The sequence below is a fragment of the Pseudomonas sp. UW4 genome, from assembly GCF_000316175.1.
GTDB classification, from domain to species: domain Bacteria; phylum Pseudomonadota; class Gammaproteobacteria; order Pseudomonadales; family Pseudomonadaceae; genus Aquipseudomonas; species Aquipseudomonas laurylsulfatiphila.
This window is the reverse complement of record NC_019670.1, coordinates 458530-573872: the sequence shown is the minus strand read 5'-3', so window position 1 is coordinate 573872 and position 115343 is coordinate 458530. Positions and strand designations below refer to the sequence as shown.

Below are 115343 nucleotides of genomic sequence, written 5' to 3'. Positions count from 1 at the left end.
ATTACCCCCAGCGCCACCATTCCGGCGCCGCGCAGCATTAACGGCACGGCCTTGACCCCGGCATCGGGCTTGATGAACTTGCCGCGCACATACAGCGGCGAACGCAATGAAATCAGGCGCCAGCCCTTGGATTCCGGGGTGATGGTCAGGTCCAGTTGTTCCGTCGCCATGTTAGCGGTGCCGTCGATGTAGACGACGGCGTTCTCAGTGTCGAATACAAACAGCCGGGTGGTTGCCAGGCCCGACTGGATACCGAAGTCGGCGGCCGCGCAGTTGATCTTCACTTCCTTGTCGCCAAAGATCTTGCCAACCACGTAGTTGCCGACGTTCAGGCCCGCCAACTCCATCAATTCGCGACTGATGGCGCCATCGTTGATCAGCATTTTCAGATCGCCATTGGCGCTGCCCAGCAGCCTGGCCACCGAATTGCCGCGCCCGCTGATATCAGCGTCGCCATTGAGTTCGCCAAAACTGGTCTTCATCGGCTCAAAGCCGGGGAACAACTGTTTGAGCTTGAATCCCCGCGCCGTGAGCCTGGCGTGGCCTTCCAGGGGATCGGTGTGGCCGTTCAGGCGAATCTGTGCGTCCAGCTTGCCGCCGGCCACGCCGAAGCGCAGCGGTTCGAGGCTGAGCACACCATCGGTGAGCACCAGATGGGTATAGAGGTCGTTGAATGGCAGTTTTTCGCTGTGCACGATGCGCTTGCCGGTGAACTCGACATCGGCGTCCATATCGCGCCAGCGGTCTGTCTTGAACTCCTCGACCGGCAGCACTTTATCCGCCGGTTGTTTGCTGTCACCGCCACGGGCCTTCTGTTTGGCGTTGGAATCGGCGCCAATCAGCGGCGCCAGGTCAGCGAACAGCAATTGATTGGACAGTAGCGAGCCGCTGAGTTTTGGCCGTGGCTGGCTGGCCACGTAGGTCAGACTGCCGTGGATGTCACTCTCGCCGATCTTGCCGTTGAATTCCTCATAGCGAAACACCGCACCGCCCGGTTCGTGCAACTTGGCGATCAGATGGCCGTCGGTGGCATAGGGTGGGGTGTCCGGCAGGATCACGCCGGTCAGTGGGTAGAGGTTGCCCAGGCTGGTGCCGGCCAGTTTCAGGCGCAGGTCCAGGGCGCCGAGATTCAGCGGATCGGTCAGGATGCCGGCCAGTTCGACGCTGGAATCGGCAATCTTCACCTGTGCCTGCAGCGGAAACGGGCGTGCCGCATCCTGCAACGCCAAGAGCCCGCCAATCTTGCCCTGGCCCGCAAGTTTCTGGCCGTGGTACTGGCCGTTGACCTTGAGGGCGAACGCATAATCCTGGGGTGAGGAGCCCTTTTCCTGCGCGGCTTTCGCCGCTTTGTCGCCGACGATATCGCTGAACGGAATCGGCTTGCCCAACGGATCAATCAGCACGTCGAGCTGCGTCTTCAGGCTCTGGTCGTCGAGGGTGACGTGGCCCTTGTCGAAACCGATCGCACCGATATCCACCACCCAACCGGAAGGCTCGGCGTTCGGGTCTTTGGGGTCGAATTTGAACGTCCAGTTGGCGCGTCCGTCAGCCAGGCGTTGCAGCTGCGCATTCGGCTCGGCTAGGTCGATACGCGGGATCACCACCCGCTGCGCCAGCAAAGCCAGGGGTGAAATGCGCAACTCGACACGCTTGAGAGTGGCCATCTGCGGTTGCTTCGACCAGTCCGGGTTGCCCAGGCTGAGGTCCTCGGCCACCACATGGGGCCACGGCACCCAGGCGCGCCAGCCGCTTTCATCGGGCTCGGTCTGCCAGACCACCGACAGATTGCCGTTGATGGCGAAAGCGCGGTGCAGTTCTTCGGAAACCTTGGCATTGAGCGGCGGTTTGATCCGGTTCCAGTCGAAGAACAGGATGATCAGCACCAGCAACGCCAACAAGGTAAGGAAGGTAGAAAGGGTCCAGACAAAAGTCTTTTGGGTGCGCGTCATTGCACAGGGCTCCTGATACGACTGAGCGCCCCGACTGCGACGCACAGGTGAAACGGTGAGCCGGAAGCGGCTCGCCATGAAGTCTACGACTGATAAAGACCCGGCAGGTTTAATCGATAGACCGATTTCGCCGAATTCAGCCAGTCCAATACTGACCCATCAGTCATTCTGCGTTACCGACCCCGCACTTTTACACGTCACGAGTGGGTCGAAAATACCCAAACCGGCGCAAGACAACTCGCCGGAAACGCCCGGCCCAGAGCCTCCCCAACAAACAATCAATTCCGTTGATTATTACCATTGCGTTTATGAACTTTTATATCGACTTATCGAGAGTAGCATTGCCCTCGTACCCACTTTTTCGCACCCCCGAGGAGCACAACAATCATGAAACGCCAATTACTGCTTAGCCTTTCACTCTCGATGCTGGCCAGCACTGCTTTTGCCCTGCCAGCAGCTGACCAGGCCACTCCACAAGTGAAACAAGACCACTCGGTGTTCAGCCAGACTGTCGCCGCCGATGGCTCCGACCGCACCCCACAAGGCCAGACCCTTGCCGCTGATGGTTCGGACCGCACCCCACAAGGCCAGACCCTTGCCGCTGATGGTTCGGATCGCACCCCACAAGGTCAGACCCTGGCTGCCGACGGTTCGGATCGCACCCCACAAGGCCAAACCCTCGCCGCTGATGGTTCGGATCGCACTCCACAAGGTCAAACCCTCGCTGCCGACGGTTCGAATCGCACTCCACAAGGCCAAACCCTCGCCGCTGATGGTTCGGATCGCACCCCACAAGGTCAAACCCTCGCTGCCGACGGTTCGGATCGCACTCCACAAGGTCAAACCCTCGCTGAAGGCGGTGGTGACCGAGTGATCGAACGCAACAGCACTCTGAGCTAAGCCCCATGGCCGCCCAGAAAAAAAGCCCAATCCCCGGATTGGGCTTTTGACTTTTCAGCAGTGCGCTTTATAGATGCCGCACTTCCCCGTTTGATCCCTCACAGTCGTTCGACGCCGGCAAAGCCGATTTGCTAGAGTGCGCCGCGTCCCTGTCCAGAAAACGCCCTTGCGATGCTGCCCCGCGCCGAACAGAAACAACAGACCCGTAATGCCCTGATGGACGCTGCCCGGCGCCTGATGGATGGCGGCCGAGGATTCGGCAGCCTGAGCCTGCGTGAAGTCGCGAAAACCGCTGGCATCGTACCGACCGGTTTCTATCGCCATTTTGCCGATATGGATGAACTGGGCCTGGTGCTGGTCAGCGAAGTCGGCCAGACCTTTCGCGAAACCATTCGCCTGGTACGGCACAATGAATTCGTGATGGGGGGCATCATCGATGCCTCGGTGCGGATCTTTCTCGACGTGGTCAGCGCCAACCGCTCGCAGTTCCTGTTTCTCGCCCGCGAGCAATACGGCGGTTCGCTGCCGGTGCGCCAGGCCATTGGCCGTCTGCGCGAAGGCATCAGTTCGGACCTGGCGGCGGATTTGTCACTGATGCCGAAACTGCAGCACCTGGACATCGCCGACCTGAGCGTCATGGCGGATCTGATCGTCAAAAGCGTGTTCGCCACCCTGCCGGACATCATCGATCCGCCAGCCGAGGCCTTGCCTGAGCACCTGACGCCCCAGGCCAAGATCACCCAGCAACTGCGCTTCATCTTTATCGGTCTCAAGCACTGGCAAGGGCTCGGTAGCACTGAGTAACCTCTTGAGGAAGCCCACATCCCTGTGGGAGCGAGCTTGCTCGCGATAGCGTCGGCACATACAGAATCAATGTGACAGATACGCCGTCATCGCGAGCAAGCTCGCTCCCACAGTGAACTGCATCGCTTCAACTTGGTGCGCAACTCAAAAACAACGCACCAACTTCAACCAAAAAACCCACTTAATCGATACCCCTCCTACGCCCCTGTCAGCCATTTCCTACGCATCATGTCAATTGGCAAGCCCCTTGCTCTAGCCTGAGCATCGTCCATTGCTGGAAGCCTTCCGATGCTGGTGATTCATCGCAGAATCGACCCTCAACCCGTTTGGGCCGCCGAACTGCACCTGACGTTCGAAGCCCGCAGCAAAAGCCGTTTGCGCTGTTTCAGTGCCGAGGGCGAAGACGTCGGGTTGTTTTTGGAGCGCGGTCAACCGCCCCTGCATGACGGCGAATGCCTGCAAGCCGAAGACGGGCGAATCGTGCGTGTCTGCGCCCGCCCCGAACAACTGCTACACGTCACCTGCGCCAATGCCTTCGAACTGACCCGCGCGGCCTACCACCTGGGCAACCGCCATGTCGCCTTGCAAGTCGGCGACGGCTGGTTGCGCCTGCTCGACGATTACGTGCTCAAGGCCATGCTCGAACAACTCGGTGCCATTGCCTCGAACATCGAAGCGCCATTCCAGCCGGAACATGGCGCCTACGGCGGTGGCCATCATCATTCGCGCCACGGTGATGAAGACTTCAACTACGCGCCGAAACTGCACCAGTTCGGCGTACGCCCATGAACCCGGCCTGGGCGCTGCTGCGCCTGGCCAGTCCGCAATTGCCGATTGGCGGCTACAGCTACTCCCAAGGGCTGGAAATGGCTGTGGATAACGGCCGGGTAAACGACCCCGACAGTGCGCGACGCTGGATCGGCGATCAGTTGCTGTTGAATCTGGCACGTTTTGAAGCGCCGTTGCTGCTCGCCCATTGCGTGGCCGCCAGCGAGGACAACTGGGGCCAATTGCTGCAACGCTGCGAGGAACACCGTGCCAGTCGCGAAACTCGCGAGCTGCATCAGGAAAGCCGGCAGATGGGGTACTCGTTGCAGCAGTTGCTCAACGGCTTGCCGGAACTCGACACACCCGCCCGTGCCTTCCTCGAACAATGCAGCGAGCCACATCTGGCCCTGGGTTGGGCCCTGGCCGCGCGCGCCTGGCAGATCAGCCCGCAGGACGCCTTGGCTGCGTGGCTATGGAGCTGGCTGGAAAACCAGTTGGCGGTGCTGATGAAGACCTTGCCATTGGGTCAGCAAGCCGCCCAACGCCTGACCAGCGAACTGTTGCCGCTACTTCAACAAGCTCAACAGAACGCCACCCGAATCGATCCCGATCACTGCGGCAGCGCCGCTTTCGGCCTGTCCCTGGCGTGTATGGCCCATGAGCGCCAGTACAGCCGTCTGTTCCGTTCCTAGGGCCTGTTATTTTGGAGAATCACATGAACACACAACCTCTGCGAGTTGGCATCGGCGGCCCGGTCGGTTCCGGCAAAACCGCCCTGACCCTGGCCCTGTGCCTGGCCCTGCGCGAGCGCTATAACCTGGCCGTGGTGACCAACGACATCTACACCCGCGAAGACGCCGACTTTCTGGTGCGCAACGAAGCCCTGGCGCCGGAACGCATCATCGGCGTGGAAACCGGCGGCTGCCCACACACGGCCATCCGCGAAGACGCATCGATCAACCTTGAAGCCGTGGATCAACTCAATCGTCGTTTTCCGGGGCTGGACCTGATTCTCGTGGAGTCCGGCGGCGATAACCTCTCCGCGACTTTCAGCCCGGAACTGTCCGACCTGACGATCTACGTGATCGACGTTTCGGCCGGCGACAAGCTGCCACGCAAGGGTGGGCCGGGGATCTGCAAATCCGACCTGCTGGTGATCAACAAGATCGACCTGGCGCCGCTGGTCGGTGCCTCGCTGGAGATGATGAACAGCGACACCCAGCGCATGCGCAACGGCAAGCCATTTGTCTTCAGCAACCAGAAAACCGGCCAGGGTCTGGAACAGATCATCGCCTTCATCGAACGCCAGGGCTTGCTGACCGCGGCCTGATCACCACTTCAACAAGGAAGCTTTCCATGACACTGAAACGCATTCTCGGCGCCCTGGCCCTGCTGCTGACGCCAGCCCTTGCCCTCGCCCATCCGGGGCACGGCGACAATGGCTTGATCGCCGGTATCAGCCATCCGCTTGGCGGTCTCGATCACCTGCTGGCGATGCTCGCGGTCGGCCTGTGGGCCGCACAGCAGCAGGGTACTGCGCGCTGGGCGCTGCCGTGTACCTTCGTTGGCACCATGCTGATTGGCGGGATGCTGGGTTTTGAAGGGTTGAACCTGCCTGCACTGGAGAGCGGGATTGCCGCTTCCGTTTTGGCCTTGGGGCTGGCGGTGGCGCTGGCTGTACGTCCACCGTTGGTGATGGCGGTAGGTGCGACGGCATTGTTTGCGCTGTTTCATGGTGTGGCGCATGGGCTGGAACTGCCGGACATGTCGAGTCCATGGACCTATGCCGCAGGCTTTGTCGCAGCGACGGCGGTGTTGCATGCGGCGGGTTATGCGCTGGTGCGGACCTTGCCGCTGGCGGCAGCACCGCTGGTTCGACTGGCGGGCGCGGCTTCGGCGGCGACCGGGGTGTGGTTGCTGGCGGGTTGATTCTCTAGCGCCTTCCACGGCCTCTTCGCGAGCAAGCCCGCTCCCACATTTGATCTTTGTTGTTCACAAGTACTGTGTTCACAGCAAATCCATTGTGGGAGCGGGCTTGCTCGCGAAGGCGGCCTGACAGACACAGCCTCTCTCAAGTCAGCCTCTCTGCTAACATGTCGCGCAATCGCCCTTGCCGTGACGACGCCAGCCAATGCCACCTGTTTCCCGTTCCGCCTCCCAGCCTGAATTGACCGCCCTGTTCGCCTCGGTGCAGCAGCATTTCCTGAACGTCATCGTGCCGCTCTGGCTAGGTCCTGGCTGGAATGCCGACATGGCGTTGCCTTATGAGGCGCTGGATGCCGGACACCACCCGCTGCCACCGCAACGCTACCGGGCCATGGCCTGTGCGCGGCAGTTGTATCTGTTTGCCAGCCTGATCGGTCAGGTGCCGGGCGCCGAAGAGCGTGCCGCCGCTTTGTTCCGCTCGTTGCAGCGGCACTTCCACGATGCAGAGCACGGCGGCTGGTTCTACAGCGTCGATGCACATGGTGCGCCGCTGGATCAGCGCAAGGACCTCTATACCCACGCGTTCATCCTGTTCGCCTGCGCCCATTACTGGGACAAGGTCCGCGAGCCGCTGGTCGAGTCGGTACTCAACGCCTCGCTGGAAGTGATCACGCAGCGTTTCGCCACGGACGACGGTCTGTATGAAGCCACGCTCGACCGCGACTGGGCATCGCTGGGCAGCGGCCCCTTGCAAAACCCGCTGATGCACCTGGCCGAAGCATTCCTCGCCACCCTGTCGGTGCGTGAAGACCTCGACGTGCAACAAGCACTCACCGAGTTATGCACAGCCATGCACGCGCGCTTCATCGATCCGCAGCACGGCGTGTTGATGGAAAAGCCGCTGGGGTCTGTGGATAACTGGTTTGAACCGGGGCATCAGTTCGAGTGGTATTTCCTGCTGGAATCCTCGGCGCTGCTGCGCACTTCAACCCTGCATGCCGATCTGGAAAGGGCCTTCGCCTTTACCGAGCAATTGGGCGTGGATCAACAGACCGGTGCGGTGCGGGCCATGCTCGATCTCGAACCAGATGGCGGCGTCCGGGATGCCACACAGCGTATCTGGGCCCAGGCCGAGTACCTGCGCGCCCTGACGCTGCGACCCGATAGCGAGTCGGATGTTCTGCGCCAGTTGCAGGCGTTGCAGCAGCGCTCGCTACATACCGGCGGCTGGTATGAGTGTCGTGACGCCCATGGTGAAGTCAGCCGCCGCGACATGCCGTCGACCACGCCTTATCACCTGGCGACCTGTTATCGCGGGCTGGCGGAATATCTCGGCTGAGTGTTTGGTTGCTTTCGCGAGCAGGCTCGCTCCCACAGTTGTTCGCATTTCAATGTGGGAGCGAACCTGCTCGCGAATGACCTCAAAGAAGTCACCTGACTGTCACTCAATCCACTTGCGGTCCCCGGTAAAGCTGATGGTCAGCCATCGTGCGGCATCCGGCTCGCCAAGCTTTGTGGAAATTTCCTCGCGCAAACTGTCCAGTTGCCCCACACCGTCCAGCCAGTAATCCTTCGGCAATACGATGTGGATCTCGATAAAACACGCCCTGCCGTGCTTCTGCACGTAGGAAATGTAGTCGTCGAAACCATGCTCGACCTTCGCCACCTCCATCACCTGACGCACCTTGTCGTCCAGCTGATCCGGGACGATCCCCAACACATCGCGCAAGGCCGGTCCGAGGATTTTGAGCGCCGGGGGAAGCATGCCCAAGGCCAGCAGAATCAGGATCATCGGGTCGACATACACCGCCCACTTGTCGTAACCCTGAGTCTTGAGCAGCAGCGCGATGAGGAAACTCACCAGCAAACCCGCCGACAGCATCGCGTCCACCAGCCAACTGATGTTGTCGAACTGGATCAGCGATGAGTTGAGCGTGCGGTTGCGGTGGCGGACGTAGAAAAAATAAATGAGCTCGACGACGGTAAACACTGCCGCATAGACGATTACCAGTCCGAGTTCGACCTCGCGGCCACCATTGATGATGCCGAACACGCCGTTGAGAAAGGCGTAAATGGCGACCAGGAAAATGAAGCTACCCTCGATGACCAGCACCATGGGTTCCAGGTGCCAGGAACCGAACTGGAAGCGCTGGTTGCTTTCCTTGGCGATCAGCCGGGCGGTGATCAGCATCAGGACCTTGATGAAGGCCGCGATCAACGAAAAGAAGCCATCGAACAGGATGGATTGAGCGCCCGACACAAAACCGGTGATGATCCCGGCGAATGTCACGGCGAGCATCAGGAAGGTCGATTGTTTGAGCAGCGCCTGCTCGCCTCGATTACTCACTGGATCTCCTCTAAGACCTCTAGACCGCCGGGTGTGGCGGGGTTGTTGGGTGAGGAGTCTAGCTGATGTCTTGCACTGCCAGTTCCGACCCCTTCGCGAGCAGGCTCGCTCCCACAGGTACAGCGCAATCCTTGTGGGAGCGAGCCTGCTCGCGAATGGCCGTGACTCGTCTTAAGACTTGCGCTCGATTGCAAACCCGGCCCAGGTCTGGCTCACCGGCATCAGCTCCAGGCTGTTGATGTTGATGTGCGCAGGGGCATTGAGTACCCAGAAAATGGTCTCGGCGATGTCTTGCGGCTGGATCGGCTCGGCGCCGGCGTAGGTGGCGTTGTAGCGCTCCTGGTCACCGGCAAAACGCACCAGCGAGAACTCGCTCTCGCACAGGCCCGGCTCGATGTTGCTGACCCGTACGCCTGTGCCCTGCAGATCGCAGCGCAGGTTCAGGGAGAACTGTTTGACGAACGCCTTGGTCGCGCCATACACATGGCTGCCCGGGTACGGGTAGTTGCCGGCGATGGACCCCAGATTGACGATGCCGGCGCCACGACCGTGGGCGATCAGGCGTGGCAACAGCAGACGGGTGCTGTACATCAGGCCTTTGACGTTGGTGTCGACCATGGTGTCCCAATCGTCCAGGTCGCACTTGGGTGCCGGATCGACGCCCAGGGCCAGCCCGGCGTTGTTGATCAACCCACGCAGCTTGGCAAAGGACGGCGGCAGATTGGCAATCGCTTCCTCCATGGCCTTGCGATCACGCACATCGAGCACCAGGCCATGGACTTCGGTCTGCTTCGACAGCTCGGCGCACAGTGCATTGAGGCGCTCTTCACGACGGCCTGTCAGCACCAATTTCCAGCCAGCGTCGGCAAAACGACGGGCACAGGCTTCACCAAAACCGGAGGTCGCGCCGGTAATAAACAGGGTGTTGGACATCGTGTTCTCCTTGCTTCGGCTGATCGCCAGCCATTGGAATGGTAAATCAGCAGGCAGAATGCCCGGCCTTGCCCATAGCGGCAACCGCACTTTCTGTACAAAAAACGATCAATCCTCGCAATCCCTTGGCCAGCCTGGCTTGCAGCCATGTGCGCGCACGTTATCCACAGGCCGGTCCACAGTCTTTGGGGGCAAGTGGAAAAGCTGCAAGCCGCTGTCCACAAGGCTTTGCGCGGTTTTTTGAAACTTTTTTGCTTGACCCTCAATAGCCCGCCGTGTAGCCCCTGGGGATTTTCATGACTGACGGGTCAAACCAGCGATGGCGCCAAGCCAGTAACCACGGCCTTCAGCCGGGTCTTTCCAGAGTTTAATCACAGACTTATCCACAGGCTTGTCCACGCTGATTCCACCCACTTTCATCTCGAACAAAAAGGTTGACAAAGCGCTCTTCAAGTTGCGCAAAAACACTTGATCAAAAACTGAACATGCCTCTGCAGGCCACGGTTTAAAAGGCCTGCAGCCAGCTACTCCCACGTTATTCACAGCCGGCTCCACAGCAAACGGGGACAAGTCAAAACCGTGACAAAACAACTATTTGCAGCGGCTTTATGTCGCGCTTCGGGAGCTCTTGAATATTGTTTTCCACAATTTCCCGGAGGCACGCCAAAAACCCTGTGGGAGCGAGCTTGCTCGCGATAGCGGTTTGTCAGTCAACATCAATATTGGCTGATAGATTGCTATCGCGAGCAAGCTCGCTCCCACAGGGTTTAGTGGTGTTTGGGAGATGTAAAAAAGCCCCGGCGATTGCGCGCCGGGGCTTGTGCATAACCCACTGAATCTCAGTGGCCGCCGAGGTAAGCGTTACGCACATCCTCGTTGACCAGCAGCTCCTTGCCGGTGCCGGTCATGCGGATTTCGCCGTTGACCATCACGTACGCCCGGTCCGACAACCGCAGGGCGTGGTTGGCGTTCTGTTCCACCAGGAAGATGGTCATGCCGGTCTTGGCCAGTTCTCGCAGGGTCGCGAAGATCTGTTTCACCACGATCGGCGCCAGCCCCAGGCTCGGCTCATCGAGCAGCAACAACTTGGGCCGGCTCATCAGGGCGCGAGCGATGGCAAGCATCTGCTGCTCGCCACCGGACATGGTCATCGCCCGCTGGGTACGCCGCTCTTCCAGTCGCGGGAACAGCTCGAACATGCGTTGCATGTCTTCCTTGGCGTACTTGTCACCGATAGGGATGGTACCCATCAGCAGGTTTTCCTCGACTGTCATGTCGGGGAACACCCGCCGCCCTTCCGGCGATTGCGCGATGCCGTTGGAGGCGATGTAGTGGGACGACTTGTGGGTAATGTCCACGCCCTGATAAAGGATCTGCCCGTCGGCGGCCCGTGGCTGGCCGAAGATCGACATCAGCAGGGTTGACTTGCCGGCGCCGTTGGAGCCGATCAGGCTGACGGTCTCCCCTTCGTTGATGTGCAGCGAGACGCCTTTAAGGGCCTGGATCGGGCCGTAGAACACGTCCAGGTCCTTGAGTTCGAGGATGGGTTTGCTCATACCACCTCCTCTTCGTCGGCGCCCAGGTACGCGGCAATCACTTTCGGATCGTTGCGGATGTCATCGGGACCACCCTCGGCGATGACGACGCCGTGGTCCAGCACCACAATGTGGTCGGAAATGCTCATTACCATGCCCATGTCGTGTTCGATCAGCACCACGGTCAGATCGTGCTCATCGCGCAGCAGCCGGATCATCGCGCTCAGCGCTTCGGTTTCCTGAGGGTTGAGGCCGGCGGCCGGTTCGTCGAGGCAGATGATCTGCGGACGGGTGCACATGGCGCGGGCGATTTCCAGACGGCGTTGCTGACCGTAGGACAGTTCACCGGCCAGGCGGTTGGCGCAGTCCACCAGGTCCACCACTTCCAGCCAGTAGAAGGCATGGTCCAGCGCATCGCTTTCGGCCTTGCGATAGCCCTTGGTGTTGAGAATGCCGGCCAGCATGTTGCGGTTGACCCACATGTGCTGGGCCACCAGCAGGTTTTCCAGCACCGACATTTCCTTGAACAGGCGAATGTTCTGGAACGTCCGCGCCAGGCCGGCACGGTTCACCAGGTGGGTGCCGCCGAACATCTTGTAGCGCAGCCGGGTGATGAAGCTTTTTGGCGACACGAAATCGGTCGGCTTGAACGATTCGCCCAGCAACTTGATAACGTTGGTCTGTTGCCCGCGCACGTTCAGTTCGATCTTGCCGCCGGAGGCCTTGTAGAACCCGGTCAGGCAGTTGAACACCGTGGTCTTGCCGGCGCCGTTGGGCCCGATCAGGGCGAAGATCGAGTTGCGCTTGACCTTCAGGCTCACATCATTCAATGCCTTGATGCCGCCGAAGTGCATCATCAGCTTCTCTACGGAGAGTACGACTTCGCTCATGGCGCTACTCCTTTGCGCGGGGTCACACCGGTACGGCTGATCCGAATCAGACCGCGCGGTCGCCAGATCATCATCAACACCATCAGGATGCCGAACAGCAGCACGCGGTACTCGGCGAAGCCACGCAGCAGTTCCGGGGCGACAGTCAGCACGAAGGCTGCAATCACCACGCCTATGGTCGAACCCATGCCGCCCAGTACCACGATGGCGAGGATCAACGCCGATTCGAAGAAGGTGAACGAGGTCGGGTTGACAAAGCCCTGGTAGGTGGCGAAGAACACCCCGGCCAGACCGGCCGTCGAGGCACCGATGGTGAATGCCGAGAGCTTGACCAATACGTGGTTCAGGCCCATGGAGCGACAGGCGATTTCGTCTTCACGCAGGGCTTCCCAGGCGCGGCCGACCGGCATGCGGGTCAGGCGATGCTTGATGTACAGCACAGCCAGCACCACCAGGAACAGCACCGCGTAGATGAAGTAGTACTTCACGTCGGGGTTGTAGGCGATGCCGAAGAACTCATGGAACGGCACGCCGCCGTCCTTGGCTCGCTTGCCGAACTCCAGGCCGAAGAAAGTCGGCAGCGGTGCCGGCATGCCGTTCGGGCCGCCAGTGAGCGACAACCAGTTGTTGAGGACCAGGCGGATGATTTCACCGAAGCCCAGGGTCACGATCGCCAGGTAGTCGCCGTGCAGGCGCAGCACCGGGAAACCGAGGATGCAACCGGCCAGGCCGGCGATGATCGCCGCCAGCGGCAACACCGTCCAGAAGCCCAGGCCGAGGTATTGGTAACCGAGTGCCAGGCCGTAGGCGCCAATGGCGTAGAACGCCACGTAACCAAGGTCGAGCAGGCCGGCCAGGCCAACCACGATGTTCAACCCCAGCCCCAGCAGTACGTAGATCAACCCGAGGATGACCACGCCCAGCAGGTAGGAGTTGGAGAAAAACGGAAACACCACGGCAATCAAGATCACCAGCGGGATGATCCAGCGCAGCCGCGACTTGTAGTCAGGCGCCAGCACATGCACCCCGGAGCCTGTCGTTTCAAAGCCTTCGAGGATTTTCAGGCCCTGGGCTGTCTGCAGGAACATGCTCAGGGCAAAACGTCCGGCCATGACGATCGCCACGATCCACGCCACCCGGGTGGTTTCCAGGTTGAAGCCATAGCCATCGAGAACGACACCGACAATCGGCCCGAACACAATCAGGGCAATGAGACCGGCAAGAATCGCGTCAACCAGGCTTTTTTTGATATCGATTGTTTTATGAGTGGTTGAAGACATCGCTTACACCTTCGACACAAGAGGACGGCCGAGCAGGCCTTGAGGCCGAAAGACCAGAACGAGGACCAACAGCGAGAAGCTGAAAACGTCTTTGTAGTCCGAGTTCACCAGGCCGGAAAACAGCGACTCGGAAATCCCGAGAATGATCCCGCCGAGCATCGCGCCGGGCAGTGAGCCAATCCCGCCGAGCACCGCGGCGGTGAACGCCTTGATCCCGATGATGAAGCCGGCATAGAAGTCGAATGTGCCGTAGTTCATGGTGATCAGCACGCCGGCCAGGGCCGCCATCGCTGCACCGATGATGAACACGTAGGAAATCACCCGATCGGTGTTGATCCCCAGGATCGAAGCCATCTTGCGGTCTTGCTGGGTTGCACGGCACATGCGGCCGAGCTTGGTGTACTTGATGATGTAGGTCAGCGCGGCCATCCCGACAAACGCGGCGACCAGAATGAAGACCTTGGTGTAGGTCAACTGAACGAAACCGGTACCGATATCAACGCGCCAGGCACCCGACAGCAAAGTCGGAACGCCTTGTTGCTTCGCGCCTTGGGAGATCTGTGCGTAGTTTTGCAGGATCAGGGAGATACCGATCGCACTGATCAGCGGTGCGAGTCGAGTGGAGTTGCGCAGGGGTTTGTAGGCGACACGCTCGATGACCCAGCCATACACCGCCGTGACGACGATGGTGAAGATCAGTGTGCCAAGCATCAGCAGCGGGAAAGATTCGATACCGAAGTAAGCCAGCAGAGCCAGACTGATTGCCGCGAGGTAAGCGGAAATCATGTAAACCTCGCCGTGGGCGAAGTTGATCATGCCGATGATGCCATAGACCATTGTGTAGCCGATGGCGATCAGGCCATAGACCGACCCGAGGGTCAGGCCGTTGACCAGTTGCTGCAGGAAAATACCATCCATAACGCAATCTCACGCAATGAGAACCTGCACATGTGGCTGTGCGGTTCTTCTAAGGAAAATACAGATATACGTCGGAGCAATGACAACCAGGATCAACCCGGCCACCACCGCCCCCTGTAGGAGCGAGCTTGCTCGCGAAGAACCTGAGGACAACGCGTTGAACCAGCAAGCACGCGTTATCGTTGACGTTTTTCGCGAGCGTGCTCGCTCCTACAGGGAATCAGTGGGGTTCAGGTGATCGAGTCAGCCCTTACTTCTGTTTTTCCAGCTGGTGGTATTTGCCGTCCTTGTCCCACTGGTAAACCACGTAGTCGGAGACTTTCAGGTCGCCCTTGCTGTCCCAGGTCTTCTCGCCCATGACGGTCTTGACCGGGTTCTTCTTCAGCCATGCGGCCGCTTCTTCACCCTTGTTGGACTTGGCGCCGTTGAAGGCGGCTGCCAGGGCCTGGACCGAAGCGTAGGCGTACAGGGTGTAGCCTTCAGGCTCGGTACCGGCCTTGCGGAAGGCGTCTACCACGGTCTTGCTGTCTGGCAGCAGGCGTGGGTCGGCGCCGAAGGTCATCAGTACGCCGTCAACGAATTGCGGACCGCCAGCGGTGGTCACCAGTTCGTCGGTCACGATGCCGTCGTCGGACATGAACTTGACGTCCTTCAGGCCTTGTTCACGCAGTTGACGCACCAGAGGACCGGCTTCCGGGTGCAGGCCACCGAAGTAGACGACGTCAGCGCCAGCGCCGCGGATCTTGGTCACGATGGTGCTGAAGTCTTTCTCGCCACGGGTCAGGCCTTCATACAGCACAGGTTTCACACCACGCTTCTCAAGCTGAGCCTTGGTGGCATCCGCCAGGCCCTGACCGTAGGTGTCCTTGTCGTGCAGCACGACCACTTTCTTGCCCTTGAGCACGTCGACAATGTAGTCACCGGCCACGATGCCTTGCTGGTCGTCACGCCCGCACATGCGGAACATGGCGCTCAGGCCGCGCTCGGTCACAGCCGGGTTGGTGGAGCCTGGAGTGATGGCGATGATGCCTGCTTCGTCGTAGATCTCGGAGGCCGGGATGGTCGACGAGGAGCAGAAGTGACCGACCACGCCGGCGACTTTCTGGTTGGTCAGGTCCTTGGCGACCGTCACAGCCTGTTTCGGTTCGCAGGCGTCATCGCCCTTGACCAGTACGATTTTTTCCCCGTTGACCCCGCCCGACGCGTTGACCGCATCGGCCGCCGCTTGTGCACCCTTCATGTACTGTTCGCCAAATGCCGCGTTGGCGCCTGTCATTGGTCCCGCTACGCCGATCTTGATGTCAGCCTGAGCAAACGCAGAAACACCCAGCGCAGTTGCCACTGCGAGGGCCAGAAAGCCTTTCTTGTAAAACGTCTGGGACATGAGGTGGTGCTCCATGGTTTTTTTTAATTGGCACTGCGACTTCACTGAATGCTCAGAGCAAGGGCCGTGCCATCGGTTTTTTATTCTGAAAAAAGTCGCTGCTTTCTTGTTATTTCGACTGTTTCGATCCCATTTTCATTGGGCGTGCAACCGTCTAAACCGCGGAAGGTAAAACCATTATTTTTTTGAGGCGCAACCCGCCCGCGCCATCATTGCAACCGCGGCTTTAAACGACGTGCAACCAGCCTGTAACAACGTGCGTCACCGAAGTGCACACTGCTGGTGCGAGACTGCTACAACCCGCACCACTACAGGCTAGCTGCAGATCGAAAAAGCGCCGCTTGCGCCCTGCAAAAATCAACATTCAGATCACGATCCGCAGGCACTGGCCTGCGTGATACAGCGAGAACCCCGCCTCGTACAGACAGCTGCGCAACCCCACCCCGGCCAATGGCTGCATGGGCGCGAAAGGAATCGGTAGCGCTTGAGGATTTCCGTTACACAGGTAATCGGCAAAGGCCTTGCCGACCACCGTTCCCGTGGTCACGCCCCGACCGTTGTAACCGGTGACTGCCACCAAACCGGGCGCTGGCTCGAACAGGCGCATCAGATGATCGGGGGTGAAGGCGATGCGGCCGGTCCAGGTGCACTCCCATTCCACCGGTTTGAGGTACGGGAAATAGTGCTGCTGCACGCGGTCGGCCCAGGCCTTGAGGAACCAGGTCGGCTTCTGATTGCCATTGCCCAGGCTGCCAAGCAACAGGCGACCGTCTTTATCCCGGCGGATGCTGCTGAGCACCTGTCGGGTGTCCCAGGAACCCTGGCCACCGGGCAGAATTTGCCGGGCGGCTTCTTCGGTCAGCGGCACCGAGGCTACCTGATAGTAATAACCGGGGAAGAAATTGCGCCGCAGTTCCGTCCAGTCGCCTTCGGTGTAGGCATTGGAGGCAATCACCACTTTCTCGGCCATCACCGAACCCTGGGCGGTTTGCACCGACCAGCGCTGGCCCTGGCGTTCGAGCCGGGTGACCGGGGAATGATCGAACAATTGCCCGCCCAGGCCGATGGCCGCCTTGGCCAGCCCCGTGGTGTAAGCCATCGGGTTGAGCGTGCCGGCGCGGCGATCGAGCAATGCCGCGGCGATCTTTTTCGTGCCGGTGGCTTGCTCGCAGGCCTGACCGGTGAGCAGCTCTACCGGCGCACCGCGACGTTTCCATTGTTCTTCACGACTGCGCAAGTCGGCTTCGCCACGGGCGTTGTGCGCCATGTGCAGCGTGCCTTCGCGGCGCAACTGGCAATCGATGTTGTACTTGTCCACAAGGCTGAACACCAGGGATGGCGCCGCGCCCAGCATGCGGTTGAGCTGGCTGCCGACCTCAGTGCCGAACCCGGCTTCGATCTCGTCCGGGGGGATCCACATCCCGGCATTGACCAGCCCGACGTTGCGCCCCGAGCCACCATGGCCGGCACGATGGGCCTCCAGCACACAAACGGTCTTGCCTTGCTCCAGCAGATGCACCGCCGCCGACAAACCGGTAAACCCGGCGCCGATGACGCAGACATCCACCGTGACCTCACCCTTGAGGGCCGAATTGTCCGGCCTCTGTGGCGTCAGTTTTTCCCACAGACACTCTTCGCGTAACGGCATTGCCAGACTCCGAAAATGAAACCTAACAAACACATTCATTCAATGTGGGAGCGGGCTTGCTCGCGAAAGCGTCGGCACATCCAGCATCAATGTGACTGATAAACCGCTTTCGCGAGCAAGCCCGCTCCCACAGGGGATCACTGTCCGACTCGAGTATCAGTCGAAGGTGATGCCCTGCGCCAACGGCAACTCCAGCGAATAGTTCACGGTGTTGGTCTGGCGGCGCATGTAGCCGCGCCATGCATCGGAGCCGGATTCGCGACCGCCGCCGGTTTCTTTTTCGCCACCAAACGCGCCACCGATTTCCGCACCGCTCGGGCCGATGTTGACGTTGGCGATGCCGCAATCGCTGCCCACCGCCGACATGAACTGCTCGGCTTCACGCACATCGGTGGTGAAGATGCACGAGGACAGGCCTTGTGGCACGGCGTTGTTCAGGCGCAGCGCTTCCTGGAAGTCGGTGTAGCCGACCACGTACAGGATTGGTGCAAAGGTTTCGTGGCAGACCACATCGCTCTGCTCCGGCATTTCGACAATGGCTGGCGACACGTAGTAAGCGTTCGGGAACTGGTCTTCCAGCTGGCGCTTGCCGCCGAACACCTTGCCGCCTTCGCTCAACGCCTGCTCCAGCGCATCCTGCATGTTGTCGAAGCTTTGCTTGTCGATCAGCGGGCCGACCAGGTTGCCTTCCAGCGGATGGCCGATACGTACTTTCGAGTACGCGGCTTTCAGGCGGGTGACGATTTCTTCTTTCACCGATTCATGAGCGATCAGTCGACGCAAGGTGGTGCAGCGCTGACCGGCGGTGCCGACGGCACTGAACAGGATCGCGCGAACGGCCATGTCCAGGTCGGCGCTCGGGCCGAGGATCATTGCGTTGTTACCGCCCAGTTCGAGAATGCTGCGGGCAAAGCGCGCGGCCACTTTCGGTGCCACTTCGCGGCCCATGCGGGTGCTGCCGGTGGCGCTGATCAGGGCTACACGCGGGTCGTCCACCAAGGCTTCGCCGGCATCGCGACCACCGATCACTACCTGGCACAAATTCGCAGGCGCATCGCTGAAGTTCTTCACGACGCGGTCGAACAGCGCCTGGCAGGCCAGCGCGGTGAGCGGGGTCTTTTCCGACGGTTTCCACACCACAGGGTTGCCGCACACCAGTGCCAGTGTGGTGTTCCAGGCCCAGACCGCAACCGGGAAGTTGAAGGCGCTGATCACCCCGACAACGCCCAGCGGGTGCCAGGTTTCACGCATATGGTGGCCAGGGCGCTCGGAAGCGATGGTCAAACCGTACAATTGACGGGACAGGCCGACGGCGAAGTCGCAGATGTCGATCATTTCCTGAACTTCACCCAGGCCTTCCTGGGTGATCTTGCCGGCTTCCCAGGACACCAGCTCGCCGAGGTCGGCCTTGTATTCGCGCAGCACTTCACCGAATTGACGCACCAACTCACCACGGCGCGGTGCCGGAACCTTGCGCCACAGTTCGAACGCATGATCTGCGCGACTGATGTGCTGCTCGACCTCAGCGGCGCCTTCCCAGTTCACGGCGGCGATCCTGCTGCCATCGACCGGCGAATGCACCGGCACTTTGCCGTTCTGGTACAGGGCCGGGTTCACACCTAGACGATCAAGCAATGCGGCAACCATGGGTCACTCCTCAAGCAAAAGACAGAACACGTGCAGCCGGAAATTCACGGCTGATCAGACCTGTAGTTTTAGCTGCCCGGAGGTTACTCAACAAACGACCTTTAAGAGAGATATCATTCCGTTTATTCATGCTGTGCATTGCTGGCAATAAGAAACAAGAACCAAGGACCGCCCATGCTGAATAAACGCTACCTGCCATCGATCGCTGCGTTGCAGTGCTTCGAAGCCGTCACCCGGCACTTGAGCTTCACCCGGGCTGCCGAAGAGCTGAACCTGACCCAGAGCGCCGTGAGCAAACAGGTCGCGCAACTCGAGGAACTGCTGCAGCACCTGCTGTTCCGCCGAGTGCGCCGCCGCCTGCAAATGACGCCGGCCGGTGATCTGTACCTGGTCGAGGTGCGAAAAATCCTCACTCAGGTCGAGATGTCGACCCACTACCTGCGTTCCTACGGTGGCGAAACCGAAGTCCTGCGGGTTTCGACGCCGCCCACCTTCGGCGCCCGCTGGCTGGTGCCGCGCCTCAAAGGCTGGCGTCTGCGCCATCCGTCGATCCATCTGGACCTGTGCAGCGAGCAGGAAGCCGACGACCTGCTGCAAGGTCGCAGCGACCTGGCGTTCTACTTCGGCCAGGGCTCGCGGCCCGGCACCGAATGCCTGAAGCTGTTTGGCGAAGAGCTGGTGCCAGTGTGCGCCCCGGGCAGCCTGCCGGACACCCCGTTCACCGACCCGACGCAACTGACCGACCTGGTCCTGCTGCAAAACGCCTCCCGCCCCCAGGCCTGGCATGACTGGTTCGACCACCAGGGCTACCACACCGAGCACAGCTACCACGGCCCGCGTTTCGAAACCTTTTACATGTGCATCCGCGCCGCCCAGGTTGGCTGCGGCGTGGCGCTGCTACCGCGCTTTCTGGTGGAAGAGGAACTGGCCGACGGCAAGCTGGTCATTCCCTGGCAGCATGCAATGCCCAGCAGTGACGCCTATTACCTTGCGTACCCGGAACACTCGGCGGAAGTGCCCAAGGTGCGGGACTTTGTGAAGTGGATGCTGGAGCAGATTGATAGTCCGGATGCCCCACAACATTGAGCCTTTTCACAATCCCTGTGGGAGCGAGCTTGCTCGCGATGGCGTCATTACATTCAATACTTGAATTGCCTGTCAGTCCGCTATCGCGAGCAAGCTCGCTCCCACAAGGATCTGGGGCAGTCTGAAAAATTGCTGGCAATCCCCACCACCGTTGTGCGCCACTAGCTCTATTCAATGTGGAGAACCCCCGTTATGAGCGAGAGTGTGTTTGCCGATCGCATCGTGCAGAACCTGCTCGACACCGACTTCTACAAGCTGACGATGATGCAGGCGGTGCTGCACAACTACCCCAACGTCGAAGTCGAATGGGAGTTTCGTTGCCGTAACGGCGAGGATTTGCGCCCGTACCTGGCGGAAATCCGTTTCCAGATCGAGCGTCTGGCCGAACTGAGCCTGAGCGCCGATCAATTGAGCTTTCTGGAACGCATCAGCTTCCTGAAGCCGGATTTCCTGAGCTTTCTCGGCTTGTTTCGCTTCAACCTGCGCTACCTCCACACCGGTATCGAAAACGGCGAGCTGGTCATCCGCCTGCGCGGCCCCTGGCTGCATGTGATCCTGTTCGAAGTACCGCTGCTGGCGCTGGTCAGCGAGGTACGCAATCGCTATCGCTACCGCGAAGTCGTGCTGGAGCAGGCCCGCGAGCAGCTCTACCGCAAGTTCGACTGGCTGAGCGCCAACGCCAGCAGCGATGAATTGTCCGAGCTGCAGGTGGCCGATTTCGGCACGCGCCGCCGTTTCTCGTATCGGGTTCAGGAAGAAGTGGTGAATGTGCTCAAGCACGACTTCCCCGGACGTTTTGTCGGCACCAGCAACGTGCACCTGTCCCGGGAGCTGGACATGAAACCGCTGGGCACCATGGCCCACGAATGGATCATGGCGCACCAGCAGCTCGGCCCGCGCCTGATCGACAGCCAGATCGCCGCACTCGATTGCTGGGTCCGCGAATACCGTGGCCTGCTGGGGATTGCCCTGACCGACTGCATCACCATGGATGCCTTCCTCGGCGATTTCGATCTGTTTTTCGCCAAGCTTTTCGACGGTTTGCGCCACGATTCGGGCGATCCGGTGGTCTGGGCAGAAAAAGCCATCGCCCACTATCACAAGCTCGGCATCGACCCGATGAGCAAGACACTGACCTTCTCCGACAGCCTGACCCTGCCCAGGGCCCTGGAGATATTCCGGGCGCTGCGCGGTCGGATCAATGTCAGCTTCGGCATCGGCACCAACCTGACCTGTGATATTCCGGGTGTCGAACCGATGAGCATCGTGCTTAAAATGGCCGCCTGCAACGGCCAGCCGGTGGCGAAGATCTCGGACGAGCCCGGCAAGACGCACTGCAAAGACCCGAATTTCGTCGCGTACTTGCGACACGTTTTCCAAGTACCTGCCGCCCTTTCAAGTCCATCAAGCAAGGAGTGAATTCATGCAAGCCGTACAGCGTGAGATTGCTGAACAGCTCAAGGTCCAGCCGCCATTCGCCGACGAAGCCGCCCTTGAGGCCGAAGTCGCCCGGCGGGTGACCTTCATTCAGGACTGCCTGGTCAACTCCGGGCTCAAGACCCTGGTCCTGGGCATCAGTGGCGGTGTCGACTCCCTGACCGCCGGCCTGCTGGCCCAACGGGCCGTACGTGAACTGCGCCAGCGCAGCGGTGATGCTGCGTACAAATTCATTGCCGTGCGCCTGCCCTACGAAACCCAGTTCGATGAACACGACGCCCAGGCTTCGGTGGATTTCATCAAGCCGGACGAGCGCCACACCGTGAACATCGGCCCGGCGGTCAAATCCCTGGCCAATGAAGTGGCGGCCTTCGAAGGCAAACATGCGGTCTCGGTGGACTTCGTGCTCGGCAACACCAAGGCGCGCATGCGCATGGTCGCTCAGTACACCATCGCCGGCGCGGCCCATGGCCTGGTGATCGGCACCGATCACGCGGCAGAAGCGGTGATGGGCTTCTTCACCAAGTTCGGTGACGGCGCCTGCGACCTGGCGCCACTGAGCGGCCTGGTGAAAAACCAGGTCCGCGCCATCGCCCGCAGCTTCGGCGCGCCGGAATCGCTGGTGGAAAAAGTCCCGACGGCGGACCTTGAAGACCTGTCGCCCGGCAAACCGGACGAAGCCTCCCACGGCGTGACCTATGCCGAGATCGACGCGTTCCTGCACGGCCATCCGGTGCGTGAGGAAGCGTTCAAGATCATTTGCGACACCTACAACAAGACCCATCACAAGCGTGTGATGCCGTTCGCGCCTTGATTGGTGATTGAATGAAAAAGCCCGCTGAAGAGTGATCCTCAGCGGGCTTTTCTTTGGCCAGCACATTTGTTGATGCAGATGGCCCATTCGCGAGCAGGCTCGCTCCCACATTTGATCGCGGTCTAAATGTGGGAGCGGGCTTGCTCGCGAAGAACGATGACGCGGTGTACCTGATTACTTCAGGGTCACGGTGCCTTTCATCATCGAGATGTGGCCCGGGAACGAGCAGAAGAACCCGTACTTTTCACCGGCCGCGAGCTTGGACACGTCGAATGTCACTGAATCGGTTTCCTTGGCGCCGATGATCTTGGTGTGGGCGATCACACGGGCGTCGCCTTCTTTCAGGTAGTTCTTGTCGATGCCGGCGCTCAGGCCATCGGTGGCGATCGGCTGCATGTCGGCTTCTTTACTCAGCACCCAGTTATGGCCCATGACGTTCTTCGGCAAGCTGCCGGAGTGCTTGAGTTCCACGGTAAACGTCTTGCAGCTCTTGTCGATTTCAATGGCCTTCGTGTCGAAAGACATCTGGTCGGTGGAGTCGACAGTGACTTTGCACTCGGCAGCCATCAATTGGCTGCTGGCCAGTGTCAACAGGGATACCGCAACAAGTTTGGCAAACATGGTGAATCTCCAAGGCAGGGTTAACGAAATCGCGAATAAACAGAAGACTGCCTGAAAACTTCGCAAGTTCATATGACTTGAATCAAAAATTGTATACAACTTTCGAGCTATGGCACCGATGCGAAATATCTAACGGCCAAGTGTCTGGCCCGGGCCTATCATCAGCCCGTCCCCCTTCAAATGGAATGCCTGTCATGTCGATCAACAGCCTGTTGTGCAGTTTGCTGGCCGCCTACGCCTGCGGCGCCAGCGGTACGTACGAAACGCCAAAACACCAAGTCTAGCCCTTGGAGTGCCGCGCGCCTGCCTTTACTCTGTGGCCCTGATCGACCATGGAGCAAGGCATGTCTTTAACATCCGTTTGTGTATTTTGTGGCGCCAGCACCGGCACCCACCCGGCTTACCGCGAAGCAGCCGTGGCCCTTGGCCGGGCTCTGGCCGAACGCAAGCTGACCCTGGTGTATGGCGGTGGCGCCGTGGGGCTGATGGGCATCGTCGCAGATGCGGCTCTGGCGGCCGGCGGAGAAGTGATCGGCATCATCCCGCAAAGCCTCAAGGACAAGGAAATCGGCCACAGCGGCCTGACCCGCCTGGAAGTTGTCGATGGCATGCACGCACGCAAGGCGCGGATGGCCGAACTCAGCGATGCCTTTATCGCGCTGCCCGGTGGCCTTGGCACCCTCGAAGAACTGTTCGAAGTCTGGACCTGGGGCCAGCTCGGCTACCACGGAAAACCGCTGGGATTACTGGAAGTGAACGGTTTCTACAGCAAATTGACGTCTTTTCTTGATCACATCGTCGGCGAAGGCTTCGTTCGCGGGCAGCACCGTGACATGCTGCAAGTGAGCGAATCGCCGCAAAACCTGCTCGATGCTCTGGATGCCTGGCAACCGTCCGTAGCGCCAAAGTGGGCCGAGCAAAAACCCAGCTAACGGCTCGGCACCGATACAGGGCAGAATATGCGCCGCTCAACCTCACCTTCGACCCCAGAGGATCGCCCATGGCTAAACCTAATTATTCCTTCGCCAAACGTCAGAGAGACTTGGCCAAGGAGCAGAAGAAAGAGGAAAAGCTTCAGCGCAAGAAAGCTACAGCTGAAGAAGCGGCACTGAACCCTGAGGGTGAAGTGGCGGCAGAAGACGATGTTGATGCACCGAAAGACTCGGCGCCCGACGCCTGAGAACCTCCGGGCCGGTTGATCTGATCTGGCCCACCGGATCTGTGTAATGGATTGGCAGCTTGGCTGCCGATCCTCACAGGCCAATCGTATGACTCCAGAACACCGCAATCCCCTGTGGGAGATTCTATGGTTGAGGGAAAGCCCTCAACTGGCTTTTGGCTGATATTCGCTTTGCCCTTTCAGCAAGGCGAATACCACCCGAGCAAGCTTGCGAGCCAGCATCACCAACGCCTGAGTGGTGCTGAACCCCCGAGTTCTTTGTTCTTCGTAATACCCTTTCCAGGCTTTCGTACGGCTAGCCGACATCGCTGCATTGTGCAGAAGTCGGCGGGCCTCGGGGTCACCGCGCTTGGTCAAACTGCGGCGAGCGTCCTTCTGTCCTGATTTCGCCACCCGTAAATCCATGCCCAGGAAGGCGATAAATGCATCCGCGTTTCTAAAATCCCCTCGCTGAAATGCGGTTATCAAGCGGGCCCCAGTCAAAAAACCAATACCCTCAACTTTCAGGCAGCGCTTCAATTGACCGAGCAAACCGGCTTCTTTGAGCTGATCGTTGATCGTCTTTTCGATCAGCGTCTCAAGCTGCTGCATGGACTTCACTTGCTCGGCAAAAGCCGCCTTGAGCAGCGGCTCATTCGACCAGCTCTGCACCAGGCCGACCCTGGCCTGGACCAAGGCTGCGCGACGGCGGAAAAGGCTCAGGAGCTGGCGGTACAGCGGTGAGGGCGGGGTCCAAGGACGCAACTCCTCGGCTTCGTTCTTCAGGTAACGAGCCAGTAGCTTGGCATCCAGTGCGTCGGTTTTGGCGCGGATTTTCACGCCTTCGCGATAATGTTTGAGTTCATAGCCTCCCACCATGTAAATCGTGCAACCGGCCTCATAGGCCAGATCAGCGAAGTCCAGGTGGTAGATGTTGGTCGCCTCAATGGCAATAGCCACCGTCCCCGACAACGCCTTCAGCCACTGCTTGATGGATGTTTTGGTGTTGGCAATCTCTTCAAGCAAATCACCATCAGACTGATAAATCACCAGTTCATTCTTGGCGACATCCACACCCACGATCGGTTTTGATAGAGAGACCGGCATTGCCACAGGATTTCCTCCGGGATAAGGTTTGAGCACTTGAAGGGCTCACCCAGAGGCGCAGGCTTGTTCCTATCGTCGGTCTAGCCAGATGCATTCTTTATCGGCGCTTGGGTGAAAGGAGGAGGGGCGATATCTCCCACGGTCTGTACTGCGTCAACAGTCAGAATCGAGCCTTGTCCCTCCTCCTCCCTTCAAGTCCTACCATACAAGCGAGCCTGCTCGCGAATGCGGCCTCATATTCAACATTTTTGTGGCTGACAGACCCCTTTCGCGAGCAGGCTCGCTCCCACATAGATCCTCATTACTCCAGCGGCATCACGGTGACGCGGACTTCGGGGTCATGGTTACCGCCTCCCAGGATTACCCCCCGCAGCGGAGACACATCGGAAAAATCCCGGCCCCAGGCCAGGGTGATGTGCTCCAGCGCCGGCTGCACATTGTTGGTCGGATCGAAATCCACCCACCCCGACACCGGACAAAACACCGAAACCCAGGCGTGGGACGCATCGGCGCCGATCAGCCGTGGCTGACCCGGTGGTGGCTGGGTCAGCAGGTAGCCGCTGATATAGCGCGCCGCCAACCCTCTGGAACGCACGCAAGCGAGCATCAGGTGAGCAAAGTCCTGACAGACCCCGCGTCGGCGCTCCAGCACTTCCACCAGCGGCGTCGCCACCTGGGTAGCTTCAGCATCGAAGGTGAACTCGCTGAAGATTTTCTCCATCAGCGCCTGCACGCCGAGCAACAACGGTCGACCGGGTGGAAAACAGCTTTGCGAGAACTCGACGAAGTTTTTCTTCAAATGCACATACGGCGATTCGAACCGGTATCGGCAGGCTTCGAGCAATTCTGGCGACAACGGTTGGCTGCTGTAGGTCAGTGCGCTTCGTGTGTGTTCCCACGCCGGAGACTTACTGAAGTCCAGCACAGGTCGGGGCAACACTTCGATCGTGAGACTGGCGTTGACCAGCAACTCATCGTGGGGACGCTCGAACGCCAGCCGGGTCAGCGGATTGCCGAATACATCGAGCTCATCGCGACGCGAGGTTGGCTGCGGACTGATCTGCAATTGCCGGTCGGTGCAACGCTGCCAGGCACAAGGGCGCGGCCACAAATGCGCCAGCTGCTGGGCCAGGGACACCGGGCTGTCGTAGTGATAATGGGTGTCGTGGAAAATCTGGTAACGGGCGCTCATCAGACAGACACCGTGCGCTGGCTGACATCGTCGACATGGGCGAAATGCCGCAGCGCCAGGCGATCGGAGACTTGCCCGCTGGCGTCGGCGATCTCCTGCAACAGTGCGGCCAGCCCTTCGATGGCGGCGCGAACACTGGCGTCGCCGAACAGCGGGTTTTCCAGGCAGCCCAGATCGAATCGCGCCAGACGCTCGACCAATTGCGGCAGTACTGTTTCACGCGGTACGCCAAAGTCGTCGTTGAGACGCTTGAGGGTGCGTGTCACCAGTTTCAACTGGAACAACACGGCGTGAGGGTTCTGCTCATCGAGCAACAGCAGGTCGAGCACCGGGATCAACTGCGCGACCGCCAGATAGCGCGAGCGGTAGGTGATGCTGCTGTTGCCCAGTTCCAGCAACCATTCCAGCCCGGCCTGATCGAAAACCCCGGCGCCCCGCAGGAACGCCGCCAGGCTGCCGCTGAGAAACTGCAAGCGCTCGATCCGCCGGCCAATCATCAGGAAACGCCAGCCTTCATCCCGGGTCATGTCGTCCAGGGCAAAACCGGACAGCGCCGCCAGGGACATCACCAGACGGTTGAGGAAATCCAGCAACTCGCCGAAATCCGGTTCTTCGGTTTCCAGCTCCATGGCTTCGCGCTGCAACTCCACCAGCGCTTGCCAGTTTTCCCGCGAGAGCTTGCCGCGCACTTGCGAAGCGGCCCACTGCAAGCGTTGCAGGTTGGAACGCAGGCTGAACGGCCAGTCGTCACCGAGCAATGCCGCCAACAGGCGTTCGGGTAATTCGCCCTCATCGGGCAGCAGCATCAACCGTTCGCCGAGATCGACTGCGGCCTGCAAGGCTTGCGGGTCGTCGCCGTCGACATAGCGCGCGAGCATGATGCGCAGCAAACGGGCACTGTCATCGCAACGTTCGCAGTAACGGCCAAACCAGAACAGGTTTTCCACCACCCGCGATGGCAGATACGGATCGCGCCGCACCAGATCATGCACGCCGATGTTGCGCTGGGCCTTCCATTGCTCGCCACTGGGCGCTCGATCGCCCAACACCCAAGTGTCCTTGCTGGCGCCGCCGCGTTGCATCGACACCACTTCGGCATCGGCTTGCGCGGCGACCCGGGTCAAGCCACCGGGCAACACCCGATATCCCTCACGGCTGGCCACCGCATACACGCGCATGCCGATGGCCCGGGGTTGCAGTTGACCGTCTTCGGCTTGCCAGATCGGCGCCTGGGACAGTTGCGCAAGTTCCTGCGCCACATAAGCATATGGCCGTGCCTGCATGCGCTCGGCGAGCTCCTGGCGCTGTTTTTCACTCAAGTCGCGGCCAAATACCGGTGCAAAGCTCTGGGACGGAAACGCCGGTTTGATCAGCAGCTCCGGCAGTTTTTCCAGGGCCTGGGCCAATACCGGCGCTTCGCCGCACCACCAGGTGGCGATGGACGGCAGGATCAGCTCTTCGCCGAACAGGAACTGATTGATCTTCGGCAGGAAACCCAGCAAGCCCGGCGATTCCAGCACACCACTGCCGAGCGCGTTGGCCACCAGCACACGCCCCTGCCGCACCGCTTCCAGCAGACCAGGGACTCCGAGGGCCGAATCAGTGCGCAGTTCCAGCGGGTCGCAGAAGTCATCGTCGAGCCGACGCATGATCGCGTGCACCCGGCGCAGTCCACTCAGGGTCTTCAGGTAGACCGTGGCGTCGCGCACCGTCAGGTCGCCGCCCTCCACCAGCGGATAACCGAGCTGACGCGCCAGGTACAGATGTTCGAAATAGCTTTCGTTAAACCGCCCGGGTGTCAGCAGCACCACCAAGGGTGCGTCCTCGTCACTCGGGGCCTGACGAGCCAGTGTTTCCTGCAAGGTACGGAAGAACCCGGCCAGGTGTTGCACCTTCAAATCACGGTACAACTCGGGAAAGGCCCGGGACACAATCGTGCGGTTTTCCAGCGCATACCCGGCCCCCGAAGGCGCCTGGGTACGGTCCGCCGTGACCCACCAGCGGCCATCGGGTGTGCGCGCCAGATCCACGGCATACAAATGCAGAAAGGCTCCGTCAGGCGGGTTGATCCCCTGACAGGGCCAAAGGAAATTGTTGTGACCGAACACCAGCTCGGCGGGCAGCAGGCCTTCGGCAATCAGCTGTTGCGGACCGTAAAGGTCAGCCAGCACGGCATTGAGCAAACGCGCCCGCTGCGCGATGCCGGCCGACAACTGTTGCCACTCATCGGCAGCGATGACGTGGGGTAGCAGGTCCAGCTCCCACGGCCGGTCAGCGCCCTTGGGGTCGGCATAGACGTTATAGGTAACGCCGTTTTCCTGGATTTGCCGGGTCAGCAGAGCCTGACGCTGCACCAGTTGCGCCGGCGTGCTGCGTTGCAACTGCTCGAACAGCCGGCGCCAGTGCGGGCGCACGGCGCCACTGTCGTCGAGCAGTTCGTGATAGGTGCCCGCCGTCAGCGGGTAGCGGTCTAGCAGGTCAGGCATGGAAAGCTCGGCAGACAGCAATGATCGGTCAGACTAGCGCAGGCTCGTGACGCCCGGATATACGAAAAATCCGAGCGTCGCGGACGGTTTAGAAACGTCGCAAATCGAGCGTCATCGGTAGCTCATCGTTAATGTCCAGATGGGGTACAGGCAGTTTCCCCGGCGTGTGCCCGATGCGGAAGAAGCGCGCCATCCGCCGGCTCTCGGCCTCGTTGGCATTGACCGGCAAGCTGTCGTAATTGCGCCCGCCCGGGTGGGCGACGTGGTACTGGCAGCCGCCGAGCGAACGCTGCATCCAGGTATCGAGCAGGTCAAATACCAGCGGCGCGTGGACCGGGATGGTCGGCTGCAGGCAATTGGCCGGTTGCCAGGCACGAAAACGCACGCCCGCGACGAACTCGCCGACTCGCCCGGTGGGCTGCAATGGAACAGGAATGCCGTTGCAGGTCAGCAGATAACGCTGGGGCGGCAAGCCGCTGAGCTTGACCTGCAAACGCTCCAGCGACGAATCCACATAACGCACCGTGCCGCCCATGGCGCCCTCTTCACCCAGCACGTGCCAGGGCTCGAGCGCCTGGCGCAGCTCCAGTGCAATACCGCTGACGGCGTAATCGCCCACCTTGGGAAAACGGAACTCCAGATGCGCGGCGAACCATTCGGCCCGCACCGGATAGCCGGCGGCGTTGAGGTCGACGATGACATCGGCAAAATCCTGCTCGATAAAGTGCGGCAACAGGAAGCGATCGTGCAGCTCCGTGCCCCAGCGCGCGAGTTTTGGCGGTGCATAGGGCTCGCGCCAGAACCGCGCCACCAGCGCCCGCAGCAACAATTGTTGCGCCAGGCTCATGCGGGCATGGGGCGGCATCTCGAACGCACGCAGCTCCAGCAATCCGAGGCGCCCGGTGGCACCGTCCGGCGAATAGAGTTTGTCGATGCAGAACTCGGCGCGGTGGGTGTTGCCGGTGACATCGATCAGCAGGTTGCGCAGCAGTCGATCCACCAACCATGGCGGACACTCCTCACCCGGTGAGGGCATTTGCGCAAAAGCGATTTCCAGTTCGTACAAGGCATCGTTGCGCGCTTCGTCGACGCGGGGCGCCTGGGACGTCGGGCCGATGAACAATCCGGAAAACAGATAGGACAGCGATGGATGGTTGTGCCAATAGCTGATCAGGCTGCGCAGCAGATCCGGGCGACGCAGAAACGGCGAGTCCCCCGGGGTCGCGCCACCCAACACGAAATGGTTACCACCGCCCGTCCCGGTGTGCCGGCCGTCGATCATGAATTTTTCGGTGGTCAGGCGGGTCTGGCGCGCTTCTTCGTAGAGGAACTCGGTGCGCTCGACCAATTCATCCCAGGTCGCGGACGGCTGCACGTTGACCTCGATCACCCCCGGGTCCGGGGTGATGCGGAAGTTGCTCAGGCGTGGATCGCTCGGCGGCTCATAGCCCTCCAGCAATACCGGGCACATCAGTTCTTCAGCGGTGGCTTCAATGGCAGCGACCAGCTCAAGGTAGTCCTCGACTCGCTCCAGCGGCGGCATGAACAGGTACAACCGGCCTTCCCGCGCCTCGGCACAGAAGGCCGTACGGGTCAGCCAGTCGGCGGACTCATCGATTTTGGGTGCGCGGTCTTCTGTGACGGCTGCGCCTTGGCTCTGAAGCTGACCGGTGTCAGGCAGCGGTGGGAACGCCTGATTCGGGTCTTGGGCATGAATGAATGGATACTCCGCCGCTTTCACCCAGGGTTGCGACCCCAGCGGCAAGCGATAGCCCAGCGGCGAGTCCCCCGGCACCAGACGGCAGTGCTCTTCGCGCAGATACCAGCGGCCGCTCTGCCACTGATCGCCCTTGGCGGTGCGTGCCAGCGGAAGGACCTGGCCAATTACCTTGTCCAACCCCTGGCTGAACACTTTGCGCAGACGCGCCCGCTCCAACGGTTCCTCCAGACGCGAATCTTCGGCGCTGACGTTTTGCGGCAGCATTCCTTCGCGCCAGAGGTAATAGAAATTGTCTTCGTAGGCTGGAAAAACGAAGCGGGTCGGAATTTTCAGGCGTTCGGCGACACTCGCCAGAAAACGTCCGGCCAGCGCGCCATCGGCGCCGTAGTCTTGTTGTTCGTCGGCGATCAGCGCGCTGTTGTGCCAGATCGGCACGCCGTCGCGGCGCCAATAACAATTGAGCGACCAGCGCGGCAGTTGCTCGCCGGGGTACCACTTGCCCTGCCCGAAATGCACCAGTCCATTGGGCGCGTAGTGTTTACGCATGCGCTGGAACAATTCGGCGGACAACCGCCGCTTGTCCGGCCCCAGTGCCGCGGTATTCCACTCGGCACCGTCCGGGTCATCGATGGACACAAAGGTCGGCTCGCCGCCCATGGTCAGGCGCACGTCGCCCTCCAGCAAGTCGGCATCGATCTGTCGGCCCAGGGCCTGGATCGCCAGCCACTGGTCGTCGGTGTAGGGCTTGGTGACCCGCGGTGCTTCCCAAATCCGCTCCACGGACATTTCGTGGCTGAATTCGCACTCGCTGGGTTCCACCAGGCCACTGATCGGCGCCGCAGAAGACGGATCGGGACTACAGGCCAACGGAATATGTCCTTCACCGGCAAACAGCCCGGAGGTTGCGTCCAGGCCGATCCAGCCGGCACCGGGCAAGTACACCTCGCACCAGGCGTGCAGATCGGTGAAATCCACTTCGGTGCCGGACGGACCGTCGAGACTTTTCACGTCGGCGGTCAGCTGGATCAGGTAACCCGACACGAAGCGCGCCGCCAGTCCCAGGTTGCGCAGCAGTTGCACCAACAACCATGCCGAGTCGCGGCAGGAACCGGAGGCGTGTTCGAGGGTGTGTTCCGGCGTCTGCACGCCGGGTTCCATGCGAATCAGGTAGTCAATGTCTTCGCTCAGGCGCTGGTTGAGCGCGACGAGGAAGTCCACGGCAGGTAACGGTGTGCGGTCGATGCCGTCCAGATAGGCCTTGAATTTCGGCGTCAGCGGCAGGGTTTCCAGATACGGCGCCAGTTCCTTGCGCTCATCTGCGGCATAGGTGAAGGGGATCTTTTCCGCGTAGGGTTCGAGGAAGAAGTCGAACGGATTGAAGATCGCCATCTCCGCCAGCAGATCGACCTCGATCCGCAGTTCTTCGGTTTTCTCCGGGAACACCAGCCGCGCCAGGTAATTGCCCTGGGGGTCCTGCTGCCAGTTGATGAAGTGCTGCTCGGGCGAGACTTTCAGCGCATAAGACAGAATCCGCGTGCGGCTGTGGGCGGCGGGACGCAGGCGAACAATCTGCGGGCCGAGCTCGACAGCGCGGTCATAGCGGTAATGCGTGACATGGTGCAATGCGACATGAATCGACACGGCGTGCCTCCTGCGAGCCTAGAGCGTATGGGAAAGCGCGCAAGACTTATGCCATCCCGCATTGCTGGCGCTTTCTTCGATTACTGGAGGCAGTACAGCACCAAAATCGGGCGTTGCAGGAAAATGGGTTGATTTGGTTGCACGTAAATGTGGCGAGTGGGGTTTCGCCTGGGAAGCTCTTTGGTGAATGTACCGCCCTCTTCGCGAGCAGGCTCGCTCCCACAGGAGGAAAGCATTTCATTGTGGGAGCGAGCCTGCTCGCGAAGAGGCCAGTTGCCACAACCCACTCTCGGGCTTTGATACAGCTTTTACTCTTCCAGAAATGCAAAACGCCAACCCGGAGGTTGGCGTTCTGTTCAGCGCAGGCGAGGCTTAGCGCGGCACGACGGGCTTGCGAGCCGGCTTCGGCCCCTTGCCCTTGGCCGCGTCCTTGCGTTCCTTGGCCGCCTGCTGGTTGCGGGCGAACGCCGCCGCCTTGGCCTGTTCACGCTTGTCCCACGGATTGCCGCCATCGCTGGCACGCGGTGGCAGGCCGGTGTGCTGGGTAAGGATCTTGGTGGTCTTTTCCTTGGCCACTTTATGGCTGCCGGCTGGCGTCGAATTCTTGCGACGGGCGCTCTGGTAGCTGTCGGTCGACGGCTGGTGCAAAGGAATCAACTGGTTCTTGCCCGGCCCGATCAGGTCGGCGCGACCCATGCGGGTCAGTGCTTCACGCAGCATCGGCCAGCCTTTCGGGTCGTGATAACGCAAGAACGCCTTGTGCAGACGACGCTGCTCCTCGCTCTTGACGATGGTCACCGCGTCACTCTTGTAGGTGACCTTGCGCAGCGGGTTCTTGCCCGAGTGGTACATCGCGGTGGCGGTGGCCATCGGCGACGGGTAGAACGCCTGCACCTGGTCGGCACGGAAACCGTTGCCCTTGAGCCACAGGGCCAGGTTCATCATGTCTTCATCGGTGGTGCCCGGGTGGGCGGCGATGAAGTACGGGATCAGGTACTGCTCCTTGCCCGCTTCCTTGGAGTACTTCTCGAACATGCGCTTGAACTTGTCATAGCTGCCGATGCCCGGTTTCATCATCTGGTTGAGCGGACCTTCCTCGGTGTGTTCCGGGGCGATCTTCAGGTAACCACCGACGTGGTGGGTCACCAGCTCTTTAACGTATTCCGGCGACTCGACCGCGAGGTCATAACGCAGGCCGGAAGCGATCAGGATCTTCTTCACACCCGGCAATTCACGGGCACTGCGATACAGCTTGATCAGCGCCGAGTGGTCGGTGTTCAGGTTCGGGCAGATACCCGGGAACACGCAGGATGGCTTGCGGCACGCGGATTCGATTTCCGGGCTCTTGCAGGCGATGCGGTACATGTTCGCGGTCGGGCCACCGAGGTCGGAGATCACGCCGGTAAAACCGGGAACCTTGTCGCGAATTTCTTCGATTTCGCGAATGATCGACTCGTGGGAACGGTTCTGGATGATCCGGCCTTCGTGCTCGGTGATCGAGCAGAAGGTGCAGCCGCCGAAGCAGCCACGCATGATGTTCACCGAGAAGCGGATCATGTCATAGGCCGGGATCTTCTCCTTGCCGTACGCCGGGTGCGGAATGCGCGCATAAGGCATGCCGAACACGTAGTCCATTTCTTCGGTGGTCATCGGAATCGGTGGCGGGTTGAACCAGACGTCCACTTCGCCGTGCTTCTGCACCAGCGCGCGGGCATTACCCGGGTTGGTTTCCAGGTGCAGCACGCGGTTAGCGTGGGCGTAGAGCACCGCGTCGTTGCGGACCTTTTCCACCGACGGCAGACGGATCACGGTCTTGTCGCGGGTCATGCGCGGGCTGGCCAGGATCTGCACGACCTTGGCTTCCTGCGGATCTTCAACAGGACCTTTTTCCTGCTCGATGGCGCAGGCAGCGGTGTCCTGGGTGTTGACGTACGGGTTGATGATCTTGTCGATCTTGCCCGGACGGTCGATGCGTGTGGAATCGACTTCGTACCAGCCTTGCGGCGTGTCACGACGGATGAACGCGGTCCCGCGCACGTCGGTGATGTCTTCGATCTTGTGACCGTAGGACAGACGCTGGGCGACCTCGACGATCGCGCGCTCGGCGTTGCCATAGAGCAGGATGTCGGCGCTGGCGTCGATCAGGATCGAGTTGCGCACGCGGTCCTGCCAGTAATCGTAATGCGCGATGCGGCGCAGCGACGCTTCGATGCCGCCGAGCACAATCGGCACGTGCTTGTAGGCTTCCTTGCAGCGCTGGCTGTAGACCAGGCTGGCGCGGTCCGGACGCTTGCCCGCCAGGCCACCCGGGGTGTAGGCATCGTCGGAACGGATTTTCTTGTCGGCGGTGTAACGGTTGATCATCGAGTCCATGTTGCCGGCCGCGACACCGAAGAACAGGTTCGGCTCGCCGAGCTTCATGAAGTCGTCTTTGGACTGCCAGTTCGGCTGGGCAATGATCCCGACGCGGAAGCCCTGGGACTCCAGCAGCCGGCCGATGATCGCCATGCCGAACGACGGGTGATCGACGTAGGCATCACCGGTGACGATGATGATGTCGCAGGAATCCCAGCCGAGCTGATCCATCTCCTCCCTGCTCATGGGCAGGAACGGCGCTGGCCCGAAACATTCGGCCCAGTACTTGGGATAGTCAAATAACGGCTTGGCTGCTTGCATGTCGATAACCGGTGTTGGCTTTCATTGAATTTCGCGGGCGCGGAATATAGCACAAATTTTGACCAATTCCGACGACTGTGGTCGGAAATTGCGGCGACCCCATCGCGAGCAAGCTCGCTCCCACAGGTTCAATGAAGTTCCTGTGGGAGCGAGCCTGCTCGCGAAGAGGCCCGCACAGTCGCTACAACTTACTCATCATCATCGAAGTTATAGCTACCCGGCGCCAGGTTCTCGAACCGTGTGTACTTACCGATGAACGCCAGGCGGATAAAGCCGATCGGCCCGTTCCGCTGCTTGCCGATGATGATCTCGGCAATGCCCTTGTGCTCGGTTTCCGGGTGATACACCTCGTCCCGATACACGAACATGATCACGTCGGCGTCCTGCTCGATCGCTCCGGATTCCCGCAAGTCGGAGTTCACCGGGCGCTTGTTCGGCCGCTGTTCCAGGGAACGGTTGAGCTGCGAGAGCGCCACCACCGGGCAGTTGAATTCCTTGGCCAGGGCTTTCAGGGATCGGGAGATCTCGGAAATCTCGTTGGTCCGGTTGTCACCGCTGGAACCGGGAATCTGCATCAGCTGCAGGTAGTCGATCATGATCAGGCCGACATCGCCGTGTTCGCGCACCAGGCGGCGGGTCCGGGCGCGCATTTCCGACGGGCTGATGCCCGCGGTATCGTCGATGAAAAGCTTGCGGTCGTTGAGCAGGTTGACCGCCGAGGTCAGGCGCGGCCAGTCGTCGTCTTCCAACTGACCGGAACGCACCTTGGTCTGGTCGATGCGGCCGAGGGAAGACAGCATACGCATGATCAGCGATTCACCTGGCATCTCAAGGGAGTACACCAGGACAGCCTTCTCGCTGCGCAGCACGGCGTTTTCCACCAGGTTCATCGCAAAGGTGGTTTTACCCATGGACGGACGGCCGGCGACAATGATCAGGTCGGCCGGTTGCAGGCCGCTGGTTTTCTCGTCGAGATCAGTGTAGCCGGTGGACAGGCCGGTGATGGCGTTGTCGGTGTTGAACAGGGTGTCGATGCGGTCGATGGCCTTGGTCAGCAACTCGTTCACACCCACCGGGCCGCCGGTTTTTGGCCGGGCCTCGGCGATCTGGAAGATCTGCCGTTCAGCTTCATCGAGGATTTCTTCTGCCGTGCGCCCTTCAGGGTTGAAGGCGCTGTCGGCGATTTCAGTGCTGATGCCGATCAATTGACGCAGGGTCGCGCGCTGGCGAACGATCTGCGCATAGGCCTTGATGTTGGCGACGGACGGCGTGTTTTTCGCCAGCTCGCCGAGGTATCCGAGGCCACCGACTTGCGAAGTCTGACCTTCCTTGTCCAATTGCTCGGCAAGGGTCACAACGTCGATCGGCGAGTTCTGATCGGCCAGTTTGGCGATCGCACGGAAAATCAGGCGGTGGTCATGTCGATAGAAATCGCCGTCGGAGACTTGATCGAGCACACGCTCCCAGGCGTTGTTGTCCAGCATCAGACCACCGAGCACGGCCTGTTCGGCCTCGATGGAATGCGGCGGCACCTTCAGCGCGGCGGTTTGCAGGTCGTATTGCTCGGGAGCTAAGATTTCGTTCATGGCCACTTGGTTTTTTTTGGAAAGCAGGAATGTAAAAACTGGGATGCCAGAAAGACAAAGGGCACGACCTGTAAACAGGATCGTGCCCGATGTTACCGGCAAGCACCCGAGGGTGCCAGCCGACAAGTGCTGCTTAAGCTGCTACCACGACAACGCGTACGGTGGCTTCAACTTCGGCGTGCAGGTGCACGGCTACGTCGAATTCGCCTACGTTGCGGATGGTGCCGTTCGGCAGACGAACTTCGCTCTTCTGCACTTCAACGCCGGAGGCGGTCAGTGCGTCAGCGATGTCGTGAGTACCGATCGAACCGAACAGCTTGCCTTCGTCGCCAGCGGTGGCAGTGATGGTCACTTCCAGCTCGGCCAGTTGGGCAGCGCGGCTTTCAGCCGATGCTTTGCGATCTGCTGCAGCTTTTTCCAGCTCAGCGCGACGCTCTTCGAACGCAGCCAGGTTGGCTGGGGTCGCAGCGGTAGCTTTGCCGTAAGGCAGCAGGTAGTTACGACCGTAACCAGCCTTAACGTTCACTTTGTCACCCAGGTTGCCCAGGTTGGTGACTTTTTCCAGAAGGATCAGTTGCATGTGAAAATCCTCTTAACTTTTAACCTTCACCGTTCGCGTTATCGGCATCTTTCGGTGCCGAACGACCGCGAAAATCAATCAGGCTGTCGACGATGGCCAGGACCACCAGCAACGGATAGATCAGTTGCATGAACAGCAACAGCGTCACGTACAACCCCACCAGCCAGAACCTGGCCAGTCGCTTCTGCGCCACCAGCCCGTGAATCAGGGCCAGCCCGGCGAACACCAGCGGTACGCTGCACAACGGCGTCAACATGGCCAACTGCGGACCGATGTTCGGCCCCAGAAGCATGCACGCCAGCAGCAACATCGCCGGCAACAGCGGGATGCGGATGGCGCGAAACTCGCGACCAAAACCGCCCGGGTTGTACAACAACGCCTGCCAGTAGCGCCCGACAAGCAGGCTCAGCAAGCTGACGATTTGCAACAACGCCGCAATCAGGCCGGTCAGGACCGGTGCAATCAGGGACGCGAAACGCGCTTGTTCGTCTACCGACAACTTCTGGTAGACATCACCGAGTAGCGACGGCATGACTTTGATCAAAGCCTGCGCCAGCATCTCGATCTGGGGAGCAAAAGCTGTCCCCAACACCACTGAAAACACCACTCCCATCGCTATGCTGACCAGCAGCACGCGGTTCCAGGACTCGCTTGCGCGCAAAACCAACGCAAGGCTCGCAGACCCCAGCAGCACCAGAAGTGCCCGTGGGTCGTCGGAGTAAAGCCACCAGGCCAATGCCGGCAGCAGTCCCAGAGCAAGAACGCCCAGGGCGTCCCTCAATCCGCGCCGCAGGAGCACAAGGCATCCGGCGGCAGCACCCAACCAATACAACAACGGCATCGCCGCGCATCCAGCCACTACCAGAGTGGCCTGCATACGGCCGCGCATGATGAACTCAGCTATGGCCCGCATGCATTCAATCCTTTGCTACGTGTCGACTGCCCGGTCTCAGCGGCCGTGGCTGTCGGTGTAGGCCAGCAGGGCCAGGAAGCGGGCGCGCTTGATAGCGGTGGCCAGCTGACGCTGATAACGAGCTTTGGTACCGGTGATGCGGCTTGGAACAATTTTGCCGGTCTCGGATACGTAGGCTTTCAGAGTGTTGAGATCTTTGTAATCGATCTCTTTCACGTCTTCAGCGGTGAAGCGGCAGAATTTACGACGACGGAAGAAACGTGCCATTTGATAGGCTCCTTAAAAGGTCCGTGGATTACTCGTCAGCGTTATCGCTGTTGTCGCTGTCATCACTGTCAGCGCTTTCAACGCCTTCGTGCTCAGGACGGTCGCGACGCTCACGGCGCTCACTGCGGTTTTCTTCAGCCTTGAGCATCTCGGACTGGCCGGTAACGGCTTCGTCGCGACGGATGACCAGGTTACGGATCACTGCATCGTTGTAGCGGAAGTTGTCTTCCAGCTCGGCCAGGGCCTTGCCAGTGCACTCAACGTTCAGCATCACGTAGTGAGCCTTGTGAACATTGTTGATTGCGTAGGCCAGTTGACGACGGCCCCAATCTTCCAGACGGTGGATTTTGCCGCCGTCTTCTTCGATCAGCTTGGTGTAACGCTCAACCATGCCGCCGACTTGCTCGCTTTGATCCGGGTGGACCAAAAAGATGATTTCGTAATGACGCATGAATGCTCCTTACGGGTTGTAGCCTGCCGCTCAAAAGCGGTCAGACAAGGAGTGAATGACACTTATGGACTTGCGTGGGTAAGGCACATGCGTGCCTGCCGTCACAGCAAGGGGCGCAATTGTAGAGAAGGGGCGAGGGAGGCGCAAGGTAATTGGTGATTATTTGAACAGCCACCAAATTCATGCCACACCGCAAAACACTGTGGGAGCGGGCTTGCTCGCGAATGCGGTACGACATTCAACATCTTTGCTGAATGTTACTCCGCTTTCGCGAGCAAGCCCGCTCCCACAGGGACTGCAACCGGATCAGGATTTCTTGGCGGCGGCCTTGGCTTTGACACTGCGCTGACGCTGCGCTTCGAACAGGCAAACGCCGGTGGCCACGGAAACGTTGAGACTGCTGACGCTACCGGCCATCGGCAGGTTCACCAGATAGTCGCAATGCTCACGGGTCAGGCGACGCATGCCCTTGCCTTCGGCGCCCATGATGAGGATGGTCGGGCCGGTGAGATCCTGGTCATACAGACTGACCTCAGCCTCGCCGGCCGTACCGACAACCCACAAGCCGCGCTGCTGGAGCTTTTCCAGGGTACGCGCCAGGTTGGTCACGGCAACCAGCGGAATCACTTCCGCCGCGCCGCAAGCGATTTTTCGTACAACCGGAGTCAGCGTGGCCGACTTGTCCTTCGGTACGATCACTGCCAGCGCGCCCGCCGCATCGGCGGAGCGCAGGCAGGCGCCGAGGTTGTGCGGATCGGTCACACCGTCAAGCACCAGCAACAACGGTGCGCCGTCGGTGCGATCGAGCAGCTCATCAAGCATTGCCTCGCCCCAGACCTGGCTCGGACTCACGTCCGCGACCACGCCCTGGTGCACGCCTTCAACCCAGGCGTCCATTTCGCGGCGCTCGGCCTGGCCGACCTGGACCCGGTTTTCGTTGGCCAGCTCAATCAGCGTCTGGACCCGAGGATCATTGCGGCCTTCGGCCAGCCAGATCTGCTTGACGCGTTTCGGGTGGTGACGCAACAACGCTTCTACAGCATGAACGCCGTAGATCTTTTCCAACTGACTCATGGCTTGGCCTTAGGTTTACGCGCCCCGCCACTCTTGGCTGGAGCCGAGCCCGCTTTTGGCGGGCCTTTACGATGTTTGCTCGGTTTGGCTGGCTTGCCGCCGACGGCCTTGTCAGGCGCCGACCGACTGGTCTTTCCCCCAGATGCCGCTTTACCGCCGCTTTTCGCACCGGCCAGCAACGCCTGTTTCATTTCACGACTTTTGCGCACTTCGGCGTTTTTCGCCGCGGCATCGCTCGGGCGATAGGCTTCCACAGCCTTTTCCTTGGCAGGACGGCGACCGGTTTTTGCCGGAGCCGCCTCCACTTCGACTTTCGCTGCAGGCGCTGCACTTTCGGTACCGCGTTTTTTACGGCCGATCGGTGCGCTGATGGTTTTTTCAGCCATCTCGAAGTCGATCTTGCGCTCGTCGAGGTCGACGCGCATGACCCGCACTTCCACGGTGTCGCCCAGGCGGAAGCTGCGACCGGTGCGCTCACCGGCCAGGCGGTGGTGCACAGGATCGAAGTGGTAGTAATCGCCCGGCAGCGCAGTGACGTGCACCAGGCCTTCGACGTAGATGTCGGTCAGCTCGACGAACAGACCAAAACCGGTCACGGCCGTGATCACACCCGGGAACGACTCGCCCACGCGATCTTTCATGAACTCGCACTTGAGCCAGTTCACCACGTCGCGGGTCGCTTCGTCGGCACGGCGCTCGCTCATCGAGCACTGCTCGCCGAGCTGCTCCAGGGCCGCTTCGTCGTACGGATAGATGCGCGCCTTCGGAATGGTCATCGCACCGGCACGGCGAACGTGCGGGGTGTTCTGCTTCGAATGGATCACGCTGCGGATTGCGCGATGCGTGAGCAAGTCCGGATAGCGGCGGATCGGCGAGGTGAAGTGGGTATAGGCTTCGTAATTCAGGCCGAAGTGGCCCTGGTTATCAGCGCTGTACACCGCCTGGCTCAACGAACGCAGCATGACGGTCTGGATCAGGTGGAAATCCGGACGATCCTTGATACCGGCCAGCAATGCCTGGTAATCCTTCGGCGACGGACCGTCCTTGCCTTTGTGCAGGGACAAACCAAGCTCACCGAGGAAGGCGCGCAGTTTTTCCAGACGCTCCGGCGGCGGACCATCGTGAACGCGGTACAACGCAGGAATTTCGTGCTTTTTCAGGAATTCGGCAGTGGCCACGTTGGCCGCCAGCATGCATTCCTCGATCAGCTTGTGTGCGTCGTTGCGTACGGTCGGACGGATTTCGGCAATCTTGCGCTCGGAACCGAAGATGATCCGGGTTTCCTGGGTCTCGAAATCGATCGCGCCACGAACATGACGGGCCGCCAGCAATACCTTGTACAGCGAGTACAGCTGCTTGAGGTGCGGCACGACGTCGGTGTATTCGCCGCGAAGCTTGCGCGCCTCGGTGGCTTTCGGCGTTTCCAGCATGGCGCTGACTTTGTTGTAGGTCAGGCGCGCATGGGAGTGGATCACCGCTTCGTAGAAGCAGTAGTCGGTCATTTCGCCGGACTTGGAGATGGTCATCTCGCAAACCATGGCCAGACGGTCGACTTGCGGGTTCAGCGAGCACAAACCGTTGGACAGCTGCTCAGGCAGCATCGGAATCACGCGCTCGGGGAAGTACACCGAGTTGCCGCGAACCTGCGCTTCGGCATCCAGCGCCGAACCGAGCTTCACGTAGCTGGATACGTCGGCAATCGCCACGTACAGCTTCCAGCCGCCGGAGAACAGACGCAGCTTGCCCGGACGGGCTTCGCAATAGACCGCATCGTCGAAGTCGCGGGCATCTTCGCCGTCGATGGTGACGAACGGCAGATGGCGCAGGTCGATGCGCTTCTCTTTGTCTTTCTCTTCAACTTCCGGCTTGAGCTTGGCGGCTTCCTTGAGCACGGCGTCAGGCCAGACGTGAGGAATGTCATAGGTACGCAGGGCGACGTCGATTTCCATGCCCGGCGCCATGTAGTTGCCCACGACTTCAACCACGTCGCCTTGCGGCTGGAAGCGTGGCGTCGGCCAGTGAGTGATCTTCACTTCGACGAACTGACCGATCTGCGCGTTGGCATTACGGCCCGGCGTCACCAGCACTTCCTGCTGGATCTTCGGGTTATCCGCGACGACGAAACCGATACCGCCCTCTTCGAAGTAGCGACCGACGATGGACTCGTGAGCACGGGACACCACCTCGACGATCATGCCCTCACGGCGACCACGACGATCCAGACCGGAAACACGCGCCAGGGCACGGTCACCGTCGAACACCAGACGCATCTGCGCCGGGCTCATGAACAGGTCGTCACTGCCGTCGTCCGGCACCAGGAAGCCGAAACCATCGCGGTGACCGCTGATGCGGCCCAGGATCAGGTCAAGCTTGTCCACCGGCGCATAAGTACCGCGACGGGTATAGATGAGTTGAGCATCGCGCTCCATGGCGCGCAGGCGGCGGCGCAGGGCTTCGATCTGGTCTTCTGTGGTCAGACCAAACTCTTCGACCAGTTGCTCGCGGTTAGCAGGCGAACCCCTGTCAGCAAGGTGCTGAAGGATCAGTTCGCGGCTAGGAATAGGGTTTTCATATTTTTCCGCTTCACGAGCGGCCTCGGGATCGAGGGACTGCCAATCGGCCATTAGAGAGTTTTCACCTTGTCTATATGCGGGTTAGTTTGGCATAGGCGTAATGAAACGGGAAATTTCAGGCTAAGACGACCCATCTAAAGCCCTGTATCGACACCGCAAAGCTGTTTTGAAGACCGCTGGCGAAATTTTCCAGGTTTTTTTGATTCCGGGGGTTTACAGTTAAAAAGACGCTCCGTATAGTGCGCGCCATCGACGACGGAGACGTTGCCGATACTGCCCAGATGGTGAAATTGGTAGACACGCCAGCTTCAGGTGCTGGTGACCGCAAGGTCGTGGAAGTTCGAGTCTTCTTCTGGGCACCAATTTCGAGCTTGAGATTAGATCAATTTCAAGGCTCACACAAAAACCCGCGAAAGCGGGTTTTTGCATTCTGGACCACTGGTTTATTAATTTTTAAAATCAGGGGTTTACAGATCAAAACGCTCTCCGTATAGTGCGCCACATCAACAGCGGCAACGCTGAAGATGAATGCCCAGATGGTGAAATTGGTAGACACGCCAGCTTCAGGTGCTGGTGACCTTACGGTCGTGGAAGTTCGAGTCTTCTTCTGGGCACCAATTCAAGTTCAAGGTTACGGCCTTTAACTTCACAAAAACCCGCGAAAGCGGGTTTTTGCGTTTCTGGCATCCAGAAATCTTCTCTACCGCCCTTCTGTAGGAGCGAGCCTGCTCGCGATGCACGCCCAGACAACATTTGCATGCAGGCACCCCGCGTTATCGTTGGAGACCATCGCGAGCAGGCTCGCTCCTACAGGGTCATCGGCAGCCCGTGCCAAAAGCAAATCCAACCCGCAAGGCGCATTTGAGAAACAATATCGTTTATCATTGTTACAAGTTTTTGCAATGCGACAGTGAGGAACCCTGCGAATGATGTTTCGAAATACCCTGCGCCGCGGCTTGACCATTACCCTGCTCGGCCTGGCACTTGCCACTCCCCTCACCCAAGCCGCCGACCCGGTTTCCCTGACGCTCTACAACGGCCAACACAAAGAAGTCGGCGACGCGGTCGCCAAAGCCTTCGAAGCCAAGACCGGGATCCACGTCAATGTACGCAAAGGCAGCAGCAACCAGCTCGCCAGCCAGGTCGTCGAAGAAGGCGATCGCTCCCCTGCCGATGTGATCTACACCGAAGAATCGCCGCCACTGAACAAACTTGGCGAACAAGGCCTGCTGGCCAAGGCGGATGACGCCACGCTGGCCGTTCTGCCCAAGGAATACGTCGCCAGCAATGGCACCTGGATTGGCGTAACTGCCCGGGTGCGCGTCGTCGCCTACAACCCCAAGCTGATTGATGAAAAAGACCTGCCGACCTCGGTGATGGAATTCTCCAATCCAAAATGGCAAGGCAAGGTCGGCTTCGTGCCCACCAGCGGTGCCTTCCAGGAACAAGCCGTCGCCATCATCAAAGTGCACGGCATGGACGCTGCCGAAGAATGGCTGACCGGGCTGCGCGCATTCGGCAAGACCTACAGCAACAATATGGTCGCGCTCAAAGCCGTGGAAAATGGCGAAGTGGCCACCGTGCTGGTCAACAACTACTACTGGTTCGCCTTGCAGCGTGAAAAAGGCCAGCTCGATTCGAAACTGCACTACTTCACCGGTGGCGACGTCGGCGGGCTGATCACCGTGTCCAGCGCAGCCGTCCTGAAATCCAGCAAACACCCAACAGAAGCACAGCAATTGCTCGCCTACATGGCCAGCGAGGAAGGCCAGCGCGTGATCACCCAGACCACCGCCGAATACCCGCTGCACAAAGGCATGGAGTCTGATCGCGGGCTCAAGCCATTCAACGAGCTGCAAGCACCGAAAGTCACGCCAGCCGACCTGGGCAATGCCGAAGAAGCCCTGGACCTGGAACGTGACGTTGGCCTGAACTGATGAGCGCATCGCTTTCCGCGCATGGCGGGTACATGCCACGACGCAAGCGGCCATCAATCTGGCTGGTACTGCCGGTTTTGCTACTGGTGGTGCTCAGCCTGCTGCCGTTGGCCTATGTCGGGCTCAAGGCCTGGCAAGCAGGCTGGGCCGAGGCGCTGCACTTGCTGTGGCGCCCCTATGTGTTCGGACTGCTGCGCAACACTCTGGCACTGATGGTCGGCGTGACACTGGCCTGCGGCGTGATCGGCCTGTCGCTGGCGTGGTTGCTGGAGCGCAGCAGTCTGCCGGGGCGACGCCTGTGGGGTGTGATCCTGTGCCTGCCCTTTGCCGTACCGGCGTTTGTCAGCAGCTTCACCTGGGTTTCATTGAGCGCTCATTTCGAAGGGCTCGGCGGAGCGATTCTGGTGATGACGCTCTCTAAATACCCGCTGATTTTCCTGCCGGTGGCGGCGACCCTGCGCAATCTCGACCCATCACTGGAAGAGTCGGCGCGCACGCTGGGACAGAACCGCTGGGGCGCGTTCTTCAAGGTCACACTGCCGCTGCTCTGGCCGTCGCTGCTCGCCGGCTCCTTGCTGATTGCCCTGCACATGCTGGTGGAATTCGGCGCGCTGTCGATCATCGGCCTGCAAACCTTCACCACCGCGATCTATCAGCAGTTCGAGCTGGAATTCAGCAATGCCAATGCGGCGATGCTCTCCGCCGTACTGCTGATGCTGTGCCTGGCGTTGTTGTGGCTGGAGCTGCGCGTGCGCGGCAAAGGTCGACACGTGCGCACCGGCCAGGGTGCGGCGCGGCAGGCGGAGCAGGTTCACCTGGGACCCTGGGCTGTGGCAGGACAGCTTTATTGCCTGCTGCTGGCAATCGTCGGCAGCGGGATTCCGCTGGGCATGCTGGCTTACTGGCTGGCAGTCGGATCATCGGCAGCCTTTCCAATGGCAGCCATCGGTGAAGCATTGCTGTCATCCCTCGCGCTGTCGCTGGGTGGCGCTGCGTTTTGCCTGGTGCTGGCGGTGCCGGTCGGCCTGCTGGTCGTGCGCCATAAGGGCCAACTGGCGATCTGGGCCGAGCGCTTGCCGTATCTGCTGCACGCCCTGCCGGGACTGGTCATCGCCCTGACCCTGGTGTATTTCGCCCTGCACTACGTGCCGATGCTGTACCAGACTTCGGCATTGCTGCTGATCGCGTACGCACTGCTGTTTCTGCCGCTAGCCCAGGCGCCGATCCGCACCGCCCTGAACAAGGCGGCACCGCAGCTTGAAGAAGCGGCACGCACGCTGGGCGCCTCGTCTTTCAGCGCTTTCTGCCGAGTGACACTGCCGATCATTTTCCCGGCACTGGGTGCAGCGTTTGCGCTGGTGTTCCTGGATGCGATGAAGGAACTGACGGCGACCTTGCTGTTGAGTCCGACCGGGCTGAATACACTGGCGACGGAAGTCTGGGCGCATACCGCGAATGTTGAATTTGCCGCTGCGGCGCCTTATGCGGCGTTATTGATATTAGTGTCGGGGTTACCGGTCTATCTGCTGACGACCCGGATGTATCTGAGTCGTTAAGACCGCCATCGCGAGCAGGCTCGCTCCCACAGGGAAACGCATTCCAATGTGGGAGCGAGCCTGCTCGCGATGACGCCAGACCATTCAACACAAACCCTAAGCCCTGAACTGCCCCAGGCTCGCCTTCAACTGCGCCGCCAACCCATCCAGCACCTTGCCGCTGGCCGTGGTCTCCACCACAGCTTGCGCGGCTTTCTCGGCCTGGGCATGAATGGTCTGGACCCGCCCTCGCACCGCTTGCGCCCCTTGCGCCTGATGCGCCGCGGCCTGGGTCGCCAGACCGATCGCCGCATGCACCTGCTCGACCGACGCCTGCACCGACTGCTGCAACCGTGCACTGTCACGCAGCACCACCAAACCTTCGTTGGCCTGGCGCCCGGCCTGACCGATTGCCGCGACCGCCTCGCGCGCGCCCTGCTGCAACGCCACGATGTGCGCCTGGATATCGCCGGTGGAGCTCTGCGTCTTGCTCGCCAGCGCCCGCACCTCATCTGCCACCACCGCAAACCCGCGCCCGGTCTCGCCGGCACGCGCTGCTTCAATAGCCGCGTTCAGCGCCAGCAGGTTGGTCTGCTCGGCGATGCCGTGAATCACCGTCAACACCACTTCAATCTGCTCGCTTTGCTGCGCCAGGCGCTCGATCACCTGGGCGCCGGTATTGACCTGCCCCGCCAGCTCCTCGATCAGGCTGCCGACTTTCGCCGAGGTCCGGGTGTTTTCATCGGTGGCCTGACGAATCTCCACCACCTGCTTGAGCGCCGCCTGCATGGCGTGGCTTTCCGACTGCGCCTCATCCGCCATTTGCGACAGGGCACGCAAACTCTCCGCCACTTCGTCGCGCTGCATGCCAGCCGCTGCGTCCGCACCCGCGTTGCGCAGGGTCATGGCACCAATCTCGACGCCGGTACGCTGAGCCACATCGCCCGCCTCGCGCACGATCGGCTGCAACTTATCCACAAAGCGATTGACCGCCGAGGCCATGTCGCCGATTTCGTTCTTGCTGTTGATCTGCACACGCTTGGTCAGATCGCCTTCGCCTGCTGCCAGGTCATCCATGGCAACGATCAGCATTTTCAGGCGATTGACCACTCGACGACCGAGCACCACCGCCAGCAACAGCAGGACACCAAAACCCACCACCGCCAGACACACGCCGATGCGCCAGCGCAATGTTGCAGCGGCTTCCTGTACGGTGCTGGTGGTGTTGGCTTTCATTTCCGCCGCTGTGGACTGCGCTGACTGCAGACGCGCACGCATCGCCGTTGCGCTGTCGGCAGCTGCGCCTTTGAGGCTGTCGCCGACCAGTTGATCGCTGCTGGCGATCAAGGCCGAGAAGCGCTTGTCGAGGGCCGCGAGATCAATCTCCACCGAAGCCGTCGAGACCCCCATCAGGACCTTGCCGATTTCCACGCCATTGGGGTTGATCGAAGCCTCGATGTAGAAGACCGAAGGATCGTTCTTCGCTGCATCCAGCACCTTGTCGAGCGCCCGCTCGCCCTGGCCTTTTTCCAGCAGCGCCTTGTTGATCGGGTTTTCCCGGTTGAGGTAGCGCGTCAGGTGCTGACCGGTAGCGTCGTCATACACCACGAACAGCACATTGGGATTGCGCTGGGCCCGGCGGGCGAATTCGGACAGCGTCGGAATGTCGTTGTCCCACATGGCGCGGGGCGCGACCGAAGCCAGAAGCTGTGCCATATCGTTGGCGGAGTCCTTCAGGTCCTTTTCCAGGGTCGAACGCAATTGCGCCTGCTCTTCCTCAAGACGCGAGGACAAACCGGCCGTGAGGCGCTGACGTGTACTGGTAGAAAGGCTGTCCAGACTGGACGTGACTTCACGCCCGGCCTGCTCGAGCTCGGCGGAAAGTTTTTGACTGTCCGCGCCCAGGCGCGTGCCCAGATCGGCTTCGAGCGCGGTCACCGTGCTCCGGGTCAGAGCAACAGCCACCAGCACCTGCACCAAAAGGGCGATACCCAGGGTAACGAACACAGGCCGCAACAAACGGCTTTGTAACAGTGAGAGAACGGCCGACACTGTGAATCCCTCTACTTGGACGCCATTAATTTGATGGCATTCTTTTGAAGATATTTACAGCAAAGGTCATGCCGTCCTGCAGACAAATACGACAAAGGCCCCGATTAAGGAGCCTTTGTGTTTTACATCAACGACTTATCAAGCAAACGGATGACGCAGAACGATGGTTTCGTTGCGGTCCGGGCCCGTCGAAATAATGTCGATCGGTGCACCGATCAGCTCTTCAACGCGCTTGATGTAAGCACGGGCGTTAGCTGGCAGCTCTTCCAGGGTCTTGGCACCCACGGTCGACTCGGTCCAGCCCGGTACTTCTTCGTACACAGGCTGCAGGCCCACGTAGCTGTCAGCATCAGTCGGGGCAACGGCCTTGCCTTCTGCGTCTTTGTAGCCGACGCAGATGTTGATGGTTTCCAGACCGTCGAGCACGTCCAGCTTGGTCAGGCAGATGCCCGAGATGCTGTTCACATCGATAGCGCGACGCAGGATAACAGCGTCGAACCAGCCACAACGACGAGCACGGCCAGTGGTCGCGCCGAACTCGTGACCTTGTTTAGCCAGGTGCGCACCGACTTCGTCGAACAGCTCCGTCGGGAATGGACCCGAACCTACACGTGTGGTGTAAGCCTTGGTGATGCCCAGGATGTAGTCCAGGAACATGGGGCCAACACCCGAACCGGTAGCAACGCCGCCAGCGGTGGTGTTGGAGCTGGTCACGTACGGGTAGGTACCGTGGTCGATGTCCAGCAGGGAGCCCTGGGCGCCTTCGAACATGATGTCTTTACCAGCGCGACGCAGGTCGTGCAGCTCGGCAGTCACGTCCAGCATCAGCGGCTTGAGCAGCTCAGCGTATTCCTTGCACTCGGCCAGGGTCTTGTCGAAGTCGATGGCTGGCTCTTTGTAGTAACCCACCAGCATGAAGTTGTGGTAATCCACCAGTTCACGCAGCTTGTCTTCAAAGCGCGGCATGTTGAGCAGGTCGCCCACACGCAGGCCACGACGTGCAACCTTGTCTTCGTAGGCCGGGCCGATGCCGCGACCGGTGGTACCGATCTTCAGCTCGCCACGGGCCTTTTCACGGGCCTGGTCCAGCGCAACGTGGAAGGACAGGATCAGCGGGCAGGACGGGCTGATACGCAGGCGCTCGCGCACCGGCACACCTTTTTCTTCCAGCTTGGTGATCTCGCGCAGCAGGGCGTCAGGTGCTACCACCACGCCGTTGCCGATCAGGCACTGTACACCTTCGCGCAGCACGCCCGACGGGATCAGGTGCAAGACGGTTTTTTCGCCATCGATCACCAGAGTGTGACCCGCGTTGTGGCCACCCTGGTAGCGCACTACGGCGGCAGCATGTTCGGTCAGCAGATCAACGATCTTGCCTTTGCCCTCATCACCCCACTGGGTGCCCAGGACTACGACATTCTTACCCATAACACTTGTCCTCATTCGCGCAAACTTGGTGCCGGCGGCAGCCGGCGGGAAAACTCAAGAAGCCAGTGGCGATACTTGCCAAAGCCCGTTCTGCTGAATCAATTGCCGGTCGCAGTCCGCTTCACGGGCGGCGGCCAAAGGTTGTCCAGGCAAGGCCTGAACGACACGCTGACCCTCACTGCGCAACTGGCAAACCTGCTGCCAGAGTGCCGCATCCGTACTGTCAGGCATCCAGATACCGCCAGACGGTAGCTCGATCTCAGCACGCCCCAGGGTCACCAGGGTTTTCAAATCGGTGGAAAAACCGGTCGCCGGACGGGCACGACCGAAGTCGGCGCCGATGTCGTCGTAACGACCGCCCTGGGCAATGGACTGGCCAACACCCGGCACGAACACGGCGAACACCACACCGGTGTGGTAGTGGTAGCCACGCAGCTCGCCCAGGTCGAAATACAGCGGTAGTTCAGGGAAACGCACGGACAACCGCTCGGCAATTGCCAGCAAGTCGTCCAGCGCCGCCAGAACCGGGGCAGGCGCCTTGGCCAGACGCTCACGGGCCGCAGCCAGCACTTCACGGCCGCCACACAGGTCGACCAACGCCCGCAGCATGCCCGACAGATCGGCAGGCAAGCCTTCGGTCAAGGTAATGACCTCATCGATGGCCTTGCGTTGCAAGGCATCGAACAACTGCTGCTCGACTTCACCGGACAAACCGGCCGCGCGGGCCAGGCCGCGATAGATGCCGACATGACCGAGGTCCATGTGCACATCCGGCACATCGGCCAGTTGCAGCATGGCCAGCATCAGGCTGATGACTTCGACGTCGCTGCTCGGACTGCCGTCGCCGTACAACTCGGCACCCAGTTGAATCGGGCTGCGCGAGGACGACAAGGCACGCGGCTGAGCATGCAGCACGCTGCCGGCATAGCACAGGCGGCTTGGGCCTTCACGACGCAGGGTATGCGCATCGATGCGCGCCACTTGCGGCGTGATGTCGGCACGGAAACCCATCTGGCGGCCCGATTGCGGGTCGATGACCTTGAAGGTGCGCAGATCCAGGTCCTGGCCCGCGCCGGTCAGCAGGGATTCCAGGTACTCGATATGGGGAGTCACGACAAACTCGTAACCCCAGCTCTGGAACAGATCCAACACCTGACGACGCGCGACTTCAATACGCGCAGCTTCCGGTGGCAGTACTTCTTCGATGCCATCTGGCAGAAGCCAGCGGTCTACCGTTGCCATTACGCCTTCCCCTATCTCCGGGCGACCAGCCTGTCGGCGAGCCTTGAGTGAAGCAGAAAATGATCGGCTTGCGCACAAACCACGCGCATGAGCGACGGAGCGAAAAGCCCTTCTACCGGCTTCGCCAACCACTTTCCTCGAAAAACTGTCGAGCCAATCGGCCCGGCATCTGCTTTAAAACAGCAATCAAACATGCAGACGCAAAAAAGCCGGGAATTTCCCGGCTGCCGCATCATACACACGTTTTCCCAAAGGATCACCCCGCCAGAGGTTTTAGCCGCCCGGCGGGGGATAAATCAGGTCAACGCCGTATCAAGGCTTGGCTTTTTCCAGGTAGTGGAAGAAGTCGCTGCTTGGGTCTAGGACCATGACGTCGGATTTGTTCGCGAAGCTTTCACGGTAGGCACGCAGGCTACGGTAGAACGCGTAGAACTCCTGATCCTGGCCGTAGGCCTTGGAGTAGATCGCAGCGGCCTGGGCATCGCCGTCACCGCGAACCTCTTCGGATTCACGGTAGGCTTCAGCCAGCAGCACGCGGCGTTGACGATCGGCGTCGGCACGGATGCCTTCGGCCAGTTCGTTACCCTTGGCGCGGTGCTCGCGAGCTTCACGCTCACGCTCGGTGCTCATACGTTCGAACACGCTGCGGTTTACTTCTTTCGGCAGGTCGATGGTCTTGACCCGGACATCGACCACTTCGATGCCCAGTTCTTTTTCAGCCATCTTGTTCAGCGAAGCAGTAATGTCCGCCATCAACGCATCGCGCTCACCGGAGACCACTTCGTGCAAGGTGCGCTTACCGAACTGGTCACGCAGGCCCGATTCCAGACGACGGGACAGACGTTCGTCGGCGATCTGCTTGAGGCCGGAAGTCGCGGTGTAGTAACGCTCTGCGTCCTTCACGCGCCATTTGGCGTAGGCATCGACCATCACGGCCTTCTTTTCCAGCGTCAGGAAGCGTTGTGTCGGTGCATCCAGCGTCATCAGGCGTGCGTCGAATTTACGCACCTGGTTAACGTAAGGCACTTTCACATGCAGGCCTGGCTGAACATCGGTCTGGACCACGCGACCGAACTGCAGCAACACCGCACGCTCGGTCTGAGCCACGATGTAGAAGCAGTTCCAGGCAGCGATCGCCACGACGACGCCGACAATAAGGGCGATCAGCGATTTATTGCTCATCAGCGACTCTCCCTGGTACGTGCTTGCTGTTGCTGCAGATCAGCTGCCGCACGCGCATTCGCTTCATTGCTGGTGGCTGCCGCACTGGTCACCGGAGTGCCGGTGTTGCGACCACTTTCGACCATCTTGTCCAGCGGCAGGTACAACAGGTTGCTCTGGCCGTTCTTGTTGCCGGTCACGAGAACCTTGCTGGTGTTGCTGAAGACTTCCTGCATGGTGTCCAGGTACAGACGCTGGCGGGTGACTTCAGGCGCCTTGCGGTACTCGGCAACCAGCTTGGTGAAGCGATCGGCCTCACCCTTGGCGCGCGAGACGGTTTCGTCACGGTAACCATTGGCATCCTCAAGGATGCGCTGGGCCTGACCACGGGCTTCCGGCACGACGCCGTTGGCATAGGTTTCGGCCTGGTTGCGCGAACGCTGCTCGTCTTCCCGGGCACGGATCACGTCATCGAAGGCTTCCTGGACTTCGCGCGGTGCCGCTGCGCTCTGAACGTTGACCTGGGTAACGGTGATACCTGTGCGATAGGTGTCCATGAAGCGTTGCAGACGCTCCTTGATCTCGCTGGCCATCAACTCACGACCTTCGGTCAGTACCTGGTCCATTGCGGTGGAACCCACCACATGGCGCAAGGCGCTGTCGGTCGCGTGTTGCAGGCTGATTTCCGGCTGATCGACGCTCAGCACGAAATCCTGCAGGTTGCTGATCTTGTACTGCACGGTCAGCGGCACTTCGACGATGTTCTCGTCTTCGGTCAGCATCTGACCCTGCTTGGTGTAGGCACGCTCACGCGTGACGTTTTCCATGTACTTCTTGTCGATCGGCGGGAAATAGATATTCAGGCCAGGCCCCACGGTTTCGTAGTACTTGCCGAAGCGCAGCACCACGGCTTGCTCCTGCTCGTCGACGACATAAACCGCGCTGTACAGCCAAACAGCGGCCAACACGACCAGGCCGATGCCGAGCAGGCCGCCAAAGCCGCCACTCTTGCCCGGACCACCGCCGTCGTCGCCACCACGTTTCTTACCACCACCGAACAAACCGTTCAGGCTTTCCTGCAGCTTTCGGAAGGCCTCGTCGAGATCCGGTGGCCCCTTGCGGTCGCCGTTGTTACGACGCTTGCCACCCCAAGGATCCTGATTATTCGAGTTGCCACCCGGCTCATTCCAAGCCATAGCGCTCTCCATCTGATAAAGCAAAGACGCACCCACGGCGCGCCGACCAATGCTACAGAATGCCTGTCACCACGGCACAACCGCTTTCTCAGGCTTTTATTGCAAAGTGTGTTGCTCGATAAACTCCGTCGGCACAACGCCTTCACGGCTGACCAGCCGATTGAGCTCCGAGCGCGGCAATCGAACGGCCAGCAAGCTGACACCTTCTTCGTCGTATTCTTCTTTCTGTACCGCGCCCAACTCGAAAAACTGTGCACGCAGGCGCGCAAAGCGCTGAGGCAAGCGCAAGGTACCGACAAACAAATCACTGCCCAACAACTCGGCAATGGCTTGCTCAAGCAATTCCAGACCTGTGCCATCACGTGCCGAGAGCCAGACCCGTTGGGGCCTGCCGTTTTCGTCGCGCTGGATTTGTGGCTCAACGCCTTCAAGCAAATCGAGTTTGTTATAGACCTCGAGGATCGGCAAGTCCTGGGCACCAATCTCGCCCAGCACCACCATCACCTGCTCGATCTGCAACATGCGATCCGGTTCGGCCGCATCGATCACGTGCAGCAACAGGTCGGAGTTGCTCGACTCTTCGAGCGTAGACCGAAATGCCTCGACCAGCTTGTGGGGCAAGTGGCGAATGAAACCCACAGTGTCGGCCAGGACAATCGGCCCCAGGTCGTCCAGTTCCAGACGGCGCAAGGTCGGGTCCAGCGTGGCAAACAACTGGTCAGCCGCGTACACGTCGGATTTCGTCACGTTATTGAAGAGCGTGGATTTACCGGCGTTGGTATAGCCCACCAGGGACACGGTAGGAATATCCGCACGGGAACGGCCGCGTCGCGACTGTTCGCGCTGACTGCGCACTTTTTCCAGCCGGCCCTTGATCTGCCGCAGGCGAACCCGGAGCAAACGGCGGTCGGTTTCCAGCTGGGTTTCACCCGGGCCACGCATGCCGATACCGCCACCCTGGCGCTCAAGGTGGGTCCAGCCACGAACCAGCCGGGTGCTCATGTGGTCAAGCTGGGCCAGTTCTACCTGGAGCTTGCCTTCATGGGTGCGGGCGCGTTGGGCGAAAATATCGAGAATCAGACCGGTGCGGTCGATCACGCGACACTCGAAGACACGTTCGAGGTTACGTTCCTGACTGGGTGTGAGGACGTGATTGAAGATTACCAGGTCTGCTTCTTCGGCATGGACCAGATCGCGTAGCTCCTCGACCTTGCCGCTGCCAATCAGAAATTTGGCGGTTGGCCGATGACGCGGCACGTTAAAAAACGCAACGGTCTCGGCGCCGGCCGAATTAGCCAATTCCTGAAACTCCTGCGGATCTTCGCGCGCCTCAGGGTCCTGTCCATCCAAGTGAACGAGGATCACTCGCTCACCACCACCGTGGCGCTCAAAGAACAAAGGAGACTCCTATCAGGCGTTACCTGGCTCAGCGTCACCTGCATCGGATTCGGTTGCGCTAGGCAGACGAATTGGACGCACCGGTACCACTGTAGAGATAGCGTGCTTGTAGACCATCTGGCTTACGGTGTTTTTCAGCAGGATGACGAACTGGTCGAACGACTCGATCGTTCCTTGCAGTTTGATACCGTTGACCAGGTAGATGGACACCCCAACTTTCTCTTTACGTAAAGTATTCAAGTAAGGGTCTTGTAGCGAATGCCCTTTTGACATGTGCCGCACTCCTTTAAGGATTCAATATAAAAAATAGGTAAACAGATGGCTTTAGCCGCCACACCCCCAAGGATAGACGGCAATTGCAAGGACTCAGCTCAATATGGAGATGGTCCCCAGGTATTTCAAGGCGCGCGGCAGATTGTCGCAATCCAGACTGTCCAGCCAATGCAGGTCAGTCCAACTGCGCAGCCAGGTGAACTGGCGTTTCGCCAATTGGCGCGTGGCAATGATTCCACGCTCCTGCATCTCGGCTGACGTCAGCTTGCCATCCAGGTAGTCCCAGACTTGGCGGTAGCCTACTGCACGTATAGACGGCATCCCGGCATGCAGGTCACCTCTATTACGCAGGGCTACGACCTCGTCAATGAATCCCTGTTCCAACATTAAAGTGAATCTTTGTTTAATTCGCTCGTGCAGTACCTGGCGATTTGCCGGAGCAATAGCCAAGTTCGCGACAGTATAGGGCAATTGTTGCTGTCCCGAAGCGGCTGCTTCGGTACTTTGCGCAGATTGTTGCAAGCGTAGCGCAGTCATGCTCTGACCGCTTACCCGATAAACTTCCAGTGCTCGACTCAGACGTTGCGGATCGTTCGGATGAATACGCGCGGCAGAAACCGGGTCGATCACTGCCAACTGGTCGTGCAGGGCTTGCCAGCCAAGGCGTGCAGCCTCTTCTTCGATCTGTGCGCGCACTTGCGGGTCGGCGGCCGGCATCTGCGCCAGGCCTTCAACCAAAGCCTTGTAATAGAGCATCGTGCCGCCTACCAGCAGCGGAATTTTTCCGCGCGCGGTGATCTCGGCCATGGCTTGCAGGGCGTCACGGCGGAAATCCGCAGCCGAATAGCTCTCGGCCGGGTCGAGAATATCGATCAGACGGTGCGGATATTGCGCCAGCAGCTCTTTGGAAGGCTTGGCGGTGCCAATGTCCATGCCACGGTAGACCAGCGCCGAATCGACGCTGATCAACTCGCAAGGCAGGACCTTGGTGAGTTCGATGGCCAGGTCGGTCTTGCCGGCGGCGGTCGGGCCCATCAGGAAAATCGCAGGTGGGAGCTGGCTCATCAACGACCGCGCAAGAACAGTTTGTCCAGATCGTCCAGGCCCAGTTGGGTCCAGGTCGGTCGGCCATGGTTGCATTGACCGCTGCGCTCGGTGTTTTCCATGTCACGCAGCAGGGCATTCATTTCCGGCAGGGCCAGACGCCGGTTCGCCCGAACCGCACCGTGGCAGGCCATGGTCCCGAGCAACTCGTTCAGGTGCGCCTGAATGCGGTCGCTGGTGCCGAACTCCATCAGATCCGCCAGGACGTCCGCGACCAGGCGGTTGGCTTCGGCCTGCTTGAGCAGTGCCGGGATCTGCCGGATGGCCAGGGTTTCCGGGCCCAGGCGCTGCAACTCAAAGCCCAGGCGCTGGAACCAGGCGACATGTTCCTCGGCGCAATCGGCTTCACGCTGGCTGACGGCCAGGGACTCCGGCACCAGCAACGGCTGACCACTGAGGCCCTCGCTGGCCATCGCCACCTTCAGTCGCTCATACATGATCCGCTCGTGGGCAGCGTGCATGTCCACCAGCACCAAGCCCTGGGCGTTTTCCGAAAGGATGTAGATGCCCTTGAGTTGGGCCAGCGCATAACCCAGCGGCGGGATGTCGTCCTGCCCGGCCGGTAGCGCGACGGCATTGGCCTCGGGCAGCGGCGCAAAAAACTCGCGGTAGGCGGCCTGCGCTTCAGCGACAGGAACACCGGACTGCGGGCGCGGCGTGTATTGATACTGATAACCCGCGCCAGCACCCGAACCTGCCGGTGCATTGAACGACGGCTGGGCCTGAGGCTGTTCCAGCAGGGCATTGGCGGCCAGGCGCATTTCGCCCTGGGGCCCGAATTCACCGGCTTCGAGGCCGGTAGGCCGGACAATGGCCGTGGCAACCGGTGCCGCCAGATGATCATCGGGGCGCACATCGCCCAAGGCACGGTGCAAGGTGCCGTAGAGGAAATCGTGAACCATGCGCCCTTCACGAAAGCGCACTTCGTGTTTGGTCGGATGCACATTGACGTCGACACCGGTCGGATCGACTTCGAAAAACAGCACGAAGGTCGGGTGCCGACCGTTGAACAGCACGTCGCGATAGGCCTGACGCACCGCATGGGCCACCAGCTTGTCGCGCACGGCACGGCCATTGACGAAGAAATACTGCAAGTCGGCCTGGCTGCGGTTAAAGGTCGGCAGGCCGACCCAGCCCCATAGATGCAGGCCGTTGCGCTCGATTTCGATCGGCAGGGCCTGCTCCAGGAAGCCCGGCCCGCAAATCGCCGCCACGCGTCGGGCACGGGCCGCATCATCATGGGCCTCGTGCAGGCTGAGAATGGTCTTGCCGTTGTGGCGCAGATGGAACGCCACATCGAAGCGCGCCAGGGCCAGACGCCTGATGACTTCCTGCAGGTGATCGAATTCGGTTTTTTCGGTCTTGAGAAACTTGCGTCGCGCCGGCGTGTTGAAGAACAGGTCGCGCACTTCAACCGAAGTGCCCACCGGATGCGCCGCAGGCTGCACGCGGGGCGCCATGTCACGGCCTTCGGTCTCGACCTGCCAGGCCTGATCGGCGTCGCGGGTGCGGGAGGTCAGGGTCAGGCGCGCGACGGAGCTGATCGATGCCAGGGCCTCACCGCGAAAGCCCAGGCTCATGACCTGCTCGAGGTCTTCCAGGTTGCGGATCTTGCTGGTGGCGTGACGGGCCAGCGCCAGCGGCAGGTCATCGGCGGAAATGCCACTACCGTCGTCGCGCACCCGCAGCAATTTGACGCCGCCCTGCTCCACATCGACGTCGATGCGCCTGGCACCGGAGTCGAGGCTGTTTTCCAGCAGCTCCTTGATCACCGAAGCCGGGCGTTCGACCACCTCACCGGCGGCAATCTGGTTCGCCAGTCGCGGGCTGAGCAGCTCGATGCGAGCGCCGCTTTTCACGACCTGATTCATTCTTTGGCCGCCAGTTCAGTGCCCGGAATGGTCAGGTGCTGACCGACCTTGAGCTCATCGCTCGACAGGTTGTTGGCACTGCGCAGGGCCGCGGGCGACACCTGATAACGCACGGCGATCATCGCCAGGGTCTCGCCCGGGTTGACGCGGTGGTCACGTGGCCCCTGCACGATCTTGCCGGAGTCGCGCAGCCAGGCAATGTAAGTGCCCGGCGGCGGGTTCTGCTGGAAGAACTGGCGCACGCCGCTGCTGATCGAACGCGCCAGCGCCTGTTGGTGGCCAGACGCTGCCAGCTTCGAGGCTTCGTTGGCGTTGGAGATAAATCCGGTTTCCACCAGGATCGACGGAATATCCGGCGACTTCAGCACCATGAAACCGGCCTGTTCGACCCGCTGCTTGTGCAGAGGCGTAACCCGGCCAATGTTGCTCAGCACCTTCTGGCCAACGTTCAGGCTGGACGTCAGGGATGCCGTCATCGACAGGTCGAGCAGCACGCCGGCGAGCATGCGGTCCTTGTCATCGAGGCTGACGTTGCCGGCACCACCGATCAGGTCGGAACGGTTTTCGCTGTCAGCCAGCCAGCGGGCTGTCTCCGAGGTCGCACCGCGATCAGACAGGGCAAATACCGAGGCACCGAAAGCGGCGGTAGAAGGCGCGGCGTCGGCGTGGATCGAGACGAACAGGTCGGCGCCTTTCTTGCGGGCAATTTCGGTACGGCCGCGCAATGGAATGAAGTAATCGCCGGTTCGGGTCAGTTCGGCGCGGAAACCTTTCATGCCGTTGATCTGGCGTTGCAATTCGCGGGCGATCTGCAACACCACGTCTTTCTCACGCTGACCGCGAGAACCCGATGCGCCCGGGTCTTCGCCACCGTGTCCGGCGTCGATCACCACGATGATGTCGCGTTTTCCGGCCGGGGCCGGCGGCAGTTTGATTGCAGGCTCCACAGGCGTGACCGGCACGGCGGGCATCGTGGCCACAGTTGGTGTCGGCGCTGGGGGAGGCGCGGCATCCGCGGCGTTATCGAACAGATCGACCACCAAGCGGTTGCCGTACTGGGCGTTCGGCGCCAGGGAGAAGCTTTTTGGTGTCACCGCCTTTTTCAGGTCGATGACCACCCGCAGGTCGGTCGGCGTGCGTTGAGCCGAGCGCATGGCGGTAATCGGGGTGTTCGACGTGTTGACGTTGAGTGGCGCACCGAGGGTCGCGCCATTGATGTCGATGACCAGGCGATCCGGCGCGGTCAGGGTGAAGACGCTGTGTTGCACCGGGCCGGTCAGGTCAAAAACCAGACGTGTGTTGTCCGGTGCCCGCCACAGACGAACACTGTTGACCTTCGAATCGGCCACAGCGTCGACGGTCACCGCCAGAAACAACACCCCTACGGCAGCAACCAACGCGCGAAAGCGCATACCTAACCCCATCATTTATTTGGATTCCAATGCCAAAGCGGCACACCAGGCCTCGCCACGCGAGCCCTGGGATAAAATTTTCAGCGAACGCCCGCTGTCTTGCGGGCTAATGGTAATGGTCAGGTCCGGCTTTGGCAAAAAGCCTGCACCTTTGTCGGGCCACTCGATCAGACACAGGGCATCGTCTTCGAAATAGTCGCGGATACCGAGGAACTCCAGCTCTTCCGGATCGACCAGACGGTACAAATCGAAATGGAAGGCGCGAATGTCGCCAATCTCGTAGGGCTCAACCAGGGTGAAGGTCGGACTTTTTACTGCCCCGACATGCCCCAGGCCGCGGATGATGCCTCGGGACAACGTGGTTTTGCCCATCCCCAGGTTGCCCTCGAGGAAGATCAGGCCATGGCCTTGGGTGATTCGGGCAATGCGTGCGCCAAAGTCGCTCATGGCCTGCTCATCGGCCAGGTACAGGGTTACTTCAGACACGGTGCTTGCTCCTCCAACAACTGACGAATGGCTGGAATCAGATCACTGGCCGCCAGCCCACGGCCGAATTTTCCTTGTTGCTCGCCGGCATTGGCGTGCAGCCAGACCGCCAGGCAGGCCGCGTCGAAGGGTTCCATGCCCTGGGCCAGCAATGCACCGAGCAAACCGGCCAGTACATCGCCCAGACCGGCAGTAGCCATCGCCGGGTGGCCCTGATGACAGACGGCCAGCCGTCCGTCGGGACTGGCGATCAGGCTCCCGGCCCCCTTGAGCACCGCGACCGCCGAATATTTCTTGCTCAATGCATGGGCCGCTGCCGGCCGGTCGGCTTGAACCTGCGCCGTACTCATTCCGAGCAAACGCGCCGCTTCGCCCGGATGCGGAGTGATCACGCAATCCCTGGGCAAACTCACACGCTCCTCGGCCAGCAGGTTCAGCGCATCGGCGTCCCAGACTTGCGGCAACGGTGCATTAGCGGCGGCCGACAACAAGCTGCGCCCCCAACCCGCTTGCCCCAGCCCCGGACCGACAACCAGCACGGAAACCTTTTGCAGCAAATTCATCAGCTGATTGGCCGAGAAAGTGCCCAGCACCATCGCCTCGGGGATCCGCGCCAGTGCGGCCGCGACATGTTCGCTGCGGGTCGCCACCGACACCATGCCCGCACCGCTGCGCAGCGCACTTTGCGCGCTCAGTAGAATCGCGCCACCCAACCCGCGATCGCCGCCGATCAGCAACACATGGCCGAATCTGCCTTTGTGGGAAGCCGGCGCCCGCGCTGCTGGACGCGGCAGATTAGCTGCGCTCAGGCGACGGGCAGTGAAAGCAGCGCCGTCTATCAACTGTGGGTCTGCGTGCAAGTCGTTGAACAGCAGTTCGCCGACCACATCGGCCGCCTCCCCGGTGAACAATCCCAATTTCAAGCCGATGAAGGTCACTGTCAGGTCGGCCTGCACCGCCACGCCGAGGATACGACCGGTATCGGCGCACAGCCCTGAAGGAATATCCACCGCCGCGACCGGCAGCCCGCTCATATTGATCGCGGCGACGGCACCGGCATACGGCTCACGCACCTCGCCGCTCAGTCCGGTGCCAAGCAAAGCATCCAGGACGATGCCGCGCAATCCGGATTGTGCCGTCCAGGGCTCGATGAGCACTTTTTCAGACACCGCCTCGGCATGTGCCAAGGCCGCGTCCCCCTGCAGGCGCTGCGGATCTCCCACCGCCAATACCCGGACAGACCAGCCTGCGCGCAGGGCCAACACGGCCACCAGATACCCGTCCCCGGCGTTGTTGCCATGGCCGGTGAGTACGGTCAGTTCATTCGCTGTCGGCCATTGCCGCACCAGCGCGCGCCACGTCGCCCGCGCCGCGCGCTGCATCAATTCGAAGCCCGGTGTGCCGGCGGCGATCAGGCTCGCGTCGAGTGCTCGCACTTGCGCGGCACTGTACAGCGCGTCGGGTAATTCATCTTTAGTGTGCGGCATGCGTCTTCGGGCTCCGATGTCTGGCAGAATTATACGCACCTCAGCTCCGGTTTCTCTCGCCTCATGCCCGCTATTACCACAGACCTGCCTGCCCTCGCCCAATCCATCAAGGACTGGGGCCGCGAGCTGGGCTTTCAACAAGTCGGCATCAGCGGGCTCGACCTGGGCGAGCACGAGCAACACCTGGAGCGCTGGCTCGCCGCCGGCTACCACGGCGAAATGGACTACATGGGCGCCCACGGCAGCAAACGCTCACACCCGGAGGAGCTGGTGCCCGGCACTTTGCGCGTGGTTTCGCTGCGCATGGACTACCTGGCGGGCGACACCCACATGGCGAAAATGCTCGCCCAGCCGGAAAAAGCCTACGTCTCGCGTTATGCCCTGGGTCGTGATTACCACAAATTGATCCGCAAGCGCGTACAACAACTGGCGGACAAGATTCAGGCAGAAATCGGCCCGTTTGGGTTCCGTGCCTTTGTCGACAGCGCACCAGTGCTGGAAAAAGCCATCGCCGAACAGGCCGGCCTGGGCTGGATTGGCAAAAACACCCTGGTGTTGAATCGCAAGGCAGGCAGTTATTTCTTCCTCGCCGAGCTGTTCGTTGACTTGCCGCTGCCGGTAGACCCACCCCACGCCACCGAACACTGCGGTCGCTGCAGTGCCTGCCTCGACATCTGTCCGACCAATGCTTTCGTCGGCCCTTACGTGCTGGATGCCCGGCGCTGCATTTCCTACCTGACCATCGAACTCAAAGGCCCGATCCCGCAAGACCTGCGGCCGCTGATCGGCAATCGGGTGTTCGGTTGCGATGATTGCCAGATTGTCTGCCCCTGGAACCGCTTCGCCCGCCCGTCCGGTGAAAGCGACTTCAAGCCGCGGCACAACCTGGATAACGCCGGACTGGCGGAACTGTTCATGTGGGATGAGGAGAAATTCCTGAGCAGCACCGAAGGCTCGCCGCTTCGTCGGACCGGTTACGAAAACTGGTTGCGCAACCTGGCGGTAGGCCTGGGCAATGCGCCTTCGACGATTCCGGTGCTGGAGGCGTTGAAAGCGCGGCGCGATCATCCGTCCGAACTGGTCCGCGAACACGTCGAGTGGGCCCTGAAACAACACGGCCTCGTGTAGGAGCGAGCTTGCTCCGGGCGGCGTTCCGACGATGGACGTCAACGATAACGCGCAAAGCCTGGTAGCCCGCGGAGCTCTCCGGTTCATCGCGAGCGAGCTCGCTCCTACAAAGGACCGCGTCAAGCCTCGTCGTTGTAGACGAACTTGGGCATTTCCCAGTGAAAACGGATCGCCAACAAGCGCAACAGGAAACCGCCGAACAGGGTGATCAGAATCGCCTGCTCCCCAGGCAAGTTCAGGTATAGACAGAGCATGTAGCACCACGCCGCCGCAAACGAGACGCTGGCATACAGCTCACGCCGGAAGATCAGCGGAATATCGTTGCAGAAAATGTCCCGCAGGATTCCGCCAAATACTCCGGTGATCACGCCGCTGACCGACGCGACCAACATGCCATGGCCCATTTCCAGGGCGGTGATGCAGCCGATCAGGGTGAAGGCCACCAGCCCCATGGCATCGAGCACCAGAAACAGTGAGCGCAAATGCCGCATCCAGCGTGCCGTGAACACGGTAATCATCGCCGCAGCCGTGGTCAGCACCAGGTATTCCGGGTGTTTGACCCACGTCAGCGGGTAATGCCCGAGTAGCACATCGCGCACCGAGCCGCCCCCCAGCGCCGTGACGCAAGCGATCAACACCACGCCAAACCAGTCCATGCCACGACGCCCGGCAGAGAGGGCGCCAGTCATGGCTTCGGCGGTGATGGCGATCAGGTAGAGCATCAGCAACATGGTGGCGGTCCTTGCGAAAAGGCGCGCAGTCTACCCACTTCGCCCAAGCACCAAAAGAGGGCGCTACCAGACCACTGGTGGCGACTGTGCCTACGCCATCGCGAGCAAGCTCGCTCCCACAGGGGCGGCGATGTACCTGTGGGAGCGAGCTTGCTCGCGATGGGGCCGGAGCGGACGACCGTGAACTAGAACTTGATGAAATGCTTGCGGTAGTGCTGCAACTCGGCGATGGATTCGCGGATGTCGTCCAGCGCCAGGTGGGTGCTGCCCTTCTTGAAGCTGTCACGCACGTCCGGTGCCCAGCGCGCCGCCAGCTCTTTGAGCGTGGACACGTCGAGGTTGCGGTAGTGGAAATAGCTTTCCAGGGATTTCATGTGGGTATAAAGGAAGCGACGGTCCTGGCAAATGCTGTTGCCGCAGATCGGCGATTTGCCCTTCGGCACCCACTTCTCCAGGAAGGCGATGGTTTCGGCTTCGGCTTCGGCCATGCTGATACGGCTATCGCGAACCCGCTGGGTCAGCCCGGAACCACCATGCTGACGGGTGTTCCACTCGTCCATGCCGGCGAGGATTTCGTCGCTGTGGTGAATGGCGATCACCGGGCCTTCGGCCAGGGTGTTCAGGTCACTGTCGGTGACGATGGTGGCCATTTCGATAATGACGTCGGTATCAGGGTTCAGACCGGTCATTTCCAGGTCGATCCAGATCAGGTTCTGCGGATTTTGCATGTTCGGCTCCTAAGCAATGCTGCGCAGTTTAGCCTAGGCCGGTGGCCGGGCGTGCTAAACTCGCGGCCGTTTTACCTAATCGCTGCATTCTTTATACGGAACACCCATGGCCAAACGCCAACTCAATCGCCGCCAAAACTGGCGCATCGAAAAGATTCAGGGCGAACGCGCTGCCCGCGCCGCCAAACGCGAGTCCTCGGCTGTCGAGGCACTTGAGGGCGGCGATCTGGGCCCGGAACAGCACGGCCTGGTGATCGCGCACTTCGGTGTGCAGGTCGAGGTCGAGGCCCGCGACGGCGAACTGGCCGGCCAGGTGTTCCGTTGCCACCTGCGCGCGAACCTGCCGGCGCTGGTGACCGGTGATCAGGTGGTGTGGCGCGCCGGCAACCAGGGCATCGGTGTGATCGTGGCGCAACTGCCGCGCAACACCGAGCTGTGCCGCCCGGACAGCCGTGGTCAGCTCAAGCCGGTGGCGGCCAACGTCGACATGATCGTCATCGTGTTTGCACCGCTGCCCGAGCCCCACGCCAACCTGATCGACCGCTACCTGGTGGCGGCCGAACATGCGGGCATCAAGCCGCTGCTGCTGCTGAACAAATTCGACTTGATCGACGAAAACAACGCCCCTGCGCTGAATGCCTTGCTCGCCGTATACCGCACCCTCGGTTACCCGGTGCTGGAAGTGTCGGCGCATCACGGTAATGGTATGGAGCAGTTGCAGGCGCAACTGGACGGACGCATCAGCGTGTTCGTCGGCCAGTCCGGTGTCGGCAAGTCGTCGCTGGTCAACAGCCTGCTGCCGGATGTCGAAACCCGCGTCGGCCCGCTGTCCGAGCTGTCCGGCCAGGGCACCCACACCACCACCACCGCGCGGTTGTTCCACTTCCCCGGCGGCGGTGAATTGATTGACTCCCCGGGAATCCGCGAATTCGGCCTGGGTCACGTCAGCCGTGCCGACGTCGAAGCCGGCTTCATCGAGTTCAACGACCTGCTGGGCACCTGCCGCTTCCGCGACTGCAAGCATGACCGCGAACCCGGTTGCGCCCTGCTCAAGGCCCTTGAAGATGGCCGCGTGCAGCAGCAACGGATGAACAGCTACCGCTCGATCATCGCCAGCCTGCCGGAAAACGGCTACTAAACAGACGTGCCGACCGCCCGGCTTACGCGGGGTGGTCGGCGGCTGGATCTTCCCCCGCTTAAACGTCAGACCTTTCTGTAAGACGTGCGCACGCTCGCTTGTAGGGCATTTCTCTTTCCGCGCCGACCTCTTGTAGCCGCCCTGTAATCGCCTAGTTTCAAACCCTCTTCGCACTCCAGCGACACCGAGGGACACCCATGCAAACCTACCATCTGTTCATCAGCCACTCATGGAACTACTCCGACGCCCACGACAATCTCGTGCGCCTGCTCAACGCCAAGCCCGGTTTCACCTACAAGAATTTTTCGGTGCCACCGGACAACCCGATTGTCGGCGCGAAAACCGACAAACAGCTTGAGGAGGCCATCGAAAACAAGATCCGTCCGTGTTCGGCGGTATTGATCATGGCCGGGATGTACTCCACCTACAGCAAGTGGATCAACAAGGAAATCGAGATCGCCAAGCGCATGGGCAAGGTGATCATTGCGATCAAACCGTTCGGCGCCGAGCGGATTTCCACGGTAGTACGTGAGGCGGCACATGCCGAGTGTGCCTGGAACACCAACAGCATCATCAGCGCAATTCGCCAGCATACGGCGGTGTAACCATGCGCAAGGGACTGTTTATCGGCATCAACGACTACACCCACGTTTCGCGACTGAGCGGTTGCAGCAATGACGCCATGGCCATGGCTTCCGTGCTGAAGACCGACGCCAATGGCGATCCGAACTTCAAGAACATCGTGCTGACCTCCGCCGAGGACTACCTGAGCCGGGAAAAGCTCGAAGACCAGATCCGCGAACTGTTTTCCGGGGACTGCAATGTCGCGCTGCTGTATTTCGCCGGCCACGGCAGCTTCGACACCGACACCGACGAAGGCATGTTGATCCCGCAGGATTACAAGAGCGCCAAGGACGGGATTCGCCTCAGTGACATTCTCAACTGGGCGAGCAAGGCCACGAAGATCAAAAACAAAGTGATCATCCTCGATTGTTGCCAGAGCGGCTCGGCCGGCGAACTGCGCGCCTTGCGCAGTGAGGGCAGCGTGGTCGGCGAGGGCATGACCATTCTGACTGCCTGCAAAAAGGAAGAGCCGGCGATGGAGGGCGGGCAACACGGCGTGTTCACCGGACTATTGCTCCAGGCCCTGCACGGCGGAGCAGCGAACATCCTGGGCAAGATCACACCCGGCAGCCTCTATTCGTTTGTCGACAATGCCCTCGACGCCTGGGAACAGCGCCCGGTGTTCAAGACCAACGTCTCGCAGTTCATTTCCCTGCGCGAAGTGTCGCCGCTGATCCCCAAGGAAATCCTGCGCAAACTCCCCGAATGGTTTGCCGAAGCGGAGTCGGTGTACCCCCTCGCCCCCAGCTTTGAGCCCACCGAACCTGAATTCAACCCGGAGCACGGCGACGTCTTCGCCCAGTTGCAAAAGTGCAACCGTCACAGCCTCATCGAACCGGTGGACGCCGAGCATATGTACTACGCCGCCATCCACTCCACCGGCTGCCGCCTCACCGCCCTCGGCGCCTATTACCGCGAACTCGCGATCAAGGGACATTTCTGATGCCAGTGTTTATCAGCTACCGCCACATGGACCGCGCCCACGCGGTCAAAATCAACGGGCGCCTGATCCAGGCCAACATCAAGACCTACCTCGATGTACTGGATGCCGAATCCCAGACCACCGACGACATCACCGGGGTGATCACCCGCAACATCAGTGAATGCACGCACCTGCTGGCAGTGGTCTCGGAGAAAACCGCGCTGTCCTGGTGGGTGCCGTTCGAAATCGGCGAGGCGACCATCACCAACCGACGCATCTGCTCGTTCAAGACCGGCCCGACCGAGCTGCCGCTGTACCTGGACAAATGGCCGAAGCTGACCAGCGACCGGGACATCGACTTCTTTATCGATGCCTATCGCAATGAAGCGACGCTCAAGCGCTCGATGGCACTGGATTCGGTGACCGGTAGCGAGTCGGTGCGCAGCGTGAACAAGTCCAATGCGGATCGCTTCCACTCCGACCTCAAGTCCCGAATCATCCGCGGCTTCTGAGTCACTCTGTTCCCCGATCCGTCTTCTTGACCGGTCGGGGTTTCTCTCACCCCATCATCTGTAGGAGCCAGCTTGCTGGCGATGGACTCCAGTACGCCGAGTGGATTCAGACAGCACGCGTTATCGTTGACGACCATCGCCAGCAAGCTGGCTCCTACAGGGGATCGTGCCCCCTGGCGGCCTCCAAACCAGTGAAAGCCGCACAAAAAAGCCGACATCGCTGTCGGCTTTTTTGTACGTCACTGCCTGGGTGGTTCAGCCGTTTTCGGCGCCGGATCATCAAACAGATTCAAACGCTCGCGCAGTTCGTGGGCCGGCAGCGGTTCCTTGTCCGCCGGCAATGCGTTCGGGTCGACCGGTGCGGTCGGTGCTGCACCTGGTGCAGCCGAACCTTGCGGCGCATCGGGAGCAGGCTCCGCGCCTTGCGAGCCTTCGATCGCACGCTGGGCTTTCTTGGTCAGCACCACGATGTCGATACGGCGGTTCACCGGGTTGAACGGATTCTCGCGATCGAACAACGCCGACGAGGCATAACCAACCACGCGCGCCACCTGTGCATCCGGATAGCTGCCCGCCACCAGCGCACGCCGTGCGGCGTTGGCACGGTTGGCCGAGAGTTCCCAGTTACCGAAATCACCAGTACCGGTGTATGGCTTGGCATCGGTGTGGCCGCTGATGCTGATCTTGTTCGGCACCGCCTTGATGGTGTCGGCCATGGCCAGCAGGATGTCTTCGAAATACGGTTTCAAGCGAGCTGAGCCCGAGTCGAACATCGGGCGATTTTCCGCGTCCATGATCTGGATACGCAGGCCGTCCTGAGTGATTTCGAACAGGATCTGGTCCTTGAACTTCTGCATCTGCGGGTTTTCTTCGACCTTGTTCTGCAGTTCCTGCAGCAACAACTCGAGGCGCTCCTTTTCGACCTGCTCGGCCATGCCTTCGACCTGGTCGACATCGACGGTGACTTTGTCCGGCTGCGGCTGGGACTTCACCTCAGGGTTGAGGGTGTTTTCCGGCGCCAGGGTCGGCGTGCCGCCCAGATCGATGATGTACGGCGTGCCGCTTTCGGAAAAGCCGATCGGGTCCTTGAAGTAACCGGCGATGGCGATCTTCTGTTCCGGCGTGGCGGTGGACAGCAGCCACAACACCAGGAAGAACGCCATCATCGCCGTGGCGAAGTCGGCGAAGGCGATTTTCCACGCGCCCCCGTGATGCCCGCCAGCGATGCGCTTGACGCGCTTGATGATTATCGGCTGATTATTTTCCATAACTTAACGACCGCGAACCGCTTGTTCCAGCTCGGCGAAGCTTGGACGGTGCGCCGGGTACAGGACCTTGCGTCCGAACTCTACGGCCAGCGATGGCGGCATGCCGGAAGCCGAAGCCACCAGCGAGGCCTTGATGGCTTCGTAGACGTTCAGCTCCTCCTTGGCATCGTGGGCCAGGGAATGGGCCAGCGGGCCAAAGAAACCGTAGGCGGCGAGAATACCGAAGAAGGTACCAACCAGTGCCGCACCGACGTGCAGGCCGATGGACTTCTGGTCGCCCTCACCCAGCGAAGCCATGGTCACCACAATACCCAGTACCGCCGCGACGATACCGAAACCGGGCATAGCGTCGGCGATGCCGTTGACCGCGTGGGATGGGTGCTCCAGGTCTTCCTTGAGGCTGAACAGCTCCATGTCGAACAGGCCTTCAAGCTCGTGCGGGGCCATGTTGCCGGAGGACATGATGCGCAGGTAATCACAGATGAACGCGGTCATGCGTTCGTCCTTGAGGACCGTCGGGTACTTGGCGAAGATCGGGCTCGCGGCGGCATCTTCGATGTCGCCTTCGATGGCCATCATGCCTTCGCGGCGGCTCTTGTTGAGGATCTCGTAGATCAGGCCCAGCACTTCAAGGTAAAAGGCGTGGTTGAAACGCGAACTGAACATGCTCAAAGACTTCTTGAGCACGTGCATCGTCATGTAGCCGGGGTTGGCCTGCAAGAAGGCGCCGAGGGCCGCACCACCGATGATCATGACCTCGAAAGGCTGGATCAGGGCGGCAATCTTGCCGTGGGAAAGCACGTATCCGCCGAGCACGCTCGCGAATACGACGATGATGCCGATAATTTTAGCCATAGGTTAGGAGAGCACTTACTGAGTCGGGTTCAAGGTCATATTCGGAAGTTAAAAAATCTCTTCTTCTACTTATCGGCAAAACTGCGCCAGACTATAGCCAGTTCAGGCGAAAAGCTAATTTGACCCCTTCAGGGCACAGGTATTGTTGACGATGATCGCCTCCCACCATGGTTAACGAAACGAACGTTCCAACACCAAAACCGACGACGCTCGAAGGCTGGGTCAAGCTGCTCGATGGCGTGCGCCTGCCGGTTCCGCAAGCCAGCCACGACCGGGTCTGCAAGGCCATCCGCGACAATCGCAGCTCGCTGCGCGATATCGCCGACCTCATGCAAGGCAGCCCCGCCCTGGCCTTGAGCGTGATTCGCGAAGCCAACCGGCACACCCACGGCGGTATGGCCGAGCCGGCGGAAAACCTCGAGATAGCGATCAATCGCCTCGGCTTGAAGCGCGCCGAAGAGCTGCTCGCACGCCTGCCCGCCGAACCCCAGTCCGAAATCCCCAAAGCCTTGCGTCAGCTGCAGATGATCAGCCAGCACGCCACGCAACAGGCCAATGGTTTTTTTGCCAGTCGCCTGGCGCGCCTGTGGCAGGACATCCACTGGGGTAGCCTGCTGTTTCTTTCGCCCCTGTGGCCTTTGGCGCTGACCCATCCAAAACTGCTCGAAGACTGGGAACTGCGGGTCATCCATAAAGGTGAGTCGGCACGTAAAGTCGAAGTGCAACTGTTTGGCGTACGCCTGCTGGACATCGGCCAGGCGCTGGTGGAGGTCTGGCGCTTGCCGATCTGGGTGCAACAGGGCTATCGCCTGCTGCTCACCGAGCAGCGGGAGCTGGTGAAAGTCCTGCGCATCGCCCGTGACAGCGAGCACCCGTTGCGCCAGCAGAACCGCCTCGATGACGATCCGACCCTGCGCCGCTGGCTCAATCAACCGGCCAATACGGTGCTGCTGGCCAACGGGCTGGCGCTGTCGGCACAACACGCCTGGGACAGCCCGCACAGTGAACGCTGGCAGTACCTGACCAGCCTTTACCTGCAAATGCCAATGGATGAGGTGCAACAACAACTGCACCAGCAAGCCGCCAACAGCGCGCGTCATCACGCCATGCCCGACCTCTGGCACCCCGCCGAATCGCTGATCTGGCCGTGGGGCATGAACCGTATCCACGCTGGCCTGCTACCAGCCGCGGCACCCACTGCCGAAGATCTCGCGAAATGGCGCAAGCAATGCGCCGAATTGCTGGTCGAGCCGAGTCGCTTCACCAACGCCATGCACTTGACCATCGCCGCCCGGGACGCCCTCGTGGCCTGCGGCATGCGTCGGGTGATGATCCTGATGGCCGACCGTACCCATGCCAACCTGCGTGTGCACCAGACGGCCGGCCTGGCGAAGGAGACAGCCGGGCTGAACTTCGTGGTCAGCCAGAGCAACGTGTTGCAACGCCTGCTCGCGCAACAGGCCCAGGTCCGCCTGACGCCGACCAACAACGCGCAATTCTCGGCCCTGCTGCCCAACAGCCTGCGTTCGCAGTTCAGCGGCGAACACCTGCTGCTGCGCTCGCTGGTCAATAATGGCCGGGTGATCATGATCGTCGTGGCGGACCAGGGCGGCGGGCCGTTTTCGGAAATTTCCGTACAGGCCTTCGGCAAAACCGCGCAGTGCATCGAAAAAGCCCTGCACAGCTTTAGCCACCGCGGCCAATAAGGCTGCGCTACAATCCTCCCTTTTGTGCTCTGGAGACCTCACATGTCTGACTTCTCTGGCTTGCCGCTGGTGATCGAGCCGAGCGACTTGCTCCCTCGCCTCGACGCCCGCGAACTGATTCTGGTGGACTTGACCAGTCCCGCCCGCTACGCCGAGGGACACATTCCCGGCGCGCGCTTTGTCGATCCGAAACGCACGCAACTGGGGCAGGCCCCCGCCCCGGGATTGATGCCCCCGCAGGCAGCGCTCGAAACGCTGTTTGGCGAGTTGGGACACAATCCCGATGCGGTCTACGTGGTGTATGACGACGAAGGCGGCGGTTGGGCTGGACGCTTCATCTGGCTGCTGGATGTCATCGGCCACAGCAAGTACCACTATGTCGACGGCGGCCTGACGGCCTGGCTGGCAGAAGGTTTGCCCATGTCGATCCAGATCCCGCCAGCCGTGGGCGGCCCGGTTTCTCTGACCTTGCACGACGAACCCACCGCCACCCGCGAATACCTGCAAAGCCGCCTCGGCGCTGCCGACCTGGCCATCTGGGACGCACGCGGGCCGCTGGAGTATTCCGGCGAGAAAGTCCTGGCGGCCAAGGGCGGGCACATTCCCGGCGCGGTCAATTTCGAGTGGACCGCCGGCATGGATCGGGCACGCCAGCTGCGCATCCGCACCGACATGCCGCAGATCCTCGAACAACTCGGGATCAGCAAAGACAAAGAAGTGATTACACACTGCCAGACCCACCACCGTTCTGGCTTCACCTATCTGGTGGCCAAGGCTCTCGGTTATCCGCGGGTCAAGGGCTACGCCGGCTCTTGGGGCGAATGGGGCAACCATCCCGATACCCCGGTAGAAATTCAAGATTTTTAAGGACTGTTAATGAACAAGCGTCTGTTTCTCCTCGGCCAGTACCTGCTGCCCCACAACTTGCTCTCGCGACTGGCCGGCTGCATCGCCGAATGCCGCGTGCGCTGGTTCAAGAATGCCTTTACCGCCTGGTTCGCCAAGCGCTATCAGGTGGACATGTCCCAGGCGCTGGTCGAAGACCTGACTGCCTACGAGCACTTCAACGCGTTCTTCACCCGCGCACTGAAAGACGGTGCCCGTCCGTTGGACGAAACTCCGGGCGCGATCCTCTGCCCGGCCGACGGCGCGATCAGCCAGCTCGGCCCGATCGAGCACGGTCGTGTATTCCAGGCCAAGGGCCACAGCTTCAGCGTGCTGGAACTGTTGGGTGGCGATGCGGCGAATGCTGCGCCGTTCATGGGCGGTGACTTCGCGACCATCTACCTGTCGCCGAAGGACTACCACCGCGTGCACATGCCGCTGGCCGGCACCCTGCGCGAGATGGTCTACATCCCGGGCCGTCTGTTCTCGGTCAACCAGACCACCGCTGAAAACGTCCCGGAACTGTTCGCCCGCAACGAGCGCGTGGCGTGCATTTTCGACACCGAGCGCGGGCCGATGGCCGTGGTGCTGGTGGGCGCGATGATCGTGGCTTCGATTGAAACCGTCTGGGCCGGCCTGGTCACGCCGCCGAAACGCGAGCTGAAAACCTTCCGCTACGACGAAGCCGCTCGCGCGCCGATCCATCTGGAAAAAGGTGCGGAACTGGGACGCTTCAAGCTGGGTTCGACCGCCGTCGTGCTGTTCGGGCCGGATCAGGTGAAGTGGGCTGAAGAAATGACTGCCGGCACAGCGGTGCAGATGGGTCAGGGCATGGGTTCGCCAAAGGCCTGATAGACACCGCCATTCACTGTAGGAGCGAGCCTGCTCGCGATGGACGTTAACGATGACGCGGGCATTCTGAATGCCCGCGTCGCTCTCAGGTTCATCGCGAGCAGGCTCGCTCCTACAGTGGGTTTGCGCGTTACAGCTGTCCGTCGCGATCGCGGAAGCCCAGCAGGTACAACACGCCATCCAGGCCCAGCGTCGAAATGGCCTGCTTGGCCGACTGCTTGACCAGCGGCTTGGCGCGGAACGCTACGCCCAACCCGGCAATCGCCAGCATCGGCAAGTCATTGGCACCGTCACCGACCGCAATGGTCTGCTCCAGGCGCAAGCCTTCCTTGTGTGCCAGTTCCTTCAGCAAATCCGCCTTGCGCTGCGCATCGACAATCGGCTCGACCGCCACGCCGGTGACTTTGCCGTCGACCACTTCCAGCTCGTTGGCGAACACATAGTCGATTCCCAGCTTGGCCTGCAGTTGCTTGGCGAAGTAGGTGAAGCCACCCGACAGAATCGCGGTCTTGTAGCCCAGGCGTTTGAGTTCGGCGAACAGGGTTTCCGCGCCTTCGGTCAGGCGCAACGAAGCACCGATGGAATCCAGCACGCCAACGTCCAGACCTTTGAGCAAGGCCAGGCGCTCCTTGAAGCTGGCGCGAAAATCCAGCTCGCCGGCCATTGCCCGCTCGGTGATTTCCGAAACCTTGTCACCCACGCCAGCCGCCTTGGCCAGTTCGTCGATCACTTCGGCTTCGATCAGGGTCGAGTCCATGTCGAACACCGCCAGGCGACGGTTGCGACGGAACAGCGAATCTTCCTGGAAGGCGATGTCGACGTTCAGTTCCTGGGCAACACTGAGGAATTCGGCCCGCAGCGCCTGCGGATCAGCCGCCTCGCCACGCACGGAAAACTCGATGCAGCCCTTGCCCTTGTCGGCCGGGGTGTCCAGCGGCATGCGCCCGGACAGACGATCGATGTGGTCAATGTTCAGTCCATATTTGGCGGTGATCGAACTCACGGCCTGCAACTGCCCGGCTGTCACCTTGCGGGTCAACAGGGTCACGATGTGGCGCTTTTTGCCCTGGTTGCCGACCCACTGCTGGTAATCCTGTTCGGACACCGGTGTGAAACGCACCTGTTGATCGAGCTCGTAGCCCTTGAACAGGATGTCCTTGAGCACGGACTTGCCTTGCTCGGTGTCGGGAATTTCAACCAGGATGCCGAACGACAAGGTGTCGTGGATCACCGCCTGACCGATGTCGAGAATGTTCACACCACCCTGGGCCAGAACGCCGGTAATGGCCGCAGTCAGACCCGGACGGTCGACTCCCGTGATGTTTATCAGGACGATTTCGCGCAAGGCGCACCCCCGCAGGTGGAAAAAAACCGCATTCTACCCACTTTCAGTGACCATCGGGCACCGTGAGCGCTTTGACGGTCTAGGGCCTGTCGCTATACTGCGCGTCAACTTCACGGACAAAAGAGCCGAGCTCAAGTGAACCGGCCTACGCCAGTAAAAACCGATAACTTCTTCCTGCTGATCTTCCGGGCACTGCGCCACCGCCGTGTACCGATTGCATTGCGCATCGCCAGCCATAACGTGATCCTGGTCGCCCTGGCCCTGGTCATCTATGCCGGCGTGATGGGCCTGCAATTCAAGCAGGCCATGCATGAGCAGGCGGATGCGCTGGGCGAAAGCCTGACAACGCAGACGGCCACTTCGGCCACGGAGCTGTTGGTGTCCAACGACATCCTCAGCCTCAATGTGCTGCTCAATAACCTGACCAAGAACAAGCTGGTGGCCCACGCCGCCATCTACAGTCCGGACAACCGCATCCTTGCCGAATCCGGCCAGCGTCCCAAGCATGGCCTGCTGGGCGAAGCCGAAGGCATGTACCAGAGCAAGATCACCTTCCAGGACGTGACCGCCGGGCAATTGCGCATCAGTCTGGACATGGACCAATTCCAGCAGCCGATGACCATCAGCCTGCAAAGCATGGGCATCCTCAGCGCCATCCTGCTGGCCCTGTCCCTGGCCCTGAGCCTGCGCATGGGGCGATATCTCTCAACGCCCCTGCTGCAATTGCGGGTGTGGCTGCGCAATATCGATGAATACACCCCGGCCACCGACCGCCAGGACGAAATCGGCGACCTGGCTCGTCAGCTGCACGCCAACTTCGCCCCGGAGCCTGCCCCTGTGCCGGAACCGGAGCCGGAATTCGACGAGGCCGATGACGAGGCCGACCCGGCCTTCGAAGTCCGTAACCTGCGCGATCCGAGTTTCGACGAGAGCCGCCCGGTAGCGGCGCTCAAGCCAGCGCCACGGCAGATCGTCAGCACCGTCGAAGACGACGATGACGAAGACCCGTTCGCCGATCTTCGCGACGAGGCGCTGGACAGCACCCCGCAACCGGTGATTCGCAAGGCTACGCCGAGCGTGCCACAACACAGCGCGGTACTGGCGGTGCAACTGGGTTCCCAGGAGCAACTGCGACGCCTGCCGCGGGCGCGCCTTGAAGAACTGCTGGAGCGTTATCGCGATTGCCTCGACCAGGCCGCATCGCTGTATCAAGGCGAAGTGGAGACCTTGAACGATGGCAGTACGCTGATGCTGTTCCACACCGAAGACAGCGGCGACGATTACCTGACCAACGCCATTTGCTGTGGCGAGCTGCTGCGGGCCTTGGGCCACCAGTTGCAGATCGAAGTCGCGGACAGCGGCATCACCCTGCAATTGCAGCTGGGCCTGACCCTGGGCGACGAACTGTTCGGCCTGAGCCAGATCGACCTGCTGCTGACCGACCCTGCCCAGGACGCCCTGGCCCTGTCGCAACACAGCCGCAACCTGCTGCTGGTGGAACGCAAGATCAGCGACGACGCCTTGATCCGTCAGCGCGCACGGATCCGCCCGATTGCCAGCCCTGAAGGTGCATGCTGCGTGGAACGGTTGATGGAGCCGTATCCATCGATGCTTGAGCGGCAACTGGCGCGGATGCACGAGCGCCGGGCTTAAACCTTAGGCCCGGCCACGATGAAGCCCGCAGATGAGTGATCGTCTGCGGGCTTTTTTGTTGCCTGTCATGACGCTTTCGCGAGCAGGCTCGCTCCCACAATTGATCCGGGTTTACCACAACGGAGTGCTCACTGAAGATCCCCTGTGGGAGCGAGCCTGCTCGCGATGAGGCCACCAGTCACACTAGAGATCGCCAGCCGGCAGAAACAATAAAGCCCGCACAAGGCGGGCTTTATTGAGGGAACAGCTTCAGCTCTGGCTTAGAAGCGGAACACTTCCATATCCGTACGAATAGGCGCGGCCATCGGGATCTTCGGCTGCTTTTCCTGTTCTACCGCAGGTGCAGCCGCCTTGGCTGGCGCTTTACGCGGGACTTCGGCGATTGGTGGCTGATTGGCCAGCGGCTTGAGCGCCACCGACAGTTGCTCGGCCAGGCGTTGCAACAACACGCCCTGTGCCTGGACCTGAGCCGCCGTACTACCGGCATGCTGTTCCTGCAAATGGATGATGCGGTTGTCGCGGACCTGCCCGCGACGGTCGATCAGGCGCCATTGCGCATCGAGGATCGCCGGTTGTTTTGCACCCGAATCCAGGCGCGTGATGGTCAGCAGCACCTGAACGTCCGGGGTGAAACCCAATGTTGCCGGGGCCAGCACTACGCGCTGGCTGTCCAGGTGACCCGCGACCTGACGCAGCAGCAACTGATCAATATCCGACGAAAGGCTGCCGGCCCAACGACCGTCGGTCGATGCTTGCAAGCTGCCATCCGGCTGACGCTGCAACAGGGTTTCGCGCTGCAGGTAGTCGGCCACGGTAACCGGGCCCAACAATACCGCCATGCCCGCGTTCTGTGCAGGCTGAACCGGGGTTCCAGCGTCCAGCTGATACAACGACACCGGTTGGTGAACGCTGCAACCCGCCAGGCCAAGAATGCCGGCGAGCATAAGAATAAAAGGAAGGCGCAGAGCAGTCATCGTCCCATCCAGGTGATCAATAAAAGGCTGATCACAGTGAAAATACTCAATAAATATGAAGAACGCGCGGCAGTGCCGGCGCTTGAAAGGCCATATCATCCGTGAATATGCGTTCCGACTCCAGCGCAAAGCGCCGAACTACGGGTTAATTCGTAGTTCGGCGCTTCTATGTCGCCTAATTGAGGTTTTCGACGAGCAGCGCATCTACCCTCTGGAAGCCACGCGGCAGTTTGTTGCCACGACGGCCACGTTCACCTTTGTAGTGTTCGAGGTCGTCCGCTTTCAGTGACAAGGTACGTTTCCCGGCCTGCAACACCAATGTTGCACCGTCCGGCAATACGGCGATGTCCGTCACATACTCTTCGCGACTGGCCACTCGCTCACCGGGAATCCCGATGATCTTGTTGCCTTTGCCTTTCCCTAATTGTGGCAGGTCGCTGATCTTGAAGATCAACAGGCGACCTTCGGTCGTCACCGACGCCAGCCAGTTCTGCTCACGATCGGCCACAGGGCGCGGCAGCATGACCTTGGCGTTGTTCGGCAGGCTCAACAGGGCCTTGCCCGCCTTGTTCTTGGCTTGCAGGTCCTCGCCCTTGACCACGAAACCGTAGCCGGCGTCGGAGGCGATCACGTACAGCGCGTCGTCTTCGGGCATCAGCACGCATTCGAAACTCGCTCCCGGTGGCGGTGTCAGGCGACCGGTCAGCGGTTCGCCCTGGCCACGGGCCGACGGCAAGGTATGGGCGGCCACAGAATAACTGCGGCCGGTGGAGTCGATAAACACGGCAAACTGGTTGGAGCGCCCGGCGGCCAGCGCCTTGAAACCGTCCCCGGCCTTGTAGGAAAGCCCGGTGGCATCGATCTCGTGGCCTTTGGCGGAACGAATCCAGCCTTTTTCCGACAATACGACCGTCACTTTCTCGTTCGGCAGCAGATCGTGCTCGGTCAGGGCCTTGGCCTCGGCGCGCTCGACAATCGGCGAACGACGGTCGTCGCCGTAGGTTTCGGCGTCCTTGATCAGCTCGGTGCGCACCAGTTTCTTCAACTTGGCTTCGCTGCTCAGCAGGGCTTGCAGCTTGGCTTGTTCCTTGAGCAGTTCATCCTGCTCGGCACGCAGCTTCATCTCTTCCAGTCGCGCCAGCTGACGCAAACGGGTGTCGAGGATGTAGTCGGCCTGGATCTCGCTCAGGGCGAAGCGTTCGATCAGTTTGGCCCGTGGCTGTTCCTCGGTACGGATGATGTGGATCACTTCATCCAGGTTGAGGTAGGCAATCAGCAAACCGTCCAACAGGTGCAGGCGACGCTCAACCTTGTCGAGGCGGAATTGCAGGCGACGACGCACGGTCTGCACCCGGAATTCCAGCCATTCGACCAGCAGCGCGCGCAGGTTTTTCAGCTGCGGTTTGCCGTCCAGACCGATGATGTTGATGTTGACCCGGTAGCTCGACTCCAGCTCGGTGCTGGCGAACAGGTGTTGCATCAAGGCATCGTGGTCGAAGTTCTTGCGCGCCCCCGGAATGATCACGATCCGGCACGGGTTTTCGTGGTCGGATTCGTCGCGCAGGTCGGCGATTTGCGGGGCCTTGGACGGCTTGGCCTGCATCATCGCGGCGATCTGTTCCAGCACCTTGGCGCCCGAGACCTGATGCGGCAACGCGGTGACGATGATGTCGCCGTCTTCGATGTGATACACGGCGCGCATGCGCACCGAGCCGCGACCGGTCTCGTAGATTTTCAGCAAGTCGGCGCGCGGGGTGATGATTTCCGCTTCGGTCGGATAATCCGGGCCCTGGATGTGTTCGCAGAGCTGTTCGACCGTGGCCTTGGGCTCATCGAGCAAACGCACGCACGCCGTGGCGACTTCGCGCAGGTTGTGCGGCGGCACGTCGGTGGCCATGCCCACGGCGATGCCGGTGGTGCCGTTGAGCAGGATGTTGGGCAAACGGGCCGGCAGGACCAGCGGCTCGTCCAGCGTGCCGTCGAAGTTCGGCCCCCAGTCCGCCGTGCCCTGGCCCAGCTCGCTGAGCAGCACTTCGGAATAACGCGACAGCCGCGCCTCGGTGTAACGCATGGCGGCGAAGGACTTGGGATCATCCGGCGCACCCCAGTTGCCCTGGCCGTCGACCAGCGTGTAGCGGTAGCTGAACGGCTGGGCCATCAGCACCATGGCTTCGTAGCAGGCCGAGTCGCCGTGGGGGTGGAATTTACCGAGCACGTCACCGACGGTACGCGCCGATTTCTTGTGCTTGGAATCGGCGTCCAGCCCCAGCTCGCTCATGGCGTAGACGATACGCCGCTGTACCGGTTTCAGACCGTCGCCGATATGCGGCAAGGCACGGTCCATGATCACGTACATGGAGTAGTTGAGGTAGGCATTTTCGGTGAAGTCAGCCAGTGACCGGCGTTCTACACCGTCCAGGCTGAGATCAAGGGAGTCGCTCATGCGGGCCTCATCGGTTCGTTGTCTGGCGCAGCAGCATGGTGCCACCGCGCTGGGTAAATTCAAGTTTGTTCAGTGCGCTCATGCCGAGCAACACCTGATCGCCATGCAGCCCCGGGGCCACCAGTGCGCGCACATCCAGCAGCACGATGTCGCCCAGTTGCAGCCGTTCAATACGGGTGCGATAGCCCTGGCTCAGGCCATTGGCCGTGCTCAGGGTCACGCCGAATCCTTCTTCGAGCTTCAAACGCTTGGCCAGGTCCGCCGGAATCGACACATCGGTCGCCCCGGTATCAAGCATGAAGTCCACCGGCTGGCCATTGATCTGGCCGCTGGCAACGAAATGCCCCTGCACATTGCTGACCAGTTTCACCTCGATGAAACCTTCGCCCTGCTCCGAGCTGACCACCACGTTCGGATTTTGCTGCCGCGCTTCCCACTGGGCGAAAAAACGTGTGGCCAGAAACAGCGCTGCGCACCAGGCCAGCACCATAAACACCCGGCCGATGCGCTGCCCCGGCGTTTGCTGCCTCACAGCCTGGCACTCCAGCCACCGTCCGGTACCGCGAAGCGCCAGACCACCGGACGCACTTCACCATCGGCGCGCGCACCGAAGTTATTGTCGACACCGATCCACGCGCCATCAGCATCCACGATCAACGCTTCTTCCAACCCGTAGTCCTGTGGATAACGACGGTTTTCCTGCAATAACTCGGCGGCGTACGACCAGCAGCGCTCGACCCTGGCCGTCTGCGGATCCCGGCGACAAATCTGATAGGCGTTGCGTTCAAGGGTGAACAGCTTGCCGTTGAACAGCGCCAGGTCAGAGAAATCCCGCGAGACAGCTCTGGCGTGGGGAAACTGCTCGGGTTGCATTTCCATGCCCGCCTCGCTCAGCAGCACGCAGCCGCCGTCGCAATCCCACAACGTCTGCTTGCGTTTGATCATCAGCAGTCCGCGGCCTTTACGCTCGGCGGCGAGCCACATCTGATCGCCCGCCGGATTGACCGCCAGCCCTTCAAACAGTGCATTGAATTGCAACAGCAAACCTCTGGCCCGCGCCTCGCGAACCATCATCGGCGAAATTTTCAGCCAGGTAGCAGGCCCTGTTGGCGGCACTTGCAAGACAGCGGCATGGCCTTCGCTGACGATGTAGCGATTGCCGGCGCTGTCGCAAGTGATGCCTTCGAAGTCCAGATCGCCGCCACGCACGAACGAAGCCCCCCAGACACGAGACTTCAGCCCCCAGGGCAAACCGCTGTCAGGCACCGGTGGTACATCAATGTGCACCGTTTGTGCCTGCCACACGGATTCGCGGGTATCGAGGCGGTAGATCTGATCATCGTCGCGGTCGGAAACTGCCCACAAGTCATTGCCGCACTGCGCCAGCCCGGACAGGTTGCCACCGGGCATGCCATCGATGACATGCCCGGACAACACGCGCAGCTGTGGCGCCGGCTCGGCAGATACCGTAATCGACGTCAGCAGCAACGCACAGGCCAGGGCAAAGCCCAGACGCATCAGCCCAGCACCTCGGCCAGGTTGCCCTTGGACTCCAGCCAGGTCTTGCGGTCGCCAGCGCGTTTCTTCGCCAGCAGCATGTCCATCATTTCCGAGGTCGCCTCGAAATCTTCCAGGGTCAACTGCACCAGACGCCGAGTGTTCGGGTCCATGGTGGTTTCACGCAGCTGCGGCGGGTTCATTTCACCCAGGCCCTTGAATCGGGTGACCTGTGGTTTGCCGCGTTTCTTCTCGGCTACCAGACGATCGAGGATGCCGTCGCGTTCGGCTTCATCCAGGGCGTAGTAGATTTCCTTGCCCAGGTCGATGCGGTACAGCGGCGGCATGGCCACGTAGACGTGACCGGCATCCACCAGCGGGCGGAAGTGCTGGACGAACAAGGCGCACAGCAAGGTCGCGATGTGCAGACCGTCGGAGTCGGCGTCGGCGAGGATGCAGATCTTGCCGTAGCGCAGTTGGCTCATGTCGGCCGCACCCGGATCGACACCGATCGCCACGGCGATGTTGTGCACCTCCTGGCTGGCCAGCACTTCGCTGCCGTCGACTTCCCAGGTGTTGAGGATCTTGCCGCGCAACGGCAGGATCGCCTGGAATTCTTTGTCCCGCGCCTGCTTGGCCGAGCCGCCGGCGGAATCACCTTCCACCAGGAACAGCTCGGAACGCATCGGGTCCTGCCCGGCACAGTCGGCCAGCTTGCCCGGCAGCGCCGGGCCTTGGGTAATGCGTTTGCGCTCGACCTTCTTGCTGGCCTTGAGGCGACGGCCGGCGTTGTTGATCGCCAGTTCCGCCAGCAGCATGCCGGTTTCCGGGTGGGCGTTGAGCCACAGGCTGAACGCATCCTTGACCACACCGGAAACAAACGCCGCCGCTTCACGGGACGACAGGCGCTCCTTGGTCTGGCCGGAGAACTGCGGCTCCTGCATTTTCATCGACAGTACGAAGGCAATGCGCTCCCAGACGTCTTCCGGCGCCAGCTTCACGCCGCGCGGCAGCAGGCTGCGGAATTCGCAGAACTCGCGCATGGCGTCGAGCAGACCTTGGCGCAAACCGTTGACGTGGGTACCGCCCTGGGCGGTCGGGATCAGGTTGACGTAGCTTTCCTGTACCGCGTCGCCACCTTCTGGCAGCCACAGCAGAGCCCAATCGACCGCTTCCTTATTACCGGCCAGGCTGCCGCAGAACGGCTCGTCCGGCAGGCGCTCGAATTCGCTGACCGCATCCACCAGATAGGAACGCAGGCCGTCTTCGTAATGCCATTCGACTTTCTCGCCGGTGGCCTTGTCTTCAAAGCTGACCAGCAGCCCCGGGCACAACACGGCCTTGGCCTTGAGCACGTGCTTGAGGCGGCTGATGGAGAATTTCGGGGAGTCGAAGTATTTCGGATCCGGTGCGAAGAACACACTGGTGCCGGTGTTGCGTTTGCCAACAGTGCCAACGATCTCCAGTTCGGTGGCCTTGTAGCCATCCTTGAAGGTCATCTGGTACTCGTTGCCGTCACGCTTGACCCGCACCCGCACTTCGGTGGACAAAGCGTTGACCACGGAAATACCCACCCCGTGCAAACCGCCGGAGAACTGGTAGTTCTTGTTGGAAAACTTGCCACCGGCATGAAGCTTGGTGAGGATCAACTCGACGCCCGAAACACCTTCCTCGGGGTGAATGTCCACCGGCATGCCACGGCCGTCATCGCTGACTTCCAGCGAATGGTCGGCATGCAGGATCACCTGTACCGAGGAGGCATGCCCGGCCAGGGCTTCGTCGACGCTGTTGTCGATGACTTCCTGGGCAAGGTGGTTCGGCCGACTGGTGTCGGTGTACATGCCGGGGCGTTTGCGCACCGGGTCGAGGCCCGAGAGGACTTCGATGGCGTCGGCGTTATAAGAGCTAGCGCTGGGAGTGGCCATGGGGTCTCGTCGTCAGTGTTCGGTGAAAAAAGAATTCATGGGGCTATCGCTCACAATGCGGTGAAATCGATTGCCTGATACAAATCGGCGCCGATGCCGGCAAAACTCAACATGGCCGGCAATCGCGTGGCAAAACCCTGGAAACTGTGGTCGCCACCGGCCTGGATACGCAAGGCGCATGCCCGGTAATACTGCTGGGCGAGACGATAGTCCAACGTTTCGTCAGCTGTCTGCAACCATACCTGATAACGCTGCGGATCCCGGGGTGCCGGCACTTCCAGTTCGGCCAGGGCCGTCACGTGGTCGTGGGTCAATTCCCAGGCCTCTTCGGTATACAGGTTTTTCTGCGTCCCCAGATAGCCGTCGAACATCCGGTGCGGGCTGACGGCAGGGTTGATCAACAGGGCTTTCAAGCCATGGCGCTCGGCCAGGTGAGTGGCATAGTAGCCGCCGAGGGAGCTGCCGACCAGCAATGGCCGTCCCAGTTCGGCGATCGCCTGCTCCAGCTGCTCGATAGCCTGGCGCGGGTGGTGGTGCAATGCCGGAACGCGCAACTGTTCGCTCAGGCCCAGACGCTCCATCACCTCGACCAACTGGCAGGCCTTCTTCGACAACGGCGAGCTGTTGAAGCCGTGGATATAAAGGATCGAACCGGACATTTGAGTTCCCTGTGCGTCGGCTAAAAAGCCGCAGTTTACAGGGACTCTGGGGAATCGGGGATATCCGCGAAATTCAAGGTGCCTGTATAGACGACTTCGCGAGCAAGCCCGCTCCCACAGGGGATTTGTGACCGACGCAGGTCAAATGTGGGAGCGGGCTTGCTCGCGAAGGCCGCGCCCCGGTTTTCCAGAAAAATGAAAAATCAGTAGCCGCTGGAACCGTAATCCACAGTGAAATCGAACCCGGTAACCCGCTCTACCCCGGTTTCCAGCCCCCCATCGGACAGCAGTCGCAACCAGCGATAACCCGGTGCCTGCTCCCCGACCTTGAAATCCTCGCTGCCCGGCTCGAACTGGATGCAGGTCGAGGGTGAGGCGATCAAACGTACGCCGTTGCGCATCTGATCGATTTCCTGGTGCACATGCCCCCACAACACCGCGCGCACCTGTTCGAAACGGTCCAGCACGGCGAACAGCGCCTCGGGATTGCGCAAGCCAATAGGTTCCATCCAGGCACAACCGATGGACACAGGGTGATGGTGGAAGCACACCAGATGATGGCGTTCCGGTGCTTCGCTCAATGAACGCGCGAGCAACTGCAGCTGTTCATCCTGCAAATACCCCGGCACCGAGCCCGGCACCGCCGAATCGAGCATCGTGACCCGCCAGTTGCCGATATCCACCACCGGTTCGAGCAAAGCGCTCTGCACCGCCGCCGCGGCCATGATCTGCGGCTCATCGTGATTGCCGGGAATCCAGCGCGCCGGCGCATCCAACTGGCTCGTCATCTCGCGAAATTTCCGGTAGGACGCAAGCGTCCCATCCTGGGACAGATCACCCGTGGCCAGGATCAAATCGATCCGCGGCTGTTGCGCGCGCACCAGTTCGATGACCTTTTGCAGGCTATCGCGGGTGTTCATGCCCAGCAGCGTACCGTCCGCTTCGGCAAACAGATGGCTGTCGGAGAGTTGCACCAGCAACGCCGGATCGGCGGTGGTCAATGTGGATACGCTCGGCAAGGCGTTCTCCCAGGGCGTGATCACGGGAATGGGTAAGTGCCGCAATTATGCTGGGGGACGATCGAAAGGGGAAATCCGTGAACCTGACGCAGTTCACAACTGCGCTTCGCAGTTAACGTACTACTTCGTACTCATGCCCCAGCGCCAGGCAATGGCTCAGCCATTCGCCCAGAAACATGTTCAGCTGGGCCTTTTCGTCCGGCTGGTGCATCGAGGCGTTCGGGTAAGGATAGATGCCGCGAAAGCGTCGTGCATGTTCGGCGCTGACCACTTCGGCCATGCGTGCATCGTGATAGACCTGCACTTCCAGTTGCGGCACCGGCAGCCACGGCAGGCTGTGTTCCTGGCGCACTTGCAGGGTCGTGGTGTAAGGACAGGTCAGCAATACCTCCAGGGCCAGCACGCCGAGCATCTGGTCGCCATGGGTCACGGCGATGCGTCGCGCGGCAGGCTCGCTGCGCATGTCCGGCAGCAGTCGCATCAGGCGCGCGTAGTTCGCCTCGCAGGACGCTTGCAGCCCCACCAGATCTACCCGATAGCGATCGCGCAGCTTGTTTACGACCATAACCCCCTCACTTCAACGCGGTTCAAAGCCAGCCATTGCAAGGCAATGATGCTCGCCGCGTTGGCAATACGCCCGTCGCGCACGGCTTGCAGGGCATCTTCGAAAGCCCAGACCGTGACGCGGATGTCTTCTGCCTCTTCCTCCAGCCCATGCAGGCCGCCAACCCCGGTAGTGTCACAACGCCCCAGGTACAAATGCACGAACTCGTTACTGCCGCCCGGCGATGGAAAATATTTGAGCATCGGCCAGAGCGCCCCGATTTCCAGCCCAGCTTCCTCCTGCGCTTCGCGGTGAGCAACTGCTTCCGGCACTTCATCCTTGTCGATCAGACCAGCGACCAGTTCGATCAGCCACGGGTTGTCGGTCTTGCCCATGGCGCCGACGCGAAACTGCTCGATCAGCACCACTTCATCGCGCTGCGGATCGTAAGGCAGCATGCAGACCGCATCATGGCGCACGAACACTTCACGATTGATCTCACGGCTCATGCCCCCGGCGAACAATTCGTGGCGCAAGTGCACGCGTTCGAGTTTGTAGAAGCCCTCGTAGCATTTTTCGCGCCGCACGATATCAACGGCGGTCGGAATGGCGTTGGCAAAATCCGTCATGACAATCCTCGTTACTGCGAATCCTGTTCGAGGTTCCTTTTTTCCTGGGCCTCGACTTCGCGCCATCCTAACGCGCCCGTGATGTTTGATGCAGCCCCTTTCCCGTCAGCGGGATGGACGGTGAAGGCGAAACCCTCTCTAATTAGCTTAGTGGCGAACTGATTGCTTTGTTGAGAGTCGAAGCCGGTAACTTTTTGCCTTCCCCTGTTTCAGAAAGGACGCCCATGTCGCTTTTCAAAATCGCCTCCGTGGCCGCCATCGCCCTGACCCTGGGCGCTTGCGCGAGCCTGTTCCAGCCCAACTACCGGACGCCGCTGGAAACCACCCGCGACGCTTCCGAGCAACTCAAGCCCGGTTGCAGCAACCCGGAGTGCCCGCTGGTCAACATCGACACCCTGCACTTTCCCGACGAGCCTGCACTGGACGGCATCATCGAAAAACGCCTGCTGCAAATGACCCGCACCTCGCCCGACGCGCCGGTGGCACCGACCCTGGCGGCCTATCGCGAAGAGTTTTTGCGCACCGCCGGCCCGCGCAACAGCAGCTATCTGCAGGCCAAGGTACGTGAGCAGCATGACGGCTTGGTGATCATCGAATTGTCCAGCTACCTGGACACCGGCGGCGCCCATGGCACGCCGGGGCGGGGTTTCATCAACTACTCGCGCCAGCAGCATAAAGTGCTGACGTTGTCCGACATGTTGGTGCCGGGGCAGGAAGACGCGTTCTGGAAAGCCGCGCAAGTGGCGCACAACAGCTGGCTGATCAGCACCAAGCTCGATCAGGAACCGGAGTTCGTCAAGAGCTGGCCGTTCCAGAAAACCCAGAACGTGGCGCTGACCTACGGCGGGGTGATCCTCAAGTACGAAACCAGCAGCATTGCGCCTTACGCGTTGGGCCATGTCGAACTGAAGATCCCCTATCCTCGCCTGAACGGCATCATCAAACCCGAGCTGTTTCCCGGCCGTAACTGAAAGCCCGGCCCAGCACCAGCTGCAGCAACCCTGCCAGGACCAGCGCCGGCAGGGTGGCACCCACGTCCGGATACAGATTGGCCAGCAGATGGTAGGTGCTGACCCCGCCCAGCCAGGCGAGCAGCGCCGGCCAGCGCAAAGCGGTTGAAGCCACCTGGCCACTGCGCTTGCGCAGGATGAAGTGGTCCACCAGCACCACGCCGAACAACGGCGCAAACACCGATCCGATCAGCAGCAGGAAGTTCTGGTACTGGGCCACTGGCGCCAGGAAGGCGATCAGGGTGCAGATTACACCGATGGCAAGCGCCAGATGCTCGACCTTCAAGCGCAACAGAATCCCGCTGGAAACGGCCGCCGAGTGAATATCGGCGAAGGCTTTTTCCGACTCGTCCAGCAGGATCAGCAGCAACGGAATCCCCAGGCCGGCGCCGGCCAGCGCCAACAGCAAGGCATTGACTTCACCGCTCGGCGCGAATGCCAGGGTGTAGGCCACGCCCAGGCTCATCAGCCAGAAGTTACCGATAAAGAATCCGATGGCCGTGCCACCAAAGACGCTTTTCGCACGCTTGCCGAAACGCGAGTAGTCGGCAATCAGCGGCAGCCAGGAGAGCGGCATGGCAATGGCGATGTCGAAACCCACGGCAAACGGCATCGAACCGTCACCGGCCTTGGCCCACAACGCGGCCAGGTCAGCCTTGGCGAACAGGTTCCAGGTCAGCCAGATGCACGCGGCCAGCAGCAGCCAGATACCCCACTTGCGCAGGATCTGCCGGACGAAGGTCAACGGGCCGCTGACCGCCAACAGGGTCGCCAGGGCGCCGAAGAACAGGGTCCAGAGCAGCGGATTCGACAGCAGGCTGCCTTCGTTGAAGGCCTTCGCGCCCAACAGGCTGGCGGCATCGCGCATGACAATGATTTCGAACGAACCCCAGCCGATCAGCTGCAGCAGGTTCAGCACCGCCGGCAGGCTCGCGCCCTTGGTACCGAGGCTGAGCTTGAGGGCGGCCATCGACGACAGGCCGGTGTCACTGCCAATCACCCCGACCGCCGCCAGCAGCAGAACGCCGACCAGGGTGCCGAGGAAAATCGCCAGCAACGAACCGGACAGGCCCAGGCCCGGCGCGAGCAATGCACCGGTCTGCAACACCATCAGGCCGATGCCGAGGGAGAACCACAGGGAAAACAGATCGCGACCGCCGAACACACGCTTGTCGGTCGGCACCGCGATGTCAGGGGAGTAAGTGCTGGGTTGAATGCTCAAGGGTGTTATCTCAGAGGGACATTTGTTGTTTTCTTGATTGCCTTCGCGAGCAGGCTCGCTCCCACATTGGGTTTGCGTCGTTCACAAATCCCCTGTGGGAGCGAGCCTGCTCGCGAAGACGGCGGTGAGTACACCGCCGATCTGTCAGATCAAACCTTCTTGTACAACTGACTGCCTTCCTGCTTGAAGCGCTCAGCCTGTTCGGCCATGCCTTGGGCGACGTCCACGTCGACCGCTTCGATCCGTTGGTTGGCCGCATACTCGCGGACTTCCTGGGTGATTTTCATCGAGCAGAACTTCGGCCCGCACATCGAGCAGAAGTGCGCGACCTTGGCCGAATCCTTCGGCAGGGTTTCGTCGTGATACGAACGCGCGGTATCCGGATCGAGGCCCAGGTTGAACTGGTCTTCCCAACGGAACTCGAAACGCGCCTTGCTCAAGGCATTGTCGCGGATCTGTGCGCCCGGGTGCCCCTTCGCCAGATCGGCGGCGTGCGCGGCGATCTTGTAGGTGATGATCCCGGTCTTCACGTCATCCTTGTTCGGCAGGCCCAGGTGCTCCTTCGGCGTCACGTAGCAGAGCATGGCGCAACCGAACCAGCCGATCATCGCCGCACCGATGCCCGAGGTGATGTGGTCGTAGCCCGGCGCGATGTCGGTGGTCAGCGGACCGAGGGTGTAGAACGGCGCCTCATCGCAGCACTCCAGCTGCTTGTCCATGTTCTCCTTGATCAACTGCATCGGCACGTGGCCCGGGCCTTCGATCATGCACTGCACATCGTGTTTCCAGGCAATCTTGGTCAGCTCGCCGAGGGTTTCCAGCTCGCCGAACTGAGCTTCGTCGTTAGCGTCGGCAATCGAACCCGGACGCAGGCCATCACCCAGCGAGAAGCTGACGTCGTAGGCCTTCATGATTTCGCAGATTTCGTCGAAATGAGTGTAGAGGAAGTTCTCTTTGTGGTGCGCCAGACACCACTTGGCCATGATCGAGCCGCCACGAGACACGATGCCGGTCACGCGCTTGGCGGTCATCGGTACGTAGCGCAGCAACACCCCGGCGTGGATGGTGAAGTAGTCGACGCCCTGCTCGGCCTGTTCGATCAGCGTGTCGCGGAACAGCTCCCAGGTCAGGTCTTCGGCCACGCCGTTGACCTTCTCCAGCGCCTGGTAGATCGGCACCGTACCGATCGGTACCGGCGAGTTGCGGATGATCCACTCACGGGTTTCGTGGATGTGCTTGCCGGTGGACAGGTCCATGACCGTGTCCGACCCCCAGCGAATGCCCCAGGTCAGTTTCGCCACTTCTTCTTCGATGGACGACCCCAGGGCGCTGTTGCCGATGTTTCCGTTGATCTTCACCAGGAAGTTACGGCCGATGATCATCGGTTCCAGTTCGGTGTGGTTGATGTTGGCCGGGATGATCGCGCGGCCGCGGGCGATTTCCTCTCGGACGAATTCAGGGGTGATTTCTTTCGGGATGCTCGCGCCGAAACTGTGGCCGGCGTGCTGTTGCTTCAACAGGCCGGCGGCGCGGGCCTCTTGCAGCTTCATGTTTTCGCGGATGGCGACGTATTCCATCTCGGCGGTGATGATGCCTTTGCGCGCGTAGTGCATCTGGCTGACGTTGGCCCCGGCCTTGGCGCGGCGCGGGTTGTTCACGTGGGCAAAGCGCAGTTTGGTCAGCTCTGGATCGGCAAGGCGCTCCTGACCGAAGTTCGAGCTCAGGCCACTCAGGCGTTCGGTGTCACCACGGTCGTCGATCCACGCTGAACGCACGTCGCCCAGGCCTTTACGCACGTCAATCACCACGTTGGGATCGGTGTAGGGACCCGAGGTATCGTAGACAGTCACCGGGGCGTTGATTTCGCCACCGAAGTCAGTCGGCGTCACGTCCAGGGTGATTTCGCGCATCGGCACGCGGATGTCCGGGCGAGAGCCCTGGACGTAGATTTTTTGCGAACGGGTAAAGGGTTGAACCGACTGCTCATCGACCTTGGCCGACTCACTGAGGTTGATCGCGTTTTTTGCTTTTATGGTCATCACGGGCTCTCCAGACAGCATCCAGGCAGTGGATTGTCGGAGCAGAACCTGAAAGGCACGGACGCACCAGGACTGGTGCTGTGCGTCGTCACACGGGGAGCGTTCGATTGTCGAACAATTTCCCGGACGAAGCACAAGAGGACTCGCCGGGTGACGAGAAATCTTGTTCCCTACGCAGGCGCTAACCTGATCAGGTTCAACGGGATCCGAAATTATTCGATCTCAGCCTCATAGCAAGGCACCCCGACAAGAACCCGGCCAGTCTAGACACAACTGGCAGAGAACGCCAACCCCCCGGCAAATACCATGATGAATGGCGTAATAACACGCAGTATCAGGATTGTTGCCCCCCCAATGCGCAACTACACTCGCTACGCTGAGCCGCGCATTGACGCTGTCGAAGCAGAGCCTTAGCCTTGGCGCTCAAATTACCTTTGTAATATCAATTCTAGGGATCGTCTATGCTGCGCAAACTCTCACTGGCCCTTGCCGTGTCTTGTGCGTCCAACGGATTGGCCTGGGCAGCAGATGCGCCCTTATCGAACAAGAACGACCTCGTCAGCGTTTATCAGGAAGCCGTCAACAACAACGCCGATCTGGCGGCGGCCATCGCCCAATATGGCGCGCAGAAGGAAGTCGTCCCCCAGGCCCGCGCCGGGCTGCTGCCGAACCTCTCGGGCGGCGCCAATGTTTCCGAGGTGCGGACCTCGCTCGATCAACCGTCGGGCACGTCCAACCGCGATGCCCATTCCTACCAGGCCACTTTGGCGCAGCCGCTGTTCCGGGCAGACCGCTGGTTCCAGTTCCAGGCCGCCAAGGAAGTCAACGAACAGGCTGCCCTGCAACTCTCGGCGACCGAGCAGAACCTGATCCTGCAAACCGCCGACAGCTATTTCAACGTGCTGCGCACCCAGGACAACCTGGCCTCGACCAAGGCCGAAGAAGCGGCGTTCAAGCGCCAGCTCGATCAATCCAACGAGCGCTTCGATGTCGGCCTCTCGGACAAGACCGACGTATTGAACTCACAGGCCAGCTACGACACCGCACGCGCCAACCGCATCGTTGCGCAGCGTCAGGTGGACGACGCCTTTGAAGCATTGATCACCCTGACCAACCGTCAGTACAACTCGATCTGGGGCATCAGCCATAACCTGCCGATCCTGCCGCCAGTACCGAACGACGCCAAGGCCTGGGTCGAAACCGCGGGCAGGCAGAACCTCAATCTGTTGGCCAGCAACTATGCCGTCAGCGCCGCCGAGCAAACCCTCAAGCAACGCAAGTCCGGGCACTTGCCAACGGTTGACGCGATCGCCAAGTACGAGAAAGGCGACAACGATGCACTGGGCTTCAGCAACCCGAACAACCTGCCCCAGGCGTACGGTGGCGACGTCGATCAAACCACTGTCGGCCTGCAACTGAACATCCCGATCTACAGCGGTGGCCTGATCAACTCCCAGGTGCGCCAGTCGTATGCACAACTGGACCAGACCGAGCAGCAACGCGAAGCCCTGCGCCGCAGCATCGTGGAAAACACCCGCGACCTGCACCGCGCGGTGAACACCGATGTCGAGCAGGTACAGGCGCGCAAGCAATCGATCATCTCCAACCAGAGCGCGGTGGAAGCGACTGAAATCGGCTATCAGGTGGGGACGCGAAACATCGTCGACGTGCTGGATGCACAGCGCTCGCTCTACAACTCGGTGCGCGACTACAACAACACCCGCTACGACTACATCCTCGACAACCTGCGCTTGAAGCAACAGGCCGGCACGTTGAATCCGGGGGACCTGCAAAACCTGGCACGCTGGCTCAATCCCAACTACAACCCGGACAAGGATTTCCTGCCACCGGATCTGGCCAAGGCGGCAGAGGAACAGTTGAAAGCGCGGCCAGAGCAGTAAAAGCAAAAGCTTCGCGAGCAGGCTCGCTCCCACAGTGTTTCGAGTGTGGGAGCGAGCCTGCTCGCGAATGAATACGACTCGGTCTTAGCGCTCGATCAACCGCCCCAACCCGTCCAGCAAGCGCTGCAACGCCCCCTGATTGGCGCGCATCACCTTCAACCCGGCCTCTGCCATGCGCTGTGCATCACGCGGCAGTTCGAACAGCCGCTGCACCGCCACCGCCAGCCCTTCGGCATCTTCCACCTCCTGCAACGCCCCGGCACTGCGCAACTGCGCAGCGATTTCGAGGAAGTTGAAAAGATGCGGCCCGCTCAGCACCGGTTTGGCGAGGGCTGCCGGCTCCAGCAGATTATGCCCGCCGTTCGGCACCAGGCTGCCGCCGACGAAAGCACTGTCAGCCAAGGCGTAGAGAAACAGCAACTCGCCCATGGTGTCGCCCAGCAACACTGAAGTATCGGCACAGACCGCGTCGCCACTGGAGCGCCGGACGGTGGCAAACCCTTGTTGCTGGCACAGCCCGTACACCGAATTGAAGCGTTCCGGATGACGCGGCACCAGAATCAGCAACGCATCGGGGTGACTGACCAGCAACTGACGATGAGCCGCCAGCACGACTTCGTCTTCGCCGTCATGGGTACTGGCTGCGATCCACACCGGTCGTTCCAGCGCCTGCCATTGCTCGCGCAGCTGACTGGCGCGCTCGAGCAGCTGCGGGTCGATGGTCAGGTCGAACTTGATCGAACCTGTGACCTCGACGGTTTCCGGTCGCGCACCCAGATCAAGGAAGCGCTGGGCTTCGGCCTCGGTCTGCACCGCGAACAGGCTCATCTCGGCCAGCATCGGCTGGGTCAGCTTACGGAAGCGGCCATAGCCCCTGGCCGAACGCTCGGACAGTCGTGCATTGGCCAGCGCCACCGGAATCCCGCGTTTGGCACATTGATGGATATGGTTGGGCCACAGCTCGGTTTCCATGATCACCGCCAGTTTCGGCCGGACTCGATCGAGGAAGCGCCGGGCGGCGCACGGCAAATCGTACGGCAGATAGCAGTGCTGGACGCGCGGCTCATTGGCAAACAGGGCCAGGATACGTTCCGAACCGGTCGGCGTCATGCAGGTTACGGTGATCGGCAGGTCCGGGTAACGCGCCAGCAAGGCGCGGATCATCGGCGCAGCAGCAATGCTTTCGCCCACCGACACGGCATGCACCCAGATGCCGCCCGGTTTCATCGCCGGCATCCCGTAGGAGAAGCGCTCGCCGATGCGCCTGGCATACGCCGGCGCCTTGCGCGCGCGCAGCCAAAGCCGAATCGCTACCAGTGGCAGCCCCAGATAAAACAGCGCGGTGTAGAGAGTTCTATTCATGGCGGCGGAGTTTATCGGCTTTTTTCGCCAATCGTCTGCAAGTGCACGGCAAAACGTTCGGCGAGCCAGCGCGCGGCCGGACCAAGCGGCTCGTCCCGGCGCCATACCAGCTCCACCACCAGCGCTGGCGGGGTCCATTCGCTGACCAGTTCGACCATCTGGTTCTGATAAGTCGGGTATTGCACCACGTGGCGCGGCAACCACGCCCAGCCGAGGCCGCGCACCAGCCATTCGGCCATCACATAGAAACTGTCGGCGCGCCAGACTTGCGGACTGGCGGGATCACTGCCGGGATAAATGCTCGACTCCGTGGACATCAGCAACTGCCGATGCTGCGCCAACTGCTGGCCGTCCACCGTGCCTTTGCCCGCCAACGGATGGTCCTTGCCGCACACCGTGACCATTTCCACGCTGCCCAGCACACGACGCTCAAGCGCCTCGGGAATCTGATCGTGAAAGAACAGCAACCCCAGATCGGCGCGCCGCTCCACCAGCTTGCGCGCGACATCGCCTTGGGCGGCGCTGGTCAGTTGCACTTCAAGGCTGGGGAATTTTTCCGCCAGGGCCTCGAAGCTTTCGATGATCGGCTGATAAGGCATCGCTTCATCCTGCGCCACGCGCAGTCGCGCCTCCTGGCCGCGCATCATCGCCAATGCCCGGCCATTGAGTCGTTCACACTGACGCAACACTTCCCGTGCTTCGTCCAGCAACGCGGTACCGGCTTCAGTGAGCTTCGGCTGACGGCCGCTGCTGCGGTCGAACAGGCTGACGCCCAGGTCATCCTCCAGCAACGCTATCGCACTGCTGACCGCCGACTGCGCCTTGCGCTGATCCCGCGCCACGGCAGAAAACGAACGCTGCTCCGCTACGCTGACAAACAACCGCAGTTGCTCCAGATTCCACTGCATGCTCATGGCCCAACCCATCTTCTAAACAGATAGGTAATGACTTTACCGCATCTGGCAAATCACTAAAATGCCGACCTCAGAGAGCAACACTTCACACGAGGATTGACCCATGACCGCTTACTACTACCTGGCCATTGCCATCTGCGCCGAAGTGATTGCCACTGTTTCGATGAAAGCGGTCAAAGGCTTCAGCACCCCGCTGCCACTGGTGCTGGTCATCGTCGGCTACGGCATTGCCTTCTGGATGCTGACCCTGGTGGTGCGCAGCGTTCCCGTGGGTGTGGCGTATGCCGTGTGGGCCGGCATGGGGATCGTGATGGTCAGCGTCGCGGCGCTGTTTATCTACGGGCAGAAACTGGACGTGCCGGCGATGCTGGGGATGGCGTTGATTGTGCTGGGGGTTGTGGTCATCCAGCTCTTCTCCAAAACTGCAGGGCATTAGAACTCGATACGCGCCCCCCTGTGGGAGCGAGCTTGCTCGCGATGACGGCATGGAATTCAACATCAATGTTGACTGACCCACCGCTATCGCGAGCAAGCTCGCTCCCACAGGGTTACTCGTTGGCTCGAGAGTACTGGCGTCAGCCCCTCCAATCTTCGAGTCTGTATACTGCGCCCTCGTCTTGAACACAGAGGTCGCTGCATGCCATCCGTTATTTCCACCGACGTTCTGATTGTCGGCGCTGGTGTCGCCGGCCTCTGGCTGAACGCGCGCCTGCGCCGCCAGGGTTTTTCGACCGTGCTGGTGGAAAGCGCCAGCCTCGGCGGCGGGCAGACCGTGAAGTCCCAGGGCATTATCCACGGTGGTGCCAAGTACGCATTGCACGGTGCCCTGACTGGCGCTTCGGAAGCCATCGCCGATATGCCGCGCCGCTGGCGTGCAGCCTTGGCCGGTGACGGCGAGCTGGACCTGTCTGGTGTGCGCCTGCTCTCCGAAGCCCATTACCTGTGGTCCCCTGGTACCCTCGCCGGCAACCTGACCAGTTTCTTCGCCAGCAAGGCCGTGCGCGGTCGCGTCGATCAGGTCAAGGGCGACCAGTTGCCGCCTGCGCTGCAAGACAAGCGCTTCAAGGGCAAGGTCTATCGCCTGGCGGAACTGGTGATCGATGTGCCGAGCCTGATCCAGCGCCTCGCCGACCTCGCCGGTGACGGCTTGCTCGCCGGGCAGAAAATCGAACCGCTGCAGGAAGGTGGCAAGCTGGTCGGCCTGATCGTCGATGAGCGCGAGATCCGCGCCCAGCGCATCGTCTTGAGCGCCGGCGCGGGCACGGCGCAACTGCTCGAAGCATTGGGCCTCAGCGAGCCGGCGATGCAGCGTCGACCGCTGCACATGATCATCGCCAAGGGGCCGAGCCTCAAACCGCTGTACGCCCACTGTCTGGGCGGCGGCACCAAACCGCGCATTACCGTCACCACCCACCCGGCCGCCGACGGTCAATGGGTCTGGTACATGGGTGGCGACATCGCCGAAAGCGAAGGCGTGCTCCGTGAGCCTGCGGAGCAAATCGCCACCGCACAGAAAGAACTCGGCCAGTTGCTGCCGTGGATCGACCTGAGCACAGTGCAATGGGCCACCCTGCGCGTGGATCGCGCCGAGCCCCTGCAATCGGGCCTGACCCGCCCCGACAATGCGTTTCTCGCAGAAGAAGGCCGACTGCTGGTGGGCTGGCCAACCAAGCTCGCCCTGGCGCCGGACTTCGCTGACCGGGTCATCGCCAGCCTGACCCGCGACGGTATCCAGCCAGGCCACCCGGCAGCGCTGCCTGAACTGCCGAAGCCGCCGATGGGCGTACCGGCCTGGGAGCAACTGCTGCCATGAGCCAACCGACCCTGCATGACTTGCATCGCCCGCTGGGCAGCAGCGGCCTGCTGGTTTCACCCCTGGGCCTGGGCACGGTGAAACTGGGCCGCGACCAAGGCGTGAAATACCCCAGCGGCTTCCGGATTCCCGATGACGATGAAGCGCGCATGCTGCTCAAGCTCGCCCGCGACCTGGGCATCAACCTGATCGACACGGCCCCGGCCTATGGTCGCAGCGAAGAACGCCTCGGCCCGTTGCTGCGCGGTCAGCGTCAGGATTGGGTGATTGTCAGCAAGGTGGGTGAAGAATTTGCCGACGGCCAGTCCCGTCACGACTTCAGTGCGGCACACACGCGAATGTCGGTAGAGCGCAGCCTGCAACGTCTGGAAACGGACTTCATCGACCTGGTGCTGGTGCACTCCGATGGCAACGACCTGGCGATCCTCAATGACTGCGAAGTCTACGAAACCCTCGCCGAACTCAAGGCCGAAGGCAAGATTGGCGGCTTCGGGTTTTCCGGCAAGACCGTCGAAGGCGGATTGAAAGCGCTGGAGCAAGGCGACTGCGCGATGGTCACCTACAATCTGAACGAACAAAACGAGAAGGCCGTCATTGACTATGCTGCTGCACACGGCAAAGCCATTCTGGTCAAGAAAGCCCTCGCCAGCGGTCACGTATGCCTGAGTCCGGGCGTGGACCCGGTACGCGCCAGTTTCGAGTTGTTGTTTGAACATCCGGGTGTTGCCAGTGCTATTGTCGGGACCATCAATCCGCTGCACCTCGCCCACAATGTCGCAACCGTTGCCCAGGTCCTACGTAGCCACTGACGCCGCCCACGCGGCCTTAAGCAGGAGCCGACATGTCGCGCACGCTCATCAGAAAGAACCCGAGCAACTTCAAGACCCTGCCGTTATTCGTCGAAGCGACTCCTGAAGGCCTGAGTTACCAGAGCGTCGGCAGGCCGCTGAATTTCTCCCAGACCCTGCAACGTCGTCGGCCGGTCACGGTCGGCGACAGCGAACGATTTGCCCTGGAGCTGGCCAATCTCGGGGTCTCGGTGCGCCTGACCCTGCATTGGCAGAATCGCGACTACTGGGTGCTGGTGCGTCAGCGTCGGCAGGACCGTGGCGACGTGGTGCTCAAGCTGATCTCCGGTTACGTGCCGGCCCACGAACTGAACCTCCCCCTGCACACGGCGATCCAGGAGATTGCCGAAGAATGCCTGCTGGAAACCCCGGAAGGCTGGCTCGGTGGCCGATTCAATGACACCTGGCTGCCGGCACCCTACTCGGCCGCCCTGCATTACCGCGAAGCCCTGCCGTTTCGCTTGTCGCCACTGTCCGGCTCGGCGCGGCCGGTGCGTTGCGCCAACCTGACGTTGATGGAGCGTCCGCGGGCTTACGTGCATTTGCCGACGGCGTCGCTGCAGCTGATTTACGACCTGCGCCTGGACGTTCCCAAGGAAGCCAAATCCCTGAGTCTGTTCCATGTCGATGAAAGGCTGGAAGGCGATCAACTCGTCGCCCGTCTCGACCGCAAGCGCCCCGACCTGTACTTGATGCCCTTGCAGGACGGCCACCCGATGGCTGAGCTCTACACCCTGAAAAAGGATCAGCTGCACCCGGCCAGCACGCGCGGCCTGTACCTGGCCGAGAGCTTTGCCCGGCAGGAAGGCTGGCTGGTGCGCGATGAACGAATTCGCTGGAAGGACTGGGTGAGGCAGCAGGGGCTGACCCCGCCGGGGAAGGATTCGGGTTTGGCGCGGTTGCGTGGGAAGGCCAAGCTGCTGCTGAAGAAAATCGTGCCGCGCAAGAAGGTCAGCTCTTAAAAGCAAAAGATCGCAGCCCCTGTAGGAGCGAGCTTGCTCGCGATGGACGTGAACGATACCGCGTGTTGACTGATTGAATGCGGTGCCGCTGAGTTCATCGCGAGCAAGCTCGCTCCTACAGAGGATGCGATCTTTTACGGCTTCATTCGGACTTGCGGATCTTCTCGACAATCGCCGTGGTCGAGCTATTTTCCACCAGCCCCAGCACTTTCACGGTACCGCCGTAGGCCGTCACGATGTCCGCGCCGACCACCTGGTCGATCCCGTAGTCGCCCCCCTTGACCAGCACGTCCGGCTTGATCGCGCTCAGCAGGTTTTCCGGGGTGCCTTCCGGGAAACTGATGACCCAGTCCACCGCGCCCAGGCCGGCCAGCACCGCCATGCGCCGGTCGACACTGTTGATCGGACGGCCCGGCCCTTTCAGGCGGCTGACCGATGCATCGTCGTTGATCGCGACGATCAGGCGATCGCCCTGGGCCCGAGCCTGCTCCAGATAGGTCACGTGACCGGCATGCAGGATGTCGAAGCAACCGTTGGTGAACACGATCCGCTCGTTGTGCGCTCGGGCATCATCGACCGCCAGCAACAGTTGCTCAAGACCCAGCACACCGCGCTCGGAACCCTCCGCACGCTGGATCGCACGACGCAGTTCCGGTGCACTGATGGCCGCCGTACCGAGTTTGCCGACCACGATACCGGCCGCCAGATTGGCCAGTGCCACTGCGTGAGGCAGTTCTTCACCGGCGGCAATCGCCGCTGCCAGGGTGGAAATCACTGTATCGCCGGCACCGGTCACGTCGAACACTTCGCGGGCACGGGCCGGCAGGTGCAGCGCCGGATGATCCGGACGCAGCAAGGTCATGCCGTGCTCGCCACGGGTCACCAGCAAGGCACCGAGGTCCAGGTCGTGCATCAGTTGCGCGCCCTTGTTGACCAGATCGTGTTCATCGGCGCAACCACCGACGATGGTTTCGAATTCGTTGAGGTTCGGCGTGATCAGGCTGGCGCCACGATAGATCGAAAAGTCCTTGCCCTTTGGATCGGCCAGCACCGGAATGCCGCGGGCCCGGGCGGCCTGGATCAGCGCCTGATGATTTTTCAATGCACCTTTGCCGTAGTCGGACAGCACCAGTACCTTGATGCCTTCGAGCAACTCGTCGACCTGCGCGGCCAGCGCCAGCGCGTCGGTGGCGAAGGGTTCTTCGAAATCGATACGCAGCAGTTGCTGGTGACGACTCATGACCCGCAGCTTGACGATGGTCGGCTGGTGCGCAATGCGCTGGAAGATGGCGCGCACGCCAGCGCCCTTGAGGCTGTTGACCAGGCTATTGGCGGCTTCATCGTCGCCGGTTACACCGACCAGCGAGGCGGGAGCCCCCAGGGCGGCAATGTTCAAGGCAACGTTGGCAGCGCCACCCGGGCGGTCCTCGATGTGATCGACCTTGACCACCGGTACCGGCGCCTCAGGGGAAATCCGTGAGGTACCACCATGCCAGTAACGGTCGAGCATGACATCGCCGACCACCAAGACAGGGGCTTGATCGAATCGCGGCATGGACAACTTCATGGTGCAACCCACATACAGAATGAACAGGGGCGCGATATTAACACAGGGTTGGCGTCGGCTTGTGCGGTGGCTGCAACGGGATGATTTGCCGGGTGTTTTTGCTCATTTTTTGAGCAAAAGACCCGCCAGGCGACGGCACCGGCACGAAAGGGCGAGCCAGGCTCGCCCTTTCGGGGTCAGGCGATGTCTTCGGCCGGGGCGTCGAGGCCCATCGCGTTGAGGCGCGAGTAGTAGCCGTTTTGCGCCAGCAGTTGCTCGTGGGTGCCGCGCTCGACGATTTTCCCCTGATCCATCACCAGGATCAGGTCGGCCTTCTCGATGGTCGACAAGCGGTGAGCGATCACCAGCGTGGTGCGACCTTTCATGACCTGATCCAGGGCCGCCTGGATATGCCGCTCGGATTCGGTGTCGAGTGCCGAAGTCGCCTCGTCGAGAATCAGCAGCGGGGCATTCTTCAACAACGCCCGGGCAATCGCCAGGCGCTGACGCTGGCCACCGGACAGCAACACGCCGTTTTCCCCGACCTGGGTGTCCAGGCCTTCGGGCAATTGAGCAATGAAGTCCATCGCGTAGGCATCCTTGGCCGCTTTTTCGATATCTTCACGGGGTGCGCCGGCCAGGTCGCCATAGGCGATGTTGTTGGCCACGGTGTCGCTGAACAGGGTCACGTGCTGAGTCACCTGGGCGATATGGCGACGCAGGTTCAACAGCTTGTACTGTTCCACCTCGACGCCATCGATGAGGATTTCGCCCTTGTCGTGGTGATAGAAACGCGGAATCAGGTTGGCCAGGGTCGACTTGCCGCTGCCCGAACGCCCCACCAGCGCCACCATTTGCCCGGGTTCGACCGAGAAACTGATGTCATTGAGCACCTGACGCTCGGTGTCAGGGTAGGTAAAGCTGAGGTTGCGCACTTCCAGGCGCCCGCTGACGACATCACGCTCGACGGTACCGGTATCGACTTCAGGCTCGACATCCAGTTGCTCGAAGATACTTTCGGCACCGGCCACACCTTTCTGGATGGTCGAGCTGACTTCGGACAGCTGGCGAATCGGCTTGGGCAGCAGGCCGGCCAGGGTGATGTAGGCCACCATGTCGCCAGCAGACGCATCGCCACGCAGGAACAGCACCAGGAACATCAGCACGGCCATGGCGGTGTAGATCACCAGTTGCAGCAGCGGCGTATAGATGGCGCCGGTGCGGGTCATGCGCAATTGCTTGTCGGTATTGCCCTGGCTGGCGTCGAAGAAGCGTTTCTCTTCGTACTTTTCACCGCCGAAGCTGCGCACCACGCGATAGCCCTGGATCGTTTCGGACGCCACGTGCGTCACGTCCCCCATGGCCAGCTGGATTTTCTTGCTCTGCTTGCGGAATTTCTTGCTGGCCGTGCGCACCATGATGGCAATCAGCGGCAGGATGGCGACCATCACCAGCGTCAGGCGCCAGTTCATGAACAACAGCGAGGCAAACAGGAAGACCACCGTCATGCCTTCACGAATTACGACCTTGATCGCATCTGTTGCCGCCCCCGTGACCATGGTCACGTTGAAGGTGATACGTGAAATCAGGTGCCCCGAGTTATGCTTGTCGAAATAACGGTTCGGCAACACCAGCAGGTTGTTGAACAGCTGGACCCGCAAGTCATGGACCAGGCCCAGGGAAACCTTGGCCAGGAAGTAGTTGCCCAGGTACGACCCCAGCCCCTGCCACGCGGCGATCAGGATGATCAGCAACGGCACCGCCTGCAGCAGTTGCAGGTCGCGCAGGTAGGGTACGGTTGGAAACAGCGCCGCTTCAGGATTGGATAGACCGTCGACGAAGTACTTGAGGATGTAGCCCAGCATTGGCTGCGTCGAAGCGAAAATCAGAAAACCGACGATGCTGATCAGGAACAGGCTGATATACGGCCGGACATAGCCGAGCAGACGGAAGTAGATTTTCAAGCTCGATGGGCTTGCGCAGAGACTGGAGTCGGTCATATCACGCGAATGTCGATGAAAAGGACGCTGACTTTAGCACAGCTTCCCCAGGGTTCTGGCAATCGCATACAGTCTGTGTATTGTGGCGCGTCAAATAGCCACCCGCTGCCCCTGCCTTGGTACGGTCGCTCAATTCAGGAATAAGTTACTCAGCATGCAATTAAACGCTTTGAACAGCACGCCCAATAGAATCTTCGATTTCATTTGTTTGTGGATTCTTCCACTCGGTTACTTTTTGCTGCTTTGTGCACTGTTTTTCCTGCCGGGGCGCAGTGAGCATCACAAGCTCTACTATGGCCTGTTCAGCATTCCGGCACTGATTGCACTGTGCTTGCGGCCGCGGCTCGCCAAGGAGCTGCTGCACGAACCGATCGTCGTTGCTGTCCTGCTGTTTGTGGCGTGGGCATTGCTCAGCCTGAACTGGGGGCCGGAAAATGACGTCCCCGCCGGTCAGATCAAACCGTCACTGCATACCCTGATGCTGTTCGTTGGCTGCTACCTGCTGGTGCGCCATCGCAGCGAAATCATTCAGCCCCTGCTGTTCTGCGCCGCGACGCTGGCGCTGATCATCTCTGCCTACAACCTGTACAGGTTCGGCCTGATCTACGAACCGGAAATGCGCCTGATCGGTGTCGGCGCGTTCGACAATCCACTGCTCAGCTCCCACGTCTTCGGCTTTTTCTGTACCTACTGGCTAAGCCTGAGCATGACCTGCAAGCGCCCCCGGATACTTTGGTTGAGCTTGCCAGCGATGGCGATCATGTTCGCCAGCGTGCTGGCCACCGGCTCCAGAACGCCACTGGTTGCACTGGTGATCGCGGCGCTGTGGCTGTGTTTCATCTGCTGGAATCGACGCTCGGTCCTCTTGCTTGCCTCCATGTTCATCGCCGGAACGGCGACTTTCGCGCTATTTGCCGACAAAATCATCGCAAGAGGCAGCTCCTTCCGCATCGAGCTCTGGCAATTGACCCTGGGCAAGATCGCTGAACATCCGTGGATCGGACATGGCTACAACGCCAAGTTGAGCCTGGACCCGGGCGTCGGCTACACCCTGCAAGAGCCCCATAGCTTTGCCTTGGGCGTGCTCTACTACGTTGGCATTATCGGCCTGCTGCCATGGTTGTTCTTCCTCGCATGGAGCTTCATCAGTAGCCAGCGCCATCGCGTGCAACCGCTATTCATCATTGCCTCCGCCTGGCTGGCCTTCGGCATCGGCGCGGGCCTGACTGAAGGTGGCGGGATTATCTCGCGCCCCAAGGAGCACTGGTTCCTGCTGTGGATCCCCCTGGCGCTGGTTGCCGCATTGAGCATCAATCAACGGGCCAGACGCCTGCTGGACTTGCCGATCAAGACCGCGACGCCAAGCGCCCTGCAGCAGCTGACAGCCGATGCCCGGGTCATCGAAGAAGACGGCTTGGGCCCCAAAGTCCTGCGCCTGACCGACGGCAGTTTTCTCAAGCTGTTCCGCCGTCGCCGCTGGTATACCTCGGGCAGTTTCACGCCCTATTCCGATCGTTTTGCCGTCAACAGTATGCAACTGCGCGGCATGGGCATCCCGACCCCGCAAATCCTCGATCTCTACCGCTTCGAAGACGGCAGCACCGCAGTGCACTACTCGCCATTGCCGGGCAACACGCTACGCCAGATCCTGCAAGGCATCACCGCCCCGGCGGTGCGCCAGGCACTGGTGGAGCGCTTCGGCAAATTCATGGCTCAACTGCATCAGAAAGGGATCTACTTCCGCTCCCTGCACCTGGGCAATGTGCTGGTGCTGGAGGACGGCGAGTTCGGCCTGATCGACCTGGCCGACCTGCGAATCTACCCGTCATCACTGAGCCCTTCCCTGCGTCGACGCAATCTGCGCCACATGCAGCGCTACGCAGAAGATCGGCGTTGGCTGTTCGAGGACCACTTCGAAGCGCTGCTGCAGGGATACGCCGCGGTGGCCTCGAAAGCCGACGTGGATAATTTGCACAGGCAAGTGCTGGCCGGGAGCCCTTCGGCCCAGGCTCACTGATGACGTAAACCAGCCCGCTGATCGCGATGACGGCCTACCGGCCGGCTATCGCGATCGCATCCAGCCCCTGGCTCAGTCTTTCTCCAGCCGCGAGAAATACATCCGCCCCAACCCGCGCCAGGTTTTCTTGTTCCAGGCCTTGAAGGGAATCTGCGCCAGCAACTCACGCGCCAGCTTGCGATCACGGTTGGCGGTCTTGAGGAACATGGAATTGAGAAACTTGTAGCGCACCTCGTCATACAGCGGGTGATCGCTGAAGAGCGCGTAGGTGCGCAGGATGCTGTCGATCATGAAGCGGTGGTTCTTGTAGGAGTTGGTGGCGTGCTTGCGATAGCGCGCCATCAACACGTTCAGACCATCGATGAAGTAACCGGCATGGGTCACCTTCAACTCGATCAGCAAATCTTCCAGGCGAATGGTCGGGTCGAAACCGCCCACCTTCTCCAGCGCTTCGCGCCGGATCATCAGGGTGGGCGCCGGAGGATAAGGCTTGCGCTCCAGGAACATGTCATCGAAGTCCAGGCGACGGAACGGCACATCCCGGCGCTGGCGCTTCTCCGGGTAGAGGTTGCCGTCGGCATCGATCAGCTCGATGTTGCCGGCGCAAATGCCGACCTCGGGCTTGCCGTCCATATGCGCGACCTGGATGGCGATTCGCTCCGGCAACATGATGTCATCCGAACCGAACGGCACGATCAGGCTGCCCTTTGCCCGGGCAATCGCCCCATTGAGGGTGTTGGTCAGCCCCTGGTTTTCCTGGACCCGAAAGTCGAAACCATGGGTGGCCTGCAACGCCTTGATCCGCTCGACGCTGTCATCCTTCGAGCCATCGTCGATCACCAGCAACTCAATGTTCCGATAGGTCTGGTTGAGGACGCTGAGAATGCTCTGCTCGATGTAGGGGCCGTGGTTGTACGACGCGATAATGACCGTGACGATGGGTTGCGCGTCGTTCATGGCTGTTCCTTGCGGGCCTGTTCCAGGCCGGAGTCGATCAGATTGAGGTATTCGCGACGGAACTCCTCGATGTCATGGTGTTGTTGCAGATAACGGAAAGCCTGCTCGCCCTTGGCCTTGAGCTCGTCATCCGACAGCCCGAGGTACGTGTCCAGCGCAGCTTGCAGCGTCGGCACATCCTTGGGCGTAATCGCCAGGCCACCGGCCCCCTCGATGAGCGGCAACATGGCCGGCACGTTCGAGGCGATCACCGGCAAATGCCCACTCATGCCTTCAAGCAGCGCCAACCCGAGGCCCTCGGCCAGGGAAGGCATGGTCCAGATGTCGAACGCGCGAATGTACTGCAGGGCAATTTCCTTGAACCCCAGCAAATGGGCGCGACCACTGAGGCCGAGGCGGTCGATTTCCGCGGCCAGGCGCGACTCTTCGCGACCGGCACCGATGATCGCCAACTGGGTATTCGGGTACTTGTCCTTGAGCGCGGCAAAGGCCTGCAGCAAATAGATGTGGCCCTTGACCGGCACCAGCCGCCCCAGTGCACCGATCAGCCGTACCGACGGATCGATGCCGAGCATTTCACGGGACTTTTCACGACTGTGCTGCAGACCTTCGGCCTGCTCGATGTCGATGGCATTGGTGATGGCGTAGGTATTCTGGTCGGTGAAACCACAGTCACAGTCCAGCAGATACTGTTTCACCGCTGGCGACACACCGACGAAGCGCCAGTGACGATCGATCAGGCGCTGGGTCTGGCGGCGCCGGTAAAAACGGTCGTACTCGCCAAAACCGTGGGAAATGCCAATGCACAACGGCACTTTTAACCAGCGGTTGAGCGCCAGCATCATGTTCACCGGCTTGAAGCGGTTGCAGATCACCACATCGAATTTTTCCCGGCGGCAGAACTTGTACAACTGCCACATCGCCCGCAGGCGCATGCCCTTGAGGGACTTGTCGGAAAATTCGAAGTACACCGAACGATCAGCCCGGCTCACTGCTTCGCCCGGCTCGGGTTTGCCCCGCAGAAACGCGGCGGTCACTTCATATCGATCGGTGGGCAGGGCCTTGACGATTTGCTCCGCGAGGTCGGCGAAATCATGGGCTTTGACGTTGTAGTCAGGCTGCAGCTGCAGGACCTTTGACCGCTGACTCATAACTCTCCCCGCTGAGAAAGATTACCTGGTGTGTGCTTGATGGACCACAAAAGCTCATGGCGCCGGACGGCCTTGCGAAAGAATTCGTTCTCGCCATAGGTGGGCGGCACCCGGCCGGCCAACAACCGCTGGATCAAGCGACGCAAGCGGCGCTTGAACGGCATCGGCGGCTGCAGGTCGTGCATCATGCCCAACGCCATGGCCTTGTCCCGCTGTTGCTCCAGCGGCATCGGCAGGCAATAAGGCTGCATCGGCTGGACGGAATCGAAGGCCGGCGGCAAGGCGATGCCGTCACCGCTATCGCCCATCGGCCAACGGTCGTTGTCGTGCAGGTGGTTGGCGTAGCCCAACAGCGTGGTCGGTTGCCAGTCCAGGCCCTGCAAGGCCTCGAGAACTGCCGCCTGGGCGCAGATATGATCGGGATGCGGATCCAGGGTCGGATGCGGCAGGACGATGACCTCGGGTCGGGCCCGCAGCAGCAACTCACGCAGATCCGCCAGCAGATTGTTCCAGGTCGGCGCGCCATCGGCATCGCCCGGCAGCGCGAACGGATTCAGCTGACGGAACAATCGGGTGTCGCTCAGGTCGGCTTCCCGCGATCCCGCCGGCACGCCAGGCGCGGCCTGCATGCTCGCCAGTTGCAGGCAGAAATAACCCAGCTGTACGCAGCGAGCCTCGGGCACACCGGCCCAACGCGGTACGGCAATGCTGTCCCAGGTGCGCAGGCGGCCTTTCAAGCGGGCCGCATCGACCTTGGTCAGACCCATCTGCCGGTAGTGTTCGGCTTCGATTTCGCCTGCTGTCAGCGTGACGATCCAGGTTTCGTCGGCCTGGCTGTACAAACCGTAGGCTGCCAGCTCGGCGTCATCGGCGTGGGGCGCGATGACCATCACCCGCTGACGCCGGTAATCCGGATGTTCCAGTGCCCACAGCACAGGCTCACCGAACACCCGACAGAAACGCCCGCGCAAGCGCAGGTCACCACGGGACAGCGCCTGAGCCTGACCACTGAGATTGAGGTAACGCAGGCCGTTTACGCCCCGCTCGAAGGTTTGTCGGTCAGGGTTTTCGCCCCCCGCCAACTCGACCACCGGATCGAAAAAACGACCCAGCCAGGTGCTTTTTACCCGCAGGGCCAGCACCAGCGTCGCGTCGTCGACCAGCATCACGCCCTCGTCCAGGTGCAAATGTTCACCGCTCAGGTGCACCTTGGGCTGTGGCGTGTACGGGGGAAAACTGTACTGATAATCGTCTTTCGGCGAGTAGAACAGATGGTCGGCAAACCAGGCTTCGTGGGCAATCCAGCCGAGAACCGCCACTACCAGCGGCAACCACCAGGCCACCAGCACACCGATGACGATCAACAGCACCAGCGCAATCAACAGGCCGATGCGTTTAGTGCGCCGATGGCGCTTGAGCAGTTGCTGTTTGCGGCTCATGGCTTGGCTCATACGGTGAAGACCGGCACAGGGTTGCACCAGCGATCCTTGTATTCACGGTCGGCGCGACCGAAAGAAAAACGCAACGGTTTGTCCAGCGCCCGGGCATGCTCCCAAGCGCTTTGCGTATTGAGAAAACTCAGTACGCTGCCGGGGCTGAACTCGCGAGTCTCGGGATCGACCCCGCCGTTGATGTACTCGACGCTGATCCACTGCGAAGTTTCGACGCGGTACACCAATTGAATCGCAATCGGCGCATCGTTGAGAAAAATCACCGATCCGATCAGCAACTCGCGCAGCAACTCGATGACCTCGGCCATGCGTTCGGCACCCGTCGCCGGGAAGCCCCAACGGCGCTGGAACAGGTCGCAATAAATCGCCGCCAACTCAGCGCTGGAGAATTCGGACACCGGCCGCACCATACCCCCGGCCTCTTCCAGCAGGCGCAATTCGCGGCGCTGGTTGTAGCGAAACTTCTTCGACAGCTCTTCGGGGGTACGAGCCATGGCCAGTTGCTCGGTCTGCAACCGGATGCCGGTGAACCGCCCCTCGTTCAACGCCGACAGATAGCGCCCGCGATGGCGCAAGGGCGCCTGGGCATCGGCAGCGGCGGGCAAGATGATCTCGGCGTTACCCAGGTCGAACAGGCCCTTTTTACCGCGACGCTTGAGCACGTCCTTGGACAAGGCCAGGTCGCGACCCCAGGTCGGGATCGCCGCCTTGACCTCATCACCCTGCATCCAGGCCAGGTAGCGCACCGGGATGTCGGCCAGTTGCGCCAGGCGCTCGACCACCATGGGATGAGTTGCGACGCTGCCGCCATAACGCTGCCAGGTTTCGGCGTAAATCGAGGCGTCGACTACCGCCCAGCCACGCTCGCGCCAGCCTTGAAATCGGTTGAGCATCAGCCCCTCTGTGCCAGTTCGGTAACGTGCGGCAAGTGCCAGAAAGCATCGCGCACTGCGCGGTCGGAAAAGCGTTCGCGCAAGCGCTCGAGCATCATCTCGGCACACTGCCGGCGTTGCTGATCATCCATGGCAGCCAGGTGTTGCAGTCCCTGGGCCAGATGTCCGGCATCGCCCAAGGGGAACAGGATGCCCAAGCCCTCGACCACTTCTTTCGCTCCGCCGCACGCCGTGGCGAGCAAGGGTACGCCGGCGGCCATGGCCTCCAGCAGCACCATGCCGAACGGTTCGTGATCGGAACTCAGGGCGAACACATCAAAGGCCCGGAAATAGTTGCGCGCATCCGGCACCTGGCCGAGGAACAGCACCCGGTCGCCGATACCCAGTTCGCGGGCCTGAGCCTTGAGGTCTTCCTCCAGGCGCCCCTTGCCGAGAATCACCAACTGGCTGTTGGCCGGTAACTGCGGCAATGCTTCGGCGAAACCATCGAGCAGCGTGGCCTGGTCCTTGTCCGGATGCAGGCGTCCGACGTTGCCGACAATCCAGGCATCCGCCGCCAGCCCGAGGGTTTCCCGGGCCTCGCGAGCCGACACCTGCGTGGCTTGCAAGGCATCCACGTCGATGCGGTTGTACAACGTCTGAATTCGCGAAGCCGGCCACTTCGGCAGGCAACTGCGCATGTCGTCGCGCACCGCGTCGGACACACCGAGCAGGCTCAAACGCTTGCGGAATATATGGGCGAACAGTTTGCGGCTGCCGCGCTTGTAGTCTTCAAACCCGTGGTGCACCCCAATGACCGGCAACGACGTACCGAGCAAGGCAATATAGATAGGCTTGAAGCGATGAGCGATGCAAAAACTGAAGTTGCGCGACGCGGCGATCTTGCGCAGATCGCCAATGGCGCCCAGTTTCAGGCCACGAATGGCCTTGGAACTGTACTCCATGAACAGCACCTCGTCGGAGGCGCAGCCCGCGGCGACTTCGGCATCGGCAACCCCGGTGAGAAACACCGTGGTCACGCGATAGCCAGTCCCCGCGAACAGGCTGGCGTACTGCCGTGCGCAATCCAGGAACGGCCCGTCATAGCCGTGGCAGAACTGCAGCACATGGCGCTCAGCCGAACGTGTCATAGGCGTTTGCGCCCTCTTTGACCACCAGGATGTCTTCCATGATCAGATACTGTAGATCCGAACCGAAGAACATGTTCAGCGCATCGGTCGGCGAGCAGATCATCGGTTCGCCGCGACGGTTGAGCGAGGTGTTGAGCGACACGCCGTTGCCGGTGAGCACTTCCAGCGCTTTCATCATGTCGTAGTAGCGCGGGTTGTATTCGCGCTTGAGCACCTGGGCGCGGGAGGTGCCGTCTTCGTGGACGACTTCCGGCACGCGGGTCTTCCATTCTTCCGCCACTTCGAAGGTGAAGGTCATGAACGGAGCCGGGTGATCGATCTTGATCATCTGCGGCGCCACGGTGTCGAGCATCGACGGGCAGAAAGGCCTCCAGCGCTCGCGGAACTTGATCTGGTGATTGATGCGATCGGCCACGCCGGGCACGCTCGGGCAACCGATGATCGAACGACCGCCCAGTGCACGCGGACCGAACTCCATGCGGCCCTGGAACCAGGCCACCGGGTTGCCATCGACCATGATTTTGGCGATCTGCTCCGGCATGTTGTCGAGCTTGCGCCAGGTCGGCTTGTTCTCGTGACGGGCGCAAGCGGCAATCACGTCTTCGTTGCTGTACGACGGGCCGAGGTAGACGTGTTCCATCTTCTCGACCGGTACGCCACGGGCGTGGGACACATAGGCTGCCGCGCCCACTGCGGTACCGGCATCGCCGGACGCCGGCTGTACGAACAGCTCCTTGACGTCGTCGCGAGCGATGATTTTCTGGTTGAGCTTGACGTTCAACGCACAGCCACCGGCGTAGGCCAGTTTGCCGGTTTCCTTGAGCACGCCGCCCAGGTAGTAGTCGATCATCTGCAGCGCAATCTTTTCGAACAGCGCTTGAATGCTGGCGGCGTAGTGGATGTAAGGCTCGTCGGCGATGTCGCCTTCGCGCTTGGGACCCAGCCACTCGATCAGCTTCGGCGAGAAGTAGTAACCCTTGCCCTTCTCTTTGTAGCGACGCAGACCGATGACGTTGGCGTAGTCGGTGTTGATCACCAGTTCGCCGTTTTCGAACGAAGCCAGGCGCGAGAAATCGTATTTGCTGGCGTCGCCGTATGGCGCCATGCCCATGACCTTGAACTCACCGTCGAGCATGTCGAAACCGAGGAACTCGGTGATCGCGCCATACAGGCCGCCGAGGGAGTCCGGATCGAAGAATTCCTTGATCTTGTGGATCTTGCCGTTTTCGCCATAACCGAAGAAGGTCGTGGCGTACTCACCCTTGCCGTCGATGCCCAGGATCGCGGTTTTCTCCTTGAAGCCGGAGCAGTGGTAGGCGCTGGAGGCGTGAGCCAGGTGGTGCTCGACCGGCTCGATCTTGATCTTCTTCGGATCAAAGCCCAGTTGCTCCAGGCACCAGACGATCTTGTTGCGATAGCGCTTGTAGCGACGGTTGCCCATCAGGATCGCGTCGAGTGCACGGTCCGGGGCGTACCAGTAACGCTTGGCGTACTGCCAGCGGGCCTTGCCGAACAGGCTGATCGGGGCGAACGGGATCGCTACCACGTCGACATCGGATGGCTTGATGCCAGCTTGTTCCAGGCAGAATTTCGCCGATTCGTAGGGCATGCGGTTCTTTGCATGTTTATCGCGTACGAAGCGTTCCTCTTCAGCCGCCGCGACCAGCTTGCCGTCGATGTACAGGGCTGCGGAAGGATCATGGCTAAGGGCGCCGGACAGGCCAAGAATCGTCAATGCCACAGGGGTCTAGCCTCTTTAGTCTGCATGCAGGCGCAAGCGCCTCAAAAATTAATGTGCCCTCGCAAGGGGCGAGAGACAGCTAAAGGGCGGGATTATAGCGTAAAAGCGGCGGCTAGCCTCTAGCTACAAGCGGCAAGCCACCAGGGTGGTGCCCTTGTGATTACTTTTAACCGCGCGAAGGCCGCCAGTAGACAAGGATATTGCCGTCCACGCTCTGCCGGTAAATCGTGTAGGGCAAGGCGGCGGTGTCCAGTGCGCCGGACAGGGCCAGGTCGAGCAAAATGAGCGGTACAAGGACACCCGTGGGATCGGGCGGTGCGTTCAATACGCAGAAGTCATAAGCGAGGCCGCTATAGACCCGGGGGATGGCCTGGCAATAGGTCTTTTGCCTGCGCAGCCCGTGCGCGGCTTCGGCTTCATCCTGCAGGACCGTAGCGGCGGTCCCGCAGCCCATTAGCGACACGGACAAAACACCTGTTGAAACTGCCATTTTGATCGACACAGCCCGCCCTCCGAGAACGTCAGGCAAACTAGCATCGGGACAATTTCGGCCACAGTTCATGGCTTCCCAAGATCGCGTAGGACGGTTCACAAGAACCTGTCTGCTTTCTCGGTTGGCAGTTACAGCCCCTTCGCGAGCAGGCTCGCTCCCACAGGGATCGTGGGTGAACACATAGCCTGTGAATGCCTCGGTCCAAATGTGGGAGCGAGCCTGCTCGCGAAAAGGATTCAGGCCACGCTGGAGATGTCTTTGGGCAAACGCTGATCGATGACCTGATAAAGCGCACTGCCTTCAGGCCAGTTACGCATGAACCGCGCCCGATCCCGCGCATATGCCGGTGCATAGCTGTTCAGCGAGCCGTGCTGGCACATCGAGTCGAGGTCGATCAACGCCCAGCGATCTTCCTGCCAGAACAGATTATGGCCCTTGAAGTCGCCATGACTGATACGCAAACGTATCAGCTCGGCAAACAGATGATCCAGCGCCGCCAGTTCGGCTTGCGGTGCATCACCGCTTTCAACATAAGGCGCAAAACGCTCGATGATGTCCGGCCCCGGCAGATACTCGGTGATCAGGTACGCCCGGCTGCGCAGCCACAGGAAACGCTTTTCCAGCAACGCCAGCGGCTTGGGCGTGGCAATCCCGAGGAACGCCAGGCGATTGCCTTCGCGCCATGAATGCCAGGCCCGGCTCGGGCGCCAGAAACGCTTGAGCCAGTGGGCAAAACCCTTGATGTTGTAGCGCTTGATCACCAGCGTGCGGCCATCCACCTCGACCTTGCCAACACTCGCCGCGCCGCCGGTCTTGTACAGATGCCCCTGATCGAGCAAGGCATCGGCCTGCTCCAGCACCGGCACCATCGACGCCTCTTCCTCGCGGCGAATCGCCCGCAGTTCGAAAGCCCCGCGCCGGACACTGAACAGCGTGCACTCGCGGCCGACCTTGATCAGATAGTCCTTGAGGCGCCAGTTGCGGACCTTGTCGATCTGCTTCTGCAACGCCTCCATGGGCAAGGCGTGCTCGCCGTTGCTGAGCAGGTAATACACCAGCAACTCTTCAATGAAGGGTTCAATCGACTTCGGCAACTGGGCGAAGAACACCCCGAGGTTTTCCAGGACTTTCTGCCGCGACAGCGGCTGGCCAGGCGTCTCGCTGCAGATACCGGCACCATCGATCAGGTACAGGCGGCCGCCCTGGCGCAGTAGATTGTCCAGGTGCAGGTCTTCCTGCCACAGGCCCTTGCGATGCATCTGACCGATCGCACCCAACGCCTCGGCCAGCACCGCCCCTTGCCCATCGGACAGTACGGGCTGTTGCTCAACCTGCTTCCAGGTGTCGCCCAGGCTTTCGGCATGCTCCAGGAAATCAAACAGCAGCCAGCCACCCTCGCCGTCTTTCAGGCCGTCGGCCAACAACTGCGGCGTAGTCAGCCCCTGGTCGGAGAGCAGGCGCACGCCGTCCAGTTCACGCTGAAAATGCCGTGCAGCCTTGCTGCCGACCAGCAACTTGGCCAACACCGGCCGGCCACGCCAGACACCGGCACCGACATAACGCTGCCCCGGCAATACCCGCAACAGGCTCAACAGTTGCAAATCGGCGGGGCCGGCGGCATCGGCCAGCGAAACGCTCAGCGGCAAAGCAGGATGGCGGCCAGCGGATTTCAATTCGGACAAACGCATTAACGTGGCCCCTTTTGGCTGCGCCGTGCGGTCAAGCGCTGCAGCCAGCTGTCGATCAGCGAGCTGTCCTGCGGCTGATCCAGATAGGCCGCCAGCAATTGCCGCAGTTGCGATTCGCCCCACTCGGGCGCGCGGCGCGTCAGCGGTTCCAGGTCCTTGATTCGGTCACGCTGCCCGTACAGCAGCGGCCGGGTCTTTTCCAGGTCGATCAATTGAGCCTGGTAGCCGTGGCCGGTGGCACGCATGAAAATGTGCTTGGGATAGAAACACCCGTGCACCTGGCGTGCAGCGTGCAGTTGCCGGGCCAGTTCGCCACTGGCCTTGAGGATCTCCGAGTGCTGTTCAGGGCTCAATTGAGCCCAGCGCTGCAACAGCGAGTCGAGGTCGTCCCAACCGTCCAGGGCGCGGGTCAGCAGGATTGCGCGGACTTCGCCATTGACCTTGCGCTGCCCGTAGAACACCGCTTCCAGCGCCGGAATGCCCATTTTCCGGTAACGGGAGATGTTGCGAAACTCGCGGGCGAAACTCGGCTCACCGAACGGCGCGCGCAAGGTGCGGGTCAGGTAGTTGCTTTGACGCTTGAGGTAGTAGCCATGACCTTCCAGATCCAGCCGAAACACACTGCTCCAGCCACCGCGACCGGTGTTGGGTTCGTCCACCGCATCGAGCTGTTTGGCCCAGAGCGCCTCGAACGTGCCGAGTCCATGGCGCTCAAGCAGCGCACGGTCTTCAGCGGCCAGAAAATCAGTCATTCGCGTCCCTCGAAAAATCTCACCACATGCCGGATTCGTTTCTTGTCCGCAGCGTTGAGCCGGGTCCGGTTGCGGTATTGCAGGTAAAAGCGCAGGCGCTGGGTAGCCGACAGTTGATACTTGGCGACCTTGTCCAGGCACGCCAGATCCTTGGTGATGCGGTACTTGAGCCAGAAACCGCGCCAGAAATCGCCGTTGGGGCAATCGATCAGAAACAGTCGAGCCTCGTCGTCGATCAGCAGGTTGCGCCACTTCAGATCATTATGGGTGAAGCGGTGGTCGTGCATGGTCCGGGTGTACTGGGCCAACTGACGACTGACGGCATCGACCCAGGCGCGATCCGACAGCTTCGGATCGCGTCGCTCGGCCAGTGCCGACAAGTCTTCGGTACGCGGCAGTTCCCGGGTAATCATCGCACCGCGAGCGTAGGCCGCACCGCGACGTTCCAGCCCCCAGGCCACCACCTCAGCAGTGGGAATGCCCCACTTGGCGAAACGCTTGAGGTTCTGCCACTCCATCTTCACCCGAGGCTTGCCGAGGTAACGCCGCAAGCCTTTGCCAGCGCCCACGTAGCGTTTGACGTAATAGTTGACGCCATTGCGCTGAACGCGAATGACCTCGGAGAGCAGGTCCTTGGTCAACCGCTCGCCCTGAAGTGCAAACACAGCCTCAAGGCTGCCGAAGTCATCGGCCAGATCGCTGTAGGCCGGCTCCAGTTTCCAACCCGACATCAGAGCGCATCCCCGTATCGCTGTTTACGCTCGTAGAGCTTGTTGGCCTTGCCATCGAGCCAGCTCAGCAGCCCGGCTTCTTCGCTCAGGATCTGCCGCAGCGGCTGCTGGAAATAACCTTTGAGAAAACGCAATTTGTCGCGGCGGGTCAAGCCGATGTCCAGGGCGGAAAAGTACAGGGCGGCCAGATCCTTGTTGCGCCAGCGCGAGGTGATCGCCGGACGGGTCTGGGCGCGGTGCAGGTCGATCACCGAAAGCTTGAAGTCATCAAAGGTCACCGGTTTGTCGGTGTGCAGCAGGAAATGGCAGATGTAGCAGTCGCGGTGGTTGACCCCGGCGCGGTGCATCATGCCGGTCATGCGTGCGACTTCGGCGATCAGCGCGCGCTTGAGTTTTGGCTCCGGCGGCTGCTTGACCCAGTTGACGCTGAAGTCTTCGAGGCTGACGGTAGGCGCCAACTCTTCGGTAACGATGAACGAGTGCTGGTCGGCCGGGTTACTGCCCTTCTCGCCATACGCGACGGCGGTCATGGTCGGCACGCCGGCTTCCTGCAGGCGCTGAATGGCCCTCCACTCCTGGCCGGCACCCAGCACCGGGAGCTTGGCAGTGAGCAGGTTCTTGAAGATTTCGCCCCAGCCGATGCCACGGTGGATTTTCACGAAAAACCCGTTGCCGTCGACTTCCGTGCGCAATGTCCGGCGTGCTTCCAGCTCGCGGTACACCTCGCCCTTGAGCCCCTCGACTTCGGCGAACGGGTCGCGTCCGGCCCAGAGGCTCTTGAACGGTTCAGCCAGCATCAACTTCATTTAAGCGTGCTCCGCCAGAATCACATCGGCCGCGTGTTGCGGCATGCTGTAGAGGTCGGCCGTTTCGGCGAAGGCCAGACCATTGCGGCTCCAGGCCGCCCTTGCTTGAGCGTCGTTCAACATGCCGGTCAGGTATTGCGTCAGCTGTGCCTGATCGAAGGGTTCGTCCAACACCAGGCCAGCATCGGCCTCGGCGATGTAATGGGCGTACCCGCACACCGCGCTCACCAACACCGGCAAGCCGGCCACCAGTGCTTCGAGCAGCACGGTGCCGGTATTTTCGTTGTACGCCGGGTGGATCAACAGATCGGCACCCAACAGGAAACGCGGGATATCGCTGCGCCCCTTGAGGAACGTGACGTTGTCACCCAACCCCAATGTCGCACTCTGCATCTGGAATAACTTGGGGTCATCCTGGCCAATTACAAACAGCCGGGTGCGCCTCCTCAGCTCGGCAGGCAATGCCGCCAGCGCCTTGAGGCTGCGATCGACGCCCTTGGTCTTGAACCCGGAGCCGATCTGCACCAGCAGCAGTTCGTCGTCCTTGAGATTGAACTCAGCGCGGAACCCGGCGCGAATGTCATCGGCATCAGCCGGTCGGCGACGGTCCTGGGCGATACCCGGTGGCAGCAGGTGAAAACGCTCCAGCGGCGTGTCGTAATGCTTGATGAACAGCGGCTGCTGGACCTCGGAAATCATCAGCACTTCGGTCTTCGCATCCTTGGCGAACACCGCGCGCTCGTATTCGGCGAAGTGGCGATAGCGGCCCCAGCGGCGGTAGAGCGAGTTGCGCAGGTTCTGCGCCTTGTCTTCGAAGCAGCCGTCGGCGGCGTAGTAGACGTCCAGGCCCGGCATCTTGTTGAAGCCGATCAAGCGGTCGACCGGTCGCTTGACCAGGTCCGCTTCCATCCATTCACTGAGTTTTTCGTTGCGTCGATGGTTGAAGAACGCCTTGACCGGCGCCACCAGCACTTCGAAGCCAGCC

Annotated in this window: 98 protein-coding genes, 2 tRNA genes and 1 riboswitch (2 of these 101 only partly in view); of the genes, 32 read left to right on the top strand and 68 right to left on the bottom strand. The window is 60.9% G+C overall.

Features of this window, described 5'->3' with window-relative positions:
* Positions 1-1949, bottom strand: partial view of an AsmA family protein gene (locus tag PPUTUW4_RS02520; protein WP_015093254.1) — the 5' portion only. 118 nt of this gene lie to the left of the window's left edge; only the first 1949 of its 2067 coding nucleotides appear in the window; the start codon lies at positions 1947-1949; its stop codon lies off the left edge, out of view.
* A 387-nt stretch (positions 1950-2336) separates the two neighbouring features.
* Here PPUTUW4_RS02520 and PPUTUW4_RS02515 point away from each other — a divergent pair, with 387 nt between their 5' ends.
* The 7 genes from PPUTUW4_RS02515 to PPUTUW4_RS02485 all read left to right on the top strand — a co-directional run bounded on the left by PPUTUW4_RS02515 (position 2337) and on the right by PPUTUW4_RS02485 (position 7686).
* A complete protein-coding gene (locus tag PPUTUW4_RS02515) occupies positions 2337-2849 on the top strand; it encodes a hypothetical protein (RefSeq protein WP_015093253.1) in 513 nt (170 codons plus the stop codon).
* Positions 2850-3020: 171 nt separating this feature from the next.
* Complete coding sequence (locus PPUTUW4_RS02510; protein ID WP_007979686.1) at positions 3021-3653, top strand: TetR family transcriptional regulator; 633 nt, start codon at positions 3021-3023, stop codon at positions 3651-3653.
* A 288-nt stretch (positions 3654-3941) separates the two neighbouring features.
* A complete protein-coding gene (gene ureE / locus PPUTUW4_RS02505; protein ID WP_015093252.1) occupies positions 3942-4442 on the top strand; it encodes an urease accessory protein UreE in 501 nt (166 codons plus the stop codon).
* Positions 4439-5113 carry an urease accessory protein UreF gene (locus PPUTUW4_RS02500; RefSeq protein WP_015093251.1) on the top strand — a complete coding sequence of 225 codons (675 nt, stop codon included), beginning with the start codon at positions 4439-4441 and terminating at the stop codon, positions 5111-5113. The genes ureE and PPUTUW4_RS02500 overlap by 4 nt, the downstream gene beginning before the upstream one ends.
* Before the next feature lie 23 nt (positions 5114-5136).
* On the top strand, positions 5137-5751 hold the full coding sequence (ureG, locus tag PPUTUW4_RS02495; RefSeq protein WP_007979691.1) for an urease accessory protein UreG: 615 nt from the start codon (positions 5137-5139) through the stop codon (positions 5749-5751).
* 26 nt (positions 5752-5777) lie between these two features.
* Positions 5778-6350: a HupE/UreJ family protein gene (locus PPUTUW4_RS02490; RefSeq protein WP_015093250.1), complete on the top strand. Its 573-nt coding sequence runs from the start codon at positions 5778-5780 to the stop codon at positions 6348-6350.
* Positions 6351-6552: 202 nt separating this feature from the next.
* Positions 6553-7686 (top strand): AGE family epimerase/isomerase, encoded by a 1134-nt coding sequence (locus PPUTUW4_RS02485; RefSeq protein ID WP_015093249.1) that lies wholly within the window; start codon positions 6553-6555, stop codon positions 7684-7686.
* Positions 7687-7788: 102 nt separating this feature from the next.
* Here the strand turns inward: PPUTUW4_RS02485 and PPUTUW4_RS02480 are convergent, their stop codons facing one another.
* The 10 genes from PPUTUW4_RS02480 to PPUTUW4_RS02440 form a co-directional block, all read right to left on the bottom strand.
* Positions 7789-8694 carry a cation transporter gene (locus tag PPUTUW4_RS02480; protein WP_015093248.1) on the bottom strand — a complete coding sequence of 302 codons (906 nt, stop codon included), beginning with the start codon at positions 8692-8694 and terminating at the stop codon, positions 7789-7791.
* Positions 8695-8865: 171 nt separating this feature from the next.
* Positions 8866-9627 carry an SDR family oxidoreductase gene (locus tag PPUTUW4_RS02475; protein WP_007979699.1) on the bottom strand — a complete coding sequence of 254 codons (762 nt, stop codon included), beginning with the start codon at positions 9625-9627 and terminating at the stop codon, positions 8866-8868.
* A 294-nt stretch (positions 9628-9921) separates the two neighbouring features.
* Positions 9922-10170 carry a hypothetical protein gene (locus PPUTUW4_RS27725; RefSeq protein WP_083884527.1) on the bottom strand — a complete coding sequence of 83 codons (249 nt, stop codon included), beginning with the start codon at positions 10168-10170 and terminating at the stop codon, positions 9922-9924.
* 296 nt (positions 10171-10466) lie between these two features.
* Positions 10467-11183 carry an ABC transporter ATP-binding protein gene (locus tag PPUTUW4_RS02470; protein ID WP_007979701.1) on the bottom strand — a complete coding sequence of 239 codons (717 nt, stop codon included), beginning with the start codon at positions 11181-11183 and terminating at the stop codon, positions 10467-10469.
* On the bottom strand, positions 11180-12052 hold the full coding sequence (locus PPUTUW4_RS02465) for an ATP-binding cassette domain-containing protein (RefSeq protein ID WP_015093246.1): 873 nt from the start codon (positions 12050-12052) through the stop codon (positions 11180-11182). Before PPUTUW4_RS02465 ends, PPUTUW4_RS02470 begins: the two co-directional genes overlap by 4 nt.
* Positions 12049-13332, bottom strand: coding sequence for a high-affinity branched-chain amino acid ABC transporter permease LivM (gene livM / locus PPUTUW4_RS02460; protein WP_015093245.1), 1284 nt, complete (start codon positions 13330-13332; stop codon positions 12049-12051). Before livM ends, PPUTUW4_RS02465 begins: the two co-directional genes overlap by 4 nt.
* Before the next feature lie 3 nt (positions 13333-13335).
* Positions 13336-14250, bottom strand: a complete 915-nt coding sequence (locus PPUTUW4_RS02455) for a branched-chain amino acid ABC transporter permease (protein ID WP_008048116.1) — start codon at positions 14248-14250, stop codon at positions 13336-13338.
* A gap of 250 nt (positions 14251-14500) precedes the next feature.
* Complete coding sequence (locus PPUTUW4_RS02450; RefSeq protein WP_007979707.1) at positions 14501-15634, bottom strand: ABC transporter substrate-binding protein; 1134 nt, start codon at positions 15632-15634, stop codon at positions 14501-14503.
* 364 nt (positions 15635-15998) lie between these two features.
* A complete protein-coding gene (locus PPUTUW4_RS02445; protein ID WP_015093244.1) occupies positions 15999-17282 on the bottom strand; it encodes an FAD-binding oxidoreductase in 1284 nt (427 codons plus the stop codon).
* Between the two features lie 156 nt (positions 17283-17438).
* Positions 17439-18929, bottom strand: a complete 1491-nt coding sequence (locus PPUTUW4_RS02440) for an aldehyde dehydrogenase family protein (RefSeq protein ID WP_007973303.1) — start codon at positions 18927-18929, stop codon at positions 17439-17441.
* A gap of 174 nt (positions 18930-19103) precedes the next feature.
* On the opposite strand from PPUTUW4_RS02440, the gene PPUTUW4_RS02435 reads away from it, so the two are divergent.
* From PPUTUW4_RS02435 to nadE, 3 genes are all read left to right on the top strand, one after another.
* Entirely contained in the window at positions 19104-20015 is a 912-nt protein-coding gene (locus PPUTUW4_RS02435) for a LysR family transcriptional regulator (protein WP_015093243.1), read from the top strand.
* Between the two features lie 192 nt (positions 20016-20207).
* A complete protein-coding gene (gene pncB, locus PPUTUW4_RS02430; protein ID WP_015093242.1) occupies positions 20208-21434 on the top strand; it encodes a nicotinate phosphoribosyltransferase in 1227 nt (408 codons plus the stop codon).
* A 4-nt stretch (positions 21435-21438) separates the two neighbouring features.
* Positions 21439-22266, top strand: coding sequence for an ammonia-dependent NAD(+) synthetase (gene nadE / locus PPUTUW4_RS02425; RefSeq protein WP_015093241.1), 828 nt, complete (start codon positions 21439-21441; stop codon positions 22264-22266).
* A 174-nt stretch (positions 22267-22440) separates the two neighbouring features.
* On the opposite strand, the gene azu is transcribed toward nadE, so the two are convergent.
* Positions 22441-22887, bottom strand: coding sequence for an azurin (gene azu, locus PPUTUW4_RS02420; protein ID WP_015093240.1), 447 nt, complete (start codon positions 22885-22887; stop codon positions 22441-22443).
* A gap of 344 nt (positions 22888-23231) precedes the next feature.
* On the opposite strand from azu, the gene PPUTUW4_RS02415 reads away from it, so the two are divergent.
* Together PPUTUW4_RS02415 and PPUTUW4_RS02410 are read left to right on the top strand one after the other, a co-directional pair.
* Positions 23232-23819 carry a TIGR00730 family Rossman fold protein gene (locus tag PPUTUW4_RS02415; RefSeq protein ID WP_007973290.1) on the top strand — a complete coding sequence of 196 codons (588 nt, stop codon included), beginning with the start codon at positions 23232-23234 and terminating at the stop codon, positions 23817-23819.
* Between the two features lie 68 nt (positions 23820-23887).
* On the top strand, positions 23888-24067 hold the full coding sequence (locus PPUTUW4_RS02410) for a hypothetical protein (protein WP_007973286.1): 180 nt from the start codon (positions 23888-23890) through the stop codon (positions 24065-24067).
* A 144-nt stretch (positions 24068-24211) separates the two neighbouring features.
* Here the strand turns inward: PPUTUW4_RS02410 and PPUTUW4_RS02405 are convergent, their stop codons facing one another.
* From PPUTUW4_RS02405 to rnr, 12 genes are all read right to left on the bottom strand, one after another.
* On the bottom strand, positions 24212-25153 hold the full coding sequence (locus tag PPUTUW4_RS02405) for an IS110 family transposase (RefSeq protein WP_015093239.1): 942 nt from the start codon (positions 25151-25153) through the stop codon (positions 24212-24214).
* 301 nt (positions 25154-25454) lie between these two features.
* Positions 25455-26345 (bottom strand): transglutaminase family protein, encoded by an 891-nt coding sequence (locus tag PPUTUW4_RS02400; protein WP_015093238.1) that lies wholly within the window; start codon positions 26343-26345, stop codon positions 25455-25457.
* Positions 26345-28831 (bottom strand): circularly permuted type 2 ATP-grasp protein, encoded by a 2487-nt coding sequence (locus PPUTUW4_RS02395; RefSeq protein ID WP_015093237.1) that lies wholly within the window; start codon positions 28829-28831, stop codon positions 26345-26347. Before PPUTUW4_RS02395 ends, PPUTUW4_RS02400 begins: the two co-directional genes overlap by 1 nt.
* An 88-nt stretch (positions 28832-28919) precedes the next feature.
* Complete coding sequence (locus tag PPUTUW4_RS02390; protein ID WP_015093236.1) at positions 28920-32192, bottom strand: transglutaminase family protein; 3273 nt, start codon at positions 32190-32192, stop codon at positions 28920-28922.
* 372 nt (positions 32193-32564) lie between these two features.
* Positions 32565-34868, bottom strand: a complete 2304-nt coding sequence (locus tag PPUTUW4_RS02385) for a YgiQ family radical SAM protein (RefSeq protein ID WP_015093235.1) — start codon at positions 34866-34868, stop codon at positions 32565-32567.
* 188 nt (positions 34869-35056) lie between these two features.
* Complete coding sequence (gene dnaB, locus PPUTUW4_RS02380) at positions 35057-36454, bottom strand: replicative DNA helicase (protein ID WP_007973277.1); 1398 nt, start codon at positions 36452-36454, stop codon at positions 35057-35059.
* A gap of 133 nt (positions 36455-36587) precedes the next feature.
* Entirely contained in the window at positions 36588-37034 is a 447-nt protein-coding gene (gene rplI / locus PPUTUW4_RS02375) for a 50S ribosomal protein L9 (RefSeq protein WP_007973276.1), read from the bottom strand.
* Positions 37035-37053: 19 nt separating this feature from the next.
* Entirely contained in the window at positions 37054-37947 is an 894-nt protein-coding gene (locus PPUTUW4_RS02370; RefSeq protein ID WP_015093234.1) for a hypothetical protein, read from the bottom strand.
* 36 nt (positions 37948-37983) lie between these two features.
* Positions 37984-38214: a 30S ribosomal protein S18 gene (rpsR, locus tag PPUTUW4_RS02365; protein ID WP_002551829.1), complete on the bottom strand. Its 231-nt coding sequence runs from the start codon at positions 38212-38214 to the stop codon at positions 37984-37986.
* A 28-nt stretch (positions 38215-38242) separates the two neighbouring features.
* A complete protein-coding gene (gene rpsF / locus PPUTUW4_RS02360) occupies positions 38243-38665 on the bottom strand; it encodes a 30S ribosomal protein S6 (protein WP_007973274.1) in 423 nt (140 codons plus the stop codon).
* Between the two features lie 306 nt (positions 38666-38971).
* The gene (gene rlmB / locus PPUTUW4_RS02355) at positions 38972-39739 is read right to left on the bottom strand and encodes a 23S rRNA (guanosine(2251)-2'-O)-methyltransferase RlmB (RefSeq protein WP_007973273.1); all 768 of its coding nucleotides are present in this window, start codon (positions 39737-39739) and stop codon (positions 38972-38974) included.
* The gene (rnr, locus tag PPUTUW4_RS02350) at positions 39736-42363 is read right to left on the bottom strand and encodes a ribonuclease R (protein WP_015093233.1); all 2628 of its coding nucleotides are present in this window, start codon (positions 42361-42363) and stop codon (positions 39736-39738) included. Before rnr ends, rlmB begins: the two co-directional genes overlap by 4 nt.
* 224 nt (positions 42364-42587) lie before the next feature.
* On the opposite strand from rnr, the gene PPUTUW4_RS02345 reads away from it, so the two are divergent.
* The 4 genes from PPUTUW4_RS02345 (at position 42588) to PPUTUW4_RS02330 (ending at position 45805) form a co-directional block, all read left to right on the top strand.
* A tRNA-Leu gene (locus PPUTUW4_RS02345) sits at positions 42588-42674 on the top strand.
* 168 nt (positions 42675-42842) lie between these two features.
* Positions 42843-42929: transfer RNA gene (locus PPUTUW4_RS02340), tRNA-Leu, on the top strand.
* 309 nt (positions 42930-43238) lie between these two features.
* A complete protein-coding gene (locus PPUTUW4_RS02335) occupies positions 43239-44249 on the top strand; it encodes an extracellular solute-binding protein (RefSeq protein WP_015093232.1) in 1011 nt (336 codons plus the stop codon).
* Positions 44249-45805 carry an iron ABC transporter permease gene (locus tag PPUTUW4_RS02330; RefSeq protein WP_015093231.1) on the top strand — a complete coding sequence of 519 codons (1557 nt, stop codon included), beginning with the start codon at positions 44249-44251 and terminating at the stop codon, positions 45803-45805. The genes PPUTUW4_RS02335 and PPUTUW4_RS02330 overlap by 1 nt, the downstream gene beginning before the upstream one ends.
* A gap of 96 nt (positions 45806-45901) precedes the next feature.
* Here PPUTUW4_RS02330 and PPUTUW4_RS02325 read toward each other — a convergent pair whose 3' ends face one another.
* The 12 genes from PPUTUW4_RS02325 to PPUTUW4_RS02270 all read right to left on the bottom strand — a co-directional run bounded on the left by PPUTUW4_RS02325 (position 45902) and on the right by PPUTUW4_RS02270 (position 60894).
* Positions 45902-47836 carry a methyl-accepting chemotaxis protein gene (locus PPUTUW4_RS02325; RefSeq protein WP_015093230.1) on the bottom strand — a complete coding sequence of 645 codons (1935 nt, stop codon included), beginning with the start codon at positions 47834-47836 and terminating at the stop codon, positions 45902-45904.
* A gap of 138 nt (positions 47837-47974) precedes the next feature.
* On the bottom strand, positions 47975-49264 hold the full coding sequence (locus tag PPUTUW4_RS02320) for an adenylosuccinate synthase (protein ID WP_007973267.1): 1290 nt from the start codon (positions 49262-49264) through the stop codon (positions 47975-47977).
* A gap of 54 nt (positions 49265-49318) precedes the next feature.
* Positions 49319-50506, bottom strand: coding sequence for an ATP phosphoribosyltransferase regulatory subunit (locus PPUTUW4_RS02315; protein WP_007973265.1), 1188 nt, complete (start codon positions 50504-50506; stop codon positions 49319-49321).
* A 312-nt stretch (positions 50507-50818) separates the two neighbouring features.
* Positions 50819-51688: a protease modulator HflC gene (gene hflC / locus PPUTUW4_RS02310; protein ID WP_007973264.1), complete on the bottom strand. Its 870-nt coding sequence runs from the start codon at positions 51686-51688 to the stop codon at positions 50819-50821.
* Complete coding sequence (gene hflK / locus PPUTUW4_RS02305) at positions 51688-52863, bottom strand: FtsH protease activity modulator HflK (RefSeq protein ID WP_007973262.1); 1176 nt, start codon at positions 52861-52863, stop codon at positions 51688-51690. Before hflK ends, hflC begins: the two co-directional genes overlap by 1 nt.
* Before the next feature lie 96 nt (positions 52864-52959).
* A complete protein-coding gene (hflX, locus tag PPUTUW4_RS02300) occupies positions 52960-54261 on the bottom strand; it encodes a ribosome rescue GTPase HflX (RefSeq protein WP_007973259.1) in 1302 nt (433 codons plus the stop codon).
* A 12-nt stretch (positions 54262-54273) separates the two neighbouring features.
* Positions 54274-54534, bottom strand: a complete 261-nt coding sequence (gene hfq / locus PPUTUW4_RS02295) for an RNA chaperone Hfq (RefSeq protein WP_003221112.1) — start codon at positions 54532-54534, stop codon at positions 54274-54276.
* Between the two features lie 93 nt (positions 54535-54627).
* Complete coding sequence (gene miaA, locus PPUTUW4_RS02290; protein ID WP_015093229.1) at positions 54628-55599, bottom strand: tRNA (adenosine(37)-N6)-dimethylallyltransferase MiaA; 972 nt, start codon at positions 55597-55599, stop codon at positions 54628-54630.
* Positions 55599-57509 carry a DNA mismatch repair endonuclease MutL gene (mutL, locus tag PPUTUW4_RS02285; protein ID WP_015093228.1) on the bottom strand — a complete coding sequence of 637 codons (1911 nt, stop codon included), beginning with the start codon at positions 57507-57509 and terminating at the stop codon, positions 55599-55601. Before mutL ends, miaA begins: the two co-directional genes overlap by 1 nt.
* Positions 57506-58933 carry an N-acetylmuramoyl-L-alanine amidase gene (locus PPUTUW4_RS02280; protein WP_217838356.1) on the bottom strand — a complete coding sequence of 476 codons (1428 nt, stop codon included), beginning with the start codon at positions 58931-58933 and terminating at the stop codon, positions 57506-57508. Before PPUTUW4_RS02280 ends, mutL begins: the two co-directional genes overlap by 4 nt.
* A gap of 3 nt (positions 58934-58936) precedes the next feature.
* Entirely contained in the window at positions 58937-59407 is a 471-nt protein-coding gene (tsaE, locus tag PPUTUW4_RS02275) for a tRNA (adenosine(37)-N6)-threonylcarbamoyltransferase complex ATPase subunit type 1 TsaE (RefSeq protein ID WP_007973252.1), read from the bottom strand.
* A complete protein-coding gene (locus tag PPUTUW4_RS02270) occupies positions 59395-60894 on the bottom strand; it encodes an NAD(P)H-hydrate dehydratase (protein WP_015093226.1) in 1500 nt (499 codons plus the stop codon). Before PPUTUW4_RS02270 ends, tsaE begins: the two co-directional genes overlap by 13 nt.
* Positions 60895-60957: 63 nt before the next feature.
* On the opposite strand from PPUTUW4_RS02270, the gene queG reads away from it, so the two are divergent.
* Complete coding sequence (gene queG, locus PPUTUW4_RS02265; protein WP_015093225.1) at positions 60958-62022, top strand: tRNA epoxyqueuosine(34) reductase QueG; 1065 nt, start codon at positions 60958-60960, stop codon at positions 62020-62022.
* Between the two features lie 119 nt (positions 62023-62141).
* Here queG and PPUTUW4_RS02260 read toward each other — a convergent pair whose 3' ends face one another.
* Entirely contained in the window at positions 62142-62753 is a 612-nt protein-coding gene (locus PPUTUW4_RS02260; protein ID WP_007973246.1) for a trimeric intracellular cation channel family protein, read from the bottom strand.
* Between the two features lie 185 nt (positions 62754-62938).
* Positions 62939-63481: an oligoribonuclease gene (orn, locus tag PPUTUW4_RS02255; protein ID WP_007995036.1), complete on the bottom strand. Its 543-nt coding sequence runs from the start codon at positions 63479-63481 to the stop codon at positions 62939-62941.
* Positions 63482-63587: 106 nt separating this feature from the next.
* Between orn and rsgA the strand changes: the two genes are divergently transcribed.
* From rsgA to PPUTUW4_RS02235, 4 genes are all read left to right on the top strand, one after another.
* A complete protein-coding gene (rsgA, locus tag PPUTUW4_RS02250) occupies positions 63588-64619 on the top strand; it encodes a small ribosomal subunit biogenesis GTPase RsgA (RefSeq protein ID WP_015093224.1) in 1032 nt (343 codons plus the stop codon).
* Positions 64620-64816: 197 nt separating this feature from the next.
* Positions 64817-65224 carry a TIR domain-containing protein gene (locus PPUTUW4_RS02245; protein ID WP_007978807.1) on the top strand — a complete coding sequence of 136 codons (408 nt, stop codon included), beginning with the start codon at positions 64817-64819 and terminating at the stop codon, positions 65222-65224.
* A gap of 2 nt (positions 65225-65226) precedes the next feature.
* Positions 65227-66186, top strand: coding sequence for a caspase family protein (locus tag PPUTUW4_RS02240; protein ID WP_015093223.1), 960 nt, complete (start codon positions 65227-65229; stop codon positions 66184-66186).
* Entirely contained in the window at positions 66186-66677 is a 492-nt protein-coding gene (locus PPUTUW4_RS02235; protein WP_015093222.1) for a toll/interleukin-1 receptor domain-containing protein, read from the top strand. Before PPUTUW4_RS02240 ends, PPUTUW4_RS02235 begins: the two co-directional genes overlap by 1 nt.
* Positions 66678-66916: 239 nt before the next feature.
* Here the strand turns inward: PPUTUW4_RS02235 and motB are convergent, their stop codons facing one another.
* Together motB and motA are read right to left on the bottom strand one after the other, a co-directional pair.
* On the bottom strand, positions 66917-67945 hold the full coding sequence (gene motB, locus PPUTUW4_RS02230) for a flagellar motor protein MotB (RefSeq protein WP_015093221.1): 1029 nt from the start codon (positions 67943-67945) through the stop codon (positions 66917-66919).
* A gap of 3 nt (positions 67946-67948) precedes the next feature.
* Entirely contained in the window at positions 67949-68800 is an 852-nt protein-coding gene (gene motA / locus PPUTUW4_RS02225; RefSeq protein ID WP_015093220.1) for a flagellar motor stator protein MotA, read from the bottom strand.
* A 167-nt stretch (positions 68801-68967) separates the two neighbouring features.
* Between motA and PPUTUW4_RS02220 the strand changes: the two genes are divergently transcribed.
* Genes PPUTUW4_RS02220 through asd form a run of 3 tightly spaced genes read left to right on the top strand, consistent with a single transcriptional unit; the run spans position 68968 to position 72243 of the window.
* Complete coding sequence (locus PPUTUW4_RS02220) at positions 68968-70506, top strand: HDOD domain-containing protein (protein WP_015093219.1); 1539 nt, start codon at positions 68968-68970, stop codon at positions 70504-70506.
* A gap of 42 nt (positions 70507-70548) precedes the next feature.
* On the top strand, positions 70549-71373 hold the full coding sequence (locus tag PPUTUW4_RS02215) for a rhodanese-like domain-containing protein (protein ID WP_015093218.1): 825 nt from the start codon (positions 70549-70551) through the stop codon (positions 71371-71373).
* Between the two features lie 9 nt (positions 71374-71382).
* A complete protein-coding gene (gene asd / locus PPUTUW4_RS02210) occupies positions 71383-72243 on the top strand; it encodes an archaetidylserine decarboxylase (RefSeq protein WP_015093217.1) in 861 nt (286 codons plus the stop codon).
* A gap of 130 nt (positions 72244-72373) precedes the next feature.
* Here the strand turns inward: asd and serB are convergent, their stop codons facing one another.
* Complete coding sequence (gene serB, locus PPUTUW4_RS02205; RefSeq protein WP_007977477.1) at positions 72374-73588, bottom strand: phosphoserine phosphatase SerB; 1215 nt, start codon at positions 73586-73588, stop codon at positions 72374-72376.
* Positions 73589-73723: 135 nt separating this feature from the next.
* Here serB and PPUTUW4_RS02200 point away from each other — a divergent pair, with 135 nt between their 5' ends.
* Positions 73724-75241, top strand: a complete 1518-nt coding sequence (locus PPUTUW4_RS02200; RefSeq protein WP_015093216.1) for an AhpA/YtjB family protein — start codon at positions 73724-73726, stop codon at positions 75239-75241.
* A gap of 260 nt (positions 75242-75501) precedes the next feature.
* On the opposite strand, the gene PPUTUW4_RS02195 is transcribed toward PPUTUW4_RS02200, so the two are convergent.
* The 9 genes from PPUTUW4_RS02195 to PPUTUW4_RS02155 form a co-directional block, all read right to left on the bottom strand.
* Positions 75502-76215 carry an ABC-type transport auxiliary lipoprotein family protein gene (locus PPUTUW4_RS02195; protein ID WP_015093215.1) on the bottom strand — a complete coding sequence of 238 codons (714 nt, stop codon included), beginning with the start codon at positions 76213-76215 and terminating at the stop codon, positions 75502-75504.
* Positions 76216-76390: 175 nt separating this feature from the next.
* Positions 76391-78658 (bottom strand): DNA topoisomerase IV subunit A, encoded by a 2268-nt coding sequence (gene parC / locus PPUTUW4_RS02190; protein WP_015093214.1) that lies wholly within the window; start codon positions 78656-78658, stop codon positions 76391-76393.
* A 7-nt stretch (positions 78659-78665) separates the two neighbouring features.
* Positions 78666-79190, bottom strand: a complete 525-nt coding sequence (locus PPUTUW4_RS02185; RefSeq protein ID WP_015093213.1) for a TIGR02281 family clan AA aspartic protease — start codon at positions 79188-79190, stop codon at positions 78666-78668.
* Positions 79187-80176: an esterase-like activity of phytase family protein gene (locus tag PPUTUW4_RS02180; RefSeq protein WP_015093212.1), complete on the bottom strand. Its 990-nt coding sequence runs from the start codon at positions 80174-80176 to the stop codon at positions 79187-79189. Before PPUTUW4_RS02180 ends, PPUTUW4_RS02185 begins: the two co-directional genes overlap by 4 nt.
* Positions 80176-82080, bottom strand: a complete 1905-nt coding sequence (gene parE, locus PPUTUW4_RS02175; protein ID WP_007977465.1) for a DNA topoisomerase IV subunit B — start codon at positions 82078-82080, stop codon at positions 80176-80178. The genes PPUTUW4_RS02180 and parE overlap by 1 nt, the downstream gene beginning before the upstream one ends.
* Before the next feature lie 50 nt (positions 82081-82130).
* Entirely contained in the window at positions 82131-82739 is a 609-nt protein-coding gene (locus tag PPUTUW4_RS02170) for a YqiA/YcfP family alpha/beta fold hydrolase (RefSeq protein WP_015093211.1), read from the bottom strand.
* Positions 82740-82942: 203 nt separating this feature from the next.
* A complete protein-coding gene (gene cpdA / locus PPUTUW4_RS02165) occupies positions 82943-83758 on the bottom strand; it encodes a 3',5'-cyclic-AMP phosphodiesterase (RefSeq protein ID WP_015093210.1) in 816 nt (271 codons plus the stop codon).
* Between the two features lie 112 nt (positions 83759-83870).
* Entirely contained in the window at positions 83871-84323 is a 453-nt protein-coding gene (locus tag PPUTUW4_RS02160; RefSeq protein ID WP_007977461.1) for a DUF1249 domain-containing protein, read from the bottom strand.
* Positions 84314-84931 (bottom strand): NUDIX domain-containing protein, encoded by a 618-nt coding sequence (locus PPUTUW4_RS02155; protein WP_015093209.1) that lies wholly within the window; start codon positions 84929-84931, stop codon positions 84314-84316. Before PPUTUW4_RS02155 ends, PPUTUW4_RS02160 begins: the two co-directional genes overlap by 10 nt.
* 224 nt (positions 84932-85155) lie before the next feature.
* On the opposite strand from PPUTUW4_RS02155, the gene PPUTUW4_RS02150 reads away from it, so the two are divergent.
* A complete protein-coding gene (locus PPUTUW4_RS02150) occupies positions 85156-85902 on the top strand; it encodes an RsiV family protein (protein ID WP_015093208.1) in 747 nt (248 codons plus the stop codon).
* On the opposite strand, the gene cytX is transcribed toward PPUTUW4_RS02150, so the two are convergent.
* Entirely contained in the window at positions 85871-87163 is a 1293-nt protein-coding gene (cytX, locus tag PPUTUW4_RS02145) for a putative hydroxymethylpyrimidine transporter CytX (RefSeq protein ID WP_015093207.1), read from the bottom strand. The genes PPUTUW4_RS02150 and cytX overlap by 32 nt on opposite strands.
* A 149-nt stretch (positions 87164-87312) precedes the next feature.
* Entirely contained in the window at positions 87313-89202 is a 1890-nt protein-coding gene (gene thiC / locus PPUTUW4_RS02140; protein WP_015093206.1) for a phosphomethylpyrimidine synthase ThiC, read from the bottom strand.
* 150 nt (positions 89203-89352) lie between these two features.
* Positions 89353-89458: riboswitch (TPP riboswitch) on the bottom strand.
* A 205-nt stretch (positions 89459-89663) separates the two neighbouring features.
* On the opposite strand from thiC, the gene PPUTUW4_RS02135 reads away from it, so the two are divergent.
* Entirely contained in the window at positions 89664-91103 is a 1440-nt protein-coding gene (locus PPUTUW4_RS02135; RefSeq protein WP_015093205.1) for a TolC family outer membrane protein, read from the top strand.
* A gap of 84 nt (positions 91104-91187) precedes the next feature.
* Here the strand turns inward: PPUTUW4_RS02135 and waaA are convergent, their stop codons facing one another.
* Both waaA and PPUTUW4_RS02125 read right to left on the bottom strand, forming a co-directional pair.
* Complete coding sequence (gene waaA, locus PPUTUW4_RS02130; protein ID WP_015093204.1) at positions 91188-92465, bottom strand: lipid IV(A) 3-deoxy-D-manno-octulosonic acid transferase; 1278 nt, start codon at positions 92463-92465, stop codon at positions 91188-91190.
* Positions 92466-92476: 11 nt separating this feature from the next.
* On the bottom strand, positions 92477-93379 hold the full coding sequence (locus tag PPUTUW4_RS02125; protein ID WP_015093203.1) for a LysR family transcriptional regulator: 903 nt from the start codon (positions 93377-93379) through the stop codon (positions 92477-92479).
* Positions 93380-93482: 103 nt separating this feature from the next.
* On the opposite strand from PPUTUW4_RS02125, the gene PPUTUW4_RS02120 reads away from it, so the two are divergent.
* The 4 genes from PPUTUW4_RS02120 (at position 93483) to PPUTUW4_RS02105 (ending at position 97002) form a co-directional block, all read left to right on the top strand.
* Positions 93483-93815, top strand: a complete 333-nt coding sequence (locus PPUTUW4_RS02120) for a multidrug efflux SMR transporter (RefSeq protein ID WP_015093202.1) — start codon at positions 93483-93485, stop codon at positions 93813-93815.
* A gap of 201 nt (positions 93816-94016) precedes the next feature.
* Positions 94017-95192 (top strand): FAD-dependent oxidoreductase, encoded by a 1176-nt coding sequence (locus PPUTUW4_RS02115; protein ID WP_015093201.1) that lies wholly within the window; start codon positions 94017-94019, stop codon positions 95190-95192.
* On the top strand, positions 95189-96001 hold the full coding sequence (locus PPUTUW4_RS02110) for an aldo/keto reductase (protein WP_007977442.1): 813 nt from the start codon (positions 95189-95191) through the stop codon (positions 95999-96001). The genes PPUTUW4_RS02115 and PPUTUW4_RS02110 overlap by 4 nt, the downstream gene beginning before the upstream one ends.
* Positions 96002-96033: 32 nt before the next feature.
* Positions 96034-97002 carry a hypothetical protein gene (locus PPUTUW4_RS02105; protein WP_007977441.1) on the top strand — a complete coding sequence of 323 codons (969 nt, stop codon included), beginning with the start codon at positions 96034-96036 and terminating at the stop codon, positions 97000-97002.
* A 142-nt stretch (positions 97003-97144) separates the two neighbouring features.
* Here PPUTUW4_RS02105 and hldE read toward each other — a convergent pair whose 3' ends face one another.
* Positions 97145-98569, bottom strand: a complete 1425-nt coding sequence (gene hldE, locus PPUTUW4_RS02100) for a bifunctional D-glycero-beta-D-manno-heptose-7-phosphate kinase/D-glycero-beta-D-manno-heptose 1-phosphate adenylyltransferase HldE (protein ID WP_015093200.1) — start codon at positions 98567-98569, stop codon at positions 97145-97147.
* Positions 98570-98745: 176 nt separating this feature from the next.
* A complete protein-coding gene (gene msbA / locus PPUTUW4_RS02095; protein ID WP_015093199.1) occupies positions 98746-100548 on the bottom strand; it encodes a lipid A export permease/ATP-binding protein MsbA in 1803 nt (600 codons plus the stop codon).
* Between the two features lie 154 nt (positions 100549-100702).
* On the opposite strand from msbA, the gene PPUTUW4_RS02090 reads away from it, so the two are divergent.
* Positions 100703-102565 (top strand): bifunctional O-antigen ligase/aminoglycoside phosphotransferase family protein, encoded by a 1863-nt coding sequence (locus tag PPUTUW4_RS02090; protein WP_015093198.1) that lies wholly within the window; start codon positions 100703-100705, stop codon positions 102563-102565.
* A 72-nt stretch (positions 102566-102637) separates the two neighbouring features.
* On the opposite strand, the gene PPUTUW4_RS02085 is transcribed toward PPUTUW4_RS02090, so the two are convergent.
* The 12 genes from PPUTUW4_RS02085 to PPUTUW4_RS02030 all read right to left on the bottom strand — a co-directional run.
* Entirely contained in the window at positions 102638-103522 is an 885-nt protein-coding gene (locus PPUTUW4_RS02085) for a glycosyltransferase (RefSeq protein WP_015093197.1), read from the bottom strand.
* Positions 103519-104673 carry a glycosyltransferase family 4 protein gene (locus tag PPUTUW4_RS02080; RefSeq protein WP_015093196.1) on the bottom strand — a complete coding sequence of 385 codons (1155 nt, stop codon included), beginning with the start codon at positions 104671-104673 and terminating at the stop codon, positions 103519-103521. The genes PPUTUW4_RS02085 and PPUTUW4_RS02080 overlap by 4 nt, the downstream gene beginning before the upstream one ends.
* Positions 104670-106112, bottom strand: a complete 1443-nt coding sequence (locus tag PPUTUW4_RS02075; protein ID WP_015093195.1) for a PIG-L family deacetylase — start codon at positions 106110-106112, stop codon at positions 104670-104672. The genes PPUTUW4_RS02080 and PPUTUW4_RS02075 overlap by 4 nt, the downstream gene beginning before the upstream one ends.
* Before the next feature lie 8 nt (positions 106113-106120).
* Entirely contained in the window at positions 106121-107017 is an 897-nt protein-coding gene (locus PPUTUW4_RS02070; protein WP_015093194.1) for an antimicrobial resistance protein Mig-14, read from the bottom strand.
* On the bottom strand, positions 107017-108147 hold the full coding sequence (locus PPUTUW4_RS02065; RefSeq protein ID WP_015093193.1) for a glycosyltransferase: 1131 nt from the start codon (positions 108145-108147) through the stop codon (positions 107017-107019). Before PPUTUW4_RS02065 ends, PPUTUW4_RS02070 begins: the two co-directional genes overlap by 1 nt.
* A complete protein-coding gene (locus PPUTUW4_RS02060; protein ID WP_015093192.1) occupies positions 108131-109888 on the bottom strand; it encodes a carbamoyltransferase in 1758 nt (585 codons plus the stop codon). The genes PPUTUW4_RS02065 and PPUTUW4_RS02060 overlap by 17 nt, the downstream gene beginning before the upstream one ends.
* Before the next feature lie 166 nt (positions 109889-110054).
* A complete protein-coding gene (locus PPUTUW4_RS02055) occupies positions 110055-110390 on the bottom strand; it encodes a YceK/YidQ family lipoprotein (RefSeq protein ID WP_083884526.1) in 336 nt (111 codons plus the stop codon).
* A gap of 227 nt (positions 110391-110617) precedes the next feature.
* The gene (locus tag PPUTUW4_RS02050) at positions 110618-112069 is read right to left on the bottom strand and encodes a lipopolysaccharide kinase InaA family protein (protein ID WP_015093190.1); all 1452 of its coding nucleotides are present in this window, start codon (positions 112067-112069) and stop codon (positions 110618-110620) included.
* Positions 112069-112821, bottom strand: a complete 753-nt coding sequence (locus PPUTUW4_RS02045; protein ID WP_015093189.1) for a lipopolysaccharide kinase InaA family protein — start codon at positions 112819-112821, stop codon at positions 112069-112071. The genes PPUTUW4_RS02050 and PPUTUW4_RS02045 overlap by 1 nt, the downstream gene beginning before the upstream one ends.
* Positions 112818-113552: a lipopolysaccharide kinase InaA family protein gene (locus PPUTUW4_RS02040; protein WP_015093188.1), complete on the bottom strand. Its 735-nt coding sequence runs from the start codon at positions 113550-113552 to the stop codon at positions 112818-112820. Before PPUTUW4_RS02040 ends, PPUTUW4_RS02045 begins: the two co-directional genes overlap by 4 nt.
* Positions 113552-114358: a lipopolysaccharide core heptose(I) kinase RfaP gene (gene rfaP, locus PPUTUW4_RS02035; RefSeq protein WP_015093187.1), complete on the bottom strand. Its 807-nt coding sequence runs from the start codon at positions 114356-114358 to the stop codon at positions 113552-113554. Before rfaP ends, PPUTUW4_RS02040 begins: the two co-directional genes overlap by 1 nt.
* A protein-coding gene (locus PPUTUW4_RS02030; RefSeq protein WP_015093186.1) for a glycosyltransferase family 4 protein crosses the window boundary here: on the bottom strand, positions 114359-115343 show its 3' portion. The gene runs 137 nt beyond the window's last position; 985 of the gene's 1122 nt are visible here — the last part of the coding sequence; its start codon lies beyond the right edge, outside the window; its stop codon occupies positions 114359-114361. It abuts the gene before it with no gap.

What these genes read in the sequence shown, in the direction of transcription:
- PPUTUW4_RS02515 (WP_015093253.1), top strand. Translation starts at nt 2,337, where the DNA reads ATGAAACGCCAATTACTGCTTAGCCTTTCACTCTCGATGCTGGCCAGC.
- PPUTUW4_RS02510 (WP_007979686.1), top strand. Translation starts at nt 3,021, where the DNA reads ATGCTGCCCCGCGCCGAACAGAAACAACAGACCCGTAATGCCCTGATG.
- ureE (WP_015093252.1), top strand. Translation starts at nt 3,942, where the DNA reads ATGCTGGTGATTCATCGCAGAATCGACCCTCAACCCGTTTGGGCCGCC.
- PPUTUW4_RS02500 (WP_015093251.1), top strand. Translation starts at nt 4,439, where the DNA reads ATGAACCCGGCCTGGGCGCTGCTGCGCCTGGCCAGTCCGCAATTGCCG.
- ureG (WP_007979691.1), top strand. Translation starts at nt 5,137, where the DNA reads ATGAACACACAACCTCTGCGAGTTGGCATCGGCGGCCCGGTCGGTTCC.
- PPUTUW4_RS02490 (WP_015093250.1), top strand. Translation starts at nt 5,778, where the DNA reads ATGACACTGAAACGCATTCTCGGCGCCCTGGCCCTGCTGCTGACGCCA.
- PPUTUW4_RS02485 (WP_015093249.1), top strand. Translation starts at nt 6,553, where the DNA reads ATGCCACCTGTTTCCCGTTCCGCCTCCCAGCCTGAATTGACCGCCCTG.
- PPUTUW4_RS02475 (WP_007979699.1), bottom strand. Translation starts at nt 9,627, where the DNA reads ATGTCCAACACCCTGTTTATTACCGGCGCGACCTCCGGTTTTGGTGAA.
- PPUTUW4_RS02470 (WP_007979701.1), bottom strand. Translation starts at nt 11,183, where the DNA reads ATGAGCAAACCCATCCTCGAACTCAAGGACCTGGACGTGTTCTACGGC.
- PPUTUW4_RS02465 (WP_015093246.1), bottom strand. Translation starts at nt 12,052, where the DNA reads ATGAGCGAAGTCGTACTCTCCGTAGAGAAGCTGATGATGCACTTCGGC.
- livM (WP_015093245.1), bottom strand. Translation starts at nt 13,332, where the DNA reads ATGTCTTCAACCACTCATAAAACAATCGATATCAAAAAAAGCCTGGTT.
- PPUTUW4_RS02455 (WP_008048116.1), bottom strand. Translation starts at nt 14,250, where the DNA reads ATGGATGGTATTTTCCTGCAGCAACTGGTCAACGGCCTGACCCTCGGG.
- PPUTUW4_RS02450 (WP_007979707.1), bottom strand. Translation starts at nt 15,634, where the DNA reads ATGTCCCAGACGTTTTACAAGAAAGGCTTTCTGGCCCTCGCAGTGGCA.
- PPUTUW4_RS02445 (WP_015093244.1), bottom strand. Translation starts at nt 17,282, where the DNA reads ATGCCGTTACGCGAAGAGTGTCTGTGGGAAAAACTGACGCCACAGAGG.
- PPUTUW4_RS02440 (WP_007973303.1), bottom strand. Translation starts at nt 18,929, where the DNA reads ATGGTTGCCGCATTGCTTGATCGTCTAGGTGTGAACCCGGCCCTGTAC.
- PPUTUW4_RS02435 (WP_015093243.1), top strand. Translation starts at nt 19,104, where the DNA reads ATGCTGAATAAACGCTACCTGCCATCGATCGCTGCGTTGCAGTGCTTC.
- pncB (WP_015093242.1), top strand. Translation starts at nt 20,208, where the DNA reads ATGAGCGAGAGTGTGTTTGCCGATCGCATCGTGCAGAACCTGCTCGAC.
- nadE (WP_015093241.1), top strand. Translation starts at nt 21,439, where the DNA reads ATGCAAGCCGTACAGCGTGAGATTGCTGAACAGCTCAAGGTCCAGCCG.
- azu (WP_015093240.1), bottom strand. Translation starts at nt 22,887, where the DNA reads ATGTTTGCCAAACTTGTTGCGGTATCCCTGTTGACACTGGCCAGCAGC.
- PPUTUW4_RS02415 (WP_007973290.1), top strand. Translation starts at nt 23,232, where the DNA reads ATGTCTTTAACATCCGTTTGTGTATTTTGTGGCGCCAGCACCGGCACC.
- PPUTUW4_RS02410 (WP_007973286.1), top strand. Translation starts at nt 23,888, where the DNA reads ATGGCTAAACCTAATTATTCCTTCGCCAAACGTCAGAGAGACTTGGCC.
- PPUTUW4_RS02405 (WP_015093239.1), bottom strand. Translation starts at nt 25,153, where the DNA reads ATGCCGGTCTCTCTATCAAAACCGATCGTGGGTGTGGATGTCGCCAAG.
- PPUTUW4_RS02400 (WP_015093238.1), bottom strand. Translation starts at nt 26,345, where the DNA reads ATGAGCGCCCGTTACCAGATTTTCCACGACACCCATTATCACTACGAC.
- PPUTUW4_RS02395 (WP_015093237.1), bottom strand. Translation starts at nt 28,831, where the DNA reads ATGCCTGACCTGCTAGACCGCTACCCGCTGACGGCGGGCACCTATCAC.
- PPUTUW4_RS02385 (WP_015093235.1), bottom strand. Translation starts at nt 34,868, where the DNA reads ATGCAAGCAGCCAAGCCGTTATTTGACTATCCCAAGTACTGGGCCGAA.
- dnaB (WP_007973277.1), bottom strand. Translation starts at nt 36,454, where the DNA reads ATGAACGAAATCTTAGCTCCCGAGCAATACGACCTGCAAACCGCCGCG.
- rplI (WP_007973276.1), bottom strand. Translation starts at nt 37,034, where the DNA reads ATGCAACTGATCCTTCTGGAAAAAGTCACCAACCTGGGCAACCTGGGT.
- PPUTUW4_RS02370 (WP_015093234.1), bottom strand. Translation starts at nt 37,947, where the DNA reads ATGCGGGCCATAGCTGAGTTCATCATGCGCGGCCGTATGCAGGCCACT.
- rpsR (WP_002551829.1), bottom strand. Translation starts at nt 38,214, where the DNA reads ATGGCACGTTTCTTCCGTCGTCGTAAATTCTGCCGCTTCACCGCTGAA.
- rpsF (WP_007973274.1), bottom strand. Translation starts at nt 38,665, where the DNA reads ATGCGTCATTACGAAATCATCTTTTTGGTCCACCCGGATCAAAGCGAG.
- rlmB (WP_007973273.1), bottom strand. Translation starts at nt 39,739, where the DNA reads ATGAGTCAGTTGGAAAAGATCTACGGCGTTCATGCTGTAGAAGCGTTG.
- rnr (WP_015093233.1), bottom strand. Translation starts at nt 42,363, where the DNA reads ATGGCCGATTGGCAGTCCCTCGATCCCGAGGCCGCTCGTGAAGCGGAA.
- PPUTUW4_RS02335 (WP_015093232.1), top strand. Translation starts at nt 43,239, where the DNA reads ATGATGTTTCGAAATACCCTGCGCCGCGGCTTGACCATTACCCTGCTC.
- PPUTUW4_RS02330 (WP_015093231.1), top strand. Translation starts at nt 44,249, where the DNA reads ATGAGCGCATCGCTTTCCGCGCATGGCGGGTACATGCCACGACGCAAG.
- PPUTUW4_RS02320 (WP_007973267.1), bottom strand. Translation starts at nt 49,264, where the DNA reads ATGGGTAAGAATGTCGTAGTCCTGGGCACCCAGTGGGGTGATGAGGGC.
- PPUTUW4_RS02315 (WP_007973265.1), bottom strand. Translation starts at nt 50,506, where the DNA reads ATGGCAACGGTAGACCGCTGGCTTCTGCCAGATGGCATCGAAGAAGTA.
- hflC (WP_007973264.1), bottom strand. Translation starts at nt 51,688, where the DNA reads ATGAGCAATAAATCGCTGATCGCCCTTATTGTCGGCGTCGTCGTGGCG.
- hflK (WP_007973262.1), bottom strand. Translation starts at nt 52,863, where the DNA reads ATGGCTTGGAATGAGCCGGGTGGCAACTCGAATAATCAGGATCCTTGG.
- hfq (WP_003221112.1), bottom strand. Translation starts at nt 54,534, where the DNA reads ATGTCAAAAGGGCATTCGCTACAAGACCCTTACTTGAATACTTTACGT.
- miaA (WP_015093229.1), bottom strand. Translation starts at nt 55,599, where the DNA reads ATGAGCCAGCTCCCACCTGCGATTTTCCTGATGGGCCCGACCGCCGCC.
- mutL (WP_015093228.1), bottom strand. Translation starts at nt 57,509, where the DNA reads ATGAATCAGGTCGTGAAAAGCGGCGCTCGCATCGAGCTGCTCAGCCCG.
- PPUTUW4_RS02280 (WP_217838356.1), bottom strand. Translation starts at nt 58,933, where the DNA reads ATGGGGTTAGGTATGCGCTTTCGCGCGTTGGTTGCTGCCGTAGGGGTG.
- PPUTUW4_RS02270 (WP_015093226.1), bottom strand. Translation starts at nt 60,894, where the DNA reads ATGCCGCACACTAAAGATGAATTACCCGACGCGCTGTACAGTGCCGCG.
- queG (WP_015093225.1), top strand. Translation starts at nt 60,958, where the DNA reads ATGCCCGCTATTACCACAGACCTGCCTGCCCTCGCCCAATCCATCAAG.
- PPUTUW4_RS02260 (WP_007973246.1), bottom strand. Translation starts at nt 62,753, where the DNA reads ATGTTGCTGATGCTCTACCTGATCGCCATCACCGCCGAAGCCATGACT.
- orn (WP_007995036.1), bottom strand. Translation starts at nt 63,481, where the DNA reads ATGCAAAATCCGCAGAACCTGATCTGGATCGACCTGGAAATGACCGGT.
- rsgA (WP_015093224.1), top strand. Translation starts at nt 63,588, where the DNA reads ATGGCCAAACGCCAACTCAATCGCCGCCAAAACTGGCGCATCGAAAAG.
- PPUTUW4_RS02245 (WP_007978807.1), top strand. Translation starts at nt 64,817, where the DNA reads ATGCAAACCTACCATCTGTTCATCAGCCACTCATGGAACTACTCCGAC.
- PPUTUW4_RS02240 (WP_015093223.1), top strand. Translation starts at nt 65,227, where the DNA reads ATGCGCAAGGGACTGTTTATCGGCATCAACGACTACACCCACGTTTCG.
- PPUTUW4_RS02235 (WP_015093222.1), top strand. Translation starts at nt 66,186, where the DNA reads ATGCCAGTGTTTATCAGCTACCGCCACATGGACCGCGCCCACGCGGTC.
- motB (WP_015093221.1), bottom strand. Translation starts at nt 67,945, where the DNA reads ATGGAAAATAATCAGCCGATAATCATCAAGCGCGTCAAGCGCATCGCT.
- motA (WP_015093220.1), bottom strand. Translation starts at nt 68,800, where the DNA reads ATGGCTAAAATTATCGGCATCATCGTCGTATTCGCGAGCGTGCTCGGC.
- PPUTUW4_RS02220 (WP_015093219.1), top strand. Translation starts at nt 68,968, where the DNA reads ATGGTTAACGAAACGAACGTTCCAACACCAAAACCGACGACGCTCGAA.
- PPUTUW4_RS02215 (WP_015093218.1), top strand. Translation starts at nt 70,549, where the DNA reads ATGTCTGACTTCTCTGGCTTGCCGCTGGTGATCGAGCCGAGCGACTTG.
- asd (WP_015093217.1), top strand. Translation starts at nt 71,383, where the DNA reads ATGAACAAGCGTCTGTTTCTCCTCGGCCAGTACCTGCTGCCCCACAAC.
- PPUTUW4_RS02195 (WP_015093215.1), bottom strand. Translation starts at nt 76,215, where the DNA reads ATGACTGCTCTGCGCCTTCCTTTTATTCTTATGCTCGCCGGCATTCTT.
- parC (WP_015093214.1), bottom strand. Translation starts at nt 78,658, where the DNA reads ATGAGCGACTCCCTTGATCTCAGCCTGGACGGTGTAGAACGCCGGTCA.
- PPUTUW4_RS02180 (WP_015093212.1), bottom strand. Translation starts at nt 80,176, where the DNA reads ATGCGTCTGGGCTTTGCCCTGGCCTGTGCGTTGCTGCTGACGTCGATT.
- parE (WP_007977465.1), bottom strand. Translation starts at nt 82,080, where the DNA reads ATGGCCACTCCCAGCGCTAGCTCTTATAACGCCGACGCCATCGAAGTC.
- PPUTUW4_RS02170 (WP_015093211.1), bottom strand. Translation starts at nt 82,739, where the DNA reads ATGTCCGGTTCGATCCTTTATATCCACGGCTTCAACAGCTCGCCGTTG.
- PPUTUW4_RS02160 (WP_007977461.1), bottom strand. Translation starts at nt 84,323, where the DNA reads ATGGTCGTAAACAAGCTGCGCGATCGCTATCGGGTAGATCTGGTGGGG.
- PPUTUW4_RS02155 (WP_015093209.1), bottom strand. Translation starts at nt 84,931, where the DNA reads ATGACGGATTTTGCCAACGCCATTCCGACCGCCGTTGATATCGTGCGG.
- PPUTUW4_RS02150 (WP_015093208.1), top strand. Translation starts at nt 85,156, where the DNA reads ATGTCGCTTTTCAAAATCGCCTCCGTGGCCGCCATCGCCCTGACCCTG.
- thiC (WP_015093206.1), bottom strand. Translation starts at nt 89,202, where the DNA reads ATGACCATAAAAGCAAAAAACGCGATCAACCTCAGTGAGTCGGCCAAG.
- PPUTUW4_RS02135 (WP_015093205.1), top strand. Translation starts at nt 89,664, where the DNA reads ATGCTGCGCAAACTCTCACTGGCCCTTGCCGTGTCTTGTGCGTCCAAC.
- waaA (WP_015093204.1), bottom strand. Translation starts at nt 92,465, where the DNA reads ATGAATAGAACTCTCTACACCGCGCTGTTTTATCTGGGGCTGCCACTG.
- PPUTUW4_RS02125 (WP_015093203.1), bottom strand. Translation starts at nt 93,379, where the DNA reads ATGAGCATGCAGTGGAATCTGGAGCAACTGCGGTTGTTTGTCAGCGTA.
- PPUTUW4_RS02120 (WP_015093202.1), top strand. Translation starts at nt 93,483, where the DNA reads ATGACCGCTTACTACTACCTGGCCATTGCCATCTGCGCCGAAGTGATT.
- PPUTUW4_RS02115 (WP_015093201.1), top strand. Translation starts at nt 94,017, where the DNA reads ATGCCATCCGTTATTTCCACCGACGTTCTGATTGTCGGCGCTGGTGTC.
- PPUTUW4_RS02110 (WP_007977442.1), top strand. Translation starts at nt 95,189, where the DNA reads ATGAGCCAACCGACCCTGCATGACTTGCATCGCCCGCTGGGCAGCAGC.
- PPUTUW4_RS02105 (WP_007977441.1), top strand. Translation starts at nt 96,034, where the DNA reads ATGTCGCGCACGCTCATCAGAAAGAACCCGAGCAACTTCAAGACCCTG.
- hldE (WP_015093200.1), bottom strand. Translation starts at nt 98,569, where the DNA reads ATGAAGTTGTCCATGCCGCGATTCGATCAAGCCCCTGTCTTGGTGGTC.
- msbA (WP_015093199.1), bottom strand. Translation starts at nt 100,548, where the DNA reads ATGACCGACTCCAGTCTCTGCGCAAGCCCATCGAGCTTGAAAATCTAC.
- PPUTUW4_RS02090 (WP_015093198.1), top strand. Translation starts at nt 100,703, where the DNA reads ATGCAATTAAACGCTTTGAACAGCACGCCCAATAGAATCTTCGATTTC.
- PPUTUW4_RS02085 (WP_015093197.1), bottom strand. Translation starts at nt 103,522, where the DNA reads ATGAACGACGCGCAACCCATCGTCACGGTCATTATCGCGTCGTACAAC.
- PPUTUW4_RS02080 (WP_015093196.1), bottom strand. Translation starts at nt 104,673, where the DNA reads ATGAGTCAGCGGTCAAAGGTCCTGCAGCTGCAGCCTGACTACAACGTC.
- PPUTUW4_RS02075 (WP_015093195.1), bottom strand. Translation starts at nt 106,112, where the DNA reads ATGAGCCGCAAACAGCAACTGCTCAAGCGCCATCGGCGCACTAAACGC.
- PPUTUW4_RS02070 (WP_015093194.1), bottom strand. Translation starts at nt 107,017, where the DNA reads ATGCTCAACCGATTTCAAGGCTGGCGCGAGCGTGGCTGGGCGGTAGTC.
- PPUTUW4_RS02065 (WP_015093193.1), bottom strand. Translation starts at nt 108,147, where the DNA reads ATGACACGTTCGGCTGAGCGCCATGTGCTGCAGTTCTGCCACGGCTAT.
- PPUTUW4_RS02050 (WP_015093190.1), bottom strand. Translation starts at nt 112,069, where the DNA reads ATGCGTTTGTCCGAATTGAAATCCGCTGGCCGCCATCCTGCTTTGCCG.
- PPUTUW4_RS02045 (WP_015093189.1), bottom strand. Translation starts at nt 112,821, where the DNA reads ATGACTGATTTTCTGGCCGCTGAAGACCGTGCGCTGCTTGAGCGCCAT.
- PPUTUW4_RS02040 (WP_015093188.1), bottom strand. Translation starts at nt 113,552, where the DNA reads ATGTCGGGTTGGAAACTGGAGCCGGCCTACAGCGATCTGGCCGATGAC.
- rfaP (WP_015093187.1), bottom strand. Translation starts at nt 114,358, where the DNA reads ATGAAGTTGATGCTGGCTGAACCGTTCAAGAGCCTCTGGGCCGGACGC.